Origin of the sequence: Lujinxingia vulgaris, assembly GCF_007997005.1 — a bacterium.
GTDB lineage: Bacteria > Myxococcota_A > Bradymonadia > Bradymonadales > Bradymonadaceae > Lujinxingia.
Genome location: NZ_VOSL01000011.1, coordinates 1 through 86,675, shown reverse-complemented (window position 1 = coordinate 86,675; position 86,675 = coordinate 1). Strand labels below are relative to the sequence as shown.

Sequence of the window (86,675 nt, the reverse complement as noted above, 5' to 3'; positions counted from 1 at the left end):
AAAGTCTCGGTCGCCGAGGTTGTGAACAGATCGAGCGCCTCGAAAGTCTCGGTTGCCGAGGTTGTGCTCGGTGAGACGTGGGCGCGAAGCGCGAAGGTTGAGGTTGGGGAGGGGCGGAGGCCCGCGGAGGTCTGGTCTGACGAGGTTTTCGAGGGTGGGATGGGGAGAGATGGTGCGGTTGGCGAGGTTTTGGCCGGTTGAGGGCTCGCGCGACATGGCGGGGAGATCGGTGACCGGGGAGGACGCGAGCCACTGTGCTTGTAGCGGTGGGTTCAGGGCGGAGAGCGTGGGCGACGATCCAGGGGAGGGAGGGCGAGTGCCGAGAGGCAGGGGGTGTAGATGGGATAGAGCTATGTTCGGGGTGCAGGACACTGTGCGAGAGCGGTGTACGGGAGGTTTGTTCGGAGAGGTGCTGGGTGGTGTTGCGAGGGCGTTGATATTTGGGAGGGCATGGGGGGCGAAGTTGACACTCAGGGGTGCTGCGCGATAATCGCGGGCTGCTTGATGATGGCGTGACGCGGGGAAGGGAAGGAGCGTGCGCCGAGATGACATGACCCAAGACTTGAGGCGAGACGAGATGGTTCCGAATCCCGAGAAGAAGACGGTTCGCAAGGCGGTGATTCCGGTAGCGGGTTTTGGGACACGGCTGTTGCCGGTGACCAAGTCGGTGCCGAAAGAGTTGTTGCCGGTGGTGGATGTGCCGGCGATTCAGGTGGTGGTGGAGGAGTGTGTTCAGGCGGGGATTGAGGAGGTTATTCTCATTACAGGGCGGGGCAAAGGAGGGGTTGAAGATCACTTCGACTACAACTTTGAGTTGGAGAATATCCTGGAGGTGAGGGGGAAGGTTGAGGAGTTGGAGCGCGTGCGCTCGATCAGCCAGATGATTCGGACGGTAGCGATTCGTCAGAAGAAGCCGCTGGGGCTCGGGCACGCGATTTTGTGTGCACGCGAGGTTGTGGGGGATGAGCCCTTTGTGGTGGTGCTTCCTGACGACTTGATCGGGTCGAGCCCGTCGGTGACGCGGCAGTTGATCGAGGTGTACGAGCGCTACGGGCAGGCGGTGGTGAGTGTGATGCCGGTCGGAAAGGATGAGGTGTCGCGCTACGGGATTATTACCGGTGAGAACTGGGCGCCGGGGCTTCATCGGGTGCGCGGGATCGTGGAGAAGCCGGACACTGAGCTTGCGCCGTCGAATCTTGCGGTGATCGGGCGTTATCTTTTGCCGCCGGTGATTTTTGACATGTTGGCGGAGGTGGAGCCGGATAGTTCCGGTGAGATTCAGCTGACGGATGCGCTGAGTCGTTTGAGTCGAGAGCGTGCGTTGGTGGGGTATGAGTTCAAGGGGCGCCGCCACGATATTGGCGATAAGCTGGGGTTCTTGACGGCGAACATCTCGTATGGCCTTCGGCATCCGGAGTTGGGCCCGAAGTTGTTGGAGTATCTGCGTCGGAAGGTGCGTGAGGCCGATGAGGCCGATGCGACGTAAGGGAGCCTATCAGGTCGCGGCGTGGGCGGTGGTGGCGGTTGTGTTTGCCTCGGGGCATGCGCAGGCGTCGCCGCCGCCTTTTTTGTTTGGTGTGGAGGCGACGGGGCAGCGGGCGGTGGCGAGGCAGGCGCAGACCTGGGTAGCACGCACGGTGGAAGGAGAGCTGCGCGAGTATTGTGGGCGAGGGGTGCTGCGTGATGAGCGTGGGCGTGTGGTGACGTTGAGTGGACGCTCGGATTGGCCGTGGGGGGCGGTGTGGGCGCTGTGGTGGTCTGGGGATGTGGCGGCGAGTCTGGAGTCGCTGGGGTTGAGGGTTGGGCGTGAGCGGTCGTGGGTGGATGTGGTGGAGGGGGAGCTTGCGTACTGCTACGCGGGGGAGGCAGTGGAGCTGTGTGTGGATGAGGGGTTGCGGGAGGTTGTGTACGCGCGGGTTGTGTGGGGCGGGGCGCGCTGGGAGTTTTGGATGGAGTCGGAAGGGGAGCGGGGGAGGGTGAGCCTTGACGGGGTGGTCAGGGTGCAGCTGGAGGCGAGTTCCTGCGGGGAGGATGATGCAGGGGGGCGTTAAGGTTTGGTGAAGTCGCGGCGTTTAAGCAGGAGGGCGTTTGTGACGACGCTGACGCTGGAGAGGGCCATGGCCATGGCAGCGAAGGCGGGGCGGAGCAGGCCGAGGGCGGCGACCGGGATGAGGACGGTGTTGTAGACGAAGGCCCAGAAGAGGTTTTGGCGGATTTTGTTGTAGGTTGCCGCGGAGAGGGCGATGGCGCGGCGGACACCGTCGAGGGATGAGGTCATCAGGGTGATGTCGGCGGATTCGATGGCGACGTCGGTGCCGGAGCCGATGGCGATGCCGAGATCGGCCTGAGCGAGTGCGGGGGCGTCATTGACGCCGTCGCCGATCATGGCGACGACTTTCTGGCCCTGGTTCTGGATGTCTTTGACGGCGGCGGCTTTGTCGCCGGGGCGCACTCCGGCTTTGACCCGTTCCGGGGGGATGCCCACGCGCTCGGCGATGATGCGGGCGGTCTGGGGGTTATCACCGGTGATAAGCCAGGTTTCGGTGCCACGCTTGTGAAGCCATTCGATGAGGGCGGGGGCGTCGTCGTGAGGGGCGTCTTCGACGGCGAAGAGGGCCAGGGGGGTGTCAGGTGAGGCCATGGCGACGACGGTTTTGCCCTGGTTTTGAAGGCGTTCGAGGTGGTGGGATGGGAAGGAGGCGTTGCAGGTGTCTTGAACCCAGGAGGGCTTGCCGATGGCGATGGTCTGGCCGTTGTGGGAGGCGGTGACGCCGTCGCCGGCGATGGTTTTGAAGTCGGAGATGGCGGGGAGGTCGAGGCCGCGTTCCCGGGCAGCGCGCAGGATGGCGATGCCGATGGGGTGTTGGCCGGCCTCTTCGATGGCGGCGGCCAGAGCGAGGTGTTCGTCGTCGGTTGCGTTGAGGGCGATGACGTCGGTCAGGGACATGTTGCCGGTTGTCAGGGTGCCCGTTTTGTCGAAGACCACGGCGTGCAGGGCACGGGCGCGCTCCAAGGCCTGGGCGTTGCGGATAAGGACGCCGAGGGAGGCGCCTTTGCCGGAGCCGACCATCATGGCGGTGGGTGTGGCCAGTCCGAGAGCGCAGGGGCAGGCGATGACGAGGACGGCGACGGCCGGGAGGATGGCGGCGGAGGGGGCGTCAAGGACTGCCCAGGCGATGAAGGTGGCGATGGCGATGAGGATGACGGCGGGGACGAAGATGGCGGAAATGCGGTCGACGAGGCGCTGGATGTTGGCTTTGGACTCCTGAGCTTCTTCGACTTGTCGGGCGATCTGGGCCAGGGCGGTGTCTTTTCCGACACGGGTGGCGCGGAGGATGAGTTGGCCGTCGGTGGAGATGGTGCCGCCGATGACGGCGTCGCCGGGGCCGCGGGTGACGGGTACGGACTCTCCGGTGACCATGGCCTCGTTGACGTCGCTCTGTCCTTCGAGGACTTCGGCATCGGTGGGGATCTTCTCGCCGGCGCGCACGCGGAGGAAGTCACCGGGTTGGAGTTGGGCGACGTCGACGGCGGTCCAGTCGCCGTCGCGCTTCACGAAGGCCTGTTTTGCGCCGAGGTCAAGGAGCGCTTCGATGGCCTCGCCGGCTTTTCCTTTGGCGCGGGCTTCCAGCCACTTTCCAAGGCCGATGAGGGTGAGGATCATCGCGGCGCTTTCGAAGTAGGGGTGGGCGTGTGCGACGCTCCCTGTGATGTAGAGGATGCTGATGATGGTGGAGAAGACGTAGGCGGTGCCGGCGCCCAGGGCGACGAGGGTGTCCATGTTGACGGCGCCGTGGCGGGCGGCAGAGAAGGCGCCTTTGAAGAAGCCCTGGCCGACGTAGGCGATGACAACACCGGTGAGGTAGATGAGTGTGATGAGGCGCGTGGCTTCGGCGGCGAAGTTTGCCTGCCAGTTGAGCCACATCGGTCCCATGTCGAGGAGCATGATGGGGAGGGTGAGGATGACGCCGGTGGTCCAGCGCTTTTTCCAGAAGTCGGCTTCGGCTTTGCGGCGCTCACTGATGCGAGACGCGCGAGGCGGGGCGGATGCTGAGGGGGCGGTGGAGGTCGAAGGAGTAGGTTCTTCGACCTCGTAGCCGGCGGCGTGGATGGCGTCGATGAGGCGCTGGTGGGAGGGCTCGGTGCCGGGCTTCCATCGCACGCGCGCCTGCTCGGTGGCGAAGTTGACGCGGGCCTCGGCGACGCCTTCGACGTTGGAGAGCGCGTTTTCGACGCGCGCGACGCAGGAGGCGCAGGTCATGCCACGGACTTCGAGGAGGTCAGCGGGGATGTCGATGGGCTCAACTGGGGCTGAGCCGCCGGGCTCCGCGGGCCCCGTTGATGGAGATGAGGGCGGCGCCGCTGATATTGTGGTGGAGGTGATTTCTTCGGGTGGTCGGGTAGGGATCGCTGGAGCGCGCTCCGCGTTGGTGGGGGACGCGGGGTAGCCGGCGTCGGAGATGGCGAGCGCGATGTCTTGGGGGGTGAGGCTAGCGTGGGAGGTGAGGGTGATGGCTGCGGAGTTGTTCTCGCGGTCGACGTGGTGTTTGGCGATGCCGGCGAGGTTGTCGAGGGCGTTCTGAACACGGGCGACGCATTTGCCGCAGGTCATGCCTTCGACGTTGAAATTCAGGGTTTTGGTCGGGGCCGCTGATGTGCGATCGGGCAGCAGTGAGGCCGGGTAGCCGGCGTCGGAGATGGCGCGGGCGATCTCGTCGTTGGAGGGCGCGTCGGCGCCGGCCAGAGTGACGGTCGCGAGGTTTGCCTCGCGTTCGACGTTGTGGTCGATGACGCCGGGGAGGTTGTTGAGGGCGTTCTGGACGCGGGCGACGCATTTGTCGCAGGTCATGCCTTCGACCTGGAAGGCCAAGACACGGGGCGACGCGGTGGTTGAGCGGGGGGAGGGCTCAAGAGGGGTGGCGAGGTAGCCGGCGTCGGAGATGGCGCGGGCGATTTCTTCGCTAGAGGGCGCGTCGGCGTCGGCCAGGGTGATGGTTACGAGGCCGGCTTCGCGGTCGACGTTGTGGTCGATGACGCCGGGGAGGTTGTTGAGTGCGTTCTGGACGCGAGCGACGCATTTGCCGCAGGTCATGCCCTGAACGTGAAAGGTGATCGCAGGCATGGTGCACCTCCCCGGCGCATGGAGTGCGGGTTACTTTGATGACGGCGTGGGCTGGTCTTTGTCTGAAGGAGGAGTCTCAAGCCCTTTCCAGGTTTCGACGGGTTCGTTGCGGAGCTTCGACCAGAGGAAGAGGCCGAGGATGAACATACCGATGGCGACCCACTGAGCGGGGGTGAGCATCAGGTAGCGGGTGTCGCCGTGGAGGCCCGCTTCACCGGGGGCGACGCGGAGGAAGTCGAAGAGGAAGCGGAAGGGGGCGTAGAGCAGCGGCAGGGTCCAGAGGTAGTAGCCGCGACGCTGAGGCTTTCGGCCTTTGTAGAGGACGAAGAGGGTGAGGAAGAAGAAGACGATGGCCTCGTAGAAGCCGAGGTCGTGGCGGGGCACGCCGTCGGGGTATTGGAGGGCCAGGGGCCAGATTTCGGGGAGGGAGTCACCGAAGATCGAGCGGATCCACTCCCAGACGATGAAGTCTGTGGCGTCGGCGCCGGGGTGATCGTGGACGAGTGCGCAACCGATGCGGCCGAAGAAGAAGGCGATGGGCAGCGTAAAGGCGGCGACGTTGGACCAGCCGATGTGATCTTCGTAGGGGTTACGTACGCGCCAGATGAGGAAGGCGATGACGCCGCCGATTAAGCCGCCGACGCTGGAGATGGAGCCCCAGACCTTAAAGAGGACCAGGGGATCTTCGAGGATGATGTGGGGCTGGTAGGCCACGACTTCAAAGACATGGCTGAAGCACCAGCCGAAGATGAGCAGCCACATGCCGAAGTTTTGCATGCGGTCGCCGGAGACGCCCAGGATCTTCTGGCCACGGCTGCCGAGGATGGAGAGGGCCAGGGCGACGCCGATGGCGACGGAGAGGCCGAAGGAGTGGAGGGTGAGCGGACCCAGCTCCCAGGGGCCGAGCTGCCAGTAGGGAAGGACCCCGAGCAGGTTCATGGTGAAGCTCCAGTCAGATATGGCGGGCCTGAGGAGGCCGTCCACGTGGGTAAGAAGTGCTGAACGTCAACAAAAGCAAAGCGTATGTGTGGGTCGGGGCGCGAGGGCAGGCCCGGCCGGGCGGCATGCGTACCGCATTCATGGCGTGGGTTCAATTCGCACGGGCGGTGGCTCATTCCCATGAAGTTGGAGGTTGGGTTTGTTGTACGATGAGGATGGGATTTGCAGGTGCTGAGTGAGAACGCGCGCATGGTTGTGAGCGCAGGAGTGTCGGTCAGGGGTTGTGGTGCTGGTTGAGTCGGCTGGCCAGGAGGAGGTCGGCGAGGACGAGGTTTGCCATGGCTTCGACGACGGGGACGGCGCGGGGGACGATGCAGGGGTCGTGGCGGCCTTCACGCGCCATGGAGCCGATGGTAGAGGCGGGTTTGAAATACACGCGGAGGGTGATTCTCTGACCGTTGGAGATGCCGCCCTGGATGCCGCTGGCGGCGGGGCTTATGCCGGCGGTGGGGCCGTCGCCGGGGATGCCGGTGTGGAAGTCGACGCCGCGGGCGGAAGCGGCCGCGGGGGCGTCGCCGAGGGAGACGCCGACGACGGCGCCGATGCCCATCATGGCGTCAGCGAGGCGCGCTTTGAGTTTGGCGAAGACGGGCTCTCCGAGACCGATGGGGCAGTGGTCGATGCGGAGCTCTATGACGCCGCCGCGGGAGTCGCCCTGTGATTTGCACTCGACGAGTTCTTGAGCGATGCGCTCGGCGACGTTGAGGTCTGGGCAGCGGGTGGGGTGTTGGTCGATGAGTGCGGTGGTGAGGTCTTCAGGGATGGAGAGGGCGATGTGATCGCCGATCTGGTGGGTGAAGGCCACGACGCGGGTTTGCTCCGGGAGGAGGCGGGCGGCGAAGGCGCCTCCGATGACGCGGCAGAGGGTTTCACGGCCGGAGGCGCGGCCGCCGCCGCGGTGGTCGCGGTGTCCGAACTTCTCCTGCCAGGTGCGATCGGCGTGGCCGGGGCGGAAGTAGTTGGGGTCGTAGTCGCGGGAGCGCTGGTCAGTGTTGTGGACGACGACACAGATGGGGGTGCCGAGGGTCTTGCCGTCGAAGACGCCGCTGAGAAGTTGGGCGCGGTCGGCTTCAGAGCGAGCGGTGGTGATGTTGGACTGGCCTGGACGTCGACGGTCGAGGTGGGGTTGGAGGTGGGTGGCAAGATCGAAGTCGACGCCGGCGGGCATGCCGTCGATGACGGCGCCCATCGCCGGGCCGTGAGATTCACCGAAGGTGGTCAGTCGAAGGTACGTTCCGAAGGTGTTTGCAAACATCAGCTGCTCCAGAAGGATCGTTGTGCGAGGGCCTGGGCGTCGAAGAAGGTGTCGCCGCCGAGGTGAAGGGTCGCGTAAGGGGGAGGTTGCACGTTGGCGTAGTGGAGGTCGAGCCAGGCTTGAGCGGGAGGAGGGGAGCCGGCCGCGGTGTGGGCGAAGGATGCGGCGGCGTTGATGATCAGGGAAAGGGGAGGGAGGTTGTCGGGGGCGCTGTCCCAGCCGGCGCGAGCGGAGAGGTGCGCGACGACGGAGAAGTCGGAGTCCTCGAGTGCGCGTAGAAGTGCGGGGCTGACGCCGCCCTGGCCGAAGATCAGGGTGGGGCCGGGTGTGATGCCGGCGCCGATGAGGGCCTGAAGCGAGGCGCGCATGCCGATGTGGTCGGTGTCGGTGCCGGCCCATCCGTGGGGTGTGCGGCGGAGGGTGTTGAGGGCGTGGTCGGCGCCGATATGGCGGGCAACGTGACGTTTGAGTGGCGAGGTGACGGAGACGCCACGGATGTTGATGTGATGGAGGAGCGCGAGTGTGTCGGGGAGGTCGTCTGCGGGGGTGGGGATCTTGAGGTAGCCCAGGTGGTGCTCGTTGTCGGGGCTCTCGGAGCGCAGAGCGGCGCGTCGGTGCCAGAGGTCGCCCTGGCTCCGGGCGACGGGGTCGCCGATGAGGGCGTCGAAGCGGGTGGGGGTTGGTGATGTGAGGGAGGGCAGGACGTTTTGGAGATCGAGGGCGGAGGGGTGGTCGGGGTTGCGGCTGGCGAGTCCGACGGGGAGGTAGTGAAGAGCGTTGGTGGCGCTCAAAAGGTGGCGGACCCAGGCGGCGCGGGGGCCCTGGGGGATGATGGCGAAGGGGTGAGGGCCGGCGTCGAAGGTGGCGCGCGTGTCGAGGGCGGCGCGGATGGCGGCGGCATCGGGGGCCAGCGGGGCGTATTTGAGGGTGATGCGTTCGGGAGCGATGTTGAAGGCGGTTGCCAGGACGCCCGCGCCGTCGAAAAGTTCGGAGAGGTCGGCCGGAGCGGGGTGTGCCGGGTGTGCGGAGAGGATGAGTGAGGCGGGGAGATGGGGACGAAGGTCGTCGATGTGGCGCAGGGTGTCGGGGAGGAAGCGTAGATCGATGTCCCAGGCTCCGGCTTCGGGGATGTTGCGTAGCCAGCGGGGATCGGGGGTGCGCAGGGAGAGGAGGAGGTCGCCGGGGTGGTGATTGTTCTGGAGGAGCTCGTCAGGAGCGGGGAGCGTCGGGAAGATATCGCTGCGAACTTCGACTCTGCCCATGTCCAGGAGGGCGCGATCGTGGAGAGCCCGGCAGAGATCGTCGGGGATGAAAGGGACGAGGGCGGTGCGGGGGGCTAGAGGGGAGCGAGGGACCTGAGACACCCAGTCGATGAGGGTGGCGAGGTCTTCGGCGGCGCGCTCGATCGTGCGAGCTCTGGGGATGCTCAGTTTGAGGTGTGCGGCGTCGAGCCAGTGTGGCTCGCGGGTGCGAATCATCCACCGGTGTTCTTCATCGAGCGAGAGTTCGGGGCGGACGCGGGGGCGGTTGCTCGAGGCGACGGTGGATTGCCAGCCGTCGCGGCTGATCCAGATGATGATGGCGCCCGGGGGCAAGGTGTTGAGACCAGCGCCGGCGGCGATGATCGGCGCGTTGGTTTGTGCGGTCAGGGTGCGGGCGGTGCGGGCCTCGATGGTGCGGAAGGACTCGATGTCGCGGGCGACGAGGTCGTCGATTGTCGTGCCGGATTGTTCGGCGATGACGTCGTCGAGGTCGAAGAAAGGGCGTCCGAGCCGCGAAGCGGCGAGGCGTCCCAGGGTGGATTTTCCCACCCCGCGGTGGCCAACAAGGAGGATTGGGGGCGTGTGGTGGTCTTTGCGCGTGGAGGGGGAGGAGGGACACATAGGGGCTCAATAAAGTGGGAAACTTGCAGGTCGGGCGCTGGTGGGCGATGGTGGGCTCGCTGATAGATTCGCAAAACAGGCCCGGCGTGCCATACTTCGCCCGCTTAGAACAACCGAGAAGTCCGTCGAAACGGCGCCGGCGGCGTCACCAACGGGGTATCCCAGTGAATATGACAACGAAAGAACGCGCGCTCGGCGCGCTTATTGCGATCGCGATGATGACTTCGACCTCGGCTTCGGCTCAAGGGCTGCCGAGTGCGGAAGATATGTGGAATGAGGCGCCGCCGGCGGAGTCGACTGAGGAGGTTGATGCGCCAGCGGAGGAGGAGGCTCCCGCTGAGGATGCGGCCGTTGAGGAGGCGCCCTCGGACGAGGCCGAAGCTGCGGAGGTCGTCGCGGAGGCCGAGACAGAAGATGACGGAGCCGAGGTTGAAGACGACGCTGCGGTTGCGAGCGATGAGGGTGCCGGTGCGGTCACCGATGAAGGCGAGGAGCCGGTTGAGGCGGAGCGCGTGCGTATCTCTCCGAGCATGAACCTTGAGGGGGCGCCGGGCTTTCACGGGATCGCGTCGGCGATTAGTCCCGGGGCGTTGATGTTCCAGGTCGGTTTTCTGGGGGAAGCGTCCGGCGGGTCGAACGTGATTCGGTTGAATGATGAGAACCGGACGTTGAGTGGTAACGTGGCGGTCAGCGGTCAGATTGTGGAGAACTTCGGGTTCAACTTCAGGATGCAGGCGCGCAACAACATCAACACGTTTGGTCGCCCGCAGGCGATGCTCTCGCAGGGGGATGTGAGCGCGGGTGTGATCGGGCGCTACGAGGTGTCGCCGGGGGTGTGGCTCGGTGGTGACTTGAACCTGTTTATGCCCTCGGGCTTTGGCGGGGTGGGGCTGTCGGCTTCCTCGCTGAGCCTGCGTCCGCGTTTTCTGGCGAGCTTTGATATCGGTGAGATGAGTCAGCAGCAGGGAGGCGGGGATGTTCCTGTGGTGGGTCACTTCAATGTGGGCTATCGCTTTGACCAGAGTGAGAACCTGGTGCCGGAGGGCGTGCAGCTCGACCGGGTGGAGCGCTTCGCGTACGGGATCTCGGCGTATGATCTGGTGGAGTTCGGGATCGGTGCGGAAGTTCCCTTGCCGTATGTGACGCCTTTTGTGGGCTATCAGCTGGCGGTGCCGGTTAACGGGCGAGGCGGAGTGTGTGATGAGGACCGTGCGCTGGCGTGTGTGTCGGATATCGGCGGGGCGGCGTTCCCGCAGAAGATCAGCGTGGGCTTGAAGGCCGAGCCGCTGGAGAATCTCGGGTTGCACGCCGGGGTGGATCTGGGGCTGACGAGCTCGGATGCGGAAGGGCTTCCGGTGACGCTGCCCTATAACGTGATCTTCGGGATGAGCTGGAACATTGATACGAGTGGTCCCAAGATCATCATTGAAGAGCGTGAAGTTGAGAAAGTCGTCGAGGTGGAGCCTACCCTTGGTTACGTGGTCGGCACGGTTGTCAATGCCGAGACTGGCGAGCCGGTAGGGGATGCGCGAATTTACTACACCAACCAGACGCTTGCCGGTCAGCTGAGTGGGGCGGAGAACGGTGTGTTCCGCTCCTACGGGTTTGAGCCGGGTGAGGCGCTGGAGCTGCGCGTGGTGCATCCGCACTATGAGGAGGCCGTCGCGAGCACCACGGTGGTTGAGGGCGAAGGGACGTTGGAGGTGAAGCTGACTCCGCTTCCGCGTCAGGCGTGGGTTCGCGGGCAGGTGACCGATGCCGAGGGCGGGCCACTGGCCAATGCTACGGTGCGCTTGAGCGGTGAGGATGGGCCTGTTGAGGTGATGACCGATGAGGAGGGGCGCTTTGAGGCGGAGTTGCAGTCCGGGGAGTACACCGTGGCCGCGAAGGCCGAAGGGTATCTGACGGCTGGCCAGGACGTGAGCCTGGAGCCGGACGCGGAGATGCAGATGGTGCTCTCGCTCTCGGAGGCCGGTGAGCAGCTGGTTGAGTTGAGCGAGGAAGAGATTCGCATCAACGAGCGTATCTACTTTGAGACAGGGGCGGCGACGATTCTGGAGCGCTCGTTCAACGTGCTCAATCAGGTGGCGGCGGTGCTGTTGGAGAACCCCCAGATCGAGCTGGTTCAGATTGAGGGGCATACCGACGACGTGGGTGATAGCGAGTTCAACATGGAGCTGTCGCAGGCCCGCGCCGAAGAGGTTCGCAACTACCTTGTGGAGCGTGGGATTCGCCTGGAGCGTCTGGGGGCGCAAGGGTTTGGTTCAGAGCGTCCGCTGGTTCCGAATACGTCCAACCGCAATCGCAGCTTGAATCGCCGGGTTGAGTTCAAGATCCCGAGCACTGAGGAGTAAGGAGAGTCGATGGCCAAAGCGCGCACCCTGTACGTCTGCAGTAGCTGTGGGCATGAGTCGCCCAAATGGATGGGAAAGTGCCCGGGTTGCGAGGACTGGAACACGCTGGAAGAGGAGGTGCGCGAGCGGCCGTCGGCCAGCGAGCAGGCCGCCGCCGGTAAGCGGGCGGGATATGGTGCGGAGGGGGGCGCCAAACCGGTACGCCTGTCGGATGTTGTGACGGAAAAGGGCGAACGCATCTTTAGCGGGGTGGAGGAGCTGGATCGGGTGCTGGGCGGGGGCTTTATGCGCGGGGGCGTGGTGTTGCTGGGGGGGGATCCGGGCATCGGCAAGTCGACGTTGTCGTTGCAGGTCGCCGGGATTCTAGCAGAGCAGGGGATGGACGTGCTCTATGTCTCCGGGGAGGAGAGCATGGGGCAGATTAAGATGCGGGGGGCGCGCTTGAATGTGGAGGTGGGCCAGGTTCAGGTGGTGGGGGAGACGAGCCTGGAGCGGGTGGAGGCGTTGCTGGAGGAGCATAAGCCGGATTTGCTGGTGCTGGACTCGATTCAGACGCTGGCGACCGAGCGGTTGACGTCGTCGCCGGGGAGTGTGGCGCAGCTTCGGGAGGTGACCGGGACACTGACGCAGCTGGCAAAGGGGTTGCAGATGCCCACGATCCTGGTGGGTCATGTGACGAAGGAGGGGGCGATCGCCGGTCCGAAGGTGCTGGAGCATATGGTGGATACGGTGCTCTATTTTGAGGGGCAGGCCGGGTTAAATTTTCGGATCTTGAGGGCGGTGAAGAACCGTTACGGGTCGACGAACGAGATCGGGGTGTTTGAGATGCGTGGCGACGGGTTGCACGGGGTGGAGAATCCGTCGGCGATGTTTCTGGCGGAGCGGCCGCTCGGAGCGCCGGGGAGCGCGGTGGTGCCGGTTGTGGAAGGGACGCGGCCCTTGCTGGTGGAGGTGCAGGCGCTGGTGAGTGCCAACAACTACGGGCCCCCGCGGATCACCGCGATCGGGGTGGATCAGGGCCGGGTGATGCTCTTGCTCAACATCATTGAGAAGCGCGCCGGGTTGAAGGTGGGCGGGCACGATGTGTTTGTGAATGTGGCCGGGGGGGTGAAGGTGGTGGAGCCAGCGGCCGACCTGGGGATCGCGTTGGCGATCGTGTCGAGCTTTCGCAACCGTGCGTTGCCGCAGGATACGGTGACGTTTGGGGAGTTAGGTTTGACGGGGGAGGTTCGCGCGGTGAGCCAGGCGGTGGGGCGTCTGGTGGAGGCGAAGAAGTTGGGGTTCAAACGCGCGCTGAGCCCGCGGGGCAACGCCCCGGGGATTGAGACTTTCGTGGATGCGCACGCCGGGGCGCTGGGTGAGCTCAAGGTTGAGACGGCCCGCACCCTGGGCGATGCGCTTCGCTCGGCGCGCCTGGTGGAGAGCGCCGAGCAGGGCTGAGGCGAGGGCCTCAGCGCGGGGGCGGCGTCAGGCGGCGGGGGCCCAGATGCGGCACCAACCGCCGGGGTTGATGGGACCTGCGACGACGGTGCAGCCGCCGCAGTCGGCGCCTGCTTCAGGTTTGGTGTAGAGGGCGCAGTTGTCGCAGCGCTGTTCGGGTTTGGGCGTCTGTTCGACGTAACCGTTGGTCGTGCGTGTGGCGATCTGGGCCTCATTGAGGCCGGAGGTGTCGTCACAGCTGACTGCGGGGGCGTCGCCCTGGGCCTGCCCCTTGCGGGTGGAGCCTGTGGTCTGAGATTCGCCGGACGGTTCGCAGGCCGCGAGGAGGGAGCCGGCGCCGGTGGCCAGGGCACCGAGGATGGCGGCGCGTTCGAGGAACTGACGGCGGTTCAACAGCTTCTTCTCACTCATTGTATCACTCCGGGGTTACGATTCGATGGTTGTCCCGACCGCATCGGTCGGGCGCTCGATCAATGATAAGCACCGGGGCCAGTGAGAAATGAGGCAGAATGTCGCGGTGGGGGCTATTCGCGGGGCGGGTACTTGTCGAGCTTGCGTTGCAAGGTGCGGCGGTGGATGTCGAGGCGGCGAGCTGCCTCGGAGATGTTGCCGCCGCAGTCGGCGAGGACACGTTGAATGTGTTCCCACTCGGCCCGGGCCAGGGAGGGGGCCTGGTAGTCGTGGTCGGCGCCGCTCATGGGGGGCTGCTCACCGCGCTCGAAGGCGGCGATGATGTCGTCGGCGTCGGCGGGTTTCTGCAGGTAGTTGATGGCGCCGAGGCGAACCGCGTCGATGGCCGTGGCGATGGAGCCGTAGCCGGTGAGGACGACGATTTTGGTCTGAGGATCGATGGATTTGAGGTCGCGGACGACTTCGAGGCCGCTTTTGCCGGGCATTTTCATATCGACGACGGCCCACTCGGGGCTCTCTTCGCCGGCGAGGGCGATGGCCTGGGCGTGTCCGTTGGCCACGCGGACCTCAAAGGTGCGGTCGCGGAAGGCGCGTGCGAGGCGCTCGCGGAAGATCTCGTTGTCGTCGACGATCAGGAGGGTGCGCTCTTCGCTCATCATCAGGCTCGCTGGGGCTGAGGGTGTGAGGAGGCCAGCGTTTCGCTGGAGCTGGCGGGCAGAAGGACGGTGATGGATGTGCCGCGGCTCTGCTCGGAGTCGATGCGCAGGGAGCCGCCGATTTTTTCGACGAGGGTGCGTGCGAGGAAGACGCCCAGGCCCATGCCTCGGCCGGTGGGTTTGGTCGTGAAGAAGGGTTCGCCGACACGCGCCAGGACGTGAGGGGACATGCCGCTGCCGTGGTCCTCGATGCTCAGGCGGATGTGGTCGCCATCATCATAGACGCTTAAAACCACGGGTTGATCGGGTTTGCTGGCGTCGATGGCGTTGTTGATCAGTCCGCGCAGGGCCTGGGCCAGAGCGCTGACGGGGGCGCTGATGGAGGCGGCGCGTTCGGTGTGAAGATTCACCTGGACGCGGGCCGGGTCGCGGCAGTCGCGGAGCATCTGAGCGACCAGCTCCTCAATGCGCGCCGGGCGCGCCAGCTCCCCCATCGACTCGCCGGCGTCGGCGGAGAGCTGTTGAAGGATCTCGCGGCAGCGCTCGACCTGCTCGCGGATGAGGCGGGCGTCTTCGAGGAAGTAATCGGGGACGTCCTGGGACTCCAGGCCGCGGTGGAGCTCGCTGGCGACGAGAGCGATGGTGGAGAGGGGGGTGGAGAACTCGTGGGCAGCGCCGGCGGCCAGGGTGGCCAGCGAGGCCAGGCGCTCGTTACGCATTTTCGCCTCGCGTGCGCGGTGGAGCTCGTCTTCGCGTCGGTTGAGGGTCTGTTGGATCATGTTGATGAAGAAGGCCAGCACCGCGGAGGAGACGACGAAGGCGGCCCATTTGCCCTGAACTTCCATGGAGGCAATGTTCGGGCGGAGCGCCCAGGGCAGGTGGTGGGAGGCGTAGACGAAGTAGAGGCCTATGTAGCAGCTGATGCAGACGGCAGTGACGGCCCAGGTCCACAGGGGGCGGAGCAGGAGGGCGGCCAGCGCGATGTGAATGAAGTAGAGGAGGCTGAAGGGGTTGTAGGCCCCGCCGGTGAGGAAGAGCAGGCCTGTGAGGAAAGCGATGTCTGCCAGGAGCACCAGGGCGACGAGGGCTTTGTGGCGCGGCCGGCCGGTTTTTGCCCAGCCGATGAGGGCGAGGTTGGAGAGGACCTCGATGAAGAGGACCAGAGAGAGCATGGGGTATGGGAATTCAACGTCGAGGAAGGCGTTGGAGACCATGACCACAGCGGTCTGCCCGATGATGGCGACCCAACGCAGGCGAATCAGCCAGGCGAAGTTGAGGCGATGGACGTCTTCAACGGCGGCGTGACGCGAGGTGTGTGGGGCGGGGGGGCTCATGGGATGGACGGCTCAGCGTGCGGGTAAAGTCAGGCAGGATACAGCGCAGCGGCGCGGGCTATTCCAAGTGTTGCAAACGTGTACATTGGGCCTTAGCTATGACACAATGCGGCATCGCGTCGCGGGCCGAGCCCGGAGGCGTGCATGCGGTAGGGGGCGTTGTCGCATCAGCTTATGCGCATCATCGATCTCGTAGGACAGCGATGCAGCCAGTTTCAGACGCACTGACCACACATATTCTAAGCCTGACGGTGCTGAGCGGTCCGGACGCGGGGCTTACACGGAGCTTTCAACAGGAGCGCGTACAGCTGGGGCGGGATCGTCGCAATGATTTTGTGCTCAGCGACGGGTTCGTGTCGAATCGTCACGGGGAGTTCTCGCTGGAGGGGAGCACGCTGGTCTATCGGGACCTGTGCAGCCGGCATGGCTCGACGGTGATGATCGAGCAGGTGTCGATGCGTCTGCACGATAAAGAGAAGGAGACGCAGGTTCGGCTGCAGAACGGTGCGGAGGTGCAGCTGGGGTCGAGCTTGATTCGGGTGGCGCTGACGCGCGCGCCCGGGGCGTCGCCGGATGACACCGGGGTTCACCCGGAGCCGGAGATCTCGGAGGCGGAGAGCTCAAGCGGGGAGCGTTTTATTACGACGGCGCATCAGCCGGTGCAGACGATCAACCGTCGTTTGCAGAGTTCCGACCAGCGAATGGCGGTGCTCTTTCGGCTGGCGGGGCAGCTCAACGGGCTTACGGCGCTCGATGAGGTTCTCAACCTGATTGTGGACGCGGTCTTTGATGCGTTTCCGGCGGCGAACTTCTTTGCGGTGACGTTGGCCAGCGATCCGGAGACGGTGGTCGAGACGGCGCCGATGATGACGCGAGTGCGAGGGGATCGGCCGCTGCCGGGGGATGAGGAGGCGCCGATCTTAAGCAGCAGCATTCTCAAGCGTGTGGCGCAGACGCGGGAGAGCGTGCTCTTTGTCAAAGACTCGTTGGGGGCGGACATCTCGCAGAGCATCATCGACGCGCAGATCACCGCGTGTTTGTGTGCGCCGCTGGTCGGTCAGCAGTCGTTGCTGGGGGTGATGCAGGTCGATACGCGGGGGCGGGGCAGTCTGTTTTCGAAGCACGACCTGGAACTCTTCAATATTCTGGCGTCGAACGCGGCGTTTGCCATTGAGCGAGCGCGCTTGACCGAAAGCATCGTGGAGATGTTCGAGGGGTTTGTGGCCGCGAGCGTGGACGCGATTGAAGCGCGCGATCCGATTACGGCCGGTCACTCCGAGCGGGTGGCGAGCTATACGCTGGCGTTGGCCGAGACGGTCAACGAGATCGAGACGGGGCGGTTGGGGGAGATATATTTTCAGCATGGTGAGTTGACCGAGCTGCGCTATGCGGCGTTGTTGCACGACTTTGGGAAGATCGCGGTCAGCGAGTCGGTGCTGCAGAAGGGGGCGAGGTTGCCTCCGGAGCAGATGCGTCTGATCGGGCAGCGTTTTGCGACGATTCGGGAGCTTGCGTACCGGCAGTGGCTGCGTGCCTACGCCGAAGAGTTAGAGCGGGGCGACGCGAGGCCGGATGGTCGAGGCCTGGCGCGGATCGACGGGAGGTTTGAGGCGTTCAGCGCGGAGCTTGAGGAGACCTTTGAGTGGCTGGGGTACATCGCCACGAAAGGGTTTGTAGAGACGGAGGAGATCGCGCGGGTTCGCGAGGTTGCCGCGCGCACGTACGTGGACCATCACGGGCGGGTGCAGCCATATCTGACGACGTTTGAGGCCGAAAACCTGTGCATTCAGCGCGGGACGCTTAATGAGGCGGAGTGGGTGGAGATGCGCAGCCATGCCGCGCTCAGCGAGAAGTATCTTTCCAGGATTCCGTGGAGTTCGGAGTTGAGCCGGGTGCCGTGCATCGCCGGTGCGCACCATGAGAAGCTCGACGGGACGGGTTACCCCCGGGGGTTGGGGGCGGAGAAGATCCTGCCGCAGGTTCGGATGCTGACGATCGCGGATATTTTTGATGCGCTCACCGCCAGCGACCGACCGTACCGTAAAGCGGCGACTGTGGACCGGGCGCTGCAGATTCTGGGGCTGGAAGCCGGCGATGAGAAGCTGGATCGGGACCTGGTCGAGCTGTTTGGGGCGCGGGTGATCCCGCGGATCACGCATATCATCCCGGGTGGCGGGCGAAGCTAGGCCCGGCCGGGTTGAGGGATCGCGTTGTTAAGCCTATTCAGCGGGGAGCGGGCAGGGCGGCGTCGAGGCGCGCCAGCTCGGAGAAGAAGTGCAGCCTTCGTCGCAGGTCCATGGTGGGGGCGGCGCCGTAGCCGGCCCAGAATGCGCGCTCGGTGGCGGGCGAAGCGCCGGCCAGATTCGGGGCGAGGGCGATGGCGAGGTCGGACTCGGGGGGGCGCAGCTCGGCCTGTGAGAGATCGAGGAAGGCGATGAGCTGGCCGTGCTCGGGTTCGCCGAGGATGCGGCCGGGGGTCACGTTCGTAATGGTCCAGACGCTGCGGGTGCGGGGGTGGAAGGAGCTGAGACTCTGGCGAAGCCAGGCGAAGGTCTCGGTGAGGCGCACGCGTTCGGTGTCGTCGTCGATGCGTTCAAGGCGACGGGCCATCTCGTCGAGGCGCGCAGCGAGCGCGGCGTTGAAGGTCTGGAAGTACGAGGTGCCTGCGAGGTGGAGGCGAGCGGGGACGCCGAATCCATCGGGGCAGGGGTGATTGTGGAGGCGGCGCAGGGCCTGGCCGAGCGCGCGCATCATGGTCAGCTGGCTGCTCAGGTCGGTGATCGCGCTGAGAGGACGACCCGCGCGGGCGGGGGCCCAGCGCGCGGCGCTAAAGCGGGAGGGGGCTTCGGTGGTGAGGGTGAGCGCGCCCTGTCCGATCTCGTCGGAGAGGGTCTGGTGGCGGCCAGCCCGCGCGGCGTCGGGCCAGCGGAAGTGCCAGCGGCGCTCGCGGTCGACCTCGACTTCGTCCCAGGTCCAGCCGGGCTCTTCGGCGAGCCGGCGTGTGGTCTCGGGGAGAGGGGGGCGGCGTGTGAGGGCCGGGGAGCCGGTGGTTTTGGAGTCGCTGGTCATCGGGCGCTCGACTGGCGAGGGGAAACGTGCGGCTCAGTCACGCATGCAGGCCTGAGGGATGGGTTGCTCGCGATCTTCGAGCATGTAACGCACCGTGCGCGTGACGGTACGGCAAGTGTAGCGGTCGCGGGTGTCCTGCGCGAGGCCTTTGCAGCTGGCGCCAACCCCGGGGAGGTCTTCGACCTCGGCGCAGCATTCGACCATCTGGCGGCATTCGGCGGGTTTGCAGGCGGTGGTGAAGGTCGCGAGCGCGGCGACAACGCCGAAGATGAGAAAGATGCGGACGGGGTGGGGCATGATGTCTCCGAGGCGAGCATGGGAAGAGAGCCGGGCGGTGCGAACAACGCCCGGGGGAAGATGCTTATGCACTTTTGGGCAGAAGATCCAGACGCGCCGTGGAAACAGGAGGCTGGAAGCCGTGCGAAGAGGCCGAGGCGTTGATCGATGCTTCACGCACGCGGGCGTCTTCGGTGAGCTTTGAGGGAAGGAGATGGGGCGCCGGCGTGGTTCTTGCTGTCACAAGGGTGTCACGTACGCTTATGCCAGCAAAGGTGACGCGACGCGTAAAGCGCGTACAATGATGCGGACTTCTGCCACGAGGCTGCCTTGCCCACCACCGCACCTCCCCCAACTTTGATCGGACGCTACGAACTCCTCACTCGCCTGGCCACCGGCGGGATGGCGGAGTTGTTCCTGGCGCGGGAGCGAGGGCTCGCGGGGCTGGAGCGGCTGGTGGTGATCAAGAGGATTTTGCCGCATCTGGCCGACCAGGCCTCGTTTGTGGAGATGTTCTTGAGGGAGGCGCGCATCGTCGCGAGGCTCTCGCATCCCAATGTGGTGCAGATCTACGAGCTGGGGCACGAAGATCAGACCTACCATATCGCGATGGAGTACATTCACGGCTCGACGGTGCGAGAGCTCCTGTTGATGAGCCAGGCGAGCAAGGTGAAGGTGCCCTTTGATGTGATTGCATCTATCGGGGTGCAGTCGTTGCGGGGGTTGCATGCGGCGCATGAGCTGCGCGATCTCGACGGGCAGCCGCTGGGCTTGGTTCACCGCGATATCTCGCCGCACAACTTGATGTGCACGAGTGATGGGCACGTGAAGTTGCTGGATTTCGGCGTGGCGAAGACCACGACGGCAAGCGTGGAGGCGACGTATTCGGGGAACCTGAAAGGGAAGTTCGCTTACCTGTCGCCGGAGCAATGCCTGCACGAGGAGCTAGACCGTAGGTCGGATGTGTTCTCGATGGGGATCGTGCTGTGGGAGATGTGCGCGATGCGGCGTTTGTTTAAGCGTCGCACCGAGCTGGACATGATGCAGGCGATCATCGGGGGGGATGCGCCCCGACCTTCCCGCTTTCGGTCGGATGTGCCGGCAGCGTTGGAGGAGGTCGTGATGCGAGCGCTGGCGGTCCGGCGCGAGGATCGCTACGCGAGCGCCGAAGTGATGCGTCGGGCGCTGGAGGATGCGGCGCGTGCCGATGGGTTGCAGGTTGGTGAGCGCCCGGTGGCCGCGTATTTGAAAGAGGTCGCCGGGGAGAAGCTCGAGGAGCGGCGCGCGACGGTGGCCAGCGCGTTTGAGCGGGTGCTGACCAGCGATGAGCGCCGGCGTTTGTTGCATATGACCGGGTCGAGTTCGCGTTCCCAGTCGATGCTGGGGCAGGAGGAAGACGACGATCTTCCCACGGTGGTGGAGCGGCCGGGGGCGCCGGGGACGACTCCGGGGGCGACACGAGGACAGACGGGGGATGTGCGGGCGTCAGGGTCGATGGACTCACTGCCCGGGGTGGATGTGGGCGGGGAGTTTCCAGCGGCGCGCTCGATGGTGAGGCCTCGGTCCGGGGAGGCGCCGGCGCATCAGGAGGAGAGCGGTGCGGCGGGGGGGCAGGTGCGGCGCCGACGGCGGCTGGGCGTTGCGCTGGTGGTGGTGGCGGTGATGGTCGTGGCAAGCGCGCTGGTGTGGGTCTCGCAGCGTGAGGAGACCATCGCGGTGAGCGGGGAGCCGCTGGCGATCGGGTGGGCGCCGACGGTGGACCCGAGCGTGTTGCAGACGGAGCTTGCGCCTTTGCATCGGGAGTTGGAGCGGGCCACAGGCCGACCGGTGCCGCTGGTGATCACCCGTGATTATGCCGACCTGGCCGAGCGACTGACGCGTGGGGAGATCGCCGCGGCGGTACTTCCGCCGATGCTTTATGTGGAGACGCAGCGTCGGGAGCCCGAGATCGAGCTGCTTGCGCTCAAAGAGTTTGATGGGGGCACGTCTTCGGATGCGCTTCTGCTGGTGCGGATGAACGCGCAGATCACGCGAGTCGAGGATCTGGAAGGGAGGACCTTTTGCCTGGTGGATCGCTTCTCGACGTCCGGGAACTTCCTGCCGCGTCAGTACCTGCGGGAGCAGGGTTATGAGCCGGACCGCTTTATCGGGCAGATTCACTGGAGCGGTGACCACTTCCAGGGGATGCGTGATTTGATCGAGGGCAAGTGTGACGCGGCGGCGACCTACTCCGGGGCATTTTTGTCGGGGGCGGAGTACGAGATTCCGACCGGGCAGATTCGCACCCTGGCGATCACCGGACATATCCCACAGGATACGGTGACGGCCGGGGCGCATATCTCTGATGACGATGCGGAGCTTTTGAGGCGCAGCCTGCTGGACTTCGACCCGCGCCAGGCGTTGGGGGTGAGTCGGCTGGGGGATAACCAGAGGATTACGGGTTTTTCGCCGGCGAGCGATGAGGCGTTTGAGAGCCTGCGGGAGGTGATTGAGGCGGAGCGGTTGGATGAGGAGGGCTCGGCGGGAGACGCGGGGCTCTAGGCGGCCGGACACCGTGTTGCAAGAGATTCTCAGGCCTAAAAAAGCCCCGCAGCGCTGCGCGCTGCGGGGCTTTTTTATTCGGGAATGAACGCGTCACGCTCAGGGTGCTTCGGCCTCAAAGGTGACCACCGGCATGCGCGCGATGGATTGAGGTTCGAAGTGGGCGGTGGGCGTCTGGTCACGGTTGTCGCGTCGGGCCTCGTCGGGGACATTTCCGCTGAGGTAGGCGCTGACTTCGCCAAGCTCCACAACCCCGTCCGCGTTGGCGTCGGCCTGTCCGCTGAGGCCTTCGATCAGGAAGTACGAGAAGAGGCCGTGGCCGGTGCCGCTCATCGTGCCGGTGACCTCGTCGGCGGCCGCAGCGCTGAGCAGGGCAAAGCGCGCGGGCTGGTCGTCGCGCGGGGCGACCTCGAGATCTTTGACAGGGACCAGGGGGCGAGTGCCTTCGGCGAGCACGCTGCGGCCGCCGGAGCCCGAGAAGCAGGCGTCGAGCATGACGACGACCTCGGAGGCGGTGAGCTCACGAAGTTGGGAGGTGAGCGCATCGATGCCCATGCCCTGGCGGTTGATGAAGCGCGGGTCGCCATCCCAGGGAACAAGGTAGGCGTCACCGGTCTGAGGATCGGGGGCGCCGTGACCGGCGAAGAAGACGTAGACGCGGCCGGTGCTTTTGGCGTTTTTCGGCAGCCACTCCTGGAAGTAGGCCTCCAGGGAGGAGCGGGTGGCCTGGTCATCGAGGAGGGTGATGATGTTGCGGCGCGGTAGACCCAGGTGGGTTTCGGCCAGGTCGGCAAAAGCGCGAGCGTCGGCGCGAGCGCCGGTGGAGGAGGGCAGGCCACCACGGTAATCCTCCACGCCGATGACGAGCGCGATGTCGTCGGGGCGAGCGACCACCGCGGGGGCGTCGTTGCCCGGGCGCTCCGGCCGGGGGGTGGGCGAGTCGGGCTGTCCGGCGTCGCGTTGGGCGCTCAGTGAGAGCAGCGCGCGGGCGGCGGCGTCGCGGACCTGGTCGTTGGCGTCGTTCTGGGAGACGTTCTCCAGCGCGAGCAGCACGCGGGCCTCGGGCACCGCGATGTTGCGCAGGGCGTCGATGGCCGCGCGGCGCACCGAGGGGTATTCGGAGCCGAGCGCGGAGACGAGGGTGGGAAGGCCCGCGGCGCCCTCGGGCCCCAGCGCGCCCAGCCCCAGCGAGGCGGCGTAGGGGTTGACCTTTGCGAGCTCCGGGACGCTGGACTCGCCGAATTTTGTGGCGGTGTTGACCAGGGCGTCGCAGGAGTTGTCGGTGACCCACTCGTCTGCATCTGGTGCGATGCCCTCTTCCACGTTGCATTCGGAGGCGTAGATGCGGATGAGCTCCGGCATCACCGGGGCGATGGTCTCGGCGTCGGCGTTGACCAGGTAGTAGGAGGCGTAGTGCCCGTCGGGGCCGCCGGCCTTGACCAGCTCGACCATGCGGGCCTGGCCTTCGGGGGTGTAGAGGGCCTGACGATCTTCAAAGCCCTGCTTGGCGTGCCAGGGGGTGCAGGCGCTGAGCGCGATGCTCAGACCTGCGCCCAGCGCCAGCCCCGTGAACATGCGGGAGGATGGCTTCATTACTCAACCTCCTCGTCGGCGGCCGGCACCTCGGAGGTGTCCTGAGCGCTCTCGTCGGCGGTGTCGCTCTCTTCGTCGAGCTCGTCTTCGATGGCTTTGATCTCCTCGTCGCCGGTCTGCTCGGCGATGGACTCGACCATCTCGCGGCGAGCTTTTTCTTCTTCGCTGTAGGGGAAGAAGGCCAGGACGCGGGCGGTGTACTGGATGCCGTCGGGGGATTCGGTGGTTTCGGCCGGGCAGTAGCGCTCATCTTTGACGCGGGAGGCGATGCCTTCGGCGGCGGTGGCCACGACGGTCTCGTCGTCGAGGTAGCCCTGGAGGTTGGCGCGGCTGACCGATTCGCTGACGATGGCCTCACCCAGGTATTGCACGACCTGGGTGCGGGCGTTGCGCATGGCCATGGTGCGGGCGATGTCTTCGGTGGCCGCCGGCGGGCTGATGCCGACGAAGTACTGGCCTTCATCGCTCTGCGGCGGGCGGTCGATCCAGGCGCAGCCGCCGATCTCGGCGTCGACAACGCGGAAGGCGAAGTAGACGTTGTCGAAGGTGATGGCGCGGCGCCAGGCCCAGCCGTCGGCGACCTCCACGTCGCCACCAACCTGGTAGGCGGTGCCGCCGAGGTCGGGTCCGCCCTGACCGCCGACGTTGACGTCGGTGGCGCGGCCGGTGTTCTGGAAGAGGGTGCCCTCGCCGGCCCAGAATTCGCCGATGTATTTGCCGGAGCATGCGCCGGCGGCCGACTCACAGCAGCTGTTGTAGGCGTCGAAATCTTCGATGTGGGCGACGAGCTTTTTGGTGAGGTTGTAGCGCACCCGCACGTTGGTGGTGCGCTCGTTGCCCACCGAGGCCTGACCGGAGGGGGCGCCGCTGATGGCCGGGGGCTGCAGGCCGAGCGAGGCTTTGACGGAGGTGGAGCTCTGGTAATACTCGTCGAATTGGCCGGCGGCGTTGACCTCGCGGTAGGTGATGTACTGGCTGCAGGAGGTCTGCACGCCGCGGTTCTCGTCGATCTCGTCGGAGGCCACGCCGGGGCTGATAAAGCGCCCGATGTACATGGAGGGATCGCTGTCGAAGGAGGCGCGCAGGTAGACCCCTTCGCGCGCGCCGGCCACGTAGGGGCCCTGGGCGATCTGGTTGGCGTCGGGGCGCTCGACGTTGTTGCCGGAGCAGCCGGTGCTCATGGCCGGGATGATCATGGCCAGGAGGCCCAGGGCCGCCAGGGGGCGCCCCAGTTGCGTGCTGACAGGGAAGATTCGCATCACTATTCTCCGTAGACTGCTTAGGTTCTGTGTTCGCGCCACGAAACCGGGCGCTTTCGTCATGTTTGCGCAAAGCCAATGCTTGCGAGGTGGGCAGAAGACGCCCCCGCCCGGGCATTATTCATCGACCGGATGAACCTGCCACAAAGCGTTGGTGTTTGTCATGGCGAGCGGGTCCGGCGTAAGCGTGGCGGAGGTTGAATGCCCCGGGCAAAGCGACGTCTCAGGGGCGGACGATGGTGAAGCAGGGCGCGGCGAAGATGCCGACGACGGAAAACAATGGCCCGAGGTCGGGCCGCGATTCGATGAGATGATGAAGAGGATGGCGATGGTGAAAGTCATGAAGGCCGGGCGATGGATCGGGGTTGCGGCGATGGTGGGGGTATTGGGGTGCGCCTCGCAGCCGGTAGCGCCGCGTGGCGAGGTGGCGCAAGAGGTGCAGGCGCCGGCCGATCCGCAGGCGTGCAGCGGCAACCTCGTACCGCCGACGGGCTACCATCAGGAGACGGCGTTTGTGCCGCTGAGCGTGAGCAACGCGCGGCAGCAGGCGGCCGAAGATGCGCGGACGCGCCTGCGTGACCGCCTGTGCCAGGGGTACCGCTGCGAGCAGATCGCCGAACATGTCACGGTGTGGCGCACCACAAACGACGGGCGTCAGGCGTGTGTGATGGCGGTGGCGTCCAGGGAGAAGGTCGCCGCGGTGTACGCCGAGCCGACCCGGGAGCTTGAGGCGGGGCTTACGCGAATGGCGACGACGATCGAGGGCGCGATCGAGGCGTTTGCGGGCGATGAGGGGGAGGAGGCGAGCTCGGTGGCGCTGGATACGATCAACGACTCGGGGGTCAACGGGGGACCGCGCGCGGAGTGGCTGCACGATCAGCTCCTGGCTGCGCTGAGCTACAGCGGAGTGTCCACGCGCAAGTTACCCGGGAGGTGGTCGGGGCTGGGGCTTCCTCCGTCGACCGGGGCGGTGGTGCGAGGCACCATCCGACAGATTCCCGGTCAGGAGGCGATGCTGGAGGCTAGCTTCCGGCTGGAGCGAGGCGATGAGGTGCGCGGGATCGGCTCGGTGCGTTTTCCGCAGGCGATCGCGCCGACGATCGATCCTCAGACGTACATGCCGCCGCTTCCCGAAGGCAACGGGAAGGTCGCGCTGCATATGGACGCGCGCCCCGGTGGCGCGCTGTGCGAAGGGCAAGAGACCGAGCTGTGGCTGGAGACGGCCGAGCCCCTGCACGTGCGCGTGATCAACCTCTATGGCAACGGCGAAGGCGGTCTGATGGTGTACTCGTCGGGCGAGGAGAGGTTACCGCCGCATCACCCGGTGAGCCTGGGTGAGTTTAAGGCGGTGCGCGCCAGTGAGGTGCCCGTGGAGCGCTTCCTGGTGGTGGCCGCGCCCACGCTGGAGGCGCTGGGGCGTTTTGCCTCGCTGGAGACGACGTGCCGCCTGCCGGTGACGATGGCCAGCGCGCTTAATCGGGGGCAGCAGGTGCCGCGGGCTTCGATGCCCTGGGCGATGGGCATGGACTACCGGCTGATGTCCGGGGAGGCCTGTGAGGATGTGACGGCGCCGCCGGCCCAGGACCTCTCGATGCTCGAAGGGCTTCCGACCTGCTGGTGAGCCGCTTTAGCCTCCAGGTAGCAAGAGCACCGGGAGGCTCGCGCCGGCGCTGAGCTCGCCCACCCCTTCGTCGACGATGCCTAAGGCGTTGGCGCCGGCGAAGAGGGCGGGGTTTCCGCTGCTCTGGTCGCTTAAGGGGGCGAAACGAATGACCCCACGCTGGGCGTACCATTGTCCGGCGAGGTAAGCCCTGCGCCCGCCCGCACCCTTTGCCGGGGCGTCGAGCACTGCGTTCACGCGCGGGAGGCTGGCCTGGTCGCGGGGCACCCCCTGGGCGCAGGCCAGCAGCGGTCGGACAAAGAGCTGAAAACCGACGAAGCTCGATGCCGGGTTCCCCGGAAGTCCCACCAGCGCCACGCCGCGCTCGGTGGTGCCAAAGGCCAGGGGCTTGCCCGGCTTCATGCGGATCTTCCAGAAGGTCATGCCCTGGCTCACCTCGTCGAGCACCCGGCGCACGTGGTCGTGCTCTCCGACCGAGACGCCGCCGATGCTGATGACGAGGTCGCTTGTGGCGCTGGCCCGGGCGAAGGTCTCCGAGACCGCTTCGTAGCTGTCGGCGGTGATGGGGAAGACGCGCGGGGTCGCGCCGCAGCTGCGCACCAGCGCCTCGATCATGTAGGCGTTGGAGTTGATGATTTGACCGGGGCCGGGCTGGGCGCCGACTTCGACGAGCTCATCGCCGGTGGCCACGATCGCGACGGTGGGCCGGCGCATCACCGAGGGGGCGGCGATGTTGAAGCTGGCCAGAAGTCCAATCGCCGCGGCGTCCAGGCGTTGCCCCGGAAAGAGCGCGGGCCGCCCCTTCGCCAGATACTCGCCGCAGCGGCGGATGTGGTCGTGGTCGGGGCGCTCGAGAATTTTGACCTCGTCGTCGCCGAAGTCGCAGAGCTCGCGGGGGACCACCTGGTCCGCGCTGTCTGGGATGCGCGCGCCGGTGGAGATGCGCATCGCCTCGCCATCGCGCAGCTCCCGGTGGGCCGGGTGGCCGGCGGCCGATTCGCCCACGATGGGCAAGGTGACGGGGAGGTTGGCCAGGTCGTCGCGGCGGACCACCACGCCGTCCATCGCCGAGTTGTCGAAGGCCGGGACGTCGGCCGGGGCGTTGATCACCTTCGCCAGGTAGCGGCCAGCGGCTTCGGGCAGGCTGACCCGCTCGATGCCCGGGTTGGGCGCGGCGTTGAGGATGTGGTCGAGGGCGTCTTCGACGGAGATAAACTGGCTCATAGGTGTTCGTTCGGGCGGGGGAAACGAAAAAGCGGGCCGCCCTGGATGGCGGCCCGCTTGAGCTAACACAGCGTGAGCGATGGGCTCAACGCGCCTCGTCCTCCGGCTCCCCGGAGGTGTCGTCGCCGGTAGCGTCGGTCTCCGAGAGCTGGCCGACCTCCGGGGGCAACTTCGCCCAGTCCGGGTTGCCGCAGGGGTTGCCCTCCAGCTCCTCGGCGGAAGGCTTCTCCATGGTGGAGCCGGTCTGAAGCACCCGGCGCTCCCCGCTGCGCGCGTTGCTGGCCTCGGGGGTGGAGCGGCAGCCTGTGCTGAGCAGCGCCAGGGTCAGCGCACTCAGCGTCAGAAGGCGAAGGGGTGGGGCGAGTCGCGTCATCATCAGTCTCACTCCGCGGCGCACGCCGGATCGTCACGGCGGTCCACGTCAAAGAAGCGGTTGTAGCAATACTCACGGCTGAAAGACTCGCCGAAGTCGTAGCGGGTGCTCAGGGCGATGGCCGGGTCCAGGAACCAGGCGCCGCCGGTGTTGGTGCCAAACTTGTACCAGGCAAAAGGCGTCTTGCCATTGCTGTTTGCGCTCTCGCTGCACAGCGAGGTCGGCAGGTAGAGCGGGCTGTTGGGGGTGCTTCCCACCAGGCGCTCGTAGTCGGGGACGTCTTCGGGGGCGTAGGAGAAGCCCACGCCGTCGAAGATGCCGCAGCTGAAGTCGGCACGGCGCGACCAGATGGCGTCGACGAAGGGCACGAGCTCATAGGTGATCTCGCGCAGACCCGTCTCCGGGTTTTCGGTGGCGTCGTCGTAGGTCTGGCCCTGGTCGCCCGGGCGAAGCACAAAGCCGGCGTCGTCGCTGCTGCTGTTGAAAGACTCATCGTTGTAGGGGCACTGGGTGTTGGTGATGCCGTCGGAGCGCTTCACCCAGTTGCATCCTGCGTGCACGCCGCTGGGCACGAAGAGGGGGTAGCGCGCGCCGTCTTCCAGGGCGCTGGCCGGGAAGGTCAAGAAGTCGTTGGAGCCGCGGCCGGAGACCGAGGAGCTGTTGGGCTTGTAGGTCAGGTAGGGCTCGTTGGAGTGGGCGCCTTCGACGCGGGTGCCTTCGACCAGTTCCACCTCACCGCTGGCGCGGTTGACGGCGACCACGATGTCAGTGAAGTCGTGCTCGGCGTACAGGAAGTCGCCGGCGTTGAGCGTGCGGCGAGAGGGGTAGTAGAGCGTGTAGTGGATGAAGTTGTGCGACTCGGTCTCGGTCACCGAGTAGTAGACGGCGGCGGAAGTACGCGTGGTCGAGCGACGCGCGTTGGCCAGGTTGTTGGACGCGTCGAAGTCGCCGTCGAAGTCGATCGTCGTGGGGACGTCGATGTTGATCTCGCTGCCTTCGACCAGGCGAGTATCCTGGTAGATGACCGGTGCGTAGGTCGCGGCGATCTCCTGGAGGTCGGCCGGTTCGGTGGAGTCGGTCACAAAGGTCGACTCAAAGCGCTGGAAGAGGGGGTTGGCCGGCTGGGCGTTGTCCTGAACACCGGTGGTCACGATGACCGTGTACTGGGTGGCCGGGCGCAGCGGCTGGCGCGGGGTGAGCACGGCGATGCGCTCGTCTTCCTGATACTCAATGTCGACCTCGATGTTGCCGTGCGTGCTGGCAATGCCGTCGGGGTCGGAGATGAAGAAGGACTGGATGTTGAGCGTGCGAAACGCGTCAATCTCTTTGCTAAAGGTGACCTGGATGTCGGTGTCCAGGGGCACCTGGCGGGCGCCGTCGACGGGGATCACGCGCGTGACGCGCGGTTGGTCGGTGTCGGGCTCTTCGGTGTCCGGCTCGGTGTCGGCATCGGGGATGTTGACGTCGGGGGTGGTGTCGGCGTCAGGCTCGCCAGCGTCCGGGTCGACGGAGGTGCGCTCGCAGATGGAGGCGACGCAGACAAAGCCCGGGTCGCAGTCGCTGTCGCCGCTGCAGGTGGGTTGACTGACCACGGTGCATGCACCTTCGCGGCAGACTTGACCCTCATCGGGGCAGTCGTCGGAGGTGCCGCAGGCGGGGCGCTCATTGCTTGCGCAACCGGCCGAAAAGGCCAGCGCGGCAAGAGCCAGCAAACAGAAGTGTCGAATCGAGGCGGGCATGGGGAACTCCATAAAGATCGTTGTTTGCGCAAGTGCGGCGCGAAGTTAACAAAAAGTTTAGCGGGTTTCTATCATAACGCGCACCCCGGCGCGCAAGCGTCGTGTGGGAATGAGGCGTCGCGCCGGGCCGGTTGTCAGCGCTGCCGGGTCGGGGTAGTGGTGGCCGGGTATCGTACGCGCGCTTTATGCCGCCTTGAGCTACCCTGAACGCTGCGCTCATCTGCGGCATCGAGAGCGCCGCGTGCAGCGCGGCACAAGCGTCGACGGTGCGAAGGCGCGAGCGAGCATGCTCCATCGCGACGTGCTGCTCGCCATGATGGACCAACGTCTTTTGATGGGCCCCCATGTCTTACGAACGTTTTATCGCCTGGCGCCACCTGCGCTCAAAGCGAACCTCTTTTCTGTCGACGATCACGATCATCGCGATCCTGGGCGTCTTTCTGGGCGTCACCGCGCTGACCAGCGTGGTGGCCGTCACCGGTGGGTTTGAGGAGGCGTTTCGCGAGCGGGTGCTTGGTGTCAACAGTCACCTGCTGGTGATTAAGTATGGCGTGGATTTTCGCGACTACCGCGAGATCCAGGACGATATCGAGCAGATGGAGGGCGTCACCGCGACAAGCCCCTTTGTGCTGCACGAGATGATCGCCACCCACGGAAACGTCAGCGCGGGCATCCTGATCAAGGGCATTGAGCCGGAGACGGCCGAGTCGGTCAGCGACATTCCCAAATACACCCTGGATGAGGGGGCGGTGGCCGAGCTTGAGTTTGAGCGTTTTCCGCCCGACGGGCAGGTCGCGCAGCCGAAGATCTTGCTGGGGCAATCGCTCGCGGAGCGCCTCGGCGCGGGGAAGGGTGATCTGGTGCAGGTGACCAGCCCGCTGGAGAGCCTGGACCCGGGACGCTGGAGCTCCAAAGGAAGCTCGCCATCGAGCCGGCAGTTCGAGGTCGCCGGGATCTACCGCAGCGGGTTTCATCAGTACGACGACCGCATGGTGATGGTCGATTATCAGGCGCTTCAGGACTTCTTTAATCAGGGCGACACGGTCACCGGGGTGGACGTGCGGGTGGAGGATGTTTTTGCGGTGGGGGCGCTCGCTGATCAGCTGCGACGCGACCTGCCGGAGGGGCGTTTTCGGGTGATGGACTGGCGTCAGCTCAACCATAACCTCTTTACAAGCCTGGGGCTGCAGCGTCTGGTGCTGGCGGTGCTCTTCTGCTTCATCGTGCTGGTGGCCAGTTTTAACATCGTCTGCATCCTCATTATGATCGTGCTCGAGAAGAACAAAGACATCGCGATCCTCAAGTCGATGGGGGCGACGAACTGGGGGGTGATGAAGACCTTTATCTTTCAGGGCGCGGTGGTCGGTTTTGTGGGCACGGTCAGCGGTCTTGTGGGCGGGCTGGCGGTGTGCCTGGGCATTAAACACACCAGCTTCGGGCTGGATCCGTCGATCTATATGATCGATCATTTGCCGGTGCGTATTGTGGCCTGGGAGTTTCTGGCCGTCGGGCTGGTGGCGATGATCATCAGCCTGGTGGCGACCATCGGGCCGTCGTGGTGGGCCTCGCGGCTGAACCCGGTCGATGGGTTACGTTACGACTAAACGAAAGGGCGCAGCGCGCGGCGCTTCGTCGCGCACACGCAAAAGGCCGACGTCCGGGCAGGGCGTCGGCCTTTTATGTTTGAAGAGAGGATGGACGCGTGTGGAGGTGCGCTCAGGCGGCGCGACCCACACGCATGGCCCGGGAGAGCTGTCGGGCGTGTTCCTGATGGTGGCTGGCCTCGTCGGTGCGACCGAGCGCGCGCAGGGCGCGCGCCAGGAAGTCGTGGCCGCGGTAGACATCTTTGGGAACACCACGCTCGGTGGCGCGCCGCAGGCTCTGGCGAAGATGCTCCAGCGCCGAGTCGGCCCCCTCGTTGAGGTGGCAGGCGGCCAGCGCGCGAAGATCGCGGGCGCGCTGTTCGCTGTAGCGATCGTCGTGGCGAGCGGCCTGGGCAGCCGCGTCGTCCGCCCAGTGGATAGCGGCGGCGAAGTCGCCGGTATGAAGCTCCACCGAGGTGCGCATGCGCCGCACCTCGATGGCCAGAGCGTTGAGGCCGTGGGAGGTCGCCAGCGCCAGCGCTTCATCAAGCCCCTGACGGGCGCGCTCGACCTGACCCTGGAAGCCGGCCAGACGTCCGCGGGCGATCAGCGCGCGGCACTGGATGGAGGGCAGGGTGTGCGCCCGCGCCAGCTCATCGAGCGCGTTGAGGGGGCGCAGCGCGCGCCGGCCCATGCCGCGCTCACCCCACATCTGGGCGCTGCGTTGAAGCAGGGCGGCGCGGGGCCGAGGTTGCATACGCTTTGCGCCCCATCGGCCGGTGAGGTTGACGGCGCTGTCGATGTGGTTGAGCGCCGCGCTCGGGTCGCCGAAGCGCTCGTACCAGCCGGCCAGCGCCAGGGAGGCGCGCGCCAGAAGCTCGGGGTGCTCCATGGCGGTGGCGCTTCGCCATGCGCGGTTGAAGTGGGCGCGGGCCTCGTCGAGGTCGTCCTGCTGCATGGCAAGCTGGCCCAGAAGAAGCTGGCTGCGGACAAAGCCGCTCTCGTAGCGTGTGGCTTCGGTCAGCGCGCTGAGGGGATCGAGCACCTCGCGGCACTCTTCGATCAGTGCCATCTCCAGCGCGATCTCGGCGGCCTGCAAGAGAAGGTCGACACGTCGCTGAGGCACGCCCAGGGCGTGGGCGCCGAGCAGGCTCGCCAGGTGCCGGTAATACTCCAGGGCGGTGCGCTGCCAGGCGTGGGCCTGCAGCCAGTCACCAAAGCGCGTGGCCAGGTCCAGGAGGGCGCGGCGGTCATGAGCGTACGCATAGAGGCGAATCAGCGTAGGCGTCAGCCCCCCGCGCTCGCCAGGGGCGCTGCGCAGGGAGAGGTAGCGCGCCAGGGTCGCGGCGTAGCGGTTGACGCCGCTGTCGCCGCGCTCGGCCAGCCGCCACGTCAGCCAGTTGGGCACGGCCAGATGCACGACGCCTGACTGCGGCTGACGAAGCGCCCCCAGCTCCGAGAGCGACGCCGCGGCCTGCGCCACCGCCTCGCCAGAGAGGCCGGTGAGCGCGCCGAGATCTTCGGTGGGCAGCGGCCGCTCGGCCAACGCCAGCACGGTCATCACCGCATCGGCCTGCTGGTTTGCCTGGCTGACCTCCTCCGGCGAGAGCGGTCCGATACCACGCACGCGCACCGCTTCCAGATCTTCGGGGTGGCCCGCGTCAAAATGACTTCGCATCGCGTCGTCCGCTCCTGTGCCCATAATCAGCAGCAAGGGCCACTTACCGATCGAGGCCACCGCGTCGCGCAACACGTCGAGTGAGGCGTGGTCCAGATCTTCGACCTGATCGATGAGCCAGACCAGTATGCCTTCGCCGGCCTGCAGGTTGACGAATGCGCGAAGCACCTCCACCAGATGGCCGCGGCGCGTCTCCCAGCCGAAGTCGAGCCCCTCGCTGAGCTGCCAGAGGCGCTTGAGGGTGGCCAGGGCCGGAGAAGAGACGCCGGCGTTGGCCAGCAGCTTGAGCGCCTGGCGGCGACGGTCGACGCCGTGAGGGGATGGGGCTCCGACGAGCGCGTCGAGCATCATCTCGCTGATCGCGCCGAAGGGGCGAAGGCGATCGTCGGCGCCCACCAGCATCAGCGCTGCGCGGCTGGTGTCGCGCCTGGAGGTGGCCACGCGCAGACGATCCAGGAGGTGCTGGGCGCCGCGGCCCAGACCGCCCGAGAGCAACGCGGCTTTGCCGCGACCGCCCTGCGCCGAGCGGAAGAGCGTCTCCAGCGCGCCGGGAAGTCGCGCGCCGGCGGGCTCCTCGCGCGCGCCGAGCCGGCTGGAGGGGAGGGCGCCGCCCTGACGCGGATCGGCGGTGCTCTCGTCGTGAAAGGCCCCCCCGCGCGCGAAGGCCGACTCCAGCTCGTGCACGCTGATCTCTTCAAGCCCCACTTCTTCGATGACCTCGGCCTGCTCGCTCTGCGGCTCCCTGCGGCGAAGTTCCTGCATGGTCAGAGAGAGGAGACGGTTGTCGGCCTGAAGGTTGTTGCCAAAGAGGTAGCCGATGAGCTCCTCGTAGAGCTGCCCGGCGCTGGCCGCGCGACCGGCCGGGTCGGGCACGAGCATCGACTCGATGAGCTGCTGAAGCTGACGGGGGATCTCCACCCGCTCCGCGATCGGGGCGACCTCGCCGAGGGCCGCTCGGCGCTGAACTTCGGCGATGTCGGGGTGCCCGTAGGGGTGGGCGCCGGTGAGCATCTCGTAGAGGATGAGCCCCAGGCTGAAGATGTCGCTCTGGCGGGTGTAGGCCTCTTTGCGCACCGCCTCGGGCGCGGCGTAGAGCACGCGCTGGCGCACGTCGTTGTCGTCGAGCGCCTCCACCAGGTCGAGGGCGCGGGAGAGGCCGAAGTCGGTGATTTTAACCTCCCCGTCGTAGGAGAGCATCACGTTCTCGGGGCGCATTGAGCGATGCAGGATGTTGAGGTTGTTGAAGTTGAAGTCTTTGCGGCGGTGGGCGTAGTCGAGGCCCTTGGCCACCTCGCTGGCGATGAAGACGGACATCTCCTGGCTCCAGCGCTGCCCGGTGGTCCGCGCCAGGTTAAGCGCGCGGGCCAGGTCCATGCCGTTGATGTACTCCATGGCGACATAGAACTGCTGGCGGCCCTCCTCGTGACCCAGGTCCAGGACCTGAGCGATGTTGGCGTGACTCAACGCCACAGCGCGCTTGGCCTCGTCGATGATCACGTCGACGAAGTTGGGCACCGCGGCCAGCCCCGGGTGAATCACCTTGACGCAGAGGATCTTCTCAAAGCCTTCGACGCCGTGACTTTTGGCCTTGTAGACGTCGCCCATGCGCCCGTGAGCGAGGCGAGCGACGAGCTGATATTTGGCAAACGACTCGGGTTGAGCCAGGCGCTGGGTGCGTCCCATGAGGACCTCGAGAAAAGAGGATGTGACCAGACGGCATCAGACGGCGGCGACGATAGCGCACCCCGGCCGGGTTGTCATGATCAAGCGGGGCCCGACGAAGGGCGGGAGGCGAGGGGGCAGGGCGGCCGGCCGCGGGGGCGCGAGACTGCGAGAAGATGGTGCGTACCTTTGGGAGGATGCCGCGCGAAGGCGTTGAGGACGCGCCGCCAGCTCACGACGTGATAACGACAGAGAAGGGGGACCTATGGTGAGGGCATACAGGTGGGGCATTGCGCTGATCGCGCTGCTTCTTGTCGCGGCGTGTCAGAGCAACCCGCCCGCGATGGGCGGTACCGGTGGCGGGCCCACAGAGGGCAGCTCCTCCCGGATGATCGATGAGGAGTTCGGCCCGCTGAGTCAGGAGCAAATCGAGGGGTTTCATCGCGAGATGCTCAGCCAGTACTCCCAGCTCGACCTCCAGTACGAACGCTACGATGAGGCGCTGATTCAGGCGCAACAAGACGCCCTGGTGGCCATGCCCGCGGAGTTGGCCGAGGAACACGAGCGAATCGCCCGGCGACATCTGGGCATCGCGCGCCATCACGAAGACCGTCTGCTCCTCGACCTGGGTGATGAGCAGGCTCGCATCAACGATCGCGAGCTCGCCGAGATCAACCGGGCGTTGGGCAGCTGGCATCAAAACCGAAGCACCGCCGCCCAACTGCCCACCGAGGGGGAGCTCGACCAGATGTGGCTCCTGCGCGAGGAGCTCTCGAGCGCACGCGAGCAGATGCTCGAGATTCACCTGCCCGATGAGAGCCTTGATGATACCCTCGACGATGTGCCTCCCCAGGCCCCCGGTGAGCCGGAGGATGACCCCTGGCGCGGGGAGCCGGCGCCGCCGGACCAGTTCTGAGACGGTCGTGCCGCTGAACGTTGCGTTGCGAGGCGTGGGCGACTAAGAAGAGGGCCACTTTTTAACGCCTCGCTGCGCAGGAGACGCCATGGGCCGCAAAGACAACCAGAGCTACTACGACGAATTCGCCGCCTGGTATGAGCGTGAGCGCCACGACGGTTATCACCGCCTCATTGACGATCTGGAAGTTGACCTCGTCAGCCGTTACGGACGCGGCAAAGACGTGCTCGAAGTCGGGTGCGGCACCGGGCTGATTCTGGAGCGCGTGGCGAAGGTCGCGCGCAAGGCCGTCGGCATCGACTTAAGCCCCGGGATGCTCGAGCAGGCCCGCGCGCGTGGCCTGGAAGTCAGCGAGGGCTGCGCCACCGAGCTCCCCTTCGAAGACGCCTCCTTCGATGTCGTCTACAGCTTCAAGGTGCTCGCGCACGTCCAGGACATCCGCAAGGCCGTCGCCGAGGCCGCCCGCGTGGTGCGCCCCGGCGGCGTCATGCTGCTGGAGTTCTACAACCCACGCAGCATCCGCTACCTGGCGAAGACCCTGGGCGGGCCGCAGAAGATCTCGGAGGCCACCCGCGAGTCGGCTGTGTACACACGCTGGGACGACCCCGAGACGGTGACCTCCTACCTGCCCGAAGGCGTCGATTTGATGGAATGGGCCGGGGTGCGCGTGTTCACCCCGGCGGCGTTTGTGCACAAACTTCCCGTGCTCGGCTCGGCGCTACGCAAACTTGAGTTTGTGGCGCGCGACAGCCCCCTGAGCCGCTATGGCGGCTTCCTGGTGGCCGTGGCCCGACGCCAGGAGCAGAGCGCCGACGACATTTCCTTTCGCAACGCCGAGGCGATCGGCTAAGCTCAGGGCGGAAGACTTCGACGCTGGCGACAACCGGCCAGGATCCCCGCCCGATGAAGACCCTCTACAAAGAGCCGCTCTTTAGCGCTGACGGTCAGCTCCGCATGGAGCGCTTCACGCCCGAGGCCACCGAGATCTTTGCCGCGCTGCTCGCCCACCTCGAGGCGATCGGCCGGCGGATGTTTCTTCCGATCGATCTGCTCCTTGTGCTGATCGAAGCTGGAGACATGGATCTGGCCCGGGCGGTGGCTTCCGGCGCCGATGCCGCGTTGAGTTATGCCGACGTGCTCCCGCGTCTCCACGTCCTGGCGCGAGAGCTCGACGAAGACGCCGCCGGTCAGGCGCGTATGGAGCGCTCGTGTTTCTCGCGCGGCTTCACCCGCATCCTCGAAGAAGCCTGGGAGCTTGCGCTGGGGCGTGGCGGTGCCGCCATCGCGGTGGCTGACCTCTCGCGCGCGGTCACCTGGCGCGCCGAGGCGGTGGAGTCCGCCTCCATCCGCTGGGCCATCCGACGCCTTGGCGAGGGCAAGGGCGATGAGCTCTTCGACGATCGCGGCATGCTGCGTTTAAACCTCTTCGACGGGGCGTCCCGAGGCATGCTGGAGGGCGCGATGAAGATCGCCGCCTCCCACGGAAGCTCCTTCCTGGGCACGCCCCACCTCATCGCCATGCTGGCGTCGGTACGAGATTCGGTGCTCTGGCGCTCGGCGATGGCCAGAGGGCTCGAGCCTTCGCGCCTGCGCGACGAGCTGTTGCGCCTGATCGGCACCAAGCCCGATGCGTTGCCCGACTTCTTAATCGGCCGCAAAACCCTGACGCCACGCATGATCCGCATGTTGCAGATCGCGCGCAGTGAGGCTGGCGGAAGCGTGAGTGAACACGACCTCGTGGTGGCGTTTCTGGCCGACGGAGGCTCCTCGCTCGAGCTGGTCCAGGCGCTGGGGCTGGAGCACGATATCCGTCAGGCGCTTGGCGAGCCCCGGGTGCTGGCCGGGGCCGAGCCGGTTGAGGCGGCGGTGCGCTTTGCGGCGCGACGCCCCTCGTCACCCACCCTCGATATGCTCGGTCGCGATCTCACCCGCGAGGCCGTCGAAGGCCGGCTTCCCGAGATCGTGGGTCGAGAGGTGGAGCTTGAGCGCGTCTTCAACGTCTTGATGCGCCTCGAACAGCGAAACCCCTTGCTCACCGGGGAGGCCGGTGTCGGTAAGACCGCCCTGGCCACAGCGCTCGCTCAGGCGATCGCAAGCGGCCAGGCGCCGAATCGTCTTGCCGGCCACCGGGTCATTGAGCTCAACGGCGCGAGTCTGATGAGCGGTACGAGCTACCGCGGTGATCTCGAAGCGCGAATTACCACGCTGCTCGAAGAAGCCAGCCGAGACGTGATCCTCTTCATCGATGAGGCGCACGCCGTCTTTGCGCCGCGCTCCGGCAGCAACACTCCGGCGGAGGTGCCCAATCACTTTAAGAGCGCGCTGGCCAGCGGCACCATCGCGGTAGTCGGGGCGACCACCGAAGAGGAGTACCGCCGCTGGTTTGAGCAAGACCCCGCGCTCAAGCGCCGCTTTGAGAGGGTGGAGGTCGCCGAGCCGGATGCCCCGATGGTGCGCCATATCCTCAACGCGCTGGTCCCCCACCTTCAGGAAGACTACCAGGTCACCATCGCCGAGGAGGCGGTGGACGCCGCCATCGAGCTCTCGACCCGCTACATCCCGGAGCAGCGGCTGCCGGACAAAGCCAAGAAGGTGTTGATGGACGCCGCCATCGCCGGCGCTCGCCATGGCGAGAAGGTCGATGAGGGTGCCGCCGTGGTGGATCGACGCGCGGTCGCCGAACAGATCCACGTGAAGACCGGCGTGCCCACCGAGCGGCTTTTGCGCGGGGAAGTCTCCTGGTGGGTCGGTCTGGAAGAGCGTCTCGCCGAGGCCATTGTGGGCCAGGAGGGCGCTGTTTCGATGATCGCGCGCGCGCTCGTGGTCAGCCGCCTCAAACACGGAGACCGGCGCCGGCCCCTGGCGACGCTGGCTTTTGTCGGACCGTCGGGGGTTGGCAAAGCGACCGCGGCCCGCGCGATGGCCCGCGAGATCTTCGGCGACGAACGCGCCTTCCTGCGCGTCGATCTCAGCGACTTCCAGGAAGCCCACGCCCTGAGCCGTCTTATTGGCTCGCCGCCGGGCTACGTCGGCTACGAAGACGCCGATATGCTGGTGACACCGCTTCGCCGCAGGCCCAGTAGCGTGGTGCTCCTCGATGACTTCGACAAGGCGCACCCCCGCATCCAGGACCGCCTCCTGCGCATGATGGAAGAGGGTGAGCTCGTCGACACCCGTGGCCACAGCGCCGACGCGACGAACGCCATCTTTGTGCTCAGCTTCTGCGCGCAGCCCGTGGCCTCGCAGCCGATCGGGTTTGGCGCGCGTCAGGCCGGCCAGCTCGACGGTGTGGATGCGGAGCTTGCCGCGCGCGTTGAGGCGCGCGTGGACGCGCTGGTACCCTTCCGAGAGCTTTCAGGCGATGGGGCCGCCGGCGCTCGCCAGCTGCTCAAGCGCCTGCTCGACCAGCTCTGCGCCCACGCGGAGCGCGAGTATGGACTTCGCGTGGACCTCGACGCGTCGCTGCATGAAGTGCTGGAGCGGCGGGTCAGCGCGATTGGAAACGCCCGCGCGATTGAAGCGCTGGTCGATGAGGTGGTTTACCGACCGCTGACCGAGCTCTTGCTGGGCGGCCATACGCAGAGCGACGTCACGCTGAGCTGGGACGCCCGGCAGGGCAGGGCGACGCCGACCATAAAAAACGCCTGAACGCGCGGGTGCGTTCAGGCGATCTCGATCTTCAATCTTACAACAGCCCGTCATGGTTCTCGGGGGGCGTGCCCTAGCCGGCGCTGCTCGCCGTATCAGGGACGTCGGTCTCTTCGGCACCCAGCGCACGCAAGGAGGTCGACGTGATCTGCCGCTCTCGATGGGAGCTGCGCGTACGCATCGCCTCTTCTTCGAGCGCCATCACCTCGGCCAGGAGGTTGGTGTCGCAGCTGTGGCAACGCGCGTGGATGATGGCACGACCGCCGAGAACCAGACGAACATCGTGCGCACCACATTTAAAACATCGGACGTTGAATACCACCCTGGCCTCCGGTTCTCGCGTCGCTGCATGCAGAAAAGAATAAGCTCGACACAAAGTTAGCGCACGCTTAGCGTCCCGGGCAAGCGAGCTGTCGTTTTTTCACGGACTCAGGAGCGCGGCTTCGGCGCCGTGGGCGGGGGGCCGGGAACCCGGAAGACCCCTTCCCAGTTGTTCCAGCGCAGCACTTCGGGCTCACCGCCTTCTTCACCCAGCGGCGTCCAGCCAATCGCCCGGTGCGATGCCCCGCGCATAAATGTGATCGCGCCGAGCACCTGCACCTCGGCATCCGCAGCCGGACGGTGTGCGATGCGGCGCTCAAAGATGCGTCCGACGAAGTTGCCGATCACCTTGTAGATGCCCACATAGTAGTCACGCGCGCCTTCCTCACCGCGATCCACCGCGTAAGGAATGAGCACCTGCAGGGTGCCGTCACGCACGACCCGGAGCGCGCCGGGCTGATGCTCGGTGATTCCCTCCCAGCTTACGCCGTCGGTCGCGGTGTGACTCAGGTCGAGCTGCGCATGCAGCTGCCCGTTGGTGTAGAAGTTCAAGCTCTGGCCGGGTGTGTAGACCGCCGCCGCGCCATCCTGATAACGCATAAAAGGACCCACGAAGGCCAGCGCCCCCTCCTCCGGCGTGACACCATGCGCCGCGGCAAAGACCTCGCGATCCGCGTCACTCTCAAAGACCGCCTGCGCATCGGCCACGAATGGATCGACCGGCTCAAGAGGATCGCGCGTGGGCTGAGCAACCTCCTCGTCCTCCTCGACCACCTCTCGCTGGAGCCGGCGCGTCTGTGCGCTGGCAGCGACCTCCTCCTCGATAAGCTCTTCGCCTTCCGCGGGGACATCCTCGCTTTGCGCCATCGCCCAGAACTCGTTGGCGTCGAGCTGAGCCTGGGTCAGCGCCTGATTAAGCTCGTGCTCGGCGATGATCTGAGCGCGCATCTGTGAGCTGACCTCGGGCGCGTCGCAGACCATGGGTTGGAGCGCCTGACGCGTCATCGCGCAGCCGCTGGAGAGCCAGAGCGCCGCACAGCATGCCAGCGCCGCCAGCGGTCGTCGTCGTCGTGGAGTTTGGTTCATAGCGCAGAAGGGGAGCGAGAGAGAGCAGCCGCCGGGCTCAGGGGTTGAGCGCAGCGAGGTGGAAGTTGGGCGGGCTGTTACGCGTCCAGTAGCGCAGATAGACGTTCTGCAACCCCACCTCCGTCGTGCCCAGCGCGCGCGCCGTGGCGATCGACATGTCCAGAATCCCCCGCCAGTTTTTATCAGGAGAGCTGGAGACAACAAAGTCCCACTCCCCCTCGTCGTTGACGTAGCCGTACGGGCCGCGATCGTTGATACGGCACCAGACGCGCCGTCGGTTGGCGCGGTTCTCAATCAGCACCATCGTATCAAAAGGCAGCGAGCGGTGGGCACAGGTAAACTGCATCGGGTCAAAGGCCTCGCCATTGGCGGTGATGTCGCCATGCCAGGCGCCATCGCCATACCAGGATGCGAGCCCGGCCTGCTGCACAGGCGGAAGCTCCACGGCGCTCAGCTCAATCGACTCCCCGCCGACGGCCAGCTGCGAATACATCGCGATAAGTACGACCCAGTTCATAAGAGACATAAGTGGCCTCTCCTTGAAAGTGGTGTGCGCGTACTATCCAAACAATTCGTTACGCGCCCGGCGATGGCTCTAATCGAAATGCCATGCCTAAGCAAGCGTGGAACTTTAAGCGCAAATCGCGCGCTCTCAACCCCGAGAGGGCGCCGTCAGGATTCTAACGCCACCTTCGGGCCGGTGGGCTCCGGTGGCGATCACGCTGGCTGTCCGGCGCCGATGAGCGCGTCGGGGTCCGCTCTCCATAAACGCTGCCGGAGCGCGAGAATTCAGCACTTTATGGCCCTCTCTCGGGATTTCGCCTTGACAGCAGGCCCCCCATTTTGTGTTTTAGTCCACTACCTTAACGGCGCCGATCTCGAAGGTCGGCACGGTTATTGAATAAGAATCTGTCAGTGTTAGCAGGTGAACGCTTGATAACAGAAACTGACAGTTTGGTTCGGTGTCTCACCGAGATCTGACGGAGGACGGCAATGAGATTAGCAACGACCTGGCAAGCGATGGCCGGGGCCGTAGTGGCAGTGGCGCTGAGCAGCGCGGTAGGGTGTGTCGAGCAAGTCGGCGACATCAACCGCGTTCAGCCCAATGTCGTGGAGAAGGCTCTCTTTGAAAATGATGACGAGTGGTACATGCGTCAGGTGGTGACCGACACCGACATGCAGGGCTCGGTCATCTTCGCGGCGCAGGAAGGCTCGCTCAAGCGAATTCGCTGGACGGTGACCGAAAACTTCCTCTACGCCCACTCGACGGTGGAGCTGGCCGACGGCCTGATGGAAGGCTTTGACGAAGAAGAGTCGCGCCGCCTGGGCGTCGTGGCCGCCTACCCCATCATGGGGCACTTCGACATTCAGCGCGCCTATAACCCCTCGACCGGTGAGCCCAGCAACCAGATCGTCGAGAACATGAGCGACCGTCCCTGGTACGAGCGCGATTACATGCGCGTGGCCTGGGATCGCAACATGATCGACGGTTTCTGGAACTTCCAGAGCCAGCTGGGGCGCTTTGCGCCGGCCGGTCGCACCGTCCCTCAGGATGACGGCCGGGTCGATAAGGATCGCGCTCGCATCTCGGAAGACTACATCGATACCGTCGCTGAGTACTCCTACGAGCCCGACATCTACGCCTGCTACGGCGCCTACGGCTACGACACCATCTTCAGCTGTGAAGGTGGTCGTGTGCGCGTGCGCTCCTCCTTTATGAAGGTCCCCGAAGAGGAGACCTTCATCCCGATGCAGTACACCGACAACATGCAGGTGACCCGCGACGGATCCGAGTACGGCGATCCGATGCTGGTGGCCTCCATCGTCGACCAGGACCTCGGCTACGAAGTTGAGGTGGAGTGTAACGACCAGGTCCGCGGCTGGATGCTTCAGCAGTACGGCTATGAGTGGGAGCAGCTCTGTGGCCCGGCGACCTTCGATTACCACCAGCGCTTCGGCTACTTCCGCACCGAGCGGGTGGCCTGGGACCGTTTTGTCGGCACCGCCGACGACACCCGCCGCTACTACGCCAACCGCTGGAACATCTGGCAGACGATGCTCGACGAGAACGGCAACGAGTTGCCCTACTCCGAGCGCGTCCCGCAGCCGATCACCTACCACCTCAACGCGGAATACCCCGAGTTCATGTTCGAGGCGGCGCAGGTCACCGCGGAAGAGTGGAACAAGGCCTTCCGTAACGCCGTGAAGCTCGCGCAGAATATCGACGACGAGCAGCTCGACACCGTCCTGATGGACGAGTACGGCCACACCAAGATGTACCGCATCGTCGAGAACAGCTGCCACCCCGGCCCGCTGGTTCAGTGGCGTAACACCCACGGCGTGGGCCAGGCGGCCGACCGCACCAGCCCCTCCGAGATCTTCCGTGAGTTCGTCGGTAACCCCTCCAGCGATGAGGCTCTGGAAGCCGCGCTCTGGGGCCTGAGCAACGAGAGCCGCGTGCAGCTCTGCGCCGAGCTCGAGTACGCCACCGAGACCCGCGACATCGAAGACGAGCGCTTCACCTATGAGCGCATCGGTGACCTTCGCTACAGCTTCTTCAACTGGGTTGAGACCGATGTACCCTGGGCCGGCTACGGTCCCTCGGCCGCCGACCCGCTCACCGGTCAGATCATCAGCGGTAACGCCAACTTCGCCGGTGGTTACATCCGCAAGTCGGCCACCTACGCTGCCGACCTGATGCAGTACTTCAACGGTGAGCTCTCCGACACCGACATCATGTACGGTACCCAGATTCGCCGCGACCTCTTCCACGACAGTGATACGGCCAGCCGCCGCTTCAACCTGACGCCGGAAGCCAAAGAAGAGATGGCGCGTCGCTCCGGGGTGAACCCCTCGCAGACGAGCAAGGTCGGCCTGCACGAGCGCCCCGAAGTCAACGAGCTTCACGACTTCATTCTTGCCCACGGTAAAGATCGCATCCAGCGTGAAGCCGACATCGTCTCGATGGCCAGCGAGAAGCTCGACGCGCAGGACGAGCGCATGGTGGAGTTCTTGCAGAGCCCCACCGTCAAGAACTTCCTGATGCGTGATGTGGAGACGGCCATGGCCATTGAGGCCACCGCGCGTGAGCGTTTTGGCCCCTCCTTCAACGACGAGCAGCTTCACCAGGCTTACCTCGACGTGCACACCCCGCGTCACACCTTTGCGCGTGTTGAGCAGCGTGACCGCATGCTCGCCGAGCGCAGCATCATGACCTACGACTCGCTGACCCGCTCTGCGGAGATGCTGGTCACCTACCGTGGTGCCGCTGACTACTTCAAAGGCAAGAGCCGCGCCGACATCATTGAGTACTTCATGAACAAGATGTTCATCGGTACTCAGCTCCACGAGATCGGCCACACCGTGGGTCTTCGCCACAACTTCTCGGCGAGCACCGACGCGCTCAACTTCCACGACGAGTACTGGCACATTGAGCAGGCTGTTGTGGACGGCACCATCACCCGTGAGCAGGCCTACAGCCTCCAGGGCGAACTCGCTGAGCAGATCATCGGCAAAGAGGTCGATTACGCCAGCCAGGCCGAGTACCAGCTTGCCAGCGTCATGGACTACACCGGTGACCTCACCGGCCGCTTCCAGGGCCTTGGTAAGTACGACTACGCCGCCATCGCGTTTGCGTACGCCGAAGTGGTCGAGACCTGGGATGATTCGGTGCAGCTGCCCAACCAGCTCGAGCAGGACTCCTGGTTGAGCGACTACAAGCAGATGCCGCGCATCCTCGCCGGCGCGCCGGCCACCGGTAACATCGACCCGGCGGTCTACGCTCAGGGCATCGATATCCTCATCAATGGTCGTAGCTACATGCCGATCAGCGAAGCCAAGGAGCGTCGTCGTCAGGGCATTCAGGCCAACACCCGTAACTGGGCGAACTTCGACCTGAATCAGGGTAACCAGCCCAACCTCGACCGTACCGTCGCCTACGAGTTCTGCTCCGATGAGTTCCGTGGCGGCATTCTCAACTGCTCGATCTGGGACTTCGGTGCCAACCAGCGTGAGATCGTCAACCACAGCTTCGACACCTACCGTGCGCTGCAGACCTTCTGGCGTTACCGTCGTCACCACATCAGCCGTGGCTACGAGAACTACAGCAACTACATCAACCGCGTGTACTCCACCTTCCAGATGGCGCAGGAGCCCTTCCGTTACTACGGCCTCTACCGCTTCTATAACCTGGGTGATTACACCGATGACCTGCTGACCGCTTCCATCGACACCTTCAACTTCTACAACGAAGTTATGGCGATGGCTGAGCCGGGCCGCTTCTGCAAGTACGAGCCGGCCAACTCTCGCCTGGATGAAGGTTGGTACTTCGACCTGAACAACACCTACCTGCCGGCCGAGTACCACGCCGACTACGGTGAGTGTGATGACTACATCGACATCCCCAAGGGTATCGGTAACCACTACAACTTCGGGTTCACCGATGAGTACGATTACCGCATCGACCGTGTCGGTACCTACATCGACAAGATGGTCGCCTCGCAGTCGATCTTCGACATCAACGCGAACTTCGCGCAGAGCACCTTCTTCACCGACTTCCGCGCCACGAACCTCTCGTTCTGGACGGTCTTCAAGGGTGAGATGCTCAGCATGCTCGAAGGTGTGCTCCTGGGTGACTACACGGAGTACGGCGGTGTCATTGACAACGGTCAGTACGACGACCCGCGTCCGATCTCGGCGGCGAGCTTCGGCCTTGGTCTGAGCAACCCGCAGGAAGGGATGCCGCGTATCTTCACGCCGCAGTCGATCAACCACGAGTTCAACATGATGGTCGGTGGCCTCATCTACAACTCGACCTGGGAAGACCGCTACGTGGACTTCACGCACTACCTCAAGATCGGTGTGACCAATGGCCAGAACCAGCCCTTCGGTCCGGATATCGAGGTCAAGCAGTTCATCCACCCGATGACCGGTCAGATCTACCAGTCGGCTGATGTCGAAGGTCGCTCGATTTCGGGTCGTATGATCGACCGCGCCAATGATCTTCTGGCCGAGTACCACTTCGGTCAGGAACTTCTGGCGGACGCCGAGCCGGGTACCCCGGCGTATGAAGACGCTCGTGAGTACGCGGAGATCCGCGAAGAGCAGTTGAACAACGTCGTGGCCAAGATGGACATGAGCCGCTTCGTGTTCGACGCCCTGGGTGCCAGCGTCCAGCGCTGATTGCAGTCACACCTCCGCCGCGACCTTCGGGGCGCGGCGGGGGTAAAAGGTGTTAGCGACCATCATAAAGCCCCGACGGAGCCTGGCTCCGTCGGGGCTTTTTGCGTCAATCGCAGGTTGTGAGCGCGCCTCAGGCGTTTGCGCCAAAATGCTCGCGGAGCACGGTGGCCTGGGCCTCGAAGATCTGAGTGATCTCGGAGCGCAACGCTTTGCCGATAAAGAGCGAGAGGCCCGGCACCGAGACCTTAAACTCCAGGTTCTGCACCACGACGCTCGCATTGCCGGCGGGATCGGCCTCGACGCGCAGTGAGCCCTCATTGGAGTAGTAGCTACGCCACTTCTCGGGCATCTCCGGCACGATCTCGTAGCGCAGCTCCCGGGTGGTGGGGTTGAGCACGCTGCGCTCCTCCCAGTACACATACTCGGGGGCTTTGTCTTCAAAACGTTTGAGAAAGCGGGGCAGCTCGGCGCGCGCGGTGTAGCGAGCCACGCGCGTAAGCGTGCCATCGTCAGCGCGCTCTTCGCTCACGGGCTCAATCGCCTCGACCAGGCGCAAGTGGGGCACGAGCGCCCTGTGGTATTCGGGGCTCTGAATATAGGTAAAGACCGCGTCAGGGCTGGCCGCGATCACAGCACGGTGTTCCACATTCATGGGGCATCTCCATCGTCGACAGGGCACAAAGAGTGGCCCGACGATAAACACCCCACCCCGATTCGCAAGGTCTTCGACGGCGATGTGTGGCGACTGCTCAGGCGAAGTCGCGGCGAGCGAAGATCAGGTAGCCAAAGCCCAGCAAGAGTCCGGAGGTCACGCCGGTGTAGAGCAGGGCGTGCACCAGATAACCCCAGCCCACCTCGATGCCGGTGGCGAGCTCATAGGAGAGGTTGAGCTTCTCCAGGTCGGGGATCACATAGAGCGTCGCGTCGAGGATCAGATGAAGGGGGTTCCCCTCATTGGCAAACTGGCGCGAGGCGTCGGCCAGCTGCGGGGTGAGGCTTCCGACCACAAAGAGCCCGAAGGTGAAGAGCGCGCTTAAGAGGGGGCCGGAGAAGGCGCTGAAGAAAAACGCCAGCGCGAGCACCAGCACAAGCTGCATCAAGGAGCCTGCGTAGGTCGCCAGGTGTAGCGCGCCCACCTCGTAGCCCAGCGCGAGCGCGGTGAGCGCTTTGGCACCAAACATCAGCGCCCAGCACACCGTCAGGATGCCCACGCTGGCCATAAACTTCCCGATGAGAAAGGACGCGCGGGTGACGGGTTTGGAGAGCACGGTGAAGATCGTCTTCGAGTCGATCTCGCGGTGCAGCGCGTTGACCCCCTGGTAGATCGCCAGCGCCACCAGAAAGAGGTGCCCGATGGCAAAGACCAGGTTGTTAAAGAGGCGCTCTTCCTGGTGCAGGCTCAGCGCGCCGAAGGCGCTGGCCGCGCCCAATGCGGCGAGCGCGGCGACGAGCACCGCATAAAGGACTTTGTTGCGCAGGCCCTCAAGCAGGGCATTGCGGGCGAAGGCGTCGATCTGTCGCAGAGTGCGGATCATGGGCGAGCCTCCGAGGTTTCGGTGGTGTCGCTGGTGTCGCGGATGAAGACGTCTTCGAGGCGTTGTTTCTGCGGCTGCAGGCTCTCGACGCGGGCGCCGGCCGAGGCGATGAGAGCGAGCGTCTCTTCCAGATCGATGTCGCCCCGGAGGTCGACGCGGCTGACCTCGCCAATATCGAAGCGTTGCAGCACCCGATCACCCAGGGTGTCGGTGAGCTCGGGGGTCCAGCGGCGCGCGAAGAGCTCGTAGCGCAGCACATCGGGGTTGAGCAGCTCGTGGATATACCCCGTCTCGCGCACCTGGCCCTGATGCACCAGGGTGACGCGGTCGCAGATGTCTTCGACGTCGGGCAGAATGTGGCTGCAGAAGAGGATCGTTTTGCCCTGGCGTCGCAGATCGACGACCAGGTCACGGATCTCGCGGCGACCGATGGGGTCGAGGCCGGACTGGGGCTCGTCGAGCACCACGAACTCCGGGTCGCCCAGGAGCGCCTGGGCGATGCCCGCGCGCTGCTTCATGCCTTTGGAGAACTTGGAGATAGGGCGGTCCAGCGCGTGCCCGAGGCCCACCTGCTCCAGAAGTCGCTCCGCGCGGGCATCGGATTCCTTGCGACTGAGCCCCAGAAGGCCGCCGTAGAAGCGCATGAGCTCGCCGGCCTTCAAATGAGGGTAGAGGTTCGGGTTTTCGGGAAGAAAGCCCATGCGGGCGCGTGCGGCGACCCGGGTGGAGGGCATCCCGAAGATGCGCACCTGCCCGCGGTCAGGGCGCACAAGCCCCGTGATCATCTTGATTGTCGTGGATTTCCCCGCGCCGTTGGGCCCGACAAGACCAAAAATCTCGCCGCGCCGAATCTGAAAACTCACGGCTTTGACGGCGTCGACGCGTTTGCGGAAAAAGCCCACACGGTAGGTTTTAGCGACGTCCTGGACGTCGAGGACGATCTCATCGCTCATAGGTAGGGCTCGTCGATCTTTAGAAATCGCCAGCGGCTTCAAGGGTGCCGGGCGCACGGTAGAGCCCGGGCTCGCTCAGTGTAAAGACATCGGGAGGCAGGTAGGCGCGGCGTTGGTGCTCGCGCTCAAACTCCCGGCGGTAGGTCTCGATGCGCGCGACCAGCTCGGCACCGGCGCCCAGCTCGTAGAGCTGGCGCAGCATAAACTGCTGGCGGGCCGGGTCGGTCGCGGCGAAGTAGCCTTTCATCAAGTACGCGATCTCGGCCGGGGAGGCTTCGAGCTGCGCTTCGTCAGGGTCGTCACCATTGACGACCGCGCGGGCTTTCGCCAGGCGTCGCTGGAAGCTCGTGGCCAGCATCATCATATCGTCGGGCGCGCCTTCCATCTCGCTGCCGAGCCTGGCGTAGGTGTAGGCCTCTTCCATATCGGCCAGATGCTCTTCGGGGGTGCGGGTGTAGCGTTGGCCGATATGGTTGGTGACGATGGCCTGCGCGAACTTCCACTCGTCGGGGAAGGTCTGAAGACCACGTTTGAGGATGGCGTTGGCCGCAGCGATGTCGTCGTAGGTGACGCGAGATGAGGATTGCGTGCGGGTGGCGTGATGCCACATGTAGACCGGCTTAAATTGGGGATCGAGGTCGATGATCGTGTTGGCGTAGTCGGTGGCCTCTTCGGCGCTCTGGCGTCGGGTGAAACGGTCGGCCCCGTAGAGCAGCGCGTTGATCCAGACGACATCGGCCGCAGCCGCGCGATGGTTGAGCGTGGCGATGGCGATTGTGTCGGCGGAGGGCAACACGTAGCGCGAGGGCTCGCTTAAACGGCGCGCGTTGCTCTCCAGGTTCAGGCTCAGCCCGAGGTGGAGGTTAGCGAGCACGCCGAGCACAATCGCGCTGAAGATCAGGCTGTTGCGAATGGGGAGAGTCAGCATCGTGAGACGAAGACCGGGGGGGAGGAAGCTAAAACGACACGAGCCACGGCCCCGGTGAAGGGGCCGTGGCTCGTTAGCCTACATCAGGTCAAGCGAGTTGTCTTAAAGGAACTCGTTGAGGGTGTAGGGGGGGAAGCAGGTCGCGCCGAGGTTGGTGCCATCTTCGATGTCGGCTTCGCAGTCGAGGAGAACAGCGTGCGAGTCGGTGATGGTCTCGTCGCAGGTGGTGGTGGCCGCGGTGGTACCGGTGAAGTCATGGCAAGCCGCGACCTGGAAGGTGGCGTCGCCACCGGTTCCGTCGCTCTGGATGTGGTAGCCGAAGTAGGTGGGCTCTTCGAGGACCAGGTTCAGCTTGTGCAGGGCGGCAGTGTTGAGCGCCGCGCTGTTGTCGGTGTCCGGGACACCCTTGGCGCCACCAATCGGGAAGTTGTCGTGCGTGGTGAACGCGACGCCGTCACCGCCGGGGAAGACCTTGTCGGCCAGCTCAACCGGCATACCGGGGCGGGTGTCGCGATCGGCAACCGTGCCACCGGTCGAAGCAGTGTGCCAGGGCTGGTCACCACCGGCCGGCGAGAAGTTCTGGTCGCCTTCAAAGTAGCCTTTGGCCGCGCCGGAGACGTTGGAGAGGATGTTGGCAGCCTCAGCCGTCTTGGAGCGGTTGATGTACTTGATGAAGGCCGGGATGGCGAGGGCGGCGAGGATACCGATAATCGCGACGACGATCATCAGCTCAACGAGGGTGAAGCCTTTCTTGTTGGTGCGAAGTTTCATCAACATGGTCGCTCCTTTCAGCGTGGGGTTGAGGGTCGTGCCTGGAACACGGCACGACGATAGAGCAAAGACCCTGCCACGGGTTCACAAAAGTTCAAAAAAAGTTCAGAAATCGCGGATTCGCCCGGATTGTCGCGATATTTTGCGTTTCGTAACGTGGGCGCCGTGGCGCGGGGCAGGAGGGGGAGAGGGCGGATCTGACGCTCAGCGGCAGGGCGGGTGACAATTTTTGTCACCCGCGCCACGGCGCGTCATCAGGGCTTAAGCTCAATGGGCTCGGGCATGTCGTTCGTGAAGAAGGCCTGGTAGGCGTCGCCACCGAGCTCTTCCTGGGTGACGAGCACCGCGAACCAGGGGTTGTTCTCGGCTCCCGTGCCCAGGGGCTCGGCGCCGGCCGGGCAGATGGTGCAGTTCCCGCCGATGTCGGCTTCCACGATGATGGTGATGCCCGTTGCGACGTTGGAGTTGAATTCGAGCAGGTTGTTCCACTCCGGCATGTCGGACTCCGCCATCTGGGAGCTGTAGTCGGAGTCGGGCTGGTAGTAGCGGTTGTTGCGCGCGCGGAACTGCTCCTGACCTCGAGCTACGTCCATGGCGTATTGCTTGAGCTGGGTGACTTTGCCCTGGCGGATGTAGCTGGAGTAGCTCATGCCGCCGATGGCCGCGAGCACGCCGACGATCGCCACGACGATCATCAGCTCCACGAGGGTCATGCCGCGGCGATCCACGCGGGCGGCGGCCTGAACGAACGTTGCGAAGCGCTGGGAGAGGGTCTGCATGGTGGGGCTCCTTGAGGTGACGAGTGGCAGAGGGTTGAGGCTTAGTCGTCGTTAAGGCCGTATTTATCGAGGCGGTAGCGCAGCGAGCGAAAGCTGATGTTGAGCAGGCGCGCCGCCTCGGTCTTGACCCCGCCGGCGCGCTCAAGCGCGCGGGCGATGAGGTTGCGCTCGAGCTCTTCGACGAGCTTTTCCATATCGACGCCCTCCTCGGGCACGTCGATCTGGCGGGCGACCCGCGAGAAGTTCTCTTCCTGCAGGTGGTAGGGAAGGCTCTCCGGGGTGATCAGTGAGCCGGTCTCCAGCGTGACGGCGCGCTCGACGATGTTTTGCAGCTCACGCACGTTGCCGGGGTAGGCATACGCGGTGAGGATCGCCAGGGCGCGGGCGTCGATGCCTTCGATGGGGTTGCCGATCTCTTCGGCGTAGCGGTGCAGGAAATGTTCCAGCAGAAGTTGCACATCGGCGCCGCGCTCGCGCAGGGGGGGCATCTCAACCGGGATGACGCTGAGGCGGTAGTAGAGGTCTTCGCGAAAGCGTCCCTCCTGAACTTCCTGGCGAAGATCGCGGTTGGTGGCTGCCACAATGCGACAGCTCACCTCGCGTTCGGCCGAGTCGCCCACCGGGCGCACTTTGCGCTCCTGCAGCACCCGCAGAAGTTTGACCTGCACCGATTGCGGCAGCTCGCCGACCTCGTCGAGGAAGACCGTGCCATGGCCGGCGGCCACAAAGAGGCCTTCTTTGTCGGCGTGGGCGCCGGTGAAGGCGCCTTTTTTATGGCCGAAGAGCTCGCTCTCAATGAGGTTTTCGGGGATCGCGCCGCAGTTGATGGGGAGAAAAGGGCCTTCGGCGTTGGGGCTTAAGTCGTGAATGGCGCGAGCCACGAGCTCTTTGCCCGTGCCCGACTCGCCATGGATCAAAATGGTGGTGCGGGTGGGGGCGACGCGCCGGATCATCTGGAAGACGCGCTGCATCGCCCGGGACTCGCCAATCAGCTGCCCCAGCCCCTGGCGGTGATCGAGTGCGTCGCGCAGGTAGAGGTTCTCGCTGACGAGCGCAAACTTCTCCAGCGCACGGTTCACTGCCACGCGCGCCTCATCGATCTTAAAAGGCTTCGTGATGTAGTCGTAGGCGCCGAGCTTGATGGCTGAGAGCGCGGTCTCGGCGGTGGCGTAGGCGGTCATCACGATGACCTGGCAGGAGGGCTGGGCGGCTTTGATCGCGCGGAGCACATCAAGCCCCCCGATGCCGGGCATCTTCAGGTCGGTCATCACCAGCTTAAAACGCTCGCCGGCGTCGATGCGGGCGGCGGCGTCTTCGCCGCAGGCGGCGACCTCGACCGGGTGGCCGTCTTTTTTGAGCATGACGGTGAGGAACTCACGCATGCTGCGTTCATCATCGACGACGAGGATGGGAAGTTCGGCGCTCGCCGGGCTGTCGGTTGCGGGATCGCTCATGAGCTTGAGGGGCCGTATTGTAAACGTACGAAACGGGGTCTTCCTCAGGATGCCTCTTCGACGGCCTCAGGGGAAGGGAGACGTGAGGATGACTCACGCGAGCTGTCGGTCGCGGCCGGAATCATCAGCTCGAAGCGCGCACCCGTCAGGTGAAGGGGGGACTCCACGCTGATGCGGCCGCCGTGGGACTCGGCCAGGCGGAAGTTTGTGGCGAGCCCCAGGCCCGTTCCGTGGTCTTTGGTGGTGAAGAAGGGCTCAAAGATGCGATCGCGAAGATCGGGTGCGACGCCTGCGCCGCTGTCTTCCACGGCGATGAGCCAGGCGGGGTATGAGCCTATGGTGCTCGCGCTGAGTTCCACCCGCACCCGGCGATCTTCGGCCGGAAGGCCGCGCACGGCGTCGCCGGCGTTGATCAGCAGGTTCCAGAGGATCTGGCGCAGGGCCTCGGCGTCGAGCATCGCCTCGATGGGCTCCGGGCCGGGGGTAAGATCCACATCCAGGTGAATGCGATCGCGTTCGGCCTGCGAACGGTAGAGGTGCAAAAGCTCGTCGAGAAGTTCACGAAGATCGCGGCGCTCGGTGCGCAGGGGGCGGGGCTGGCAGTAGGCCAGAAAGTCGGTGATGAGGCCGTTGAGGCGGTCGACTTCGCGCAGGACGATGTCCATCAGCAGCTGGTTCTCATCGTCGATCGCGTCATCGGCGCGCAGCATCTCCACCGAGCCGCTGATCGAAGCCAGGGGGTTGCGGATCTCGTGGGCGATCGCCGCGGAGAGTTGACCAACGGCGGCCAGGCGCTCTGAGCGTTTCATTTGCTCTTCGAGTTTTCGAATGTCGCTTAAGTCCTGGAAGATGATGATGCGTCCGACCTCGCGGGCCTCGGCGTTTCGCAGGGGGGAGACGGAGAACCCCAGATGAACCTCGCGCCCGTCGGAGCGCACAAAGGTGCTCTCCAGGCGCGGGTCCTTGCCGGGAGAGGGCCCCAGGGCGGCGTTGGCGAGGTTGGGGAAAAGATCGCTGAGCGCGCGGCCGAGCACCTGCTCGGAGGTCCAGGCGGTGATCTCTTCGGCGGCGCGGTTCATAAAGATCACGTTACCGCGCCCGTCGACGGTGAGCAGGCCGCTGGAGAGGCTGCTGAGGATGTGCTCGTTGAGCGCGCGAAGTTCTTGAAGATCGATGTCGCGGCGCTCCAGCGCTTCTGTCGCCTCACCGAGGCGCTCGGCCAGGTGTCCGGCGAGTACGGCGATCATGATGCCGCCGACGCTGTTGACGACGACCTCGTAGGCGACCGTGCCCCAGGCGCGCAGCGCCGGGGGCTCGCTTAAGATGGGGTGGGGCAGCGCCCCGGCGCTGATCAGCGCCAGGTAGCAGAGCGAGAGCACCGTGATGCCCGAGGCCACGAGCCCACCCACGCGCCCCAACACGATCGCGGCGTTGATGATGGTGAAGTGGAAAAAGAAGAGAAAGAGGCTGTCGAAGCCCCCGGAGACCAGCGCCAGGATGGTGGTCACGCCCAGATCGCCCAGGATCTGGGCCCAGGCCAGGGTCTGGGTTTTGAGCTTCTGACGCAGCGCCAGGGCGTGGGCGATCGTGAGCACGTAGGTGCCCACGATGAGGCCGAGCAGCGTGAGGTTTCGTGGCTCGGAGGCGCTGGCAAAGGTGCGCACATCAAGCGCCACCGCGCTCCCCAGGAAGAGTGTGACCAGGACCACCCGAAAGACCAGGAGGCCTTTGAGGCGGTCGCGCTGTCGGTCGCGCGTCGGTGGCATAGGTGGCGAGGGGGGAGCCGAAATTATTGCTGAATGTTACCGGCCATCTCGAAGATTGGCAGGTACATCGAGATGAGCATCCCGCCGACCATCCCACCCAGGCCGACCATCATGATGGGCTCAATGAGTGCGGTCATGCCTTCGACGGCCACGTCGACTTCGTCTTCGTAGAAGTCGGCGATCTTGTTGAGCATGGTGTCGAGCGCACCGGTGGCCTCACCGACGCCGATCATCTGCACGACCATCTTCGGGAAGATGCCCGTCTCCATGAGCGGGTCGACCATGTTCTGACCCTCGCTGATGCGCTCGCGCACATAGAAGATGGCCTTCTGGATGGTCATGTTGCCGGCGGTTTTTGCCACGATCTCCAGGCTGTCGACGATGGGAACGCCGGAGGACACCATGGTGCCCAGGGTGCGGGTAAAGCGCGCGACGGCGGTCTTTTGCAGAAGGTCACCGAAGACGGGAACTTTCAGCAGCACGTCATCGATCACCGCGCGAGTGGGCTGGTAGCCCATCAGCGTTTTGACCGTGACGCCAAAGCCGATCATGCCGCCGACGATGTAGAGGAAGTAGGCCTGCACGAACTCCGAGAGCGCCATCACAAAACGCGTCGGCGCGGGGAGCTCGGCGCCGCCGCCCATGTCGGCGAACATCGCGGCGAAGGTCGGGATGATCTTGTAGAGCATGCCGATGAGGATCACGATCGCGATGACGACAACGATGGTCGGGTACGTAAACGCCCCTTTGATGCGCCGGCGCAGCTTCTGGGACTTCTCGATCTGCATGGCCAGGCGGTTCATGACCGTATCGAGGATACCGGCGACCTCACCGGCGGCGACCAGGCTGACGTAGAGGTTGTCGAAGGCGCCGGGATGTTTGGCCATGGAGTCGGAGAGGGTCGAGCCCGACTCAATATCTTTGCGGATCTCGGCGATGATGCGCTGGAAGCCTTTATGAGGCTCGTTGGCGCCGAGCAGCTCCAGGCACTGCACCAGGGGCAGGCCGGCGTCGATCATCGTGGCGAACTGACGGGTGAAGATCACCAGGTTGTCTTGAGGAACGCGCGAGGCTCCCTTGAAGTTGAAGCTCTTGGAGGCCTTCTTCTTCACTTTGGAGACGTTGATCTCCTGCTGGCGAAGACGCTGCTCCACCTCTTCGGCGTTGCTGGCGTTCATCTGACCCTTACGGGCTTCGCCGGAGCGGTTGGTTCCTTCCCAGACAAAGACAGGCATTGCTCACCTCAGACGCGTTTGTATGACTCGGTGCAAGACGCACTGCCTTTGAAGAGGCAGCACGGCTCGCTCAGGTGTATCGGATCGAAGAGCTGCGGTTACGGGGGCCGGAGCCGCCGCCGGAGTTCCCGGCGCCGCCCTGCTCAAGCATGGTACGGAGTTCTTCGGGGTCGTTGGATCGTGCCAGACCGTCTTCAACTGTGATTTGTCGATCGCGGATAAGCAAGAAAAGAGACTGATTCATCGTCTGCATGAAGCTTCGCGACTGACCGACCTGCATCGAGCTGTAGATCTGGTGGATCTTATCCTCGCGGATCAGGTTGCGGATCGCCGGCGTGGGCACGAGCACCTCGGTGGCCAGCGCGCGGCCGCGGCCGGAGGCGTGCGGGATCAGCTGCTGGCTGATGACGCCTTCGAGCACAAAGGAGAGCTGGGCGCGGATCTGCGACTGCTGGTGCGAGGGGAAGACGTCGATGATGCGGTTGATCGTCTGCACACAGCCGTTGGTGTGCAGGGTGCCCAGCGCCAGGTGGCCGGTCTCACTGATGGTCAGCGCGGCCTCGATCGTCTCCAGGTCACGAAGCTCACCGATGAGCACGACGTCGGGGTCCTGACGAAGGACGTAGCGAAGCGCGCTCTTAAAGCCGCCGGTGTCCGCGCCGACCTCGCGCTGGTTGACCAGGCAGTTTTTATGGGGGTGCAGATACTCGATCGGATCTTCGATCGTGAGGATGTGCAGGCGCTTCTCGACGTTGATCTTGTCGATGAGGGCGGCCAGCGAGGTGGACTTACCGCTGCCGGTCGGGCCGGTCACCAGCACCAGTCCGCGGGGCTTCTCGGCAAACGAGCCGATGACCGGGGGCAGGCCAAGCTGCTGAAAGCTCAGGATCTCAAAGGGGATCTTACGAAAGACGCCGGCGACCGCGCCGCGTTGCATAAAGATGTTGCCACGGAAGCGGCTCAGGCCCTTGACGCCAAAGGAGAGATCGAGCTCGTTGTCGGTCTCAAAGCCCTGCTTCTGCTTGTCGGTGAGCACGCTGTAGCAGAGCTGGCGCGTCTCAGTCGGCGAGAGCTTGGAGGTTTTGAGCGGCACGAGCGAGCCGTCGATGCGAAGCTGCGGAGGGGCTCCGACGGTGATGTGAAGATCGCTGGCGTTCTTGTCGACCATGATCTTCAGGAGCTGGTGCAGGTTGGCCATAGCGCTCTCAGGACGAGGGGTAGAGGAAGAACAGCGTAAACGTATCGACGGTGCGGTCGGCGTGCGGGATCAACGGTCCGGGGCGCTGTTGCGCACGACCTCTTCGGGGGTTGTGACGCCCTCGAACATCTTGATGATGCCGGCGCGACGCAGGGTGTTCATGCCCAGACGGATGGCCTCGGCCTTGAGCTCGGCGGTGGAGTAGCCCTGCAGGATGTAGTCCTTGATGGCGTCGTTCATACCCAGGACCTCGTAGAGCGCGACACGGCCGCGGTAGCCCGTATCGCCGCAGGAGGAGCAGCCGGCGCCGTGGTAAACCGGGCGGTCGAGCCACTCTTCGGGGACCTCCATCTCGACCAGTGTCTCGCGCGGGACGTTGTAGACTTCTTTGCAGTCCGAGCAGATGCGGCGCGCCAGTCGCTGGGCGACGACGACGTTGAGCGAGGCGGTGACCAGGAAGGGCTCAATGCCCATGTTGAGCAGACGGCTGATGGTGCTGGGCGCGTCGTTGGTGTGCAGGGTGCTCAACACCATGTGGCCGGTGAGCGCCGCCTTAATGGCGATCTCGGCCGTCTCGAAGTCGCGAATCTCGCCGACCATGATGATGTCGGGGTCCTGACGCAAAAAGGAGCGCAGGGCGGCGGCGAAGTTCAGGCCAATCGATTCGTGCATCTGGCACTGGTTGATGCCAGCGAGGTTGAACTCGACGGGGTCTTCGGCCGTGGAGATATTTTCGCTGACTTTGTTGAGGTCGCTGAGCGCCGAATACAGCGTGGTGGTCTTACCGGAACCGGTGGGGCCGGTGACCAGGCACATGCCGTAGGGGCGGTGAATGGAGTCGAGGAAGACCTTCAGGGCCTTCTCGTCGAAGCCCAGCTTGGTCATGTCGAGCTGCAGGTTGGACTGGTCGAGCAGTCGCATAACGACTTTTTCGCCGAAGAGGGTCGGCAAGACGCTGACGCGGAAGTCCATCTCTTTGTTGCGGCCCATCTTGAGCTTGATACGGCCGTCCTGGGGAAGTCGCCGCTCGGCGATGTCCAGGTTGCTCATGATCTTGAGACGGGAGGTGATAGCGTTTTTGAGCTTAAGCGGCGGACGCATCACCTCGGAGAGCACGCCGTCGACGCGGAAGCGCACGCGGAACTCTTTCTCGTAGGGCTCGATGTGAATGTCGCTGGCGCCGCGTTTGATAGCGTCGACCAGGATGTGGTTGACCAGTCGAATGACCGGGGCGTCTTCGCTGGCGCGGGCCAGGTCGTTGACGTCGGCGGCGTCTTCTTCTTCGACGTAATCGACATCGTCGAGATCGAGCTCGCCGAGGATGGCGTCGTAGTCGACGCCGGCGCTCTCTTCGCCGCCGTAATAGGTGTAGATGGCCTGCTCAATGGCCGATTCGCTGGCGACGACCACCTCGATGTTGTAGCCGGTCATGAACTTCAGATCGTCGATGGCGTAGATGTTCGACGGATCGGCCATCGCGACCACAAGCGTGGCGCCGCTGCGGTTGATGGGCAGACACTGGTGGCGTACCGCGACCTCTTTGCGGATGAGCTGGATGATGTTCTCGGGGACTTCGATGTCCGCCAGGCTCACCGAGGGCACGCCAAAGTGGCGGCTCAAAAATGAGGTCAGCTCGCCCTCTTCCACAAATCCCAGGCGGGTGAGCTCATATCCCAGGCGGCTGCCGTCGCGTTTGGAGCGGTCCTGGGCCTGCTTGAGTTGGGCTGGCGAGACGAGGTTCTCGCGGACGAGCAGCTCTCCGATACGTTCTTTGGACATGTGTGTTTGCCGTGCAGAGGGGAATCTACCACCATCGGGGGGCGACCTGAGCTGGTCACCGGACGATCGGCTGGGGGAAGACCCGGGTATGAGGTCAAGCGATTGTCGTACGCCTGGTTGTCGGACGCAAATTCTTTCCGGGAGGGTACCAAGCCCGACAAAATACTGTCAATTTGGCCAGCGCGCTTGCGTGGGAGGTGATTGTGATCACGATCCGAGCGCGCGGCGAGCCGCGTGTTTTGTACCTCAGAGCGGCTTGTTTTGAGTTTCGATGATGCGGTTGTGGGATCGGCGCGATCCTTGACCCGAACGATGGTGACGCAGTGAGCGATGGTGAACAAGGGATGGAGGCGGTGGTTGAGCTCAAGGGGCTGACCAAACGCTATGGTGAGTTACGTGCGGTGGATGATGTGACCTTGAGGATTGAGCCCGGGGAGATCTTCGCGTTGCTCGGGCCCAACGGGGCGGGCAAGACGACGATGATCGGGTGCATCACCGGGCTGATCACCGGGTTTGAGGGGCAGGTGAAGGTGGCCGGGCTCGATGTCGTCGATCACTACCGGGTGACACGCCGGATGGTGGGGCTTGTGCCCCAGGAGCTCAACTGGGACGCCTTCTTCTCGGTGCGGCAGGTGCTGGAGTTTCAGGCGGGGTATTTCGGGGTGAAGCCCACGCGCGATGAGATCGACGCGCTGCTCGACCAGTTTTCACTTCTGGAGAAGGCCGACGCGAACACCCGCTGGCTCTCCGGCGGGATGAAGCGCCGGCTGATGATCTGCAAGGCGTTGATGCATGACCCGGTGGTGCTCTTTCTGGATGAGCCGACCGCCGGCGTGGACGTGGAGCTGCGCGATGAGCTCTGGGGTTATGTGGAGGCGTTGCGGGCGCGGGGCACCACCATCGTGCTCACGACGCATTATCTGGAGGAGGCCGAGAAGTTGGCCGACCGCGTGGGGATCATTAATCGGGGGAGGTTGCTGCGCGTCGATGATCGCGAGGCGTTGATGGAGGAGTTTGGCAGACGTCATGTGGAGGTGCGGCTGCGCGAGACGCCGTCTGCGCAGGTGATTGAGGCGCTGGGGCAGCATGAGGTGGAGGTGCAGGGGCGCACGCTCAAGCTGAACTACACCCGGGCTGGCGGGGACGAGGAGGGTGGCGAGGAAGTGGACTACCTGCTGAAGACGCTGGTGGGCGCCGGCGCGTCGATTGTGTCGGTGGAAGGGGGGCGAAGCTCGCTGGAGTCGATCTTCCGGGAGGTGTTGCATGAGGACGCCGACGCGTCGTCGAAGGGGGCGTCATGAGTGTGAGCGACGAGCGCGACGTGAAGGCGCCCGAGGGCGGGCGTGAGGCGGCGCGGCAGGCGGCGCTGGAGAAGATCGCGCGTAGTAGGGATGTGGCCCAGGAGCGCCAGCTCCTCGGGGCGTGGACGCTCTTTTATAAGGAGATTCTTCGCTTCTGGACGATCGCCGGCCAGACCGTGATAAGCCCGGTGATCACGATGATGCTCTACTTTCTGGTCTTCGGCTATTCGCTGGGGGATCGGCTCCAGGAGATCCGCGGGGTGCCCTACGTGGACTTTCTGGTGCCGGGCCTTGTGATGCTGGCGCTGATCACCAATTCGTACATCAACTCGGCGTTCTCGCTCTTTATCACCAAGGTGCACGGCACGATCGTGGACCTTTTGGTGACGCCGCTGACCTACGTGCAGTTTCTGGGCGCGTATGTGGCCGCGGCGGTGGTGCGGGCGATGTTGATCGGCTCGATCATCTGGATCGTGGCCTGGCTGATGGGAGCCTCACCTTTTTATTCGGTGCCGGTGGCGCTGATCTTTATGGCGCTGACCTCGATGGCCTTTGCGTTCATCGGGGTGGTGGTGGCGATCCTGGGCGAGGATTTTGATCATATTAACCTGCTCCCCAACTTCCTGATCACGCCGCTGACCTTTCTGGGCGGGGTGTTTTATTCGATCGAGATGTTGCCGGCGCCCTGGGATACCGTCTCGCTTTTTAACCCGGTGCTCTACATGGTCAACGGGGTGCGTTACGGGATGGTGGGCGTCTCGGATGTGCCGGTGTGGCAGGGGGCGGTGATGTTGCTTGTGCTCAACGCGATCTTTGGCGGTGTGGCGTTGTGGTTGCTCAAGACGGGTAAGAAGTTGCGAGATTAAGCCAGGAAGGGGGGCAAGAACGCGAAAAGCGCGTCTCGATTGAGACGCGCTTTTCGTTGAGTAGCGGGGACAGGATTCGAACCTGTGACCTTCGGGTTATGAGCCCGACGAGCTACCTGGCTGCTCCACCCCGCATCACGATCAGCACGTTAAAACTCTACGTGCCAATCTGGTTGTAACAAGTAGCGGGGACAGGATTCGAACCTGTGACCTTCGGGTTATGAGCCCGACGAGCTACCTGGCTGCTCCACCCCGCATCAAGGCTGGCAATGATGCGTTTGCCAGACCTGGTGTTTCGAGTAGCGGGGACAGGATTCGAACCTGTGACCTTCGGGTTATGAGCCCGACGAGCTACCTGGCTGCTCCACCCCGCATCAAAGTCGACGCCCCACAAGGGTCGACCATCAAATTGTAAGTAGCGGGGACAGGATTCGAACCTGTGACCTTCGGGTTATGAGCCCGACGAGCTACCTGGCTGCTCCACCCCGCATCAAGGCTGTCTGACGTCGACGGCCACTGCGTTCCAGGGAGGCGGAACCTAAGGGAGGAGCCGGGAGGTGTCAAGCAGCATTGTGAAAGAAAGATGCGAGAGGCTTATTTGGAGCGGTTTTTGCGCTTTTTGGCGCGGTGATCGGGGAGATCACCGCGCTCAATGGCCTCGCGCTCGCGTTTCTGGGCGCGTTTGGAGGGCTGCGCCCGCTCGGGGATCGTGGCTTCAACTTCGCCGTAGAGGTCGAGGACCTCGGCGTGGGTCAGTGAGCGGAAGGTGCCCGAGGCGATGCCGTCGATGGTGAGCGGCCCGATGGAGATGCGGCGCAGCTTCATGACGGGGCGCTCGATGGCCTCCAACATGCGGCGAATCTGGCGGTTTTTGCCCTCGCGGATCACGATCTCCAGCCAGGTGTTGCGTCCGTTATCCCGAATCAGGCGGACCTGGGCCGGGGCGGTGACCTCGCCCTCGCCGATCTCCACGCCGGTGCGCAGCGTCTCAAGTTCGGGGCTGCTATCGGTGAGCAGGCCGCGGACTTTGACGGCGTAGGTCTTGGCGACCTCGTGGGAGGGGTGGGTCAGGAGGTTGGTGAGCTTGCCGTCGTTGGTCAACAGCAGCAGGCCCTCGCTGTCCCAGTCCAGCCGACCCACCGGCCAGACGCGCGGCATGGAGGCGGGCAAAAGGTCGACGACGACCGGGCGGCCCTCCGGGTCGGTGAGCGAGGTGATGTAGTTGGCGGGCTTATTGAGCAAGACGTAGATGTAGCTCTCGGGCAGGCGCACCACCGAGCCCTGAAACTCCACGGTGTCGCGGGAGGGGTCGACCTGGGTGCCGAGCTCTTTGCAGACCTTGCCGTTGATCTTGATGTGGCCGGCGAGCATATGCTCTTCGGCTTTGCGCCGTGAGCAGACACCGGCTTTGGACAAAAACTTCTGGACGCGCATTTCTTGGGCCATAATCAGGTATTCCGGGTCAGGCAGATCGCAAAGGATCGGGGGTGAGGCGACGGGCTCAGGCGGGCCAACTGGAGAGCGGGCCGGGCTATTCCTGATCGTCAGAAGGGGAAGCGAGCTCGTTGGGGGCGTCGTCGATCGCGACGTCCGCCTCGGGATGATCGAGCTGGTTGTGCATCTCAATAAGGGCCTGAAGTTCGCTGGCTTCCAGGGTGGGAAGCTCGCCGATGCTCTCCAGGCCGAAAAAGTCTAAGAAGCGGGGGGTGGTGCCGTAGAGGTTGGGTTTTCCGATGTCATCGAGGCGTCCGACGACTTCGATAAGTTGAACTTCCTGCAGGGTCTGGAGGACGCCGGAGGAGTTGACGCCGCGGATCTCGTCGATCTCGGCGCGGGTCAGGGGCTGGCGGTAGGCGATGATGGCCAGGGCCTCCATCGCCGCGCGGGAGATGCGCACTGGCCGAGTCTCAAAAAGTTTGCGAATGGCCTGGCCGATCTCGGGATCGGGGTTGGTGCGCAGCTGGTATCCGCCGGACATGCGCACCAGGTGGATGCCGCGGTGGGGGCCTGCGTATTCGAGCTCCAGCGCCCGCAGCACTTTGTGCAGCGCTTCGGCCGAAGCGGTGGGCAGCGCGTCGCGGAAGCGGTCGAGCGAGAGGGGCTCTTCTGCGGCGAGCAGCAGGGCTTCGACCCGGGCCCGGGTGGTCTGTTCGTCGAGGATCTCGGTCATGGTGTGCTGTCGTAAAACTCAAGGGTCTGGCTGACTTCGACGATGTCGATGACGGCGCGCTCGATGATGAGGGTGTCGGGTCCGCCCAGGCGAGATTGGAAGAGCTTGATCATGCGCAGCTTCGTCATCTCGAGGAGGGCCAGGAAGGTGGTGACGACGCGGTGGCGGGTCAGGCGACCTTCGCTAAAGAGGGACTCAAAGGAGATGCGGGGCTCATCGCGCAGGATCGAGGAGATCTCGAGCACCATGCCGCGCAGGGTGAGCTTTTCGCGGGTGATCTCGTAGGCCCAGGTGGGCTCTTCGCGTTGCTTTTCGATGACGCGGCGCAGGGCATCGACGAGATCGGAGATGTCGGCCTCGCGCAACTTCGGGGGGCCGACCTGCTCGCGCTCCTCGCGGGCTTTGGGGGCGGCCAAAAAGAAGTCACGCTCAAGCTGGGGGCGATCGTCGAGCTGCTCGGCGGCCCACTTAAAGACCTGGTACTCGATGAGGCGGCGGACCAGCTCTTCGCGGGGGTCGGGACCGAGCTCGTCATCGTCTTCTTCGGGATCGGGCGGAAGGAGCGTGCGCGACTTGATGTAGACCAGGGTGGCGGCCATCTCCAGCCACTCGCCGCCGACGGTCAGATCGAGGGCCTGAAGCTGGTCGAGGTAGCGGAGGTACTCGGCGGTGATCAGGGCGATGGGGATGTCGAAGATGTCGACTTCGTGCTCGCGGATCAGGTCGAGGAGAAGATCCATCGGGCCCTGATAGCTCGGCAGATCGAGGCGGAGCTCAGGGGGGACCTGGGCGTTGTCTGCGGCGCGTGGGCCGCCGGGGGCGCTCTTCATGGCGTGTGTGGCGAGTCAGGCTCGCGGGTGGTGGTCGTCGTAGAGGCGTTTGAGGCGCTCACGGGCCACGTGGGTGTAGATCTGGGTGGTGTTGATATCGGCGTGACCGAGCAGGGCCTGCACGATGCGCAGGTCGGCTCCGCGTTCCAGCAGGTGGGTGGCGAAGCTGTGGCGCAGCTTATGCGGGCTGATGGGTTTGTCGATGCCGGCGAGCTCGGCGTAGCGTTTGATGTTTTTCCAGAAAGCCTGGCGGGTCATCGCGCCGCCGCGGCGGGTGACAAAGAGCGCCGGTGAGGCGCCGGGTCCGCCGGCGTTGGCCAGAAGTTGGCCACGCGCCTGGTCCTCATACTCAGCGAGCGCTTCGATTGCAACCTCGCCAAGGGGCACGACGCGTTGTTTGGAGCCTTTGCCGATCACGCGCACGTAGCCCGCGTTGAGGTCGACCTCGCGGATGAGCAGGGTGACAAGCTCGGTGACGCGCAGGCCGGTGGCGTAGAGGACCTCGAGCATGGCCCAGTCGCGCAGGCCCTCGGGGGTGGAGCGGTCGGGGGCGTTTAGCAGCGACTCCACCTCATCGAGGGTGAGCACGGTGGGCACGCGGGTGCCGTAGCTGGGGGCGTCGACGTGGGCGGTGGGGTCGCGCTCGAGCTTCTGGTTGCGGCGCAAGAACTTAAAAAGGCCGCGCACGCTGGAGAGTTTTCGGGAGATCGTGCGCGTCTTGACCGATTCGCCAAGCTGGTGGGCGAGGAAGGCGCTGATGTCGGCGTCGCTGATCGCCTCGATGTCGGGGCTGGGGCGGGGGGCGTCGCTCTCGGCGTCGGTGAGAAAGTCGACAAACTGGCTTAAGTCGTTGCTGTAGGCCAGGATCGTGTTTTCGGCGAGGTTACGCTCGACTTTGAGATGGAAGAGGTAGCTGTCGATCGCTTCGTCGAGCTTCATGGGGCCTCCGTAAACCAAAGGAGTGCGGGCGGTGCGTGGGGCAAGGGCGCCGGGCGCAGGCTAAGCGGGCAGCCGCCACAGGGCAAGGCCGGCAACCGGTGAGCATAAAAAGGTTGGCGCGCTTGCTTTAGTTCTCGGGCAGGCGACTTAAGGCGTCTTCGATCGCGGCGACGACCTCGTCGCAGCGCTCGGCGGAGAGTTGTCCGCCGTGGGCCTCTTCGACGTAGAAGTTGTCGATGGCCTGGCTGCCCAGGGAGTCGATGCGGCTGACGCGGGTCTCGACACCTGCCTCCCAGAGCGCGCGGGTGATCTGGTAGAGCAGGCCCAGGCGGTCGGGGGCGCGGACCTCAATCACAGTGAAGAGCTCGCTGGCGTGTTCGACGACGCGCACCTCGGTGGGGACCTGGGGGATGGGGCGGGGGGTGAGGCGGCGCTCGTCGAAGCGCTGCTGGAGGAGCTCGTCGACGTCGAGGCGCTCTTCGAGCACGTCGATGATGCGGGAGGTGATCTTCTCGAGGCGGCGCGGATCGTCGACGGCGCGGGGCTCGGAGACGGGCAGGGCGGCCGGGTTGAAGTGGGCGATGTGGAAGATGTCGAGCGTGCGGCCGCTGGCGGTGGAGACGATGTCGGCGGCCATGATGTTGACGCCGGCGCTGGAGAGGGCGCCGGCGATGCGGGCCAGGGTGCCGGGGGTGTCGACGGTGGAGACGATGATCTCGGTGATGCCGCGCTCCGGGAGCGGTGCGAGCTCGACGGCGACGCCCTGGATGCGGGTCTCCACGTCGTTGCGACGCGCGCGGGTGTAGGCGGCGAGCTGGCGGGCCAGGGCGTCGGGCTCGGCGTGCAGAAGATGCTCCTGGGGAAGATCGTTGAGGAAGGTGTCGAGGTCGACGGCCTCCATCGGGCAGTCGCTTAAGTCCTGGATGCGGCGCTCCAGGCGCTGGCGGATGCGACGAAGTCCGCGCGGATCGGCGCGGTGGCGCTCGTCGCCCTGCTCAAGCGCCTCACGCAGGCGGCGGTAGAGCTCCATGAGCAGGGTGGCGTTCCAGTCGTTCATCACGTCGGGGGCGACGGTGGACATGTCGCAGAAGGTCAGGGCGGTGAGCAGGTTGAGGGTGGCCACATCGCCCAGGCGCTCGGCGATCTCATCGACGACGTGGGGGTCGGAGAGGTCGCGGCGGCGGGAGGTCAGGCTAAGGGTGAGGTGCTCGCGGACGAGCATCGCCAGAAGATCGACCTGGGCGGCGTCCAGCCCGAGCCTGGGGCCAATGGCTTCCATCAACACGGCGCCTTTGCGGCTGTGATCGCCGCCGCGGTTTTTGCCGATGTCGTGAAAGAGGCAGGCCAGCAAGAAGACCTCCGCGTCGGTGATGCTGGAGGCGACGTAGCGAAAAAAGGGCCAGCGGCCGGCGGCGCCCGGCGCGCCGTTGAGGAGCTCGCGGCCGAGCTCCAGGCATTTCAGCGAGTGAACGTCGGTGGTGTAGACGTGGTAGACGTCGTGCTGGACGTGGCAGACCAGCGGGTCGAATTCGGGCACGGTGCGAGTGAGGATGCCCAGATCCAGCAGGCGTTGGGAGGTGCGTGAGGAGGTGGTTGGCGAGGTGAGCAGCGCGCGCAGGCGGTGGGAGCGCGCCGGTGAGCTCTCATCGCCCAGGGGCCAGGTGCCCACGGCGGCTTCCATGGCGGACTCCAGGCGCGGATCGAGCAGAGCGTCGTGGGTGCTGGCGAGGCTGAGGGCTTCAAAGACCTCATCGGCGCTCAAGGTGTCATGACGATGTGCGGGAAGTTGAATGACATCGCCCATCAGCTCGAAGCTGCCCAGGACGCGGGCTGGCCCCGGGGGGCTTGAGGCCGACCAGCGGCGCAACATGCGCTCGCAGGCGACGCTGACGGCGCGGGCCTGCCAGTAATACGCTCGCATCAGCGATTCGACCTGGGGGTTGAGGCGCTGGCGATCGTGCTCGTCGGTGGGGCGGTAATGTTCGGCGATGGCGTCGGGGTCGACGGTCTCCAGGCGCTCGGGGGATTGCAGGCGAAGTTCGTCCAGGCGCACCAGCAGTTCTTGATCGCTGAAGGTGAGGCGGTCGGTTTTGCGGCCGTGGATCAGGTGCAGGGCGTTGCGCACGCCGAGGATGGCGTCGAGGCGGTCGATGTAGCGCAGGCGTTGCTCTTCGGTCCAGCCGACCTCGTCGCGGGTCTGGGTGCGGGCGTCGATCTGCCATCGGCAGCGCGCCGCCCAGCCAATGCAGTTGAGATCGCGCATGCCGCCCTCGCCGTTTTTGACGTCGGGCTCCAGCAGGTAGACGGTCTGTCCGTGGCGGGCCACGCGCTGGCGGTGGCCTTCGAAGAGTTGCTCGACGAAGGTGGCGCCTTCGTCGTCGCCGCGCAGATGTTCGATGGCGGCGTTGCGATCGGCGGCGCGAGAGGCCGGGCCGGCCAGGGGGCGAAGATCGATAAGCGCGATGGCCGTGCGGGGATCTTCGGCGAGGGCCTCCGGGGTCTGCGCCGGGGTGCGTACGGCGTGGCTCAGGCGCAGGCGGGGGGCGCGTGACCAGGCCATCAGTCGCTCGACGGCAAGGGAGAGCTCCTCGCGTTCCAGCCAGGCCTCGTCATTGAGGGCGATGAGCACGTCGATGTCGCTGTGAAAGGCGAGCTCGTCGCGGCCGTAGCCGCCGGTGGCGTGAAGGGAGGCGGCGGTGCGAAGTTCTTCGCCCAGGGCTTGCTCCCAGAGGGTTTTGAGCCAGCGGTCGGTGACGGCGCGAAGGCGCGCGGCGATCTCCAGGCCGCCGGCGCCCATGACGATGGCGCGGGCGATGGTGTGGCGCGCGGCGATGAGCTCGTCGTTGGCGCGTGTGACCGCCTCGGGTATGGCCAGGGGGCTGGAGTGCTTCACAAAGGGGGCTCCGAGAGAGGGGGCGGGCCAGTGGGGCTGGTCGGCGTTGGCGGGTCAGTGTTAAAGGTGCGCGGCGTCAACGCCCGTCCCTTAGTATGCTACGCACGCAGGAGAGAAGATGTCTTCGACCGCCTCACAACCCACCCCAATCGCCTGTCCGCGGCTCTGCGCCGACCTCCCCGGGCTCGCCGGCACGCTTAAGGCCAGCGCTGAGGACTTTGTGGTCGAGGAGATCGCTGCGTATGCGGCGAGCGGTCAGGGCGATCATCTCTTCTTGTGGGTCGAGAAACGCGAGCTCGATGGGGCGCGTCTGCTGCGTACGATCGCCTCGCATTTTGGCATAGACGAAGCGGAGGTGGCCAGCGCGGGCACCAAGGATCGGGTGGCGGTGACCCGCCAGTGGCTCTCGGTGCCGGCCAACGTGCTGAGCGGTCGGGAGCCCTCGGAGGTGGTCGGCGAGGTGAGCGCTGAGGTTCGCATTCTGGAGGCCGCGCGGCACACCAACAAGCTTCGCACCGGGCACCTTTCGGGCAATCGTTTTGAGCTGCGCGTGCGGGATCTCGAACCTCTGGACGACGGGGATGATGCCGATGTTGCGGCGCGCATCGCTTCCATTGAGGCGCGCCTAAAGGCGCTGGGTGTGCCGAACTTCTACGGATCGCAGCGCTTCGGGCGTCAGGGGCAGAACCTCTTTCGGGGGCTGCGCTGGCTGCAAGGGGGCCGCGCGCCGAAGGGGCGCTTCCAGCGCAAGATGGCGGTGAGCGCGGTGCAGAGTGAGATCTTCAACCGTGTGCTCGCCAGGCGGCTCGACGAGGGGAGCTGGCGACGGGCGCTCGACGGCGATGTGTTTGAGAAGCTCGATAGCGGCGGGCGCTTCTGGGTGGGGGCCGACGAGCTGGAGGAGGTGCAGGCGCGCATCGACGCCGGCGAGCTTGTGATCACCGGACCGATGCCCGGGTATAAAGAGGGGGTGGCCGCAGCGGAGGCCGGACGCATCGAGCAGGAGGTGCTCTCGGAGCTGGGGCTTGAGGTGGAGATGTTTCGCACCGCCGGGAAGATGGGGCGCGGCGCCCGTCGCGCGCTCACCCTGCCGATGCCCGCGCTGGAGGTGGCGATGGAAGACGCGCAGTGCGCGCGTATCGCCTTTGAACTCCCGGCCGGCTCCTACGCTACGGTGGTGATGCGCGAGTTCCTCGGGAGAGAGGACTTGGACGAGGCGGACCCCGTGTTATGATGCGCCCGATGAGAGCGCGCTCTACGCGCCCGCCCAGGCGATGACAGACGACGAGGCAAGCGGTGATCCGAAGAGAACTTCAGGCGCTTTCGAGCCCACAATTTCAACACCTCGCTGCGCAATGCGGTCTGGAGCTCAGCGAGGTCGACTTCTCGCAGCTCTCCCGGCGCAAGTTGCTCGCCCCTTTTGAGGCGGTGGGGGGGTACACGCGGCTGCATCTCTTTGTGCTGGCGCAGTACCTGGAGGCGGTGCGCCCGGTGCGCCACCCCTGGGGATCGCGCGCGGCCGAGCGCACCCTCGATGAGGTCGCGGAGCTGGGGCGCGAGCTGGAGGCGATCTTCGAGGGGTTGATCGAGGGGCGTCTGGGCGAAGATCTACTCTCGCGGGCCGATAAGGTCTTTCGCGATCTGGAGCGCTTCCTGGCCAGCTGCGATCCCTTCGGGCCGCTGGGCGATGTGATCGATCTTCTGAACCCTGATTTTGTGGGGAGGCTGCGCAACCAGGGCCGCCTCTACACCGAGCTTCGGGGGGCGTCGCGGGCGCTGGCCGAGGCGCTTCAGGGCGGGGAGAGCAAGGCGGAGCGCGAGCCGATGACCCGGCCGATGTTCCAGTTGGATGTGGAGGCTGCGGCACGGCCGGCCCCGGTCGATGATCTGCGCTCCACTCAGGTCATCGATGAGGTGATGGAGACCTCCCCGGGAGCGCGCGAGGCGATCGACGAGGTGCTCAGCGCGGCCTCGGAGGTCTCGGATCACTCCGGTCACGAGGATGACGACGACTTTGGCGAGGCCACCCAAATCCTGAAGGCCCCGAACTCGTTTCAGGAGGATGATCTGCGCTCGACGCAGGTCATTGAGGTCTCCCTCGATGATATTGACGTGCTTGAGGAGGACTCCGAGCCCTCGTCAGCGAGTGAGGTCAGTGACGTCAGTGAGGTCAGTGAGGCGGACGAGGTCGATGGCGAGCTGGCTGAGCCGAGCTCCGATCCGATCTTGCTGACCGAAGAGAAGTCCGCACCGGAAGAGGCCGCCGGGCCTGCCCGGGCGTTTCGGCGAGCCTCACAGCCGACCGAGCGCACCCGCGATCTTAATGAGCGTCTGGCGCGTCTGCGCAGTGATTTGAGCGAGGCCGAGGAGACCCCGCCGCCGGCGGTGGAGGATGGGGATGGCGCCAACGCCGGCGAGGAGACGACCGCCCCCACCGATGATCTGGCCGCGCGGATTGCGATCCTCAATGAGCAGCGCGAGCGCTATATCAAAGAGCAGGCCTGGGAGGAGCTCGCCGCGCTTTACGAGGACGGCATCGAGCTCTTCTCGGCACCGAACGAGCGCCAGCAGGTCTTTCTGGTGCTGGCGATGCTCTATGAGGTGAAGCTGCGCCAGAAGGAGGAAGCCTTTGACGCGTTTGCCCGGGCGTTCGCCGAGCGCCGCGCTGAGGCGGGGCGCGCCAAGGCCCTGGAGGGGTTGCAGCGGTTGGGGCGGGCGGCCAGCCTGCACCAGCGCTATGTGGAGTGGATTCAGACCCAGCTCTCCACGCCGCTCGACGATTCGGAGCGCGAAGGGCTGCAAAAAGAGCTGGCGCTGGCGCTCTTTTCGGACCGCCAGTATCAGAAAGCCTTCCTGTGCTACGCCTCCTTCCTTGCCGACGATCCGGAGCGCAACATCAACCCGGGCAACCTCGCGCAGCTCAGCCGCCTGGGAGAGTACGTGGAGAGCGAGGAGGTCGCGGCGTTTTACCAGGATCTTCTGGAGCAGAAGCTCAGCGCGCCGGTGGCCGGGTTGTTGCGCGAGCATCAGCAGGCGGCGCTCAAGGCGGAATAAGCGCGACGAAGGGTTTGCCGAAGGGTTCGCCATCCTCCCGGAATGATGGCGCTTTTCGGGTGCGGGGGGGCTATGATAACAATTCGATACTTGACATAGTGTTCTGAGGTCTTTCTTTGCGCCAATGGTTCAAAGCGCAGGAAGGAACCCACGTGGTGTCATGTTATCGACATGCGGGCGCGACGGTGCGCCCTGCACAGCGCAACGCTTCGGCAACGCTCAGGAGAGGCCGGTGAAGATTTGCCCATCATGCAACGCCCGTGTGCAACCTCAGGCATCGACCTGCCCCGGCTGCGGGGAGGTCTTTGAGGAGCGCGCGCCCCGTCAGACGATGATGGGGATTCCGGCGGTCTTCGATGAGGAGAGCGAGGCGGCGATCCAGCAGGGTCGCACGGCGGCCGCGCCGCGGAGCACGCTCTTTGGACTGCCGGCGATCAGCGGCGCTGAGAGCGAAGGCAGCGGGGAGCATGAGGCGCGCACGGCGATGGTCTCGGCCAGCGATCTTCCTTTTCAGCATGCCGCGTCTGGCGAGGCGGAGGATGATTCGACCCGTCAGGTCGACGCGGCGAAGTTGCGTCAGGCGTTTGACGCGCAGAAGGCCGATCCGCGCGCCACGGCGTTTGGTATGCCCTCTCCGCTGACGCCGAACGCGCCCGGGCGTGAGCCTCAACCGACGCCGATTGCCCGCTCGCAGCCCTCCGATGAGGGTCAGGTGATGTCGGCCTGGGGCCTTGGCGAAGAGAGCAGCGAGGGCCTGGCCACACAGGTGCTCTCGGCCACCGATTTTGCCAACCCGGAGTCGGGCGGCGGTAGCATGTCGGTCGATAAGAGTGAGGGCGCGCGCGGAGATCGCGGGCGTCTGCACACCCTGATGGGGATGTCGCTGGAGGAGGAGAGCGACCTGATGTCGGGGGGCGGCGCGATGCGCGTGGGCGGGATGCAGAGCGATGCAGACGATGCGCCAACGCAGGCGATGAGTGTGGCGCAGCTGCAGGCCGGGGCCGAGAAGTTAAGCAAGGGTCCGAGCCTGCGCGATCGCTTGAAGAAGAGTGTGCAGAAGGCCGAGCGGACGCCGCTTCCCACGCCCGAGGATCTTCGGGTGGACAATGTTCATACCGATGTGATGCCGGGCCAGGTCAGTCAGCCCTCGGCTGGCGAGGCCCGGGAGAACCCGTTTGAGCGCTCGAAGAACCGCGATACGCCGCGAAGCGGCGTGTACAAGGTGGCGCGTCGGGGTCGGGAGGGCGAGGGCGCGGGCAGCGGGATGGCCGAGGACTCCGGCGTGCTCGGCACGACGGGGACTTATCAGGTGGGGAACGGAGCCAGTGAGCCGCTTCGCGAGCAGCCTTTTGGCGGTGAAGTCCGTCCGCGCACCGCGTTTCCGACGAGCTCGGCAGGGGCGGCGTCGACACCTTCGCCGCAAGCGCTGACGCAGCCGGACGCCGACACCGATGTGGGCAATCCTTCGCTGGCGCAGGCCGCCGGGGCGAACCCCTGGCAACGTAGCGCCACCGGGCCGCGCTTTGGCATCACGTTGCCCGAGCCCGGTGCAGCGGCCGAACCGACGAACGACGAGGTGCCGGAGCTGGAGGTTGAGGCGTTGGAGCCGCTCTCGCCGCAACGTGCAGCGAGTGAGCCGGGGGCGTTGCCCCGGGTGGAGCCTGCGCAGCCTGAGCCTCAGCGCACGTCGGCGCCCTTTACGGAGGTGACCCCCGCGCCGGTGCATCATTCGCCGACGGGCGATGCGAGCTTCGGGGCGACGCCCGCGCCGGCGTCTGCCGCGCAGCCTTTCGGGGCACAGGCGGGCGGTGCGAACTTCGGGGCGGCCCCCGCGCCGGGGGCTGTGGCGAGCCAACCTTTTGACAGTGCGTTTCAGGGCTCGGGAGCGCCGGCGCCTGCGGCACATGCTCCCCAGGCGGGAGCGCCGATGGCGGCGCAGCCTCAGGCTCCGGCGGCGCCGTCGGCCGCTCCGACTGCCAGCGATAGCGCCGAGGCGTTGGTCGCCACGTTGCAGAAGGTCTGCGGGGTGATGGCGGGCGTGACCCTGGTGGCGGCCACGGCGCTGGGAGTGCTCGGCGGCGGGGCGTTGACGGCGCTTGCGCTTGTGCCGGCGGTGATGGGCGTGCTGGCGATTCTTCTGCCCTTTTTGCCGGTGTCGCGCCCGATCGCGTCAGCCGGGTTCGGCCTGGTGGCGCTGGGCACGCTGGGCGCGGTGGTGGCCAGCGCGCTCGGCGGAAGCATCGGACTTGCCATCTTCGTGCAGTTCGGTGGCGGGTTGCTCGCCGGCTTTGCGGCGGCGTTTCCGCTGGTGCTCAAGCTGGTGAAACCTTAGTAGGTGTGGGCGAAGGGTGCGTGAGCGCAAAAACCTGCTAAGCTCCAGGGCCGCTGACGCGCTGCGTCGGCGTGATGCCGGGTGCACCGTGCTGCTCGACTGGCGAGCGGTGCGGGACGACCGCCAGCTTAGAAGGTGTGCGCTTTGAAGGTGATCGTTCAGAAGTTCGGGGGATCCTCACTCTCAGATCTTGGCAAGATTCGGCAGGTCGCCGAGGCGATTGTCGCCACGCGGGAGCGCGGCTACCAGGTGGTGGTTGTGGTCTCGGCGATGGGCGACACCACCGATGACCTGCTGGGGATGGCCAACGAGCTTGCGGCCAGCCCGTCGCGGCGCGAGCTCGATATGCTGCTCTCGGTCGGCGAGCGCATCAGCATGGCGTTGATGTCGATCGCCATTCAGGCGCGCGGGCATGAGGCGGTGAGCCTGACCGGATCGCAGTGCGGGATCATCACGACGGCCAGCCACTCCAACGCGCGCATCATCGATGTGCGGCCCTTTCGGGTGCAGGATGAGCTGGCGCAGGGGCGCATTGTGATCGTGGCCGGCTTTCAGGGCACGAGTTATCGCCGCGATGTGACGACTTTGGGCCGCGGCGGCAGTGACACTACGGCGGTGGCTCTGGCGGCGGCGCTGGGGGCGGAGGCCTGCGAGATTTACAGCGATGTCGACGGGGTCTTCAGCGCCGATCCGCGGGTCGTGCTCAGCGCGCGCCAGCTGGAGAGCTTGAGCTACGAGGAGATGCAGGAGATGGCCCGCGCCGGGGCAAAAGTGCTCAATGAGCAGGCCGTGGAGTTTGCGCGCCGCGCCCAGATCGCGCTCTACGCCCGCAGCACCCAGATGCGCGGGGAGGGGGGCACGGTGGTGCGGGTGGATCTTCCGCAGGCGGAGCTCACGCGCCTTGAAGAGGGCCGGCCGGCGGTGGCGGTCAGCCATATTCGGCGTGGTCTTCGGGTGTGTGCTCAGGCCAGCGCGGATCGGGTCGCCGAGGCGATCGAGGCGCTGGCGACGGTGAGCTTCAGCTGGCAGCCGGGGCGCAGCCTGGACGCCTTCATCGGGCTGGATGATGTGCACGGGGTGGCGGAGCTGGAGGCGTCACTGCGAGCGCTCGGCGCGGATGTGGAGGTCAGCCAGCCGGGAATGATCAGCGTGGTGGGGCTGGGTGTCGGCGGGCAGACGCGCTGGAGCCGCCTCGGGGAGGCGGCGCTGCGCGAGGCCGGTGTGGCGACCCTGGGGCTGAGCGCGAGCCTTGCGCGCCTGAGTTGGATCGTGGAGGCCGGGCAGGTCGAAGCTGGCGCCAACGCGCTGCATGAGGCCTTTGTTGGCGAGCCGCTCCCGGCTTGAGTACGTCAGGCGACGAGAGCGATTTAAGTGTCTTAAGTGCGTGGGGGGAGCGGCGAGAGGTTGGCTCAGAGTGCGGGGTTAAGCCAGGTTAGCGCCTCGTGTGCGACGAGCTGACTCCAGCTCTCCAGCGCATCCATCTTCGCCTGAAGTTCGGCCGGATCGACCCATTCACCGACCATCTTGTCGGTCTCGCGCACGCGGATCTGCGCGGGGTCCGTGGCGTGGTACGCGCTGAAGACGACGCCCAGGTGCACCTGGCCGACCTCGTTGGTGTCGTCGTTGATCAGCCCCCGGTAGGTCAGAGTGAGGGGGTGATCGATGAAGAGCTCCTCGTAGAGCTCCACGAGCATGCCGGTCCACAGCGCGTCGTCGGGGCGGCGCAGCTCGGGGGGGGCGTCGCTTTTTTTGTCGCGGGCGATATGCCCGCCGACACCCACCGAGAGTTTGTCGTGGAGGCGCGCTTCGCCCTGGGTGGGCAGGCGGCGCAGCCGAAAGATGTGGGTGTCGTTGTGGACCACCACGTAGGGGATGAGCTGCTTGCGGGTCGGATCCTCTTCGAGCGGCGCGCGCGCGCCCCAGCGCAGGCGGCCGGCCAGCTCGGCGTAGAGCCGTGCCTGCGCGTCGGTCCAGAAGCCATGCTCAAGCGCGCCGAGGGCTTTGAGCTCGTCGCGGGGGACGTAGGCGATGGTTTCGTCGGCGTAGCGTGCTGGGCTCATCTGGGAGGCTCCTGGGGGCTCTACACATCACACAAGGTCGCAGGGGAAGAAGACGTGCATCTTACGACGTCACCCGAGGTCAACGCGGACCGATCTGCGGGCGGGAACTCGGCGCGGGCACTCTGGCCGGGGGCGGGCGGGCTGGCAAGGGCGGAGTCGCCAGCGTGTGCGGCGTAAGGCGTAACAGGTGTGCTGGAAAATTCTACCAAGAAAAAAAGCGAGGCCCCTGGGAGGGGCCTCGCTTTTTGAGCCGCGTGTGCTCTCGTGTGCGAAGTAAGTAGGAGGGATTTTGGTAGGATTTCCAGGAAGGAAATGGGGTGGGATATCAGGAAGATATGGGGAAGGATGCAACCTACCTCGCACACGACAGAACACGCGGCCTTTCTTGCGTACTCACGATGTAAAACTGAAGCGGCCAGCTTTCTATTCCGAAGAGACTGTAAAGTATCAGTGTTACTGGAACCTGTCACCTTTTGTCTCGGTGCTTCGCGCCTTACGCAGTCTAAATTACAGCCTCGGTGGAAAATGTCAACCACACTGTAAAAAATAATTGAAAAAAAATGCCTCCAGGGGCACTGGAGGCATCTTTGGGGCTAAAACTAGCGAGGATCGGGTGATCTTACCGGAAGGTCAGCGATCGTCGGGCTGCAGGGTGATGCGCAGATCCTGGCCGGCGAGGGACTCTTCGACCCGCAGAGTTTGATCCTGGTAGCCCTCCAGGCGCAGGACAAAATCGACACCTTGCTGCCCCTCAAAGACAAAATCGGTCAGGGCCTGGGGGGTGGCACCCAGGAGGCGCTCCTCGCCGCTCTCGGGGCTCAGGGTGTAGAGGCGGGCGCCGGGGGGCTCGGAGTGGATCTGCAGCCCGGAGGTCAGCACCTGGGCTGTGGGGCCTTCAGGCTGGCTCTGGGCGTCGTCGGCGGGTTTGCCCATGGCAAAGAAGAACCAGCCCAGGTTGGAGAGGATGAAGAGGGCCAGCGCCAGGGTGAGCAGGTAGCCGCTGGGGCGAGGGCTGACCGACGTCGGGCCGCGCGGGGGTTGCGGGAGGGCGGTTGCGTCGGGCTGCTCGTCGAGCGCTTCGCTCTCGGCAGGGGGCGCGGCCGCCGGCGAGGGGGGGGAGGCTTGCGCGGTGTCGGGATCGGGGCCGTGAACCGCAAGGCGCAGCTCACGGGCGAAGTCGGAGAGGGCAGGCCAGCGTCGGGCCGGATCGCGCTGCAGAGCGCGATCGATGACCGAGGAGATGGCCTCTTCGACGCCGAGCTCTTCGAGTTTGGGCGCGGGCTCCGAGGCGATGCGCACCAGGCCTTCGCTGGCGTCGATGGGATCGTCGAAGTAGGGGTGCACGCCGCAGAGGGCGCGGTAGGCCAGGGCCCCCAGCGCCCACTGGTCGGCGGCCGCCGGGTCTGGGGCCTCATCCCCGGCGAAGATCTCCGGGGCGTAGGCGTCGACGAGATCGGTGGTGAGGGCGGCGTGCGGTAGCGCGCGCAGCTCGGCCAGGGTGAGGCCGACGGAGAAGAAGGAGAGGGTGGCGCGCTCAAAGGCGTCGGGGCCCTCGGGAAGTCGCACCCAGCGGGCGGTGAGCGCGCCGTGGAAGAGCTCGCGCTTGTGAGCGCGCTCCAAAATGGCGGCCAGACGCTCGACGAGCTGCACCACTTCTGTGGGGGGGAGGGTGCCGCGGCGCTCCAGCACCGCCGCAAGGGAGGTGCCCGCGGCGCTCTGCTCGATGACAAAGGGGACGCCGCGCTCCAGCTCGCCGAAATCCACCACCGAGAGGACGCCCTCCATGCGCTGATGGCTGGCGCGCTCGGCGCTGTTGCGGATGCGTTCGATGAGCGCATCTTCGGCGCCGGCCTCGGGGAGCCCCTCGAAGATCACGACCTGCACCGGGAGCCCGAAAGGCTCCTGGGTGGCCGCATAGCGCGAGATGAGGCTCTCGGTGCTGATGCGCCGATCGAGGTGGTAGCGATGTTCCAGCGCCAGGGTGCCGCCTTGAAGGTTCTCCACGATTACTCCGCCTGGGGCTGATGATCTTCGGTGGACTCAGAGGGTGCCGGGGCGGCGGGGATGCCGCCTTTGCGCGGGTCGCTCACCGCGGTCCAGCTGCCGTCGGGCTGACGCATGATGGCCTGCACCGCGTTGTAGGCGCGGCGGGTCTGCAGCTGGTGGCCGCGCTCGACAAGGCCCGGGGCGAAGGGGAGGTTGTCGAACTCCACAAAGAGCTGCTCGGGCAACCATTGATGATGCATGCGCGGGCCGCTGACGGCGTCGAGAAGATCGCGGCCGAAGATCATCGTGGCGACCATGGTGAAGTAGGTGCCGGTGATGATGGTCGGCCCGCCGCTGCCTCCGAGGCTCATAAAGGGCTCGCCCTCCTTGAGCACCAGGGTGGGGCTCATCGAGCTTAAGGGGCGTTTGTCGGGGGCGACGGCGTTTTGCTCGTTGCCCATCAGGCCGTAGAGGTTGGGCTGGCCGGGGGCGATGTTGAAGTCGGCCATCTCGTTGTTGAAGATAAGCCCGAAGTCCGGATCGTAGACCAGCGAGCCGAAGCGGGTGTTGATCGTGGTGGTGCAGGCGAGCATGTTGCCGGCGGCATCGACGACGCTTAAGTGGGAGGTGCCGGGGGGATCGTCGGAGGGGGCGGTCGATCCGTAGGCGTCGATGGGTTTGGTGCTGTTGAACTCGATGGTCTCTCGGAGCTGGGCGGCATACTCTTTGGAGATGAGTCGCTCGACGGGGACGTCGACAAAGTCGCTGTCGCCCAGGTGGGCGGCGCGGTCGGCGAAGGCGTGTTTGAGCGCTTCGACGATCAGGTGAATGGCCGGGGCGTCCCAGGCCTGGGACTCAAGCTCGAAGCCTTCCAGAATATTAAAGGCCTCGATCAGCGCGACGCCGCCCGAGGAGGGCGGGGGCATCGAGATGATCTCAAAATCGTTGTAGGTGCCGGTGACCGGCTCGCGGATGGCGACCTGGTAGCGTTTGAGATCGTCGAGGGTGAGGATGCCGCCGGCCTGCTGCACCGCCTCAACTGAGGCCTCAGCGATGGCGCCGGTGTAAAAGGGCTTCACGCCCTCGTCGCGAAGAAGTTCCAGGGCGCGGGCCAGATCTTCGCGCACAAGAATGTCACCCTCCTCGACAAGTTCGCCGTCCTCGCGGGTGAAGACGGCTTTGAGCTCGGGCCACTCTTCGAGTGTGGGGGCCAGGGTCTGAAGGTGTCGCGCCAGCGTCGCTCCCACCGGAAAGCCCTCCCTGGCGAGGTTGAGCGCCGGGTCGACGATGCGCTCCCAGTCGAGTTGACCGAAGCGCCCGTGCAGCGACCAGATGCCCGCAGCTTCGCCGGGCACGCCGACGGCCAGCCCGCCGTGGCGGGCGAGCTGAGGATCGGCCTCGCCATCGACCAGGTACATATCGCGATGGGCCGCACCCGGAGCGCGCTCACGGTAATCGATGACGGTGGTTTCGCCAGTGTCTGCTTCTCGGTAGAGGCAGAATCCTCCGCCGCCGAGGCCGGAGGCGAAGGGGTTGGTAAGCCCGACGGCCAGCATCGCTGCGGCGCCGGCGTCGGCGGCGTTACCACCGGCGGCGAGCATGGCCGCGCCGGCCTCCGAGGCCAGCTGGTGATCGGCGGCTACAAGCCCCGCCGACGATCGCACCCGATGCTGGCTGTAGTCCGGGGTCTCGGCCGCTGGCGCGCTCTCCTGCGCCACAGCTGGCAGGCTCAGCCCGCAGAGAAGCAACGCAATTGTGACGCTGCTGAAACAATCTTTCCTTCGAGTCATGATCCATCCACGAGCTTGTTGACAGTCCATAGCGACACTCTATGCTTCGCCGCATCGCCCCGGGGCGAAAAGAAGTTTGATGTGAGAATCGCCAAGTGAAACGCCCGTAAGCGTTTTTTGTCGGTGAACCCTTTCCACCACAGGTAGTCCATGATGGTCCGTTCAATCTTCGGTCTCTTCGCCAAAAGTCCCTTCCCGTATATCCGAGAGATGGCCCACAAGGTCAAGGAGTGCGCCGATGAGGTGCCTGTGCTCTTCGACGCAGTCTTTGAAGGGGATCAGGACAAGGTCAAAGCGATCGCCGAGAACATCAGCCACCTTGAGCATGAGGTGGACGTGGTCAAGACGCGCATTCGCGACAGCCTGCCCAAGACGATCTTTATGTCGGTGGACCGCCGCGACCTGCTCGACGTGCTGGCCTCGCTCGATGCGATCGCCGACAACGCCGAAGACGTGGGCATCCTCTTTACGCTGCGCAAGATGGAGCCGCACCCCGAGCTTGTGCCTCAGCTCAAGAAGCTGCTCCGCCGGGTGATGACCACCGTCGATAAGGCCGTGGAGATCGTCGACGCGCTCGAGGTTCTGGCCGACGTCAGCTTCACCGGCCCGGAGGCCGAGCGGGTGCTCTTGATGATCGATGAGCTCAACCGCCTGGAGCACGAGGCCGACCTGGTGCAGGACGCGCTGGCGCGACTGCTCTTCGGGATGGAAGACGACATCAAGCCGGGCAGCCTGCTGATCTGGAACAAGATCTTCAACAAGGTGGGCGACATGGCCAACGCGGCCGAGAAGATGGGCAACCGCCTGCGCCTCTTCATGTCCAAATAAGTTCCGAGCAATCAACCCGCTGCGCTCCGAACTTCGGCGCGCAGCCCGCTGCCCGGGCCTTACCTTGTGAGGGAGGCCGGGCAGCGATCAGCGAACCGTAGTACCGGGAGCGTAACTCCATGGGTGTGGAACTGATCCTCTGGGTGGCCATTGCGTTTGGCTTTTATATGGCGTGGAGCATTGGCGCCAATGACGCAGCCAACGCCATGGGCACCAGCGTCGGCTCGAAAGCCATCTCGTTTAAAGAGGCGGTGATCATCGCCGCGATCTTCGAATTTTCCGGGGCGTTTATCGCCGGGGCGTCGGTCACCGATACGATGCGCCGGGGCATCATCGATCCTCTGCTCTTTAATGATGCGGCGGTGGTCGGTACGGCGGAGGGCTCGACGCTCTTTATGCTGGGGATGCTCGCGGCGCTGATCTCGGCGGCGGTGTGGCTGCACCTGGCGGCGATGCTGGGCTGGCCGGTCTCCACGACGCACTCGATCGTGGGTGCGATCACCGGCTTCGGTCTTGTGGCGGTGGGGCCTTCGTACATTCAGTGGGGCACGCTGGCCAAGATCGTGAGCAGCTGGGCGGTGAGTCCGCTGACCGGCGGCATCCTGGCGTATCTCGTGTTCTCGCTTGTGCGAAAGATGATCTTCGATGCGGAGAACCCGGTGGCGGCGGTCAAGCGCTGGAGCCCGGTGCTGGTCTTCCCGGTGTTTCTGGTGCTGGGGCTTGTGATCTTCGTCAAGGGTATGCCCGGCGTCGATCTGGAGTCCTACGGGATTGGCACGGTGCAGATCTGGCTGCTCTCGGCACTCGTCGGCGTGGTGGGCTCGGCGATCAGCTGGCTCTTCGTGCGTAAGATCGAGGAGCCCTCCGGCGATGATCCCGACCTGCACGTGGCGCGGGTGGAGAAGGTGTTTCGCTACCTGCAGATCGCCACGGCGTGTTTTGTGGCCTTTGCGCACGGTTCCAACGATGTGGCCAACTCCATCGGGCCGCTGGCCGCGATCGTGGGCACCTTCAATGAGGGCATGATCACGGCGAAGGTTCCGGTGCCTACCTGGGTGCTCCTGCTGGGCGGACTCGGGATTGTGATCGGTCTGGCGACCTACGGCTACAAGGTCATTGAGACGATTGGAACCAAGATCACCGAGATCACCCCCTCGCGCGGGTTTGCCGCGGAGTTCGGCGCGGCGTCGACCATTTTGATGGGCAGCTGGCTGGGGCTACCGATCTCGACGACGCATACAGTCGTGGGCGCGGTGATCGGGGTGGGTTTTGCGCGCGGGATGACGGCGCTCAACCTGGGGATCATCTGGAACATCGTCAAATCGTGGGTCTACACCCTGCCGGTGGCCGGCGGCTCCACGATCTTGATTTACCTGGGTATGAAGGCCGCCTACTCCGCCTTCATCGCCCCGCTCTAAAACGAGAAAAGGCCCGGCGCGTGCCGGGTCTTTTTTTGTCTCAGACGTCGTCGATCCAGGCGTCGATGCGCTCGCTGTTCAGGGGGGAGATCCCCCGGGCTGCGAGCGTCTGCGTTAAGGGCTCGGTGTGCAGCGCGAAGTCGTGATCGCTTAATCCCTGCTGAACCTCGCGCTGGTAGTCGCGGGTCTCAAAGTAGGCGCGCAGGCGCTCGGAGATGGGGTAGACCATCAGCTGCTGGAACCAGTCGAAGGGCTGCTTTTCGGGGGCGTTTTTGTTCTCGACCATCTCCCAGTAGAGCCCCCAGGAGGAGGCGGCCACCGAGCCTGCGGCCTGGGGCATCACGTCGCGGCACAGGGCGAGAAAGGCGCCCTGCCAGTAGGGGTCGAAGTGGCGAAACTCCTCGCTGTAGAAGATCGCGTTATGAAAGTAGGAGGGCACGGTAACCAGCGCGCCGAGCTCCAGGCGCTGGCAGACGTTTCGCAGCAGCTCCAGGACCTGGGGGCCCACGCCCAGACCGGGGTAGCGCTGGCCGGGCAGCGGGGGGCGCTCCGGGCTGAAGTCGGTGGCGGGGTTTTGCAGGAGCAGCCACTCGATGTTGAGCACCGGGATATGGGTGGTGGGCTGATCGCCCAGGCCCGGGGCCTGTAAAAAGTCGCGGCGCACCACCAGCTCGACCAGGGGGGCGTCGCAGCGGGGCTTGTCGCTCCAGATGCGCAGCAGGTGTTCATCGGGGTCGTCGGTGCGCAGCTCCAGGCGGCGATCGCGAAAGCCGATGCGCTCCAGGTCGCGCATAAAGCCGTACTTCTCCAGCGCGATGCGCAAGCCATCCTCGGTGTAGAAGCCCAGCCAGAGCTCGTCGTCCTGCCCGAAGAGGTCGGGCAGCGCGCTGAGCTCATCGAAGCCGGCCGAGCCCTGCTGCAGCTCGGTGCGGGTGAGCAGGGTGTAGATCTCTTCGTAGCGTTCTCGAAAGCGCGTCATCTGGAGGCCGGGGGGCACAGATCGAAGGAGCGACGGGCCGCGGGTGATGGAACGGGCGGCCCGGGGAGATGTCGTAGAGTGACTGCGCGCAAGTATAGGTGCGGGGTGGTCGGGTGCCAAGCCGGCCGGTCAGCGTGCCGGTCAGCGAGCGGCGTAGACCGGTGAGCCGAAGGCTCCGAGGTGGGGCGCCGGCGGTGCCGGGTCGACGTGCTGGGCGATGTAGGCGTAGGCCTCCCCGGGGCGAGCGCTGGCGTCGAGGTAGGTGCCCGGGGAGGGGCCCTCCAGCGCGACCAGGGGCTCCCAGGGGGCAGGCGCATCGGGGGAGGTCGCTGCCAGCGAACGGCGCATCAGGCGCACGCCCCACCTCCCAGATGGCTCCCAACGCAGCCTTACGCCCTCAGGCGTCGCTTCCGCGCTCAGGTTGGCTGGTGGGGGCGGAAGCTCTCTGGAGCTTGTCTCCAGGGCTGTGGCGAGCTCCCAGGAGCCCTCGGCTGTGGTGGCCAGGGCCAGGGTGTAGCGCAGATCGGGGCAGGCGCCGACCTCGGCGTCGCGCAGCTCCAGCGCGCCGCGCTCCCAGGCCTGCTGTTGGGCCGGGTTGAGCGCGATGTCATAAAGAGGTGCCGGGTTATCCCGGGCGCAGCTGCGCTCCAGGCGCAGCGCCCCGGGCGCCGGCGTCTGCGCCGGCACGATGCGCAAAAAAAGACCCTGCTCGCTGACGCGCTCCACACTCAGGCGGACCGTCTCAGAGGGCGGGGTTGCAAGGGGCGCGCGCAGCGCGGCGCACCCTGGTAGCGTCGTGGTCACGGCCACCAGGGTGACAGCGATGGTCGCCAGGCGCACCGTTGAGCTTGCGCCAAACGCAGCACGACGCGCCTCAATGGGCGCGTCGTGGCGAGATATCTTCGGGATTAAAACTTCCACATCAGGCGGCCCTGAAGCGTCCAGGCCAGGCCGGGGTCGACCGATTCACCGAAGGGGCCCAGGTCGCCGTAGTGGTTGAAGCGGGGGCGGTCCACCTCGGCGGCCAGGCCGGCGAAGGGGAAGAGCACGCCGGCGTCGATCGCCGCCAGGAAGGTGTCGGTCGCCAGGTAGCGCAGCGAGGCGTCGAACTCCAGTCCCAGCCAGGGCTCGCCGGAGGGGGTGCCGGCGGCGTTGAGCGCGCGCGAGGCGATGGCGTCGAGCTGAAACTCCATGCGCTGCAGGCCGCTGTCCAGGAAGGTCGCCATCACGTAGGGGTTGGCGTAGGTGGCGTTGGTGACCGTGCCGATGACCTCGCGGAAGAGGATCAGATCGAGGTGGTAGTCGGGGCTAAAGCGCATGAAGTCGAGCTGGTTTGCCGCGCTCTCGCCATACCCCCAGTTGGGGCTCTCGCCGCCGGAGGCAAGGCCGGCATTGAGGCCGAAGGTGATCGGCCCGCCGAAATAGAACTCCGACTCCAGCGCCAGCCCGAACTGCGAGACGGACTTGGAGGTCACGTTGCCGTCGGCGTCGGTGGAGCAGGCCCCGGGGTTGGCCTCGCGGGAGGCTTCATCAAAGCAGTTGACGCTGCCGGTCTGGTCGGGATCAAAGCCGACGGCGGCCGAGGTGGTGTTGTCGATGTTGCCGAAGATGCCCAGCGCTTCGAGCTCCAGGCGGATGCGGCGATCGTCGGCCGGCTCCCAGAGCATCTGGCCCCAGAGGTCGGCCGAGTAGATGTCCAGTCCGCGGTAGGTCAGCTCCGGGGGCGCGACGGTGTTCAGGCCGCTCTCATCGACGTTGGCCTGGCCGCGGTTGTGACGACCGCTGACGTAGAGGCCACCGTTAAAGACGGGGCGGCGCGTGGTGTAGAGCGCGTGCGCCTGGCGTTCGCGATCGGCGCGGCTGATCGGGGCTCGCCAGACCTGGGCGGTCCACTGGTGGGTGCCGTCGAGGCGGCTGAGCTCGTGAGGGGTGCCGTGGGCAAAGCCCAGCGAGTCGCTGGTGAGACCGGCGCCGGCGAAGTCGTAGGCGGCCAGGATGTTGAAGTTCCAGAAGCTCGTGCGCAGCGCGACGCGGTCGACCACGTCGCCGAAGTCACAGTCGTCGCACTGGCCGCCGTTCGCCAGGATGCCCAGGCCCCAGTGGTTGAGCATACGACCGGCCGAGAGCGTGCCGAAGAAGGCATCGACCTCACCATAGGCCTGACGCACCGTGAGCAACGAGGGGGCGCCGTTGTAGCCGCCGAGCAGGCGAGCGTCGGCCCCGGGCATGCCTTCGACGAAGTAGCTGTGACGCGGGTCGGCGCCGAGCGCGATGGTGTCGAGAAGGTCGGCCTCGGTGTGCACCCGCAGCGTCTCGGAGATGTGGAAGGTCGGCGCCAGACGCAGGCGGAGATCGGTGGTCCAGAGGTTGCTCGCCTCCGGGTTGGCCGGCGCGTCGGAAGGGCTCACCGTCTCCAGCGGCGGCAGGACCGCCGAGGTGCCACCGGTTCCCAGGTCGAATCCGACACGGGCTCGGCTGCGCGTGCGCAGGTGCCCGGAGACCTCCACGTAAGGGAAACTCGCCAGGGGGGTGAGGCGGTCGAGCATCGCGTCGTCGATGGCCGCGGCGGGCACAAAATCGATGTCTTCGGCGATCTCGTCGAAGTCCGAGAAGTCGTCCTCGGGCCAGTCGTCGCCGGTCTCCTCGGTCGTGGTTTCTTCGGTCGCGTCGTCTGCGGAGGGCTGCTGCACGAGCTCGGGAGCGTCGTCTTCGGCGGGGGGCTGCTCTACGGGCTCTTGTTCTTGCTCTTCGGCCGCGCTGGCGTCGTCTTCGGCAGGCTCAGCGTCTTGCTCGCCATCGTCGTCTGCCGTGGGCTGTGCGTCCTCGCTCTCCTCAGCGGGCTGCGTGTCATCGGTGGCGGGCGCCTCCGTGGGCACCGGCGCATCACCTTCGGCGTCTTCCTGGGCCACCAGAGAGGAGGGCAGGGCCAGAGCCAGAATCAAACATGCACCAGAGAACGAACGCGAGCATTTCATAGGAAGCCTATCGAGCCGAACAGGGAAAAATTCCACAGCCAAGGGGGGCGGACGCTAGCACGCACCTATAAGGGGGTCAAGGTAGCCGCTGGACCGCTAAATTGAAGGACGAAGCGAGGTGGTTAGCTTCTAAAAAAGACCACGGAGCGGACGCTCTCCACAGGGTGATGGCCAGGAGCGAGCATGGAGATTATCTGGACGCAGGCGGTACTTGCCGGGGTGGTGGGCGTGGTGCTGATGACGATGGCGATGGTCGCCGGGCGTGTGATGGGACTCTCGACCGATATGGTGCGGGCGATCGGGCTGCTCTTCGTGCCGGACCGGGACCACTACCTGGTGTATCTGATCGGGATCACAGTGCACCTCTTTATGGGCGCGATCTTCGGTCTGACTTATGCGCTCTTATTGAGCGCTGTAGGGGCCGTCGAGGTGGTTGGTGCCGCGGCCGCCTGGGGGGCATTTTTCGGCGTGCTCCACGGCGTGGTGGTCGGCGCCGGGCTGGGGCTTTTGCCGGCGGTGCACCCGCGGATGGGGCCTGGTGAGGTGCTCAGCGCCCCGGGGTTTTTTGGTCATAACATCGGGGTGGGGATGCCGGTCTTTCTGGTCATCCTGCACATCATCTACGGCATCGTCGCGGCGGTGGTATACAGCGTGGGCGTGGCTTGAACGCAACGCGGGCAGGCTTCTGCATACGTGAGTTTCCGCCGGGCTTCGCTCAGATCTCGCTCTGATCCATCCAGATCTGCGTCAGCGGCCACTCGAAGGCCTCCATCTTCGTCAGCAGCGCATCGGGGGAAGCGTCGACGAGCACCAGCTCGCGGTGCTCCGCCTTGAGAAAGCCACAGGCCACGGCGTGGTCGAGGAAGGTCAGAAAGGGATCGTAGTACCCCTCCAGGTTGAGCAGACCGATGGGGCGGCGGTGGATGCCCAGCTGCGACCACGTGATGACTTCGCAGAGCTCCTCCAGGGTGCCCATGCCGCCGGGCATGGCGATAAAGCCCTGGCTCTTCTCGATCATCATCGCCTTGCGCTCGTGCATGCTCCCCACCATATGAAGCTCGGTGAGCCCGGGGTGGCCGGCCTCTTTGGTGGCCAGCCCGCGGGGCAGGATGCCGATGGCCTGGCCGCCGGCTTCCAGGATCGCGTCGGCGATCGTGCCCATCATCCCGTAGCGCGAGCCGCCGTAGACCAGCGCGCTCTGGCGAGCCGCCAAGGCCTGGCCCATCGCCCGCGCGCCTTCGAGAAAGCCGGGGTGGGTGCCGGGGCTCGAGCCGCAATAGACACAGATGGCCGAGAGAGACATGTGCACACTCCTCAAGGGGGGGAAGGGGGAGGTCGCGGCGGACCACAGAGGCCGATGTAACGCGGGTTGGCCCGGGTGTCGAGGCTCCGCTTGGGCGCGCGCCGAAATGGCCGGCGGGGGATGGGTGTTGTCACCGGGCGAGCCTTTGCGTAGATTGCGCTCGCGGAGCGCGCTTTGCTCGCCCCATCGGGCGCTAAACTCGGGCTCCACCACAGGATTCGGTCCGGGAAAGAACTCCCCGGCCCACCCCCGGTGCCCGGTGAGACGCGCGGGCCCGTGATCAGTTCATCATTATATCCCAGGCAAAGTATCGTGGCTGAACAGTCGTTAGAAGAGCGAGAGGCCCGCGTGGCCGAGGCGATGGAGGCATTCTCGGAGCGTCTTCAGGAGGCCGGGCTCAAGTCGACCAAGCAGCGTGACGTGATCGTCGAGCGTTTCTTCTGGCTCGACAAGCATATCAGCGCCGACGAGCTGCTGGAGGATGTGCGCGAACACCAGCCGCGCATCGGATACGCCACGGTGTATCGCACGTTGAAGTTGCTGGTGGAGCAGGGCTTTGCGCTCCCCAAAGACTTCGGTGACGGGCAGACGCGCTACGATCCGATCCACAACCAGGATCCGCAGCACGACCACCTCATCTGCGTGGACTGCCGTAAGATCATCGAGTTTAACGACGACGGGCTCAACGAGCGCATCCAGGCCATCGCCGAGAAGATGCAGTATCAGGTGCGGCGCAAGAAGATCGAGCTCTACGCGGAGTGTCAGATCCCGGCCTGCCCCAACCATCCCGATCAGGGCGCCTGAGGGCGTCTTTTCCCCCTTTTATTCACAGTATTGAATCGGCCGGGCTGGTGATTACGACCACCCCGCTTGCGGAGCTCCGGGACGGAGGCCTTCGGCCGGCAATCGCGGCGCCGCGCAGCGATGCGCGCGTCAGCGGCGGCGAGATTCCAACTTTTCGAGGCATGCATGAAAGACGATTTTTCGATCAAAGGTGAAGTGATCGCGGCGCTCGAAGGCGTCGAAGATCCGGGCCAGGGCGGCAAGAACATCGTGGACACCCACCTGGTCGAGCAGGTTGAGGTCAAAGCCGGCGTGGCCGACATCACCCTGGTGATGCCCAAGGGCCGCGCCCGCGAGGAGCGCTTCGCGATCGAAGACGCCGTCTACGATAAGGTCGAGGCGATCGACGGGGTGCTGGAGGTCAAGGTCAAGACGATGACCCCGCAGGCGCTGGAGCGTGAGCAAAGTGGCGAACCCGCCCCGGCCGCGCAGCCCGCCGCTGCCGCGCCTGCCGCGCGTCCGGCTGGCGCGAAAGCCTCGCCGGCC

General features: G+C 65.3%; 65 protein-coding genes and 4 tRNA genes. 24 read left to right on the top strand and 45 right to left on the bottom strand.

From position 1 onward, the window contains the following. From FRC96_RS21675 to FRC96_RS02310, 3 genes are all read left to right on the top strand, one after another. Positions 1 to 201 (top strand): hypothetical protein (locus tag FRC96_RS21675; RefSeq protein ID WP_230469786.1); only part of this gene is annotated, 201 nt, incomplete at its 5' end. 376 nt (positions 202 to 577) lie between these two features. After that, on the top strand, positions 578 to 1,486 hold the full coding sequence (gene galU / locus FRC96_RS02315) for a UTP--glucose-1-phosphate uridylyltransferase GalU (RefSeq protein WP_146972422.1): 909 nt from the start codon (positions 578 to 580) through the stop codon (positions 1,484 to 1,486). Beyond that, positions 1,476 to 2,051, top strand: coding sequence for a hypothetical protein (locus FRC96_RS02310; protein WP_146972421.1), 576 nt, complete (start codon positions 1,476 to 1,478; stop codon positions 2,049 to 2,051). The genes galU and FRC96_RS02310 overlap by 11 nt, the downstream gene beginning before the upstream one ends. Here the strand turns inward: FRC96_RS02310 and FRC96_RS02305 are convergent. From FRC96_RS02305 to FRC96_RS02290, 4 genes are all read right to left on the bottom strand, one after another. Then, a complete protein-coding gene (locus FRC96_RS02305) occupies positions 2,048 to 5,122 on the bottom strand; it encodes a heavy metal translocating P-type ATPase (protein ID WP_146972420.1) in 3,075 nt (1,024 codons plus the stop codon). The genes FRC96_RS02310 and FRC96_RS02305 overlap by 4 nt on opposite strands. A 30-nt stretch (positions 5,123 to 5,152) precedes the next feature. Then, entirely contained in the window at positions 5,153 to 6,061 is a 909-nt protein-coding gene (locus FRC96_RS02300) for a prolipoprotein diacylglyceryl transferase (protein ID WP_146972419.1), read from the bottom strand. Between the two features lie 274 nt (positions 6,062 to 6,335). Then, the gene (gene aroC, locus FRC96_RS02295) at positions 6,336 to 7,376 is read right to left on the bottom strand and encodes a chorismate synthase (protein ID WP_146972418.1); all 1,041 of its coding nucleotides are present in this window, start codon (positions 7,374 to 7,376) and stop codon (positions 6,336 to 6,338) included. After that, positions 7,376 to 9,259, bottom strand: coding sequence for a shikimate kinase (locus FRC96_RS02290; protein WP_146972417.1), 1,884 nt, complete (start codon positions 9,257 to 9,259; stop codon positions 7,376 to 7,378). The genes aroC and FRC96_RS02290 overlap by 1 nt, the downstream gene beginning before the upstream one ends. Positions 9,260 to 9,429: 170 nt before the next feature. Between FRC96_RS02290 and FRC96_RS02285 the strand changes: the two genes are divergently transcribed. Both FRC96_RS02285 and radA read left to right on the top strand, forming a co-directional pair. Further along, positions 9,430 to 11,613, top strand: coding sequence for an OmpA family protein (locus FRC96_RS02285; protein WP_146972416.1), 2,184 nt, complete (start codon positions 9,430 to 9,432; stop codon positions 11,611 to 11,613). 9 nt (positions 11,614 to 11,622) lie between these two features. Beyond that, complete coding sequence (gene radA, locus FRC96_RS02280; protein ID WP_146972415.1) at positions 11,623 to 13,053, top strand: DNA repair protein RadA; 1,431 nt, start codon at positions 11,623 to 11,625, stop codon at positions 13,051 to 13,053. Between the two features lie 27 nt (positions 13,054 to 13,080). On the opposite strand, the gene FRC96_RS02275 is transcribed toward radA, so the two are convergent. From FRC96_RS02275 to FRC96_RS02265, 3 genes are all read right to left on the bottom strand, one after another. Continuing rightward, the gene (locus FRC96_RS02275) at positions 13,081 to 13,464 is read right to left on the bottom strand and encodes a high-potential iron-sulfur protein (RefSeq protein ID WP_146972414.1); all 384 of its coding nucleotides are present in this window, start codon (positions 13,462 to 13,464) and stop codon (positions 13,081 to 13,083) included. Between the two features lie 113 nt (positions 13,465 to 13,577). Next, positions 13,578 to 14,123, bottom strand: coding sequence for a response regulator transcription factor (locus FRC96_RS02270; RefSeq protein ID WP_230469785.1), 546 nt, complete (start codon positions 14,121 to 14,123; stop codon positions 13,578 to 13,580). Further along, positions 14,123 to 15,454 (bottom strand): ATP-binding protein, encoded by a 1,332-nt coding sequence (locus FRC96_RS02265; RefSeq protein ID WP_146972412.1) that lies wholly within the window; start codon positions 15,452 to 15,454, stop codon positions 14,123 to 14,125. The genes FRC96_RS02270 and FRC96_RS02265 overlap by 1 nt, the downstream gene beginning before the upstream one ends. A gap of 203 nt (positions 15,455 to 15,657) precedes the next feature. On the opposite strand from FRC96_RS02265, the gene FRC96_RS02260 reads away from it, so the two are divergent. Beyond that, positions 15,658 to 17,640, top strand: coding sequence for an HD domain-containing phosphohydrolase (locus FRC96_RS02260; RefSeq protein WP_230469784.1), 1,983 nt, complete (start codon positions 15,658 to 15,660; stop codon positions 17,638 to 17,640). A 37-nt stretch (positions 17,641 to 17,677) separates the two neighbouring features. Here the strand turns inward: FRC96_RS02260 and FRC96_RS02255 are convergent, their stop codons facing one another. Both FRC96_RS02255 and FRC96_RS02250 read right to left on the bottom strand, forming a co-directional pair. Then, positions 17,678 to 18,523 (bottom strand): phosphotransferase, encoded by an 846-nt coding sequence (locus FRC96_RS02255; RefSeq protein ID WP_146972410.1) that lies wholly within the window; start codon positions 18,521 to 18,523, stop codon positions 17,678 to 17,680. 33 nt (positions 18,524 to 18,556) lie between these two features. Then, entirely contained in the window at positions 18,557 to 18,820 is a 264-nt protein-coding gene (locus FRC96_RS02250) for a hypothetical protein (protein WP_146972409.1), read from the bottom strand. Between the two features lie 309 nt (positions 18,821 to 19,129). Here FRC96_RS02250 and FRC96_RS02245 point away from each other — a divergent pair, with 309 nt between their 5' ends. Further along, positions 19,130 to 21,340: a serine/threonine-protein kinase gene (locus FRC96_RS02245; RefSeq protein WP_146972408.1), complete on the top strand. Its 2,211-nt coding sequence runs from the start codon at positions 19,130 to 19,132 to the stop codon at positions 21,338 to 21,340. A gap of 99 nt (positions 21,341 to 21,439) precedes the next feature. Here the strand turns inward: FRC96_RS02245 and FRC96_RS02240 are convergent, their stop codons facing one another. Both FRC96_RS02240 and FRC96_RS22590 read right to left on the bottom strand, forming a co-directional pair. Continuing rightward, the gene (locus FRC96_RS02240; protein WP_146972407.1) at positions 21,440 to 22,933 is read right to left on the bottom strand and encodes a caspase family protein; all 1,494 of its coding nucleotides are present in this window, start codon (positions 22,931 to 22,933) and stop codon (positions 21,440 to 21,442) included. Further along, a complete protein-coding gene (locus tag FRC96_RS22590; protein ID WP_146972406.1) occupies positions 22,933 to 24,192 on the bottom strand; it encodes a hypothetical protein in 1,260 nt (419 codons plus the stop codon). Before FRC96_RS22590 ends, FRC96_RS02240 begins: the two co-directional genes overlap by 1 nt. A gap of 163 nt (positions 24,193 to 24,355) precedes the next feature. On the opposite strand from FRC96_RS22590, the gene FRC96_RS02230 reads away from it, so the two are divergent. Further along, a complete protein-coding gene (locus tag FRC96_RS02230) occupies positions 24,356 to 25,813 on the top strand; it encodes a hypothetical protein (protein ID WP_146972405.1) in 1,458 nt (485 codons plus the stop codon). 6 nt (positions 25,814 to 25,819) lie between these two features. Here FRC96_RS02230 and FRC96_RS02225 read toward each other — a convergent pair whose 3' ends face one another. The 3 genes from FRC96_RS02225 to FRC96_RS02215 all read right to left on the bottom strand — a co-directional run bounded on the left by FRC96_RS02225 (position 25,820) and on the right by FRC96_RS02215 (position 29,149). After that, positions 25,820 to 27,037: a molybdopterin molybdotransferase MoeA gene (locus FRC96_RS02225; protein ID WP_146972404.1), complete on the bottom strand. Its 1,218-nt coding sequence runs from the start codon at positions 27,035 to 27,037 to the stop codon at positions 25,820 to 25,822. Between the two features lie 85 nt (positions 27,038 to 27,122). After that, positions 27,123 to 27,413 (bottom strand): hypothetical protein, encoded by a 291-nt coding sequence (locus FRC96_RS02220; RefSeq protein WP_146972403.1) that lies wholly within the window; start codon positions 27,411 to 27,413, stop codon positions 27,123 to 27,125. 5 nt (positions 27,414 to 27,418) lie between these two features. Beyond that, positions 27,419 to 29,149, bottom strand: coding sequence for an Ig-like domain-containing protein (locus FRC96_RS02215; RefSeq protein ID WP_230469783.1), 1,731 nt, complete (start codon positions 29,147 to 29,149; stop codon positions 27,419 to 27,421). A 344-nt stretch (positions 29,150 to 29,493) separates the two neighbouring features. Here FRC96_RS02215 and FRC96_RS02210 point away from each other — a divergent pair, with 344 nt between their 5' ends. Next, positions 29,494 to 30,753, top strand: coding sequence for an ABC transporter permease (locus FRC96_RS02210; RefSeq protein ID WP_146972401.1), 1,260 nt, complete (start codon positions 29,494 to 29,496; stop codon positions 30,751 to 30,753). A gap of 112 nt (positions 30,754 to 30,865) precedes the next feature. On the opposite strand, the gene FRC96_RS02205 is transcribed toward FRC96_RS02210, so the two are convergent. Further along, positions 30,866 to 34,093, bottom strand: a complete 3,228-nt coding sequence (locus FRC96_RS02205; RefSeq protein WP_146972400.1) for a serine/threonine-protein kinase — start codon at positions 34,091 to 34,093, stop codon at positions 30,866 to 30,868. A 244-nt stretch (positions 34,094 to 34,337) separates the two neighbouring features. On the opposite strand from FRC96_RS02205, the gene FRC96_RS02200 reads away from it, so the two are divergent. The 3 genes from FRC96_RS02200 to FRC96_RS02190 all read left to right on the top strand — a co-directional run bounded on the left by FRC96_RS02200 (position 34,338) and on the right by FRC96_RS02190 (position 38,636). After that, positions 34,338 to 34,988: a hypothetical protein gene (locus FRC96_RS02200; RefSeq protein ID WP_146972399.1), complete on the top strand. Its 651-nt coding sequence runs from the start codon at positions 34,338 to 34,340 to the stop codon at positions 34,986 to 34,988. A gap of 88 nt (positions 34,989 to 35,076) precedes the next feature. After that, positions 35,077 to 35,838 carry a class I SAM-dependent methyltransferase gene (locus FRC96_RS02195; RefSeq protein WP_146972398.1) on the top strand — a complete coding sequence of 254 codons (762 nt, stop codon included), beginning with the start codon at positions 35,077 to 35,079 and terminating at the stop codon, positions 35,836 to 35,838. Positions 35,839 to 35,891: 53 nt separating this feature from the next. Next, the gene (locus FRC96_RS02190) at positions 35,892 to 38,636 is read left to right on the top strand and encodes an AAA family ATPase (RefSeq protein ID WP_146972397.1); all 2,745 of its coding nucleotides are present in this window, start codon (positions 35,892 to 35,894) and stop codon (positions 38,634 to 38,636) included. Positions 38,637 to 38,709: 73 nt separating this feature from the next. Here the strand turns inward: FRC96_RS02190 and FRC96_RS02185 are convergent, their stop codons facing one another. The 3 genes from FRC96_RS02185 to FRC96_RS02175 form a co-directional block, all read right to left on the bottom strand. Further along, complete coding sequence (locus tag FRC96_RS02185) at positions 38,710 to 38,958, bottom strand: hypothetical protein (protein ID WP_146972396.1); 249 nt, start codon at positions 38,956 to 38,958, stop codon at positions 38,710 to 38,712. A 107-nt stretch (positions 38,959 to 39,065) separates the two neighbouring features. Further along, on the bottom strand, positions 39,066 to 40,043 hold the full coding sequence (locus tag FRC96_RS02180; RefSeq protein WP_146972395.1) for a hypothetical protein: 978 nt from the start codon (positions 40,041 to 40,043) through the stop codon (positions 39,066 to 39,068). Positions 40,044 to 40,080: 37 nt separating this feature from the next. Next, positions 40,081 to 40,569 (bottom strand): septal ring lytic transglycosylase RlpA family protein, encoded by a 489-nt coding sequence (locus tag FRC96_RS02175; protein ID WP_146972394.1) that lies wholly within the window; start codon positions 40,567 to 40,569, stop codon positions 40,081 to 40,083. A gap of 467 nt (positions 40,570 to 41,036) precedes the next feature. On the opposite strand from FRC96_RS02175, the gene FRC96_RS02170 reads away from it, so the two are divergent. Beyond that, positions 41,037 to 45,224, top strand: coding sequence for a zinc-dependent metalloprotease (locus FRC96_RS02170; protein ID WP_146972393.1), 4,188 nt, complete (start codon positions 41,037 to 41,039; stop codon positions 45,222 to 45,224). Positions 45,225 to 45,354: 130 nt separating this feature from the next. Here the strand turns inward: FRC96_RS02170 and FRC96_RS02165 are convergent, their stop codons facing one another. From FRC96_RS02165 to pilB, 11 genes are all read right to left on the bottom strand, one after another. Further along, complete coding sequence (locus tag FRC96_RS02165) at positions 45,355 to 45,876, bottom strand: DUF2505 family protein (RefSeq protein ID WP_146972392.1); 522 nt, start codon at positions 45,874 to 45,876, stop codon at positions 45,355 to 45,357. A 97-nt stretch (positions 45,877 to 45,973) separates the two neighbouring features. After that, entirely contained in the window at positions 45,974 to 46,759 is a 786-nt protein-coding gene (locus tag FRC96_RS02160; protein ID WP_146972391.1) for an ABC transporter permease, read from the bottom strand. Then, positions 46,756 to 47,712, bottom strand: coding sequence for an ABC transporter ATP-binding protein (locus FRC96_RS02155; RefSeq protein ID WP_146972390.1), 957 nt, complete (start codon positions 47,710 to 47,712; stop codon positions 46,756 to 46,758). Before FRC96_RS02155 ends, FRC96_RS02160 begins: the two co-directional genes overlap by 4 nt. A 19-nt stretch (positions 47,713 to 47,731) precedes the next feature. Beyond that, positions 47,732 to 48,640, bottom strand: coding sequence for a hypothetical protein (locus FRC96_RS02150; protein WP_146972389.1), 909 nt, complete (start codon positions 48,638 to 48,640; stop codon positions 47,732 to 47,734). A 102-nt stretch (positions 48,641 to 48,742) separates the two neighbouring features. Next, positions 48,743 to 49,417, bottom strand: a complete 675-nt coding sequence (locus FRC96_RS22585; RefSeq protein ID WP_283808878.1) for a type IV pilin protein — start codon at positions 49,415 to 49,417, stop codon at positions 48,743 to 48,745. Between the two features lie 248 nt (positions 49,418 to 49,665). Further along, positions 49,666 to 50,190, bottom strand: coding sequence for a type IV pilin protein (locus tag FRC96_RS02140; protein WP_146972388.1), 525 nt, complete (start codon positions 50,188 to 50,190; stop codon positions 49,666 to 49,668). A 41-nt stretch (positions 50,191 to 50,231) separates the two neighbouring features. Next, complete coding sequence (locus FRC96_RS02135) at positions 50,232 to 51,644, bottom strand: sigma-54-dependent transcriptional regulator (protein ID WP_146972387.1); 1,413 nt, start codon at positions 51,642 to 51,644, stop codon at positions 50,232 to 50,234. A 44-nt stretch (positions 51,645 to 51,688) separates the two neighbouring features. Next, positions 51,689 to 53,410 carry a two-component system sensor histidine kinase NtrB gene (locus FRC96_RS02130; protein WP_146972386.1) on the bottom strand — a complete coding sequence of 574 codons (1,722 nt, stop codon included), beginning with the start codon at positions 53,408 to 53,410 and terminating at the stop codon, positions 51,689 to 51,691. Between the two features lie 23 nt (positions 53,411 to 53,433). Beyond that, positions 53,434 to 54,645, bottom strand: a complete 1,212-nt coding sequence (locus FRC96_RS02125; protein ID WP_146972385.1) for a type II secretion system F family protein — start codon at positions 54,643 to 54,645, stop codon at positions 53,434 to 53,436. Between the two features lie 70 nt (positions 54,646 to 54,715). Then, positions 54,716 to 55,843, bottom strand: coding sequence for a type IV pilus twitching motility protein PilT (locus FRC96_RS02120; protein ID WP_115603758.1), 1,128 nt, complete (start codon positions 55,841 to 55,843; stop codon positions 54,716 to 54,718). Between the two features lie 69 nt (positions 55,844 to 55,912). Continuing rightward, a complete protein-coding gene (gene pilB / locus FRC96_RS02115) occupies positions 55,913 to 57,622 on the bottom strand; it encodes a type IV-A pilus assembly ATPase PilB (RefSeq protein ID WP_146972384.1) in 1,710 nt (569 codons plus the stop codon). 323 nt (positions 57,623 to 57,945) lie between these two features. On the opposite strand from pilB, the gene FRC96_RS02110 reads away from it, so the two are divergent. Both FRC96_RS02110 and FRC96_RS02105 read left to right on the top strand, forming a co-directional pair. Then, positions 57,946 to 58,923: an ABC transporter ATP-binding protein gene (locus FRC96_RS02110; RefSeq protein WP_230469782.1), complete on the top strand. Its 978-nt coding sequence runs from the start codon at positions 57,946 to 57,948 to the stop codon at positions 58,921 to 58,923. Next, the gene (locus FRC96_RS02105) at positions 58,920 to 59,789 is read left to right on the top strand and encodes an ABC transporter permease (RefSeq protein ID WP_146972383.1); all 870 of its coding nucleotides are present in this window, start codon (positions 58,920 to 58,922) and stop codon (positions 59,787 to 59,789) included. The genes FRC96_RS02110 and FRC96_RS02105 overlap by 4 nt, the downstream gene beginning before the upstream one ends. Positions 59,790 to 59,850: 61 nt before the next feature. Here the strand turns inward: FRC96_RS02105 and FRC96_RS02100 are convergent. From FRC96_RS02100 to FRC96_RS02060, 9 genes are all read right to left on the bottom strand, one after another. Next, positions 59,851 to 59,924, bottom strand: a tRNA-Met gene (locus tag FRC96_RS02100). 48 nt (positions 59,925 to 59,972) lie between these two features. Then, a tRNA-Met gene (locus tag FRC96_RS02095) sits at positions 59,973 to 60,046 on the bottom strand. A gap of 43 nt (positions 60,047 to 60,089) precedes the next feature. Further along, positions 60,090 to 60,163, bottom strand: a tRNA-Met gene (locus tag FRC96_RS02090). Positions 60,164 to 60,205: 42 nt separating this feature from the next. Then, positions 60,206 to 60,279: transfer RNA gene (locus tag FRC96_RS02085), tRNA-Met, on the bottom strand. A 104-nt stretch (positions 60,280 to 60,383) separates the two neighbouring features. Beyond that, complete coding sequence (locus FRC96_RS02080; protein WP_146972382.1) at positions 60,384 to 61,235, bottom strand: pseudouridine synthase; 852 nt, start codon at positions 61,233 to 61,235, stop codon at positions 60,384 to 60,386. 85 nt (positions 61,236 to 61,320) lie between these two features. Continuing rightward, positions 61,321 to 61,959, bottom strand: a complete 639-nt coding sequence (scpB, locus tag FRC96_RS02075) for an SMC-Scp complex subunit ScpB (protein ID WP_146972381.1) — start codon at positions 61,957 to 61,959, stop codon at positions 61,321 to 61,323. Beyond that, positions 61,956 to 62,789 carry a segregation and condensation protein A gene (locus tag FRC96_RS02070; RefSeq protein ID WP_146972380.1) on the bottom strand — a complete coding sequence of 278 codons (834 nt, stop codon included), beginning with the start codon at positions 62,787 to 62,789 and terminating at the stop codon, positions 61,956 to 61,958. The genes scpB and FRC96_RS02070 overlap by 4 nt, the downstream gene beginning before the upstream one ends. Positions 62,790 to 62,804: 15 nt before the next feature. After that, complete coding sequence (gene xerD, locus FRC96_RS02065; protein ID WP_146972379.1) at positions 62,805 to 63,728, bottom strand: site-specific tyrosine recombinase XerD; 924 nt, start codon at positions 63,726 to 63,728, stop codon at positions 62,805 to 62,807. Between the two features lie 127 nt (positions 63,729 to 63,855). Next, positions 63,856 to 66,621, bottom strand: coding sequence for an ACT domain-containing protein (locus tag FRC96_RS02060; RefSeq protein ID WP_146972378.1), 2,766 nt, complete (start codon positions 66,619 to 66,621; stop codon positions 63,856 to 63,858). A 118-nt stretch (positions 66,622 to 66,739) separates the two neighbouring features. On the opposite strand from FRC96_RS02060, the gene truD reads away from it, so the two are divergent. The 4 genes from truD to FRC96_RS02040 all read left to right on the top strand — a co-directional run bounded on the left by truD (position 66,740) and on the right by FRC96_RS02040 (position 73,351). After that, entirely contained in the window at positions 66,740 to 67,855 is a 1,116-nt protein-coding gene (gene truD / locus FRC96_RS02055) for a tRNA pseudouridine(13) synthase TruD (protein ID WP_146972377.1), read from the top strand. Between the two features lie 62 nt (positions 67,856 to 67,917). After that, positions 67,918 to 69,675, top strand: coding sequence for a hypothetical protein (locus FRC96_RS02050; protein WP_146972376.1), 1,758 nt, complete (start codon positions 67,918 to 67,920; stop codon positions 69,673 to 69,675). 232 nt (positions 69,676 to 69,907) lie between these two features. Then, positions 69,908 to 72,007, top strand: a complete 2,100-nt coding sequence (locus FRC96_RS02045; RefSeq protein WP_146972375.1) for a hypothetical protein — start codon at positions 69,908 to 69,910, stop codon at positions 72,005 to 72,007. Positions 72,008 to 72,157: 150 nt separating this feature from the next. Then, complete coding sequence (locus FRC96_RS02040; protein WP_230469787.1) at positions 72,158 to 73,351, top strand: aspartate kinase; 1,194 nt, start codon at positions 72,158 to 72,160, stop codon at positions 73,349 to 73,351. Between the two features lie 65 nt (positions 73,352 to 73,416). On the opposite strand, the gene FRC96_RS02035 is transcribed toward FRC96_RS02040, so the two are convergent. The 3 genes from FRC96_RS02035 to ggt form a co-directional block, all read right to left on the bottom strand. Further along, positions 73,417 to 74,067, bottom strand: a complete 651-nt coding sequence (locus tag FRC96_RS02035; protein ID WP_146972373.1) for a hypothetical protein — start codon at positions 74,065 to 74,067, stop codon at positions 73,417 to 73,419. A gap of 630 nt (positions 74,068 to 74,697) precedes the next feature. Then, on the bottom strand, positions 74,698 to 76,071 hold the full coding sequence (locus FRC96_RS02030) for a serine/threonine protein kinase (RefSeq protein ID WP_146972372.1): 1,374 nt from the start codon (positions 76,069 to 76,071) through the stop codon (positions 74,698 to 74,700). Positions 76,072 to 76,073: 2 nt separating this feature from the next. Further along, positions 76,074 to 77,843 carry a gamma-glutamyltransferase gene (ggt, locus tag FRC96_RS02025; RefSeq protein WP_230469781.1) on the bottom strand — a complete coding sequence of 590 codons (1,770 nt, stop codon included), beginning with the start codon at positions 77,841 to 77,843 and terminating at the stop codon, positions 76,074 to 76,076. A gap of 150 nt (positions 77,844 to 77,993) precedes the next feature. On the opposite strand from ggt, the gene FRC96_RS02020 reads away from it, so the two are divergent. Further along, positions 77,994 to 78,671, top strand: coding sequence for a TIGR00153 family protein (locus FRC96_RS02020; RefSeq protein WP_115603773.1), 678 nt, complete (start codon positions 77,994 to 77,996; stop codon positions 78,669 to 78,671). Between the two features lie 119 nt (positions 78,672 to 78,790). Continuing rightward, the gene (locus FRC96_RS02015) at positions 78,791 to 80,089 is read left to right on the top strand and encodes an inorganic phosphate transporter (protein ID WP_146972370.1); all 1,299 of its coding nucleotides are present in this window, start codon (positions 78,791 to 78,793) and stop codon (positions 80,087 to 80,089) included. Positions 80,090 to 80,129: 40 nt separating this feature from the next. Here FRC96_RS02015 and FRC96_RS02010 read toward each other — a convergent pair whose 3' ends face one another. From FRC96_RS02010 to FRC96_RS02000, 3 genes are all read right to left on the bottom strand, one after another. Next, a complete protein-coding gene (locus FRC96_RS02010; RefSeq protein ID WP_146972369.1) occupies positions 80,130 to 81,068 on the bottom strand; it encodes a hypothetical protein in 939 nt (312 codons plus the stop codon). A 141-nt stretch (positions 81,069 to 81,209) separates the two neighbouring features. Next, positions 81,210 to 81,989: a hypothetical protein gene (locus FRC96_RS02005; RefSeq protein ID WP_146972368.1), complete on the bottom strand. Its 780-nt coding sequence runs from the start codon at positions 81,987 to 81,989 to the stop codon at positions 81,210 to 81,212. Further along, entirely contained in the window at positions 81,977 to 84,010 is a 2,034-nt protein-coding gene (locus FRC96_RS02000) for a hypothetical protein (protein WP_146972367.1), read from the bottom strand. Before FRC96_RS02000 ends, FRC96_RS02005 begins: the two co-directional genes overlap by 13 nt. A gap of 216 nt (positions 84,011 to 84,226) precedes the next feature. Between FRC96_RS02000 and FRC96_RS01995 the strand changes: the two genes are divergently transcribed. Beyond that, complete coding sequence (locus FRC96_RS01995) at positions 84,227 to 84,709, top strand: hypothetical protein (protein ID WP_146972366.1); 483 nt, start codon at positions 84,227 to 84,229, stop codon at positions 84,707 to 84,709. 49 nt (positions 84,710 to 84,758) lie between these two features. Here FRC96_RS01995 and FRC96_RS01990 read toward each other — a convergent pair whose 3' ends face one another. Then, positions 84,759 to 85,346, bottom strand: a complete 588-nt coding sequence (locus FRC96_RS01990) for a TIGR00730 family Rossman fold protein (protein WP_146972365.1) — start codon at positions 85,344 to 85,346, stop codon at positions 84,759 to 84,761. Between the two features lie 312 nt (positions 85,347 to 85,658). Between FRC96_RS01990 and FRC96_RS01985 the strand changes: the two genes are divergently transcribed. Both FRC96_RS01985 and FRC96_RS01980 read left to right on the top strand, forming a co-directional pair. Continuing rightward, on the top strand, positions 85,659 to 86,150 hold the full coding sequence (locus tag FRC96_RS01985) for a Fur family transcriptional regulator (RefSeq protein WP_146972364.1): 492 nt from the start codon (positions 85,659 to 85,661) through the stop codon (positions 86,148 to 86,150). 165 nt (positions 86,151 to 86,315) lie between these two features. Further along, on the top strand, positions 86,316 to 86,675 hold a 360-nt coding region (locus FRC96_RS01980; RefSeq protein ID WP_230469780.1), incomplete at its 3' end, for an iron-sulfur cluster assembly protein.

What these genes read in the sequence shown, in the direction of transcription:
- galU (WP_146972422.1), top strand. Translation starts at nt 578, where the DNA reads ATGGTTCCGAATCCCGAGAAGAAGACGGTTCGCAAGGCGGTGATTCCG.
- FRC96_RS02310 (WP_146972421.1), top strand. Translation starts at nt 1,476, where the DNA reads ATGCGACGTAAGGGAGCCTATCAGGTCGCGGCGTGGGCGGTGGTGGCG.
- FRC96_RS02305 (WP_146972420.1), bottom strand. Translation starts at nt 5,122, where the DNA reads ATGCCTGCGATCACCTTTCACGTTCAGGGCATGACCTGCGGCAAATGC.
- FRC96_RS02300 (WP_146972419.1), bottom strand. Translation starts at nt 6,061, where the DNA reads ATGAACCTGCTCGGGGTCCTTCCCTACTGGCAGCTCGGCCCCTGGGAG.
- aroC (WP_146972418.1), bottom strand. Translation starts at nt 7,376, where the DNA reads ATGTTTGCAAACACCTTCGGAACGTACCTTCGACTGACCACCTTCGGT.
- FRC96_RS02290 (WP_146972417.1), bottom strand. Translation starts at nt 9,259, where the DNA reads ATGTGTCCCTCCTCCCCCTCCACGCGCAAAGACCACCACACGCCCCCA.
- FRC96_RS02285 (WP_146972416.1), top strand. Translation starts at nt 9,430, where the DNA reads ATGACAACGAAAGAACGCGCGCTCGGCGCGCTTATTGCGATCGCGATG.
- radA (WP_146972415.1), top strand. Translation starts at nt 11,623, where the DNA reads ATGGCCAAAGCGCGCACCCTGTACGTCTGCAGTAGCTGTGGGCATGAG.
- FRC96_RS02275 (WP_146972414.1), bottom strand. Translation starts at nt 13,464, where the DNA reads ATGAGTGAGAAGAAGCTGTTGAACCGCCGTCAGTTCCTCGAACGCGCC.
- FRC96_RS02270 (WP_230469785.1), bottom strand. Translation starts at nt 14,123, where the DNA reads ATGATGAGCGAAGAGCGCACCCTCCTGATCGTCGACGACAACGAGATC.
- FRC96_RS02265 (WP_146972412.1), bottom strand. Translation starts at nt 15,454, where the DNA reads ATGAGCCCCCCCGCCCCACACACCTCGCGTCACGCCGCCGTTGAAGAC.
- FRC96_RS02260 (WP_230469784.1), top strand. Translation starts at nt 15,658, where the DNA reads ATGCAGCCAGTTTCAGACGCACTGACCACACATATTCTAAGCCTGACG.
- FRC96_RS02255 (WP_146972410.1), bottom strand. Translation starts at nt 18,523, where the DNA reads ATGACCAGCGACTCCAAAACCACCGGCTCCCCGGCCCTCACACGCCGC.
- FRC96_RS02250 (WP_146972409.1), bottom strand. Translation starts at nt 18,820, where the DNA reads ATGCCCCACCCCGTCCGCATCTTTCTCATCTTCGGCGTTGTCGCCGCG.
- FRC96_RS02240 (WP_146972407.1), bottom strand. Translation starts at nt 22,933, where the DNA reads ATGAAGCCATCCTCCCGCATGTTCACGGGGCTGGCGCTGGGCGCAGGT.
- FRC96_RS22590 (WP_146972406.1), bottom strand. Translation starts at nt 24,192, where the DNA reads ATGCGAATCTTCCCTGTCAGCACGCAACTGGGGCGCCCCCTGGCGGCC.
- FRC96_RS02230 (WP_146972405.1), top strand. Translation starts at nt 24,356, where the DNA reads ATGGCGAGCGGGTCCGGCGTAAGCGTGGCGGAGGTTGAATGCCCCGGG.
- FRC96_RS02225 (WP_146972404.1), bottom strand. Translation starts at nt 27,037, where the DNA reads ATGAGCCAGTTTATCTCCGTCGAAGACGCCCTCGACCACATCCTCAAC.
- FRC96_RS02220 (WP_146972403.1), bottom strand. Translation starts at nt 27,413, where the DNA reads ATGATGACGCGACTCGCCCCACCCCTTCGCCTTCTGACGCTGAGTGCG.
- FRC96_RS02215 (WP_230469783.1), bottom strand. Translation starts at nt 29,149, where the DNA reads ATGCCCGCCTCGATTCGACACTTCTGTTTGCTGGCTCTTGCCGCGCTG.
- FRC96_RS02210 (WP_146972401.1), top strand. Translation starts at nt 29,494, where the DNA reads ATGTCTTACGAACGTTTTATCGCCTGGCGCCACCTGCGCTCAAAGCGA.
- FRC96_RS02205 (WP_146972400.1), bottom strand. Translation starts at nt 34,093, where the DNA reads ATGGGACGCACCCAGCGCCTGGCTCAACCCGAGTCGTTTGCCAAATAT.
- FRC96_RS02200 (WP_146972399.1), top strand. Translation starts at nt 34,338, where the DNA reads ATGGTGAGGGCATACAGGTGGGGCATTGCGCTGATCGCGCTGCTTCTT.
- FRC96_RS02195 (WP_146972398.1), top strand. Translation starts at nt 35,077, where the DNA reads ATGGGCCGCAAAGACAACCAGAGCTACTACGACGAATTCGCCGCCTGG.
- FRC96_RS02190 (WP_146972397.1), top strand. Translation starts at nt 35,892, where the DNA reads ATGAAGACCCTCTACAAAGAGCCGCTCTTTAGCGCTGACGGTCAGCTC.
- FRC96_RS02180 (WP_146972395.1), bottom strand. Translation starts at nt 40,043, where the DNA reads ATGAACCAAACTCCACGACGACGACGACCGCTGGCGGCGCTGGCATGC.
- FRC96_RS02175 (WP_146972394.1), bottom strand. Translation starts at nt 40,569, where the DNA reads ATGTCTCTTATGAACTGGGTCGTACTTATCGCGATGTATTCGCAGCTG.
- FRC96_RS02170 (WP_146972393.1), top strand. Translation starts at nt 41,037, where the DNA reads ATGAGATTAGCAACGACCTGGCAAGCGATGGCCGGGGCCGTAGTGGCA.
- FRC96_RS02165 (WP_146972392.1), bottom strand. Translation starts at nt 45,876, where the DNA reads ATGAATGTGGAACACCGTGCTGTGATCGCGGCCAGCCCTGACGCGGTC.
- FRC96_RS02160 (WP_146972391.1), bottom strand. Translation starts at nt 46,759, where the DNA reads ATGATCCGCACTCTGCGACAGATCGACGCCTTCGCCCGCAATGCCCTG.
- FRC96_RS02155 (WP_146972390.1), bottom strand. Translation starts at nt 47,712, where the DNA reads ATGAGCGATGAGATCGTCCTCGACGTCCAGGACGTCGCTAAAACCTAC.
- FRC96_RS02150 (WP_146972389.1), bottom strand. Translation starts at nt 48,640, where the DNA reads ATGCTGACTCTCCCCATTCGCAACAGCCTGATCTTCAGCGCGATTGTG.
- FRC96_RS22585 (WP_283808878.1), bottom strand. Translation starts at nt 49,417, where the DNA reads ATGTTGATGAAACTTCGCACCAACAAGAAAGGCTTCACCCTCGTTGAG.
- FRC96_RS02140 (WP_146972388.1), bottom strand. Translation starts at nt 50,190, where the DNA reads ATGCAGACCCTCTCCCAGCGCTTCGCAACGTTCGTTCAGGCCGCCGCC.
- FRC96_RS02135 (WP_146972387.1), bottom strand. Translation starts at nt 51,644, where the DNA reads ATGAGCGATCCCGCAACCGACAGCCCGGCGAGCGCCGAACTTCCCATC.
- FRC96_RS02130 (WP_146972386.1), bottom strand. Translation starts at nt 53,410, where the DNA reads ATGCCACCGACGCGCGACCGACAGCGCGACCGCCTCAAAGGCCTCCTG.
- FRC96_RS02125 (WP_146972385.1), bottom strand. Translation starts at nt 54,645, where the DNA reads ATGCCTGTCTTTGTCTGGGAAGGAACCAACCGCTCCGGCGAAGCCCGT.
- FRC96_RS02120 (WP_115603758.1), bottom strand. Translation starts at nt 55,843, where the DNA reads ATGGCCAACCTGCACCAGCTCCTGAAGATCATGGTCGACAAGAACGCC.
- pilB (WP_146972384.1), bottom strand. Translation starts at nt 57,622, where the DNA reads ATGTCCAAAGAACGTATCGGAGAGCTGCTCGTCCGCGAGAACCTCGTC.
- FRC96_RS02105 (WP_146972383.1), top strand. Translation starts at nt 58,920, where the DNA reads ATGAGTGTGAGCGACGAGCGCGACGTGAAGGCGCCCGAGGGCGGGCGT.
- FRC96_RS02080 (WP_146972382.1), bottom strand. Translation starts at nt 61,235, where the DNA reads ATGGCCCAAGAAATGCGCGTCCAGAAGTTTTTGTCCAAAGCCGGTGTC.
- scpB (WP_146972381.1), bottom strand. Translation starts at nt 61,959, where the DNA reads ATGACCGAGATCCTCGACGAACAGACCACCCGGGCCCGGGTCGAAGCC.
- FRC96_RS02070 (WP_146972380.1), bottom strand. Translation starts at nt 62,789, where the DNA reads ATGAAGAGCGCCCCCGGCGGCCCACGCGCCGCAGACAACGCCCAGGTC.
- xerD (WP_146972379.1), bottom strand. Translation starts at nt 63,728, where the DNA reads ATGAAGCTCGACGAAGCGATCGACAGCTACCTCTTCCATCTCAAAGTC.
- truD (WP_146972377.1), top strand. Translation starts at nt 66,740, where the DNA reads ATGTCTTCGACCGCCTCACAACCCACCCCAATCGCCTGTCCGCGGCTC.
- FRC96_RS02035 (WP_146972373.1), bottom strand. Translation starts at nt 74,067, where the DNA reads ATGAGCCCAGCACGCTACGCCGACGAAACCATCGCCTACGTCCCCCGC.
- ggt (WP_230469781.1), bottom strand. Translation starts at nt 77,843, where the DNA reads ATGACTCGAAGGAAAGATTGTTTCAGCAGCGTCACAATTGCGTTGCTT.
- FRC96_RS02020 (WP_115603773.1), top strand. Translation starts at nt 77,994, where the DNA reads ATGATGGTCCGTTCAATCTTCGGTCTCTTCGCCAAAAGTCCCTTCCCG.
- FRC96_RS02015 (WP_146972370.1), top strand. Translation starts at nt 78,791, where the DNA reads ATGGGTGTGGAACTGATCCTCTGGGTGGCCATTGCGTTTGGCTTTTAT.
- FRC96_RS02010 (WP_146972369.1), bottom strand. Translation starts at nt 81,068, where the DNA reads ATGACGCGCTTTCGAGAACGCTACGAAGAGATCTACACCCTGCTCACC.
- FRC96_RS01995 (WP_146972366.1), top strand. Translation starts at nt 84,227, where the DNA reads ATGGAGATTATCTGGACGCAGGCGGTACTTGCCGGGGTGGTGGGCGTG.
- FRC96_RS01990 (WP_146972365.1), bottom strand. Translation starts at nt 85,346, where the DNA reads ATGTCTCTCTCGGCCATCTGTGTCTATTGCGGCTCGAGCCCCGGCACC.